Origin of the sequence: Streptomyces sp. NPDC096339, assembly GCF_044762985.1 — a bacterium.
Lineage (GTDB): Bacteria > Actinomycetota > Actinomycetes > Streptomycetales > Streptomycetaceae > Streptomyces.
On the sequence record NZ_JBIWFI010000006.1, the window covers coordinates 55508 to 170850 of the forward strand.

93 protein-coding genes (2 of these 93 running past the window's edge) are annotated in these 115343 nt (G+C 71.9%); 39 read left to right on the forward strand and 54 right to left on the reverse strand.

The features are described 5' to 3' along the window. Positions 1–616: the 5' portion of a pyrimidine reductase family protein gene (locus tag ACIQ5Y_RS11720; protein ID WP_403878374.1), read on the reverse strand. The gene continues 167 nt to the left of window position 1, outside the view; 616 of the gene's 783 nt are visible here — the first part of the coding sequence; the start codon lies at positions 614–616; its stop codon lies beyond the left edge, outside the window. Positions 617–652: 36 nt separating this feature from the next. Here ACIQ5Y_RS11720 and zapE point away from each other — a divergent pair, with 36 nt between their 5' ends. From zapE to ACIQ5Y_RS11755, 7 genes are all read left to right on the forward strand, one after another. Further along, positions 653–1753: a cell division protein ZapE gene (zapE, locus tag ACIQ5Y_RS11725; protein WP_403878377.1), complete on the forward strand. Its 1101-nt coding sequence runs from the start codon at positions 653–655 to the stop codon at positions 1751–1753. Positions 1754–1815: 62 nt separating this feature from the next. Further along, positions 1816–2241: an OsmC family protein gene (locus tag ACIQ5Y_RS11730; protein ID WP_376656940.1), complete on the forward strand. Its 426-nt coding sequence runs from the start codon at positions 1816–1818 to the stop codon at positions 2239–2241. 262 nt (positions 2242–2503) lie between these two features. Beyond that, on the forward strand, positions 2504–3865 hold the full coding sequence (locus ACIQ5Y_RS11735; RefSeq protein WP_403878380.1) for an alkaline phosphatase PhoX: 1362 nt from the start codon (positions 2504–2506) through the stop codon (positions 3863–3865). A 110-nt stretch (positions 3866–3975) separates the two neighbouring features. Continuing rightward, a complete protein-coding gene (locus ACIQ5Y_RS11740; RefSeq protein ID WP_403878382.1) occupies positions 3976–4893 on the forward strand; it encodes a polysaccharide deacetylase family protein in 918 nt (305 codons plus the stop codon). A 284-nt stretch (positions 4894–5177) separates the two neighbouring features. Beyond that, a complete protein-coding gene (locus ACIQ5Y_RS11745; protein ID WP_403878384.1) occupies positions 5178–6527 on the forward strand; it encodes a discoidin domain-containing protein in 1350 nt (449 codons plus the stop codon). Further along, positions 6527–7780 carry an MFS transporter gene (locus tag ACIQ5Y_RS11750; protein WP_403878386.1) on the forward strand — a complete coding sequence of 418 codons (1254 nt, stop codon included), beginning with the start codon at positions 6527–6529 and terminating at the stop codon, positions 7778–7780. The genes ACIQ5Y_RS11745 and ACIQ5Y_RS11750 overlap by 1 nt, the downstream gene beginning before the upstream one ends. Then, the gene (locus ACIQ5Y_RS11755; protein ID WP_403878388.1) at positions 7777–8766 is read left to right on the forward strand and encodes a hypothetical protein; all 990 of its coding nucleotides are present in this window, start codon (positions 7777–7779) and stop codon (positions 8764–8766) included. The genes ACIQ5Y_RS11750 and ACIQ5Y_RS11755 overlap by 4 nt, the downstream gene beginning before the upstream one ends. Here ACIQ5Y_RS11755 and ACIQ5Y_RS11760 read toward each other — a convergent pair whose 3' ends face one another. Then, positions 8767–9405 carry an ABC transporter gene (locus ACIQ5Y_RS11760; protein ID WP_403878390.1) on the reverse strand — a complete coding sequence of 213 codons (639 nt, stop codon included), beginning with the start codon at positions 9403–9405 and terminating at the stop codon, positions 8767–8769. Next, positions 9402–10211, reverse strand: coding sequence for an ATP-binding cassette domain-containing protein (locus ACIQ5Y_RS11765; protein WP_403878773.1), 810 nt, complete (start codon positions 10209–10211; stop codon positions 9402–9404). Before ACIQ5Y_RS11765 ends, ACIQ5Y_RS11760 begins: the two co-directional genes overlap by 4 nt. Before the next feature lie 157 nt (positions 10212–10368). On the opposite strand from ACIQ5Y_RS11765, the gene ACIQ5Y_RS11770 reads away from it, so the two are divergent. The 5 genes from ACIQ5Y_RS11770 to ACIQ5Y_RS11790 all read left to right on the forward strand — a co-directional run bounded on the left by ACIQ5Y_RS11770 (position 10369) and on the right by ACIQ5Y_RS11790 (position 16592). Then, positions 10369–11121 carry an aminoacyl-tRNA hydrolase gene (locus ACIQ5Y_RS11770; RefSeq protein ID WP_403878392.1) on the forward strand — a complete coding sequence of 251 codons (753 nt, stop codon included), beginning with the start codon at positions 10369–10371 and terminating at the stop codon, positions 11119–11121. Between the two features lie 264 nt (positions 11122–11385). After that, positions 11386–12729 (forward strand): DUF692 domain-containing protein, encoded by a 1344-nt coding sequence (locus tag ACIQ5Y_RS11775; protein ID WP_403878394.1) that lies wholly within the window; start codon positions 11386–11388, stop codon positions 12727–12729. Next, positions 12726–13769 (forward strand): TIGR04222 domain-containing membrane protein, encoded by a 1044-nt coding sequence (locus ACIQ5Y_RS11780; protein WP_403878396.1) that lies wholly within the window; start codon positions 12726–12728, stop codon positions 13767–13769. Before ACIQ5Y_RS11775 ends, ACIQ5Y_RS11780 begins: the two co-directional genes overlap by 4 nt. A gap of 75 nt (positions 13770–13844) precedes the next feature. Next, positions 13845–14630, forward strand: a complete 786-nt coding sequence (locus ACIQ5Y_RS11785; RefSeq protein ID WP_403878399.1) for a TIGR04222 domain-containing membrane protein — start codon at positions 13845–13847, stop codon at positions 14628–14630. Between the two features lie 87 nt (positions 14631–14717). Continuing rightward, positions 14718–16592 (forward strand): alpha/beta hydrolase, encoded by a 1875-nt coding sequence (locus tag ACIQ5Y_RS11790; RefSeq protein WP_403878402.1) that lies wholly within the window; start codon positions 14718–14720, stop codon positions 16590–16592. 113 nt (positions 16593–16705) lie between these two features. Here the strand turns inward: ACIQ5Y_RS11790 and hemQ are convergent, their stop codons facing one another. Together hemQ and hemG are read right to left on the reverse strand one after the other, a co-directional pair. After that, positions 16706–17419, reverse strand: coding sequence for a hydrogen peroxide-dependent heme synthase (hemQ, locus tag ACIQ5Y_RS11795; protein ID WP_403878405.1), 714 nt, complete (start codon positions 17417–17419; stop codon positions 16706–16708). 23 nt (positions 17420–17442) lie between these two features. Next, a complete protein-coding gene (gene hemG, locus ACIQ5Y_RS11800; protein ID WP_403878408.1) occupies positions 17443–18942 on the reverse strand; it encodes a protoporphyrinogen oxidase in 1500 nt (499 codons plus the stop codon). 137 nt (positions 18943–19079) lie between these two features. On the opposite strand from hemG, the gene ACIQ5Y_RS11805 reads away from it, so the two are divergent. Then, positions 19080–20072: a DUF4349 domain-containing protein gene (locus tag ACIQ5Y_RS11805; protein ID WP_403878411.1), complete on the forward strand. Its 993-nt coding sequence runs from the start codon at positions 19080–19082 to the stop codon at positions 20070–20072. 63 nt (positions 20073–20135) lie between these two features. Beyond that, positions 20136–21518, forward strand: a complete 1383-nt coding sequence (locus ACIQ5Y_RS11810; RefSeq protein WP_403878413.1) for an FAD-dependent oxidoreductase — start codon at positions 20136–20138, stop codon at positions 21516–21518. A 287-nt stretch (positions 21519–21805) separates the two neighbouring features. Here ACIQ5Y_RS11810 and hemE read toward each other — a convergent pair whose 3' ends face one another. Beyond that, positions 21806–22870, reverse strand: a complete 1065-nt coding sequence (gene hemE / locus ACIQ5Y_RS11815; RefSeq protein ID WP_403878416.1) for a uroporphyrinogen decarboxylase — start codon at positions 22868–22870, stop codon at positions 21806–21808. A 91-nt stretch (positions 22871–22961) separates the two neighbouring features. Between hemE and ACIQ5Y_RS11820 the strand changes: the two genes are divergently transcribed. From ACIQ5Y_RS11820 to ACIQ5Y_RS11830, 3 genes are all read left to right on the forward strand, one after another. Then, positions 22962–23618, forward strand: coding sequence for a DUF3000 domain-containing protein (locus tag ACIQ5Y_RS11820; protein WP_403878419.1), 657 nt, complete (start codon positions 22962–22964; stop codon positions 23616–23618). 288 nt (positions 23619–23906) lie between these two features. Beyond that, entirely contained in the window at positions 23907–24569 is a 663-nt protein-coding gene (locus tag ACIQ5Y_RS11825; protein ID WP_007267191.1) for a response regulator transcription factor, read from the forward strand. 149 nt (positions 24570–24718) lie between these two features. Beyond that, complete coding sequence (locus ACIQ5Y_RS11830; protein WP_403878422.1) at positions 24719–26002, forward strand: HRDC domain-containing protein; 1284 nt, start codon at positions 24719–24721, stop codon at positions 26000–26002. A gap of 39 nt (positions 26003–26041) precedes the next feature. Here the strand turns inward: ACIQ5Y_RS11830 and ACIQ5Y_RS11835 are convergent, their stop codons facing one another. Then, the gene (locus ACIQ5Y_RS11835) at positions 26042–27235 is read right to left on the reverse strand and encodes an alpha/beta hydrolase (RefSeq protein ID WP_403878425.1); all 1194 of its coding nucleotides are present in this window, start codon (positions 27233–27235) and stop codon (positions 26042–26044) included. A gap of 333 nt (positions 27236–27568) precedes the next feature. Here ACIQ5Y_RS11835 and ACIQ5Y_RS11840 point away from each other — a divergent pair, with 333 nt between their 5' ends. The 3 genes from ACIQ5Y_RS11840 (at position 27569) to ACIQ5Y_RS11850 (ending at position 32827) form a co-directional block, all read left to right on the forward strand. Further along, complete coding sequence (locus tag ACIQ5Y_RS11840; protein ID WP_403878428.1) at positions 27569–28795, forward strand: thiolase family protein; 1227 nt, start codon at positions 27569–27571, stop codon at positions 28793–28795. Beyond that, the gene (locus ACIQ5Y_RS11845; RefSeq protein WP_403878431.1) at positions 28792–30930 is read left to right on the forward strand and encodes a 3-hydroxyacyl-CoA dehydrogenase NAD-binding domain-containing protein; all 2139 of its coding nucleotides are present in this window, start codon (positions 28792–28794) and stop codon (positions 30928–30930) included. The genes ACIQ5Y_RS11840 and ACIQ5Y_RS11845 overlap by 4 nt, the downstream gene beginning before the upstream one ends. 208 nt (positions 30931–31138) lie before the next feature. Then, positions 31139–32827, forward strand: coding sequence for a hypothetical protein (locus ACIQ5Y_RS11850; protein WP_403878434.1), 1689 nt, complete (start codon positions 31139–31141; stop codon positions 32825–32827). A gap of 45 nt (positions 32828–32872) precedes the next feature. Here ACIQ5Y_RS11850 and ACIQ5Y_RS11855 read toward each other — a convergent pair whose 3' ends face one another. The 4 genes from ACIQ5Y_RS11855 to ACIQ5Y_RS11870 all read right to left on the reverse strand — a co-directional run bounded on the left by ACIQ5Y_RS11855 (position 32873) and on the right by ACIQ5Y_RS11870 (position 41468). After that, positions 32873–34165, reverse strand: coding sequence for a phosphodiester glycosidase family protein (locus ACIQ5Y_RS11855; protein WP_403878436.1), 1293 nt, complete (start codon positions 34163–34165; stop codon positions 32873–32875). A gap of 17 nt (positions 34166–34182) precedes the next feature. Then, positions 34183–38625 carry a glycosyltransferase gene (locus tag ACIQ5Y_RS11860; protein ID WP_403878439.1) on the reverse strand — a complete coding sequence of 1481 codons (4443 nt, stop codon included), beginning with the start codon at positions 38623–38625 and terminating at the stop codon, positions 34183–34185. Beyond that, positions 38622–39722, reverse strand: a complete 1101-nt coding sequence (locus ACIQ5Y_RS11865) for a CDP-alcohol phosphatidyltransferase family protein (RefSeq protein ID WP_403878442.1) — start codon at positions 39720–39722, stop codon at positions 38622–38624. The genes ACIQ5Y_RS11860 and ACIQ5Y_RS11865 overlap by 4 nt, the downstream gene beginning before the upstream one ends. A 243-nt stretch (positions 39723–39965) precedes the next feature. Next, entirely contained in the window at positions 39966–41468 is a 1503-nt protein-coding gene (locus ACIQ5Y_RS11870) for a hypothetical protein (RefSeq protein ID WP_403878446.1), read from the reverse strand. 265 nt (positions 41469–41733) lie between these two features. On the opposite strand from ACIQ5Y_RS11870, the gene ACIQ5Y_RS11875 reads away from it, so the two are divergent. After that, complete coding sequence (locus ACIQ5Y_RS11875; RefSeq protein WP_403878449.1) at positions 41734–42801, forward strand: LCP family protein; 1068 nt, start codon at positions 41734–41736, stop codon at positions 42799–42801. A gap of 99 nt (positions 42802–42900) precedes the next feature. On the opposite strand, the gene ACIQ5Y_RS11880 is transcribed toward ACIQ5Y_RS11875, so the two are convergent. The 6 genes from ACIQ5Y_RS11880 to ACIQ5Y_RS11905 form a co-directional block, all read right to left on the reverse strand. Then, on the reverse strand, positions 42901–44385 hold the full coding sequence (locus ACIQ5Y_RS11880; protein WP_403878776.1) for an amino acid permease: 1485 nt from the start codon (positions 44383–44385) through the stop codon (positions 42901–42903). 127 nt (positions 44386–44512) lie between these two features. Continuing rightward, on the reverse strand, positions 44513–46429 hold the full coding sequence (dxs, locus tag ACIQ5Y_RS11885) for a 1-deoxy-D-xylulose-5-phosphate synthase (protein ID WP_403878452.1): 1917 nt from the start codon (positions 46427–46429) through the stop codon (positions 44513–44515). Between the two features lie 240 nt (positions 46430–46669). Beyond that, positions 46670–47959, reverse strand: a complete 1290-nt coding sequence (locus ACIQ5Y_RS11890) for a sugar ABC transporter permease (protein ID WP_403878779.1) — start codon at positions 47957–47959, stop codon at positions 46670–46672. Between the two features lie 26 nt (positions 47960–47985). Then, complete coding sequence (locus tag ACIQ5Y_RS11895) at positions 47986–48774, reverse strand: ATP-binding cassette domain-containing protein (RefSeq protein WP_403878455.1); 789 nt, start codon at positions 48772–48774, stop codon at positions 47986–47988. 160 nt (positions 48775–48934) lie between these two features. Next, positions 48935–50044 (reverse strand): sugar ABC transporter substrate-binding protein, encoded by a 1110-nt coding sequence (locus ACIQ5Y_RS11900; protein ID WP_403878458.1) that lies wholly within the window; start codon positions 50042–50044, stop codon positions 48935–48937. A gap of 117 nt (positions 50045–50161) precedes the next feature. After that, complete coding sequence (locus ACIQ5Y_RS11905; RefSeq protein WP_403878461.1) at positions 50162–51376, reverse strand: ROK family protein; 1215 nt, start codon at positions 51374–51376, stop codon at positions 50162–50164. 564 nt (positions 51377–51940) lie between these two features. Between ACIQ5Y_RS11905 and mgtA the strand changes: the two genes are divergently transcribed. Both mgtA and ACIQ5Y_RS11915 read left to right on the forward strand, forming a co-directional pair. Continuing rightward, positions 51941–54661 carry a magnesium-translocating P-type ATPase gene (gene mgtA / locus ACIQ5Y_RS11910; RefSeq protein ID WP_403878464.1) on the forward strand — a complete coding sequence of 907 codons (2721 nt, stop codon included), beginning with the start codon at positions 51941–51943 and terminating at the stop codon, positions 54659–54661. Between the two features lie 98 nt (positions 54662–54759). Further along, complete coding sequence (locus tag ACIQ5Y_RS11915; RefSeq protein WP_403878467.1) at positions 54760–55626, forward strand: hypothetical protein; 867 nt, start codon at positions 54760–54762, stop codon at positions 55624–55626. Here ACIQ5Y_RS11915 and ACIQ5Y_RS11920 read toward each other — a convergent pair. The 6 genes from ACIQ5Y_RS11920 to ACIQ5Y_RS11945 all read right to left on the reverse strand — a co-directional run bounded on the left by ACIQ5Y_RS11920 (position 55619) and on the right by ACIQ5Y_RS11945 (position 63590). Next, entirely contained in the window at positions 55619–56545 is a 927-nt protein-coding gene (locus ACIQ5Y_RS11920; RefSeq protein ID WP_403878471.1) for a carbohydrate ABC transporter permease, read from the reverse strand. The two genes, ACIQ5Y_RS11915 and ACIQ5Y_RS11920, sit on opposite strands and share 8 nt — an antisense overlap. 13 nt (positions 56546–56558) lie before the next feature. Then, positions 56559–57503: a carbohydrate ABC transporter permease gene (locus tag ACIQ5Y_RS11925; protein WP_403878474.1), complete on the reverse strand. Its 945-nt coding sequence runs from the start codon at positions 57501–57503 to the stop codon at positions 56559–56561. A gap of 21 nt (positions 57504–57524) precedes the next feature. Further along, positions 57525–58949, reverse strand: coding sequence for an N-acetylglucosamine/diacetylchitobiose ABC transporter substrate-binding protein (gene ngcE, locus ACIQ5Y_RS11930; RefSeq protein ID WP_403878782.1), 1425 nt, complete (start codon positions 58947–58949; stop codon positions 57525–57527). 303 nt (positions 58950–59252) lie between these two features. After that, positions 59253–61967 (reverse strand): aconitate hydratase AcnA, encoded by a 2715-nt coding sequence (gene acnA / locus ACIQ5Y_RS11935; protein ID WP_403878477.1) that lies wholly within the window; start codon positions 61965–61967, stop codon positions 59253–59255. A 155-nt stretch (positions 61968–62122) separates the two neighbouring features. Next, positions 62123–62563 (reverse strand): substrate-binding domain-containing protein, encoded by a 441-nt coding sequence (locus tag ACIQ5Y_RS11940; protein ID WP_403878480.1) that lies wholly within the window; start codon positions 62561–62563, stop codon positions 62123–62125. Positions 62564–62720: 157 nt separating this feature from the next. Further along, complete coding sequence (locus ACIQ5Y_RS11945) at positions 62721–63590, reverse strand: haloalkane dehalogenase (protein ID WP_403878483.1); 870 nt, start codon at positions 63588–63590, stop codon at positions 62721–62723. Positions 63591–63688: 98 nt separating this feature from the next. Here ACIQ5Y_RS11945 and ACIQ5Y_RS11950 point away from each other — a divergent pair, with 98 nt between their 5' ends. The 3 genes from ACIQ5Y_RS11950 (at position 63689) to ACIQ5Y_RS11960 (ending at position 66608) form a co-directional block, all read left to right on the forward strand. Continuing rightward, the gene (locus ACIQ5Y_RS11950; RefSeq protein ID WP_403878486.1) at positions 63689–64171 is read left to right on the forward strand and encodes a MarR family winged helix-turn-helix transcriptional regulator; all 483 of its coding nucleotides are present in this window, start codon (positions 63689–63691) and stop codon (positions 64169–64171) included. A gap of 57 nt (positions 64172–64228) precedes the next feature. Then, on the forward strand, positions 64229–65758 hold the full coding sequence (locus ACIQ5Y_RS11955) for a helix-turn-helix domain-containing protein (protein WP_403878489.1): 1530 nt from the start codon (positions 64229–64231) through the stop codon (positions 65756–65758). A gap of 193 nt (positions 65759–65951) precedes the next feature. After that, positions 65952–66608, forward strand: coding sequence for an excalibur calcium-binding domain-containing protein (locus tag ACIQ5Y_RS11960; RefSeq protein ID WP_403878492.1), 657 nt, complete (start codon positions 65952–65954; stop codon positions 66606–66608). Positions 66609–66696: 88 nt separating this feature from the next. Here the strand turns inward: ACIQ5Y_RS11960 and ACIQ5Y_RS11965 are convergent, their stop codons facing one another. After that, positions 66697–67611, reverse strand: a complete 915-nt coding sequence (locus ACIQ5Y_RS11965; RefSeq protein WP_403878495.1) for a tyrosine-protein phosphatase — start codon at positions 67609–67611, stop codon at positions 66697–66699. A 390-nt stretch (positions 67612–68001) separates the two neighbouring features. On the opposite strand from ACIQ5Y_RS11965, the gene ACIQ5Y_RS11970 reads away from it, so the two are divergent. From ACIQ5Y_RS11970 to ACIQ5Y_RS11980, 3 genes are all read left to right on the forward strand, one after another. Next, positions 68002–68388: a hypothetical protein gene (locus ACIQ5Y_RS11970; protein WP_403878498.1), complete on the forward strand. Its 387-nt coding sequence runs from the start codon at positions 68002–68004 to the stop codon at positions 68386–68388. Positions 68389–68486: 98 nt separating this feature from the next. Next, positions 68487–69878 carry a cytochrome P450 gene (locus ACIQ5Y_RS11975; RefSeq protein WP_403878501.1) on the forward strand — a complete coding sequence of 464 codons (1392 nt, stop codon included), beginning with the start codon at positions 68487–68489 and terminating at the stop codon, positions 69876–69878. A gap of 48 nt (positions 69879–69926) precedes the next feature. Then, positions 69927–70451 (forward strand): hypothetical protein, encoded by a 525-nt coding sequence (locus tag ACIQ5Y_RS11980; protein ID WP_403878504.1) that lies wholly within the window; start codon positions 69927–69929, stop codon positions 70449–70451. A 38-nt stretch (positions 70452–70489) separates the two neighbouring features. On the opposite strand, the gene ACIQ5Y_RS11985 is transcribed toward ACIQ5Y_RS11980, so the two are convergent. After that, a complete protein-coding gene (locus tag ACIQ5Y_RS11985; protein WP_403878507.1) occupies positions 70490–72037 on the reverse strand; it encodes an MFS transporter in 1548 nt (515 codons plus the stop codon). A 106-nt stretch (positions 72038–72143) separates the two neighbouring features. Between ACIQ5Y_RS11985 and ACIQ5Y_RS11990 the strand changes: the two genes are divergently transcribed. Next, complete coding sequence (locus tag ACIQ5Y_RS11990) at positions 72144–74201, forward strand: prolyl oligopeptidase family serine peptidase (RefSeq protein ID WP_403878510.1); 2058 nt, start codon at positions 72144–72146, stop codon at positions 74199–74201. Positions 74202–74277: 76 nt separating this feature from the next. Here ACIQ5Y_RS11990 and ACIQ5Y_RS11995 read toward each other — a convergent pair whose 3' ends face one another. The 16 genes from ACIQ5Y_RS11995 to ACIQ5Y_RS12070 all read right to left on the reverse strand — a co-directional run bounded on the left by ACIQ5Y_RS11995 (position 74278) and on the right by ACIQ5Y_RS12070 (position 92767). Then, positions 74278–75300 (reverse strand): ABC transporter ATP-binding protein, encoded by a 1023-nt coding sequence (locus tag ACIQ5Y_RS11995; protein ID WP_403878513.1) that lies wholly within the window; start codon positions 75298–75300, stop codon positions 74278–74280. Then, positions 75297–76325, reverse strand: coding sequence for an ABC transporter ATP-binding protein (locus tag ACIQ5Y_RS12000; RefSeq protein WP_403878516.1), 1029 nt, complete (start codon positions 76323–76325; stop codon positions 75297–75299). The genes ACIQ5Y_RS11995 and ACIQ5Y_RS12000 overlap by 4 nt, the downstream gene beginning before the upstream one ends. Beyond that, complete coding sequence (locus ACIQ5Y_RS12005; RefSeq protein ID WP_403878519.1) at positions 76325–77311, reverse strand: ABC transporter permease; 987 nt, start codon at positions 77309–77311, stop codon at positions 76325–76327. The genes ACIQ5Y_RS12000 and ACIQ5Y_RS12005 overlap by 1 nt, the downstream gene beginning before the upstream one ends. After that, positions 77308–78375, reverse strand: a complete 1068-nt coding sequence (locus ACIQ5Y_RS12010) for an ABC transporter permease subunit (RefSeq protein WP_403878522.1) — start codon at positions 78373–78375, stop codon at positions 77308–77310. The genes ACIQ5Y_RS12005 and ACIQ5Y_RS12010 overlap by 4 nt, the downstream gene beginning before the upstream one ends. 20 nt (positions 78376–78395) lie before the next feature. Beyond that, positions 78396–80138, reverse strand: coding sequence for an ABC transporter substrate-binding protein (locus ACIQ5Y_RS12015; RefSeq protein ID WP_403878525.1), 1743 nt, complete (start codon positions 80136–80138; stop codon positions 78396–78398). A 192-nt stretch (positions 80139–80330) separates the two neighbouring features. After that, positions 80331–81047, reverse strand: a complete 717-nt coding sequence (locus tag ACIQ5Y_RS12020; protein WP_403878528.1) for a GntR family transcriptional regulator — start codon at positions 81045–81047, stop codon at positions 80331–80333. 56 nt (positions 81048–81103) lie between these two features. Then, positions 81104–82042 (reverse strand): ornithine cyclodeaminase family protein, encoded by a 939-nt coding sequence (locus tag ACIQ5Y_RS12025; protein WP_403878786.1) that lies wholly within the window; start codon positions 82040–82042, stop codon positions 81104–81106. 89 nt (positions 82043–82131) lie between these two features. Beyond that, positions 82132–83151 carry a proline racemase family protein gene (locus ACIQ5Y_RS12030; protein WP_403878531.1) on the reverse strand — a complete coding sequence of 340 codons (1020 nt, stop codon included), beginning with the start codon at positions 83149–83151 and terminating at the stop codon, positions 82132–82134. Further along, complete coding sequence (locus ACIQ5Y_RS12035) at positions 83148–84152, reverse strand: proline racemase family protein (protein WP_403878534.1); 1005 nt, start codon at positions 84150–84152, stop codon at positions 83148–83150. Before ACIQ5Y_RS12035 ends, ACIQ5Y_RS12030 begins: the two co-directional genes overlap by 4 nt. A gap of 16 nt (positions 84153–84168) precedes the next feature. Continuing rightward, positions 84169–85092, reverse strand: a complete 924-nt coding sequence (locus tag ACIQ5Y_RS12040) for a dihydrodipicolinate synthase family protein (RefSeq protein WP_403878537.1) — start codon at positions 85090–85092, stop codon at positions 84169–84171. 75 nt (positions 85093–85167) lie between these two features. Next, a complete protein-coding gene (locus ACIQ5Y_RS12045) occupies positions 85168–86616 on the reverse strand; it encodes an NAD(P)/FAD-dependent oxidoreductase (RefSeq protein ID WP_403878540.1) in 1449 nt (482 codons plus the stop codon). After that, entirely contained in the window at positions 86597–86911 is a 315-nt protein-coding gene (locus ACIQ5Y_RS12050) for a (2Fe-2S)-binding protein (protein WP_403878789.1), read from the reverse strand. Before ACIQ5Y_RS12050 ends, ACIQ5Y_RS12045 begins: the two co-directional genes overlap by 20 nt. Before the next feature lie 199 nt (positions 86912–87110). Then, on the reverse strand, positions 87111–88250 hold the full coding sequence (locus tag ACIQ5Y_RS12055; RefSeq protein ID WP_403878543.1) for an NAD(P)/FAD-dependent oxidoreductase: 1140 nt from the start codon (positions 88248–88250) through the stop codon (positions 87111–87113). 91 nt (positions 88251–88341) lie between these two features. After that, positions 88342–90735: a collagenase gene (locus ACIQ5Y_RS12060; protein ID WP_403878546.1), complete on the reverse strand. Its 2394-nt coding sequence runs from the start codon at positions 90733–90735 to the stop codon at positions 88342–88344. A 509-nt stretch (positions 90736–91244) separates the two neighbouring features. After that, positions 91245–91643 carry a RidA family protein gene (locus ACIQ5Y_RS12065; RefSeq protein WP_403878549.1) on the reverse strand — a complete coding sequence of 133 codons (399 nt, stop codon included), beginning with the start codon at positions 91641–91643 and terminating at the stop codon, positions 91245–91247. Then, the gene (locus tag ACIQ5Y_RS12070) at positions 91640–92767 is read right to left on the reverse strand and encodes an acyl-CoA dehydrogenase family protein (RefSeq protein ID WP_403878552.1); all 1128 of its coding nucleotides are present in this window, start codon (positions 92765–92767) and stop codon (positions 91640–91642) included. The genes ACIQ5Y_RS12065 and ACIQ5Y_RS12070 overlap by 4 nt, the downstream gene beginning before the upstream one ends. A 121-nt stretch (positions 92768–92888) precedes the next feature. On the opposite strand from ACIQ5Y_RS12070, the gene ACIQ5Y_RS12075 reads away from it, so the two are divergent. The 4 genes from ACIQ5Y_RS12075 (at position 92889) to ACIQ5Y_RS12090 (ending at position 96677) form a co-directional block, all read left to right on the forward strand. Continuing rightward, complete coding sequence (locus tag ACIQ5Y_RS12075) at positions 92889–94517, forward strand: AMP-binding protein (protein WP_403878555.1); 1629 nt, start codon at positions 92889–92891, stop codon at positions 94515–94517. Between the two features lie 4 nt (positions 94518–94521). Next, a complete protein-coding gene (locus tag ACIQ5Y_RS12080; RefSeq protein ID WP_403878558.1) occupies positions 94522–95322 on the forward strand; it encodes a PaaX family transcriptional regulator C-terminal domain-containing protein in 801 nt (266 codons plus the stop codon). 84 nt (positions 95323–95406) lie between these two features. Beyond that, entirely contained in the window at positions 95407–96246 is an 840-nt protein-coding gene (locus tag ACIQ5Y_RS12085; RefSeq protein ID WP_403878561.1) for a GNAT family N-acetyltransferase, read from the forward strand. Further along, positions 96243–96677, forward strand: a complete 435-nt coding sequence (locus tag ACIQ5Y_RS12090) for a hypothetical protein (RefSeq protein ID WP_403878564.1) — start codon at positions 96243–96245, stop codon at positions 96675–96677. The genes ACIQ5Y_RS12085 and ACIQ5Y_RS12090 overlap by 4 nt, the downstream gene beginning before the upstream one ends. A 10-nt stretch (positions 96678–96687) precedes the next feature. Here the strand turns inward: ACIQ5Y_RS12090 and ACIQ5Y_RS12095 are convergent, their stop codons facing one another. Next, positions 96688–98922 (reverse strand): bifunctional salicylyl-CoA 5-hydroxylase/oxidoreductase, encoded by a 2235-nt coding sequence (locus ACIQ5Y_RS12095; RefSeq protein WP_403878792.1) that lies wholly within the window; start codon positions 98920–98922, stop codon positions 96688–96690. A gap of 5 nt (positions 98923–98927) precedes the next feature. Then, positions 98928–99755 carry an enoyl-CoA hydratase family protein gene (locus ACIQ5Y_RS12100; protein WP_403878567.1) on the reverse strand — a complete coding sequence of 276 codons (828 nt, stop codon included), beginning with the start codon at positions 99753–99755 and terminating at the stop codon, positions 98928–98930. 221 nt (positions 99756–99976) lie between these two features. On the opposite strand from ACIQ5Y_RS12100, the gene ACIQ5Y_RS12105 reads away from it, so the two are divergent. Beyond that, the gene (locus ACIQ5Y_RS12105) at positions 99977–100387 is read left to right on the forward strand and encodes an ATP-binding protein (RefSeq protein ID WP_403878570.1); all 411 of its coding nucleotides are present in this window, start codon (positions 99977–99979) and stop codon (positions 100385–100387) included. Between the two features lie 15 nt (positions 100388–100402). On the opposite strand, the gene argF is transcribed toward ACIQ5Y_RS12105, so the two are convergent. From argF to ACIQ5Y_RS12130, 5 genes are all read right to left on the reverse strand, one after another. Continuing rightward, a complete protein-coding gene (argF, locus tag ACIQ5Y_RS12110) occupies positions 100403–101419 on the reverse strand; it encodes an ornithine carbamoyltransferase (RefSeq protein WP_403878573.1) in 1017 nt (338 codons plus the stop codon). Between the two features lie 146 nt (positions 101420–101565). Further along, complete coding sequence (locus ACIQ5Y_RS12115) at positions 101566–102795, reverse strand: arginine deiminase (protein WP_403878576.1); 1230 nt, start codon at positions 102793–102795, stop codon at positions 101566–101568. 44 nt (positions 102796–102839) lie between these two features. After that, a complete protein-coding gene (locus ACIQ5Y_RS12120) occupies positions 102840–103346 on the reverse strand; it encodes a hypothetical protein (RefSeq protein ID WP_403878579.1) in 507 nt (168 codons plus the stop codon). Positions 103347–103525: 179 nt separating this feature from the next. After that, on the reverse strand, positions 103526–106102 hold the full coding sequence (locus ACIQ5Y_RS12125) for a polynucleotide kinase-phosphatase (protein ID WP_403878582.1): 2577 nt from the start codon (positions 106100–106102) through the stop codon (positions 103526–103528). Beyond that, positions 106099–107571 carry a 3' terminal RNA ribose 2'-O-methyltransferase Hen1 gene (locus ACIQ5Y_RS12130; RefSeq protein ID WP_403878585.1) on the reverse strand — a complete coding sequence of 491 codons (1473 nt, stop codon included), beginning with the start codon at positions 107569–107571 and terminating at the stop codon, positions 106099–106101. The genes ACIQ5Y_RS12125 and ACIQ5Y_RS12130 overlap by 4 nt, the downstream gene beginning before the upstream one ends. Before the next feature lie 157 nt (positions 107572–107728). Here ACIQ5Y_RS12130 and ACIQ5Y_RS12135 point away from each other — a divergent pair, with 157 nt between their 5' ends. Continuing rightward, on the forward strand, positions 107729–108490 hold the full coding sequence (locus ACIQ5Y_RS12135) for an excalibur calcium-binding domain-containing protein (protein WP_403878588.1): 762 nt from the start codon (positions 107729–107731) through the stop codon (positions 108488–108490). Positions 108491–108547: 57 nt separating this feature from the next. On the opposite strand, the gene mmuM is transcribed toward ACIQ5Y_RS12135, so the two are convergent. Next, the gene (gene mmuM, locus ACIQ5Y_RS12140) at positions 108548–109453 is read right to left on the reverse strand and encodes a homocysteine S-methyltransferase (protein WP_403878590.1); all 906 of its coding nucleotides are present in this window, start codon (positions 109451–109453) and stop codon (positions 108548–108550) included. A gap of 315 nt (positions 109454–109768) precedes the next feature. Here mmuM and ACIQ5Y_RS12145 point away from each other — a divergent pair, with 315 nt between their 5' ends. Further along, positions 109769–110035, forward strand: coding sequence for a hypothetical protein (locus ACIQ5Y_RS12145; RefSeq protein ID WP_403878593.1), 267 nt, complete (start codon positions 109769–109771; stop codon positions 110033–110035). A gap of 74 nt (positions 110036–110109) precedes the next feature. Here the strand turns inward: ACIQ5Y_RS12145 and ACIQ5Y_RS12150 are convergent, their stop codons facing one another. The 4 genes from ACIQ5Y_RS12150 to ACIQ5Y_RS12165 form a co-directional block, all read right to left on the reverse strand. Continuing rightward, positions 110110–110595 carry a DUF6099 family protein gene (locus tag ACIQ5Y_RS12150; protein WP_403878596.1) on the reverse strand — a complete coding sequence of 162 codons (486 nt, stop codon included), beginning with the start codon at positions 110593–110595 and terminating at the stop codon, positions 110110–110112. 123 nt (positions 110596–110718) lie between these two features. After that, positions 110719–111105 (reverse strand): nucleotide pyrophosphohydrolase, encoded by a 387-nt coding sequence (locus ACIQ5Y_RS12155; protein WP_403878599.1) that lies wholly within the window; start codon positions 111103–111105, stop codon positions 110719–110721. 73 nt (positions 111106–111178) lie between these two features. After that, the gene (locus ACIQ5Y_RS12160) at positions 111179–112468 is read right to left on the reverse strand and encodes an ATP-binding protein (protein ID WP_403878602.1); all 1290 of its coding nucleotides are present in this window, start codon (positions 112466–112468) and stop codon (positions 111179–111181) included. 274 nt (positions 112469–112742) lie between these two features. Then, positions 112743–113138 (reverse strand): cell division protein SepF, encoded by a 396-nt coding sequence (locus tag ACIQ5Y_RS12165; protein WP_189739116.1) that lies wholly within the window; start codon positions 113136–113138, stop codon positions 112743–112745. Positions 113139–113296: 158 nt separating this feature from the next. On the opposite strand from ACIQ5Y_RS12165, the gene ACIQ5Y_RS12170 reads away from it, so the two are divergent. Continuing rightward, positions 113297–113992, forward strand: coding sequence for a DUF2470 domain-containing protein (locus ACIQ5Y_RS12170; protein ID WP_403878605.1), 696 nt, complete (start codon positions 113297–113299; stop codon positions 113990–113992). A 59-nt stretch (positions 113993–114051) separates the two neighbouring features. Then, on the forward strand, positions 114052–114972 hold the full coding sequence (locus ACIQ5Y_RS12175) for an NADP-dependent oxidoreductase (RefSeq protein ID WP_403878608.1): 921 nt from the start codon (positions 114052–114054) through the stop codon (positions 114970–114972). Positions 114973–115040: 68 nt separating this feature from the next. Here the strand turns inward: ACIQ5Y_RS12175 and ACIQ5Y_RS12180 are convergent, their stop codons facing one another. Beyond that, on the reverse strand, positions 115041–115343 hold the 3' portion of the coding sequence (locus ACIQ5Y_RS12180) for a 4Fe-4S binding protein (RefSeq protein ID WP_403878611.1). 51 nt of this gene lie beyond the right edge of the window; only the last 303 of its 354 coding nucleotides appear in the window; the start codon falls outside the window, past its right edge — the gene reads right to left on this strand; the stop codon is at positions 115041–115043.

Genomic DNA, 115343 nt, shown 5'->3' on the forward strand with positions numbered 1-115343 from the left:
CCACGAACTGGCCCAGGAGCCGGGGTCCGCCCTCGGTGAGCTGGCGGCGCAGGCCCCGCGCGGCGAGCTCCCGTACGACGCGGGCCGCGTCCACGCGCGCGCCCTCGCCCGCCACCACGACCTCCGCCCCGGCAGCGGCGGCCTCGGCCACCCGCCCGGCGGGCGCGGCGGCGCCGGTGAGCACCAGGGTGGGCACCAGGGGGGAGGTGAAGAGGGGAAGCGTGAAGTCCAGGTCCATGCTCGCGGTGACCACGGCGATGACCGGGGCGGGGCCCTGTCCGGCGGCCGCGCGGCGGGCCGCGAAGGCCTCCCGGGCCCGGGCCGGGCGGTAGCCCTCCTGGCGAACCGTTTCCGCTCCGACGACCACCACGTCGGCCAGGGCCCGCAGGGTGCCGAAGATCCGCATGTCGGTCTCGCCGGAGATGGGCTGCGAACGACCGTCGTGCTGGCCGGCCCCGTCCAGGGTGGAGACCATGTTCGCCCGCAGCCAGTGGTCTCCCGGGCCGAGCGCGGGATAGGCGTAGGCCTCCGCGAGCTCGTCCAGGGACCATTCCCGGTCGGCCAGGGCCTCCGGGGAGGCGGGTGTCTGATCGGTCACAGGGAACAGGCGTCGCATCGGTGCAGTCTGACACGCCCCGTAGAGTTAAGGGCTGTGCCGACATCACTCTCCGCCCCCGGTTCCGCCTCCCGGCCCCCGATAGCCGACGCGGGCCCGCAGGCACTGTGCGCCCGCGAACCGCACGTACCCGCCGAACGGCTGGTGGCCGAGATGGTCCCGCCGCCGCGCTTCGACTCGGTGCGCTTCGACACGTACAACCCGGATCCGACCCAGCCGAGCCAGGCCGAGGCCGTCACCGTGCTCAGCGGCTTCGCCGCGGGGCTCGGCGGGGCGCACGCGAGCGGCGCCGCCAAGAAGCGCTGGTTCTCCAAGAAGCCGGCGGCCCCCACCGCCCCGCGCGGGGTCTACCTCGACGGCGGTTACGGCGTCGGCAAGACCCACCTGCTGGCCTCCCTGTGGCACGCCACCCCGGCCGAGCCCGCGCTCAAGGCCTTCGGCACCTTCGTGGAGCTGACGAACCTGGTCGGCGCGCTCGGCTTCCAGCAGACCGTGCGGACCCTGGGCGGGCACCGCCTGCTGTGCATCGACGAATTCGAACTGGACGACCCGGGCGACACCGTCCTGGTGTCCTCGCTGCTCAGCCGCCTCGTCGAGCAGGGCGTGGCACTGGCCGCGACCTCCAACACGCTGCCCGGCAAGCTCGGCGAGGGCCGGTTCGCCGCGGTCGACTTCCTGCGGGAGATCCAGGGCCTGTCGGCGCACTTCCGGCCGCTGCGCATCGACGGCCAGGACTACCGCCACCGCGGACTGCCCGAGGCCCCGGCGCCCTTCTCCGACGAGCAGGTCGCCAAGGCCGCGTACGCGACCCCGGGCGCGAGCCTCGACGACTTCCCGCACCTCCTGGACCACCTCGCGAAGGTCCACCCGAGCCGCTACGGCGCGCTGACGGACGGGGTCACGGCGGTCTGCCTGACCGACGTGGGCGCGGTGCCGGACCAGTCGACCGCCCTGCGGCTGGTGGTCCTGGCCGACCGGCTGTACGACCGCGAGATACCCGTGCTCGCCTCGGGAGTCGCCTTCGACCGCCTGTTCAGTGAAGAGATGCTGAACGGCGGCTACCGCAAGAAGTACTTCCGTGCCATCTCGCGGCTCACCGCGCTGGCACGCGACGCAAAGCCCCTGGTGTCCCAGTAGGTTGGGGGACGCCGGGTCCCTTCGGGTCCCCGGCCGTTCCCACTTCTGCGAAGGGATCCACCATGGCCACCACACGCCACGCGCACACCGTTTGGGAAGGGAACCTGCTGGAGGGCAAGGGTCAGGTCACCCTCGACTCCTCCGGACAGGGCTCGTTCGACGTCTCCTGGCCCTCCCGTGCCGAGGCCGCGAACGGCAAGACCAGCCCGGAAGAGCTGATCGCCGCCGCCCACTCCAGCTGCTTCTCGATGGCGCTGTCCCATGGCCTCGCTGGCAAGGGCACCCCGCCCACCAAGCTGGAGACCAAGGCCGACGTCACGTTCCAGCCCGGCGAGGGCATCACGGGCATCCACCTCACGGTGGAGGGCGAGGTCCCGGGCATCGACAACGACGCCTTCGTCGCCGCGGCCGAGGACGCCAAGAAGAACTGCCCGGTCAGCCAGGCCCTGACCGGTACGACGATCACCCTCAGCGCCAAGCTCGCCTGACGCGCTTCCCGGCACCTCGCGGCCGCCACCGGGACACCGGCCCCGGCGGCGGCCGCGACTGCTGCTCCGGCGGTGGCTGGGACTGCTGCTCCGGCGACGAGGACCACGGCGGCTGCGGCTGCGCGACACCCGGCGCCCGGCCCGTCCCCCGCCACCGCCCGGGTGACCCGGGCGGCCGGTGCCTCGCGGCGGCGGCCCGGTCGGCGGGACGCGTGGTAGGACGACCCGGTCACATGTCCTGCGCCACCGCCGGGAGTTGCCGATGTCCGTCACCCGACGCAGTCTGCTCGCCGCCGGCTCGATCGCCTTCAGCGGCGCGCTCGGAGCCCTGTTCACCGGCGACGCCGGAACCGCCCGCGCGCGCGAGCGGGGGTACGGGCCGCTGCTGCCCGACCCGCGCGGGCTCCTCGACCTGCCGGCCGGTTTCTCCTACCGGGTGCTGTCGCGCGCCGGGGATCCGCTGCGCTCCGGCGAGGGCGCCGTCCCCGCCAACTGCGACGGCATGGCCGCCTTCGGCGCCGGGGGCGGGCGCGTGCGGCTGGTGCGCAACCACGAGAACCGGGTCACCGCCGCGCTGCGGGTGCCCGCCGCCCGGGGGATGACGTACGACCCCCACGCGCTCGGCGGCTGCACGGTCCTGGAGCTCGGTGCGGACGGGAGGGTCACGGCCGAGCGGGTCGCCCTGGCCGGCACCGCCGTCAACTGCGCGGGCGGCCGCACCCCCTGGAACACCTGGTTGAGCTGCGAGGAGACCGAGGACCGGGCGGGCACCTCCGGCTACACCCACAACCACGGCCACGTCTTCGAGGTGGACCCCGCCGACCCCCGCCGCTCGGGGGCCGTCCCGCTGACCGCGATGGGGCGGTTCGCGCACGAGGCCGTCGCCGTGGACCCGTACCGGGGGGTGGTCTACCTGACCGAGGACGCCTTCGTGCGGCCGTTCGGCCTGTTCTACCGCTTCCTCCCGGAGCGGCCGCTCGGCGGACTCGGCTCGCTGCGGGCCGGGGGCCGGCTGGAGGCCATGCGGGTGCCCGGTCTCCCGGACCTGTCGGTGGTGGAGGAGCCCGGAGCGGAGTTCCCGGTGGAGTGGGCGGCGGTACCGGACCCCTCGGCGGCCGGGACCCCGATCCGGCACCAGGACTTCGGACCGGGCGGGATCACGCACGCGCAGAAGCTGGAGGGCTGCTACTGGGGCGGCGGACCCCTCGGCGGGGTCCACTTCGTCTCCAGCTTCGCCCGCAGCGGCGAGGGGGCGGCCGCCGACCACCACGGCCAGGTGTGGTTCCACGACCCGGTGCGCGGCACGATCCGGCTGGAGGTGCGCTTCGGGCCGGCCGCGGACGTGGCGCTGCCCGGGGACTCCCCGGACAACATCTGCCTGGCTCCGGACGGCGGCCTGATGGTGTGCGAGGACGGCGGCGGGGAGCAGTACGTCTTCGGGGTGACGGCGGGCGGCGGGGTCTACCCGGTGGCCCGCAACGCGGAGGACATCGGACGGCCGGGAGGCGCGGCGGAGTACGGGGAGTTCGCCGGGGTCACCTTCTCCCCCGACCTGCGGACGATGTACGTCAACCAGTACACCCCCGGGACGACGTTCGCCGTGACGGGGCCCTGGAGGCACTGACCTCGCGCTTGGGGTCGTTCGGCGGCGGAGCCCGTGTGCCGGAAGGGTGACTTCGGCGTGCACGAGTGCCGCAGACAAGCACTCACCACATAGTCATATATTTTGCCTGCGTGACCATTTCTGTGCGCAAAGCGGCGGTCGCGGCCGCCCTCGGTGCCGCCCTCGGTGTCTGCCTCTCGGGTTGCGGGGGCTCCACCGGTACGGCCGGCGCCGGCCCCCAGGCCCGTATGGGCACTCCCGCGGCGTCCGCGCCGCCCGCGAGCCCCTCGGGTGCGGCCTCCCCGGCCGCCTCCTCCTCCGCCTCCCCTCAGCCCGGCGCCCCCGCCAAGGCCCCGATGCTGGCGCCCGGCCCGAACGGCCTGACCCCGGTGTTCGAGCGCGCCAAGCAGCACACCGAGAAGACCGTCGCGCTGACCTTCGACGCGGACATGACCTCCGATCAGGGGCCGCGCGCCGACGCCGGTGAGCACTTCGACAACCCCCAGCTGATCTCGACGCTGCGCGCCCTCAAGGTGCCCTCGACGATCTTCATGACGGGCCGCTGGGCGGAGGAGTACCCGGACCAGGCGAAGTCCATCGGCACCGACCCGAACTTCGAGATCGCGAACCACTCCTACAGCCACCACGCCTTCAAGTCCCCCTGCTACGGGCTTCCGGCGCTCGACGGCGCCGCCGCCCGGGCCGACGTGGACCGGGCCTTCGAGGCCTTCCGCAAGGCGGGCGCGGTCAACACCGTCCCCTACTTCCGCTTCCCCGGCGGCTGTTACGACGACGAGGCGCTGCGGGCCCTGTCCACGGCCAAGGTCACGGCGGTCCAGTGGGACGTGGTGAGCGGGGACGCCTTCGCGAAGGACCCCGGCGCGGTGGCCGAGCAGGTGCTCGCCGGGGTGAAGCCCGGCTCGGTGGTGGTCATGCACTGCACGCGCAGCGCGGCACCCGTCACCGAGGAGGCCATCCAGAAGATCGTCCCGGAGCTGCGCAAGCGGGGCTACCGCTTCGTGAAGGTCTCCGAGCTGATCGGGAAGTAGACCCGCACCGGGGACCCTCGCCCGGGGCGGTACGGCCCGCTTTCGTCCGACTGGTCCGCACGGGCCGTCGCACCGGACCACCCGACCACTGGTAGGAAACTTTCCTTCCTGTTAGTGTCCCCGGCGGCGGCTTGGCGCGGTGCCGGTTCCTCCCTCGGCATGACGCGCTCAGTGAGAGCTCTGACCCGGCCGCCAGGCGCCGCCTCCTGCCCGCCCGCGGGCGGGGCGCGGCGTCCCGCACCGGTGTCCAGCTCTCGCCGCCCCCAAGGCCAGGGAGTTCAGGTATGCGCCTGAAGACCTTCCGCACCAAAGTCCGCACCCTCCTGCTCGTCGGCGCCACCGTCCTCGCGCTCACCGGCGGCCTCCTCGTCTCCTGGCCCGAACGGGCCGGGGCGGCCGGAGCCTCCGGGACCGCCGCCGACCCCCTCATATCGCGCGGGAAGCCCGCGACCGCCTCCTCCACCGAGAGTTCGTCGCTGGGCGCCAAGAACGCCTTCGACGGCAACGCCGCCACCCGCTGGGCCAGCGCCGAGGGCAAGGACCCGCAGTGGATCCGGGTCGACCTCGGCGCCTCCGCCACCGTCTCCCGGGTGCGGCTGACCTGGGAGGCCGCCTACGCCAAGGCCTACCGCGTGGAGATCTCCGCCGACGGCACCGCCTGGACCACCCTCGCCACCGAGTCCACGGGCAACGGCGGCACCGACGACTGGACCGGCCTCTCCGGCAAGGGCCGCTACCTGCGCGTGTACGGGACCGCGCGCGGCACCTCGTACGGCTACTCGCTCTTCGAGGCCGAGGTGTACGGGACCGCCGGCGGCGGGCCGCAGCCCGGCGGCGCCTTCACGGTGGTCGCGGCCGGCGACATCGCCGCGCAGTGCACGGCCTCCGACAGCGGCTGCGCGCACCCCAGGACCGCCACGCTCGCCCAGCAGCTGAACCCGAAGTTCTACCTGACGATGGGCGACAACCAGTACGACGACGCCCGGCTCTCCGACTACCGCGCCTACTACGACAAGAGCTGGGGCGCGTTCAAGGACAGGACCCGACCGGTCCCGGGCAACCACGAGACGTACGACCCGGCCGGCTCCCTCGCCGGGTACAAGGCGTACTTCGGGAGCATCGCCTTCCCGCAGGGCAAGAGCTGGTACAGCTACGACGAGGGCAACTGGCACTTCATCGCCCTCGACTCCAACTCCTTCGACCAGGCCGCCCAGATCGACTGGCTCAAGGCCGACCTCGCCGCCAACGGCAAGAAGTGCGTGGCCGCCTACTGGCACCACCCGCTGTTCTCCTCCGGCGGGCACGGCAACGACCCGGTCTCCAAGCCGGTGTGGAAGATCCTTTACGGCGCGAAGGCCGACCTCGTCCTGAACGGGCACGACCACCACTACGAGCGGTTCGCCCCGCAGGACCCGGAGGGCCGGGCGACCGCCGACGGGATCGTGGAGATCGTCGGCGGGATGGGAGGCGCCGAGCCCTACCCGATCGAACAGGTCCAGCCCAACAGCCAGAAGCGGATCAGCGGACCGTACGGCGTCCTGAAGCTGGACTTCACCGACACCGGCTACGGATGGAGCTACGTCGGGACCGACGGGCAGGTCAAGGACACCGGCCCCACGTACAGCTGCCACTGATGTACCTGGCCGCCGACGGCCGCCCGGACGCGCCGCCCCGCACCCCAGGGGCCCGGCGGCGCGTCCCCGCCGCCGTCCTCGCGCTCGGCACGGTCAGCCTCGTCACCGACGTCTCCTCGGAGATGGTCACGGCGGTCCTGCCGCTCTACCTCGTCCTCGGACTCGGCCTTTCCCCGCTCCAGTTCGGCTTCCTGGACGGCATGTTCAACGGCGCGACCGCCCTCGTACGGCTGCTCGGCGGACGGCTCGCCGACCGCGGCGGCCGCCACAAGCGGGTCGCCGGGGCCGGCTACCTGCTGTCCGCGCTGTCCCGGCTCGGCCTGCTCCTCGCGGGCGGCGCCACCGCGGGCATCGCCGCCGCGCTCGCCGCCGACCGGCTGGGCAAGGGCATCCGCACCGCGCCGCGGGACGCCATGATCTCGCTCAGCGGCCCCCCGGAGTCGCTGGGCCGTTCCTTCGGTGTGCACCGCGCCATGGACACCACCGGAGCCCTGCTCGGCCCGCTCGCCGCGTTCGCCGTGCTGTGGGCCACCGCCGACGCCTACGACGCGGTGTTCGCGGTCAGCTTCTGCACGGGCCTGCTCGGGGTGCTGCTGCTCGCCGTGTACGTCCCGGCCGTGCCTCCGGCCGCCGCCGCCCGCAGGCCCGCCCCGGCCCGCACCGCGCTGCGCGACCCCGCCTTCCGCCGCGTCCTGTACGCCGCGGTCCTGCTGGGCGCCACCACCATCGGCGACGCCTTCCTCTACCTGCTCCTCCTGCGCGGACTCGACCTGTCGCCCGTCCTGTTCACGCTGCTGCCGCTCGGCGCCGCCGCCGTCTACCTGCTGCTCGCCGTCCCGGCGGGCCGGATCGCCGACCGGACGGGGCGGCCGGCGGCCTTCCTGCTCGGGCACCTCGCGCTGCTCGGCGTGTACGGCCTGCTGCTCGCCCCCGTCAGCGGGCCGACCGTGGTGGGCGTACTGGCCCTGCTGGGCGTCTTCTACGCCGCCACGGACGGCGTCCTGATGGCGCTCGCCGCGCCCGTGCTGCCCCCGCACGGGCGCGCGGGCGGGCTCGCCGTGCTGCAGACCGGCCAGGCGCTGGCCCGGCTCCTCGGCGCCGCCGGATTCGGGGCGGCGTGGACCTTCTGGGGGCAGCGGCCGGCGCTCTGGGCCGCCGCCCTCGCGCTGGCCGGGGCCCTCGTGGCCGCCCGGCGCGTCCTGCCCTCCCGTACCGCAGCCCCTGCCCCCGTCCCTCCCGTGGAGCCGTCATGAACCTGCGCCCGCGGCGGCTTCGCCTCGCCCTCGTCATCACCGCCGTGGTCCTCCTCGCGGGCGGCTCGCTCGGCTACGTACTGCACGCACGACACCGCGCGGGGCCGCTCCGGCAGGCCGGTGCCGAGGCCTCGTTCGGCGTCGCGGCGCCCGGCCTGTACTTTCGGGACGCGGCCACCGGGCGGGTCGCGCGGCAGACCGGCGACGGACCGGGGCGCACGGCCGGCGGGCCCTCCTGCGACCGCTTCCACGCCGCCGGGGACCACGCCCTGTGCCTGCGCGCACTGCCCGGCGCCCCCGCCCGGACGGAGGCCCTCGTACTCGACCGGCGCCTGCGGGAGGTCCGCCGGGTGACCGTTCCCGGCATCCCCAACCGGGCCCGCGTCTCCGCCTCGGGGCAGCTCCTCTCCTGGACGACCTTCGCGGCCGGCGACTCGTACGCCGCCTCCGGCTTCTCCACCCGGACCTCGATCCTGGACCTGCGCACCGGCTACCTCGTCAAGTCCATGGAACAGATCCCGCTCACCCTCGGCGGGGCCCGCCACCACAGCCCCGACGTCAACTACTGGGGCGTGAGCTTCGCCGGCGACGACAACCGCTTCTACGCCACCGTCTCCACGGGTGGCCGCACCCACCTCGTCGAGGGCGACCTGCGGAACTGGTCGGCGAAGACGCTGCGCGAGAACGTCGAATGCCCCTCCCTGTCACCGGACGGCACCCGCGTCGCCTTCAAGAAGAAGGTCTCCGACGATTCCCGGGACCCCTGGCGGCTGTACGTCCTCGACCTGGCGGCCATGACGGAGCGTCCGCTGGCCGAGCCGCACGGCGTCGACGACCAGGTGGCCTGGCTGGACGACTCGACCGTCGCCTACGCGCGGCCGGGGGCCGACGGCCGCGCGAGCGACGTCTGGTCGGTCCCGGCGGACGGCACCGGTGCACCCCGACTCCTCGTACCGAACGGCTCGTCACCGGTCGCCGTGCACTGATCACCCCCGCCGGGCGGCGAGGAGGCAGGCCCCGGCGCCCGCGGCGCCCGCCAGCAGCAGCGCTCCCGCCAGGGCGCCGACGGGAGGCCGCGCCGAGCCCGTGACCAGCGCGGACACCGCCACCCGGGCCGGGGAGCCGGCGAGCACCCAGGCCAGCAGCGAGCCGAGGGCCCCGGCCAACACGGCGTAGCCGCGCCGCCGGATCAGCGGCCGGCTGCACAGGGCCCCGACGGCCGCGCCGGTCAGCGCGCAGGCCGCCACCGCCGAGGCCCCGGCGAGGGCCGCGCGCACGGGGCCGGCTCCCGCGGGGGCGCAGAGCAGAAGCGCCGCGGTGCCTCCCGCGGCCCCGGCGAGCAGGGCCCCGCCGAGGGCGACGGCCAGGGCCGCGGCATGGACCCGTACGGGGCCGACCGCGGCGGCCGCGCAGTCACGGGCCGCGTCGGGCTCGTTGGTGACGCAGATCCGCACCAGCCAGGCGGTCTGCGGGACCAGACCGGCGGCGGCGAAGCCGAGGGAGTCCAACACCGGATCGCCCGGCCGGATCCCCGCGGCCACGAAGGCGGCGTACACGACGAGCGGGGCGATCCACCGCTGGGAGCGCAGCAGCAGCGCGCCCTGGTAGCGGAGCAGAGCGGTCACTCGGGTTCCTCCACGGCGCGGATGTGCCAGGGCGACCGGGCGGTGAGCAGGGTGCGCAGCACCTCGTCGGAGCGAGCGGCCTCCACCGTGAGCAGGACCCCGCCGTCGGGAGCCGGCGCCCCGGCCAGGCCGGGGGGCAACTCCTGGCCGGGCGCCGCGACGGCGTGGATCCGTACGAGGGGGCCGGCCGCCGCGGACACCGGGGCCAGGGCGCCGCCCCGGATCCGGTGGTGCGCGTCGGCGGCGCCCGCGAGCCGCCGGGGGTCGTGGTCGACGAAGACCACGGTGGCTCCGGCGGCGGTGCGCTCGGCGACGGCCCGGTCCAGTTCGGCCCGGGCCGGGGCGTCGAGCCCGGTCCAGGCCTCGTCGAGCACGAGCAGCCCCGGCTCGGCGAGCAGCGCCTGGGCGACGGCCACCTTCTGGCTGGTGCCCTTGGAGAGTTCGGCCATCGGGGTGCGGGCGTGCCCGGAGGCCCCGAACCGCTCCAGCCACTCCCCCGCCCGCCGGGCCGCCCCGGCCCGCGACAGCCCGTGCACCCGGCCCAGGTGGGTCAGATAGGCCTCGGCGGTCAGCGGCAGGGCCGCCGGGAAGCGTTCGGGAACGTAGGCGGTGCGGCGGGGGCGCCCGCTGACGCGTCCCTCGCTCGGGGTGTCGATCCCCGCGACGAGGCGCAACAGGGTGGACTTGCCGCCCCCGTTGCCCCCTTCGATCCGGACGAGGGCGCCGGGCGGCAGCTCCAGCGAGACCCCGCGCAGCACCCAGGGTCGTCGGGGTCCGTAGCGGCGGCCGACGGCGGTGAGGTTCAGTTCCGGTCCCCTTGGTGCGGGCAGGGCCGGTGAGGGGCGGTCCGGTGAGGGGCCGCCGGGCCGGTGGCGGAAGGATCACTCTGCATGGCGTCGATCCTCGCCCGGCCCGGGCACCCTCGGCATCATCCTGAAGGGGGAGCCTGGCATGCTTGGCCGGATGAGCAGCCAGCACGCGCACGACGCTTCACAGGTACCCGCGGTCGGGGCGGACAGCCCGTTCCGGCAGGAGCACGTCCTGCGCGACGAGGCCCCGCAGTTCGTCCTCCCGCTGGTGGTCCGCATCGAGAAGACCGCGCCGCCGGCCCGGACGGACGCCCTGGAGACGGCGGCCCGCGCGGTACTGGTGCTGCTCTCCGACGAGCGTGCGCACGGCGAGGGCGAGTGGGCCGAGGCGGTGCGGGACTGGCAGGACGCGCGGATCCGCAAGGTGGTCCGGCGGGCGCGCGGGGCGGAGTGGCGCAAGGCCGAGACCCTGCCGGGTGTCACCGTGCACGGTGACGCGTCCGAGGTGCGGGTCTTCCCTCCGGTGCCGCTCGACGGCTGGCCCAAGGAACTGGCGAAGCTCCAGGTGTCGGGCACCGACCTGGACGACCCCGAACCGGTCGGCCCCGAGAGCGAGCCGGGGCTGCCCGTGCTGTGGCTCAATCCCGACCTGGACATGTCGGCCGGCAAGGCGATGGCCCAGGCCGGGCACGGGGCCCAGCTGGCGTGGTGGGAGCTGACCGGCGCGGAGCGGGGGCTGTGGCAGGCGGGCGGCTTCCGTCTGGCGGTACGCACGGCGCCGCGCGAGCGGTGGGCGGAGCTGAGCGGGAGCGGGCTGCCGGTGGTCCGGGACGCCGGTTTCACGGAGATCGCGCCCGGGTCCTGCACGGTGGTCGCGGACCATCCCGCGCTGCGGGCGCGGCTGTAGTTCGTACGCCGCCCCGGCCACACGGCCGGGGCGCGCCCGGCTGCGGCGCGCCGGCCGCGGGCCGTTCCCCGGCCGCGGGCCTGGTGGCACCCCGGCTGCGGGCCCGGCCGTGTGGCCGAGGAACCGCGGCGTATATCGCTTCGGCCGGGGAACCTCAAATGTTGCTCTGAACGTCCCCTCCGGCGGATTGGCCCGGCTTCGGCGGGGCCATCACACGGATGACCGGTGACATCGGATCACGGCCGGACGAAGGGGGCGGGGGACATGAAGCCCATGGAACGACTGGGAGTGGGGATCGGCTGGCGGCCGGAGATCGCGGACGCCGTCGAGCGGCTGCCCGGCCTCGACTGGGTCGAGGTCGTGGCCGAGAACGTCTGCCCGGGCCACCTGCCCGAATCCCTGGTGCGGCTGCGCGAGCGCGGGGTCCGCGTCGTGCCGCACGGGGTCTCGCTCGGGATCGGCGGCGCCGACCGCCCCGACCCTGCGAAGCTCGCGGCCCTCGGAGAGCGGGCGGTGGCGCTGGGGGCGCCGCTCGTCACCGAGCACATCGCCTTCGTACGGACCTCCTCGCCCGCGCTGGAGGCCGGCCACCTGCTGCCGGTGCCGCGCACGCGGGACGCGCTGGACGTGCTGTGCGAGAACGTACGGATCGCGCAGGACGCCCTGCCGGTGCCGCTCGCGCTGGAGAACATCGCCGCGCTCATCTCCTGGCCGGACGAGGAGATGACGGAGGGGCAGTTCCTGACGGAACTGGTCGAGCGGACCGGCGTCCGGCTGCTCATCGACGTGGCCAACCTGCACACCAACCGGGTCAACCGGGGCGAGGACCCGGCCGCCGTGCTCGACGCGATCCCGCTGGAGGCGCTGGCGTACGTGCACGTGGCGGGCGGCGTGGAGAAGGGCGGCGTATGGCACGACACGCACGCGCACCCGGTGCCGCCGGTGGTGCTCGACCTGCTGGCCGGGCTGCGCTCGCGCGTGGACCCGCCGGGGGTGCTGCTGGAACGGGACGACGACTTCCCGCCGGAGGCGGAGCTCGCGGCCGAACTGACGGCGATCCGCGCCGCGCCGGCGGCTCCGCCGGTTCCGGCGACCGTGGCGATCGCGCCGGCTCCGGCGACCGTGGCCGAGCCTGCGGCAGAGGCGGAGACAGAGGCAGCGGCGGAGACAGCGGCAGCGCCGGAACCGGGCGTCGCCGAGGCCGCCCGGACCCGGGTGGGGCTCGCGCAGGCCGCGCTGCTGTCGGCGCTGGTGGCCGGGACGCCCGTGCCCGAGGGGTTCGACCGGCCGCGGATCCGGGTGCAGGCCCGGGCCCTGGCGGCCAAGCGGGCCGACGTGGTGGCCAAGGTGGCGCCCGAGCTGCCCGGGATCCTCGGCGGCGCCGAGCCGTACCGCGAGGCCTTCCTCGCGTACGCCAAGGGCCGGCCGATGACCGGTGGCTACCGCCGCGACGCGCTCGACTTCGCCGAGCACCTGCTGATCCGGGACCTGCCGGCCGACGTCGCGGCGCGGCGGCGGCTCACCGCCTGGTGGCGGGAACGGGCCGGGGTACGGCCGCCCGGCCGTGTCGTGCGCTGGGCCCGGACGCTCGTGGGGAGGGCGGCATGAGCTTCACCAATGTGCTGGCTGTCGTGGTCTGGGTGGGGGTCCTCGCCTCCTCCCTCGTTCTGGTGCGGGGGCTGCGCGGCCCCCGGCCCCGGTCCGGCGGCTCCCCGGCCGTACCGCTCGACCTGTCCGAGGCCGCGTTCCTGGTGGGCGGGCCGGGGGGCGTCGTGGACGCCGCGCTCGCCGCCATGCTCACGGACGGGCGGCTGGTGGCCGGCGGTCCCGGGCTCGTCCAGGTACGGCCCGGGGCGCGGGCCGGCGATCCCGCCGAGCGCGCCGTCCTCCAGGCCCACCAGGCGGCGCCCTCGGGGTGGCTGTACCAAGTGCGGTACCAGGCCATGCTCAACCCGGCCGTGCAGGAGATCGGGGACGCCCTCGCGGCCCGCGGGCTGCTCTCCCCGCCCGAATCCGGCCCGTCCCGGCGGCGCTGGGGCGTGGTCCAGGCCGTCGTGTGCGCGGTTCTCATCCCGGTGTCCATCCCGCTGACCATCGTGGGGATGGTCGTGCTGTCCGACTCAGTGCCGTTCATCCTGGTGGTGCTGCCCGCGCTGCTGGGCGGGATCGTCATGGGCGTGGTCGGCGCACGCCGGGCCCGGAGCCGGCTCACCCCGGCGGGGGCGCGGGCGCTCACCGCGGTGCGCCGCGCGTATCAGAACGACCAGAGCCCGCACGTGCGGATCTCGCTGTCCGGGCTGCGCGGTCTGCGGGACCCGCATCTGCGGCAGCAGCTCGTACCGGCCGCCCGGGGCACCCGGCTGGCCGCGGCCCAGTCCGGGAGCCGTACCCACGACTCGCACGGCTCGCACGGCTCCGACTCGTCCTCCGATGTCCTCGTCCCCGTCGTCTGGTGCGCGGGCAGCGACGGCGGCGGGAGCGGATCGAGCTGCGGGTCGGGGTCGAACTGCGGTTCCTCGGGCAGCAGTTGTGGTGGCAGCGGCACCGGCTGTTCAAGCAGTGGTTCGAGTTGCGGCAGTTCGAGTTCGAGCTGCAGCAGCTCCAGTTGCAGCAGCTCGTCCGGATCCAGCTGCTCCAGTAGCTCCTGACGGCCCATCACGGTCCCATTACAAGCTGCCCGTACCCCCTGACCAGGCATATCATCAGCTTGTAGAAAGCTGGACATGTTCTGGGTCCTGTTCCTGCTGGCGGCTTGGGCCGGGGTGCTGGTGTCGTGCGCCCGTCTCCTGAGGGCCGCCACCCGAGCGGCGGAGCCCGCGCCGGGCTCCGCCTCCTCGCACCACCACGCCGAGTTGAGCCTGTACGAGGCCGCCTACCTCGCGGGCGGCCCCATGCGGGTCGCCGACCTGACGCTGCTCTCGATGCAGCGCGAGCGGCGGCTGCTGCTCGCTCACACGGGGTGGGCCACCATCGTCGACCCCATCGGGCGAGATCCGCACGAGCGGTCGGTCCTGGGGGCGTTCGGCCCTGACGGACAGTCGCCCGTGCCGGCGCTGCGGTACACGGTGGCGGAGGACGATGCCGTACGGGACCTCGCGGACCGGCTGGGCGAGGCGGGACTCGCGCTGAGCGAGGGCGTACGGGACGGGATCGACGAGGGGATCCGGGCCGTCCAGGGGGCCACCCTGCTGGTACTCGCGATGGCGGCGGCCTCGCTGGCCGTGCCGCCCGAGGAGACCTCGGCCACGATCGTCCTGGTGTGGTTCCTGCTGCCGCTGATCCTCTCCCTGAGCTGCCTCGGGATAGCCCGCTTCGACGGGCACCTGCACTCGTCCTGGGCCTCCCCGGCCGGGCAGCGGCTGCTCATCGCCCTGGACGAGGAGGGGGGCGAGGAGGAGTCCCTGACCGCGGTGGCCGTACGAGGCGTACGCGCGGTCGGCGACCCGGGGCTCCGGGCGGCCCTCGGGTACGGCAACCGGGGGCGGATCCCGGGGCAACGGGACCAATGAGGCCGACACCGCCCGCCGATCCTTTACACGGCACGCGCTCGGCTCTTTAGTCGGCTCATCGCACGACCCGAAGGGCCGACCCCCGCCATGCGCACACCCCCACCCCTCTTCCACAGCACCGCCGCGGCCGCCCTGTCCCTGGCCCTTCTCACCCCCGCGACCGCCACCGCCGGGCCGCCGCCCGCCCCCCGGCCGGCACCCGGAGCCGCCGGAGCCGCCGGAGCCGAACGTGCCGCCCGCAGCGCGGCCGGCCGGCCCGGAGCCGGGTCGGCGGTCCTCGGCGAAACGCCCTTGCCCGGCCGCCCCGCCCGAGGGGAGGGGACCGGCCCACCCGGCCCCCACCCCGCCGGCGGCGACCGGCTCGCTGCCGAGGCCGCCGGAGCCGAACTCGTGGCCCGGCGCGCCGCCGCCGCGGCCGGCCGGGCCGGAGCCGCGGTGCCCGGCCACCCCGCCGGAGGCGAGCGGCTGGAGTTCGGGGTGTGCCCCGCGGTCGAGGAGTTGCCCCGCAGCGTGCGGTGCGCCGTGCTCCGCGTGCCGCTCGACTACGCGCGCCCCGACGGGCCCCAGATCCTCCTCACCGTCAGCCGGGTCCCGGCGACCGGGGAGGGCGGGGCGCGCCGGCAGGGTGCGCTCGTGAACAATCCCGGCGGGCCGGGGGCCTCCGGGATGGCCTTTCCGCTCGCCGCCGGGCTCCCCGAGTGGCGACGGGTCGCCGCCGCCTACGACTTCGTCGGCTACGCCCCGCGCGGCGTCGGCCGCTCCGCCCCGCTGTCCTGCCGGGACCCCGCCGCCCGCACGGGCCCGACCCAGGTCCCGGCCGTCCCCTCGCCCGCGTACAAGCGGCAGCGCGTCGCCGCCGCCCGGGCCTACGCCCAGGGCTGCGCACGGCGTGCGGGCACCCGGCTGCCGTACTACACGACGCTGAACAACGCCCGCGATCTGGACGTGCTGCGCGCCGCCCTCGGCGAGCGCCGGCTGACCTTCATGGGCGGCTCCTACGGCACCTACCTCGGCGCCGTCTACGCCACCCTCCACCCGGGCCGCGTACGCCGCATGGTGCTCGACTCGGCGGTCGATCCCGATCCGGCCGGCATCTGGTACCGCTCCCAGCTCGGCCAGGCCGCCGCGTTCGAGCGCCGCTGGTACGACTTCCGTTCCTGGGTCGCCCGCCACCACGCCGCGTACGGCCTCGGCACCACCCCGGCGGCCGTGCAGGCCTCCTACGAGCGCGTCCGGGAGGCGTTGGCCCGTGACCCCGCCGCCGGCAGCGTCGGCACCGGCGAACTCCAGGCCGCCTACCTCCGGGCCGCGTACTACGACGACGTGTGGCCGGACCGGGCGGCGGCGCTCGCCGCGTTCCTGCGCGGCGATCCGGCGGAACTGGTACGGCAGGCCGCCCCGGACCCGGCGCGGGCCGCCGAGGCGGAGAACGCGACGGCCGTCTACACGGCGGTGCTGTGCAACGACGCCCCCTGGCCCGGGGAATGGGCCGTCTGGGACCGGGACGGCACCGCGCTGGCCCGTACGGCCCCGTTCGAGGCCTGGGCCAACACCTTCCTGAACCTCCCCTGCGCCTACTGGCCGGTGCGCGAGCGGCAGCGGCCGGTGCCGGTCGGCCACGGGCGGGCGGCGGCGCTCCCCCGCACCCTGATCGTGGCGGCGGAACGCGACGGGGCGACCCCGTACCGGGGCGCGCTGGAGCTCCAGCGGCGACTCGGCGGCGAGGCCGCGCTGGTCACGGAGAAGGGGGCCGGCTCGCACGGAGTGGTCGGCGGACGCAACGACTGCGTGGACCGGCACGTGGAGCGGTATCTGCTGACGGGTGACACCTCGCCGGCCGGAAACGGCGGCGCGCGTGTCACGTGTGCGCCGCATCCGGAGCCCGCACCGGTGTCGCTGGACGACCGGACGGCGAGCACCCGCGGGGCAACCCCCGGGGCACTGCTGTCGCCAGTCGTCTGAACTTCCGGGCGGGATCTCCGGCTGCGTCGTTTCGGGGGCAGGGCCTCCCGATCCACCGGAGGAACTCACCGAACGGTGTGGTCGTCCTCCGGTCCTTCCCCCCAGGGGAGGTATCAGGCGAGCCCGGCCACCAGGTCGGCGACGGACTTGCGGCGCCCGGTGTAGAAGGGCACCTCTTCACGGACGTGCATACGGGCCTCGGAGGCGCGCAGGTGACGCATCAGGTCGACGATGCGGTACAGCTCGTCGGCCTCGAAGGCCAGCAGCCACTCGTAGTCGCCGAGCGAGAAGGAGGCGACGGTGTTGGCGCGCACGTCCGGGAAGCCGCGGGCCATCTTGCCGTGGTCGGCGAGCATGCGGCGGCGGTCCTCGTCGGGCAGCAGGTACCAGTCGTAGCTGCGCACGAAGGGGTACACGCTGACGTACTCGCGCGCGACCTCGTCGGCCAGGAAGGCCGGGATGTGGGACTTGTTGAACTCGGCCGGGCGGTGCAGGGCCATGTTCGACCACACCGGCTCCAGGGCGCGGCCCAGCTTGGTGCGGCGGAACAGGTTGTAGGCGGTCTGCAGCTCGTCCGCCGTCTCGGCGTGCCACCAGATCATGACGTCCGCGTCGGCGCGCAGGCCGGAGACGTCGTAGGCGCCGCGGACGGTGATGTCCTTGGCGGCCAGCTGGTCGAAGAGATCCTGGACCTCGTCGGCGTAGCCGCTGCGGTCCTCGGGCAGTACGTCCTTCAGCTTGAAGACGGACCACAGGGTGTAGCGGATGACCTCGTTGAGGTCCTTCGCCTTCTTCCCCGCGTTGGGGATCTTCTCTGGTGCAGTCATGTGCCTATTGTCCCGTGTGCTGATCAGTGGTCTGTCCCAGGGGGTACCGAACGCGCTCCGAACGAGCCGATCACCGCGTCCGCGGCCTTGGCGGCACTGGCGATACAGGCCGGAACGCCCACTCCGTCGTACACCGCTCCGCACACCGCGAGGCCGGGCAGGGCCGCGACCGCGCCGCGGATCCGCTCGACGCGGGACAGGTGGCCGACCGGGTACTGGGGCAGACCGCCGTCCCAGCGGGTGACGGTGGAGGCCACCGGCCGGGCGGCGAGGCCCACGGCCTCGCCCAGGTCGGCGAGGGAGACCTCGACGAGCTCCCCGTCCTCCCGTTTCAGATCGGCTTCGTCGGCGTACCGGCCGACCGAGGTGCGCAGCAGGAAGAGCTCCGGATCGGCCCCGGCCCAGGCCCACTTGTTGCTGGAGAAGGTGGAGGCCTTGATGGTCCGGCCGTCGACGGGCGGTACGAGGAACCCGCTGGCGCCGCCCCCGGTCACGGAGGCCGGCAGGTCGGAGCGGCGGAAGGCCATCGTGACCAGTGCCATGGAGGCGTACTCGACCCCGCGCAGCTCGGCCGCGGCGGCCGGGGCGAGGTCGTCGAGCAGTCCGGCGGCGGGCCCCGCGGGGGTGGCCAGGACCACGCCGTCCGCGTCGATGACCTCGATGGCCTCGCCGCCGGCGACGACCCGCCAGCCCTCGGCGCTGCGAACGACCTCGCGCACGGGGGTGCCGGTGACCAGGCGGGCTCCGGCGGCCCGGCAGGCCTCGGCCACGGCGAGCGGGAGCCGTCCGACGCCTCCCTCGATGCCGGCGAAGAAGGCACCGGTGGCGGCCGCGCCGGTGACCGTGGTCCGCTCCGCGGCCGCGCGGCTCGCGGCCCCGGCCTGCAGGGCGCGGACGCTCTCGGCCAGCGTGGGGTGGGTGCGGACGGCCTCGTAGAGGGCGGGGACGGCGGCGCGCATCGAGATGCGGTAGGCGTCGCCGGCGTAGACCCCGCCGAGCAGTGGCTCCACGAGCCGGTCGACGACCTCGCGGCCCATGCGGGCGGCGACGTACTCGCCGACGGCGACGTCCTCGCCGACCTCGGTGGGCGGCAGCTCCCGGTCGGCCTCGATCCGGGCCAGTCCTTCCGGGGAGAGCACTCCGGAGGCGGCGAGCGGTGCCAGGTCGCCGGGAACGCCCATGACGTGCCCGCGCGGCATCGGCCGCAGTTCGCCCCGGGTCCACAGGTGGGCGGTGGCGGTGGCGGGCGGCTGGAGGGCTTCGCCGAGGCCGACGGCGCGGGCGAGTTCCAGGGCTTCGGGGCGGCGGGCGAGCAGGGACTCGGCGCCGAGGTCGACGGGGGCCCCGGCGAGCTCACCGGCGTACAGCTTGCCGCCGAGCCGGTCTCCGGCCTCCAGGAGCGTGACGCGGACGCCTCCGGCGAGCAGCCGGTGGGCCGCCGCGAGGCCCGCGATGCCGCCGCCGATGACGACGACGTGCCGGCTGGGGCCGGGGCGATCCGTACGCATGTCCGCTTCGTGCATGGACACATCGTCTCAGACCGACGTCCGAGGCCGGAACGTGACCGCATCGGGACCGGCCCGGGACCGGGGAGGCGAAACCCGCTGCGGGGCGGGCACGTCGAAACGGCAACACCAGCCGATCCTCGGGAGTTTCAACGATGCGCGCACCACTCGGACACCGCTGCGCGGCCACCCTGGCCGCCCTCTCGCTCGCCGGGGCACTGGCCCTCACCGGCTGCTCCGCCGGCTCGGGCGGCGCCTCCGCCGACAAGGCGGCGGTGGCTCCCCAGGAGGGCGCGGCCCAGGCCCCGGCGGCCGCCCAGGGCAAGGGAGGAGCGGCCGCTGCGGCGCCCCGGCCGGCGGACAAGAACGGACAGCAGCCGCCGGCGGTGGTCCGCCCGAACGTCATCCGCACGGCGAGCCTCGGCATCGAGACGGCGGACGCGCAGAAGACCCTGGCGGCGGCCCGCACGGCGGCCGACGGCGCCGGCGGGTACGTGGGGAGCGAGTCCACCAGGCGCGGCGAGGACGGCCGGATGACCTCCACGCTGACCCTGCGGGTGCCCGGCGAGCACTACGACGCGGTGCTCGGCGCCATGGAGGGCAGCGGGAAGCTCCTGCACCGCAAGGTCGACGCGCAGGACGTGACCGAGAAGGTGGCCGACATCGGCAGCCGGGTCGCCTCGCAGCAGGCCAGTGTGGCGCGGGTGCGGGAGATGATGGGCAAGGCCTCGGCGCTCAGCGACGTGGTGATGCTGGAGGGCGAGCTGAGCCGGCGCCAGTCCGACCTGGAGTCGCTGCTGGCGCAGCAGACGGCGCTGAAGGACCAGACCTCGATGGGCACCATCACCCTGGAGGTCTCGGAACCGGCCGCGAAGCCGGCGGCGGAGAAGAAGGAGAAGGAGCCCACCTTCCTGGGAGCCCTGCACGGCGGCTGGGACGTCTTCACGAAGCTCCTGCGCTACCTGCTGGTGGCGGTCGGCGCGCTGCTGCCGTTCGCCGCGTTGGCCGCGGTGGCAGGGGTCGGGTACCGGCTGTACCGGCGGCTGCGCCCGGCGGCCCCGAAGTCGGGCGGGACCCCGGCCGTGGTCCCGGTGCCGGCGGCCCGCCCGGCGGAGACTTCCGAAACCGGAGCCGGCGTCCGGGACTGAACGCACGTTCGCCCGTAGCGTGTTCACCATCTGGCGGGCGGCTGCGAAGGAGCGGTGGGGACCATGGCGAGGGAACGACTGGTGGTGGTCGGCGGGGACGCGGCGGGGATGTCCGCCGCGTCACAGGCCCGCCGGCTCAAGGGCCCGGCCGAGCTGGAGATCGTCGCCTTCGAGCGCGGGCACTTCACCTCGTACTCCGCGTGCGGGATCCCGTACTGGGTCGGCGGTCAGGTGGCCGGGCGGGACGACCTGATCGCCCGCACCCCCGAGGAACACCGCGCCCGGGACATCGACCTGCGCACCCGCACGGAGGTGGTGGAGCTCGACCTGGCCGGAGCACGGGTGCGCGCCCGCGATCTGGACACCGGATCCGAATCCTGGACGGGCTACGACAAGCTCGTCCTGGCGACGGGCGCCCGTCCCGTCCGCCCCTCGCTCCCGGGCATCGGCGCGCACGGGGTCCACGGCATCCAGACCCTGGAGGACGGTCAGCGCCTCATGACCACGCTGGAGCGCACGCGGGGCCGCCGGGCGGTCGTCGTGGGCGCCGGCTACATCGGCGTGGAGATGGCGGAGGCCCTGGTCGGGCGGGGCTACGAGGTCACCGTCCTGCACCGCGGCGAACAGCCGATGGCCACGCTCGACCCGGACATGGGCGCGCTGGTGCACGGCGCGATGAACCGCATGGGGATCGTCACGGTCTCGCGCGCCGAGGTGACGAAGATCCTCACCGACGAGGAGGGCCGGGCCCGCGCGGTGGCCACGGCGGCGGGCGAGGAGTACCCGGCGGACGTGGTCGTCCTCGGCATCGGCGTCGAACCGCGCACGGCCCTCGCCCGCGCGGCCGGGCTCCCGCTCGGCCCCTCGGGCGGCATCCTCACGGACCTCTCGATGCGGGTCCGGGGGCACGAGGACATCTGGTCGGGCGGTGACTGCGTGGAGGTCCTGGACCTGATCGCGGGCCGCACCCGGCACATCCCGCTGGGCACGCACGCCAACAAGCACGGCCAGGTGATCGGCTCGAACGTGGGCGGCGGCTACGCGACGTTCCCCGGGGTCGTCGGCACGGCGGTGAGCAAGGTCTGCGACCTGGAGATCGCCCGTACGGGGCTGCGCGAGAAGGACGCCCGGGAGGCGGGGCTGCGCTTCGTGACGGCGGCGATCCGCTCGACGAACACGGCGGGGTACTACCCGGGCGCGGCGGAGATGACGGTGAAGATGCTGGCGGAGCGGCGCACGGGACGGCTGCTGGGTGTGCAGATCGTGGGCGGGGCGGGGTCCGCGAAGCGGGTGGACATCGCGGCGGTGGCCCTCACGGCCGGCATGACGGTCGAACAGGTCGTCTCGCTCGACCTGGGCTACGCGCCGCCGTTCTCCCCGGTCTGGGACCCGGTACTGGTGGCTGCCCGCAAGGCCGTTGCCGCGGTGCGTGCGGCAGGCGTCTAGGCCGGTGCGGGGCGCGGGCGCGTGCGGGCCTCCGGGTGCGGGGGGCCCTGCGGAGCTGGTCCCCTACCCGCCCTTCCACCGTTCCCCGGGCTCCGCCCGAACCCGTTCCGGGCGCTGCGCGCCCGTGCGCTCAGACGCCGCGCGGGCTGGATCATCCAGCCGGCGCGGCGTTTGAGCGCACGGGGTCCGGGGCTGAGCCCCGGGAAACGGAGAAAGGGCGGGGCGGGGAGCAGCTCCGCGCAGCGGCTCCGGCTCCGGCTCCGGCTCCGGCTCCGGCCCCCGAACGGCTAGCGCTGCGTGCGGGTGTGGACGTAGTCCACCAGGCGGGTCAGCGCGTCGGGGTCCGTCGTCGGGAGGACACCGTGGCCCAGGTTGAAGACGTGGCCCTCCAGGCCGGAGGCCGCAGCAAGGACCTCGTCCGTCTTCGCCCGCACGGCCTCCTCGGTGGAGAAGAGGACCGCCGGGTCCAGGTTGCCCTGGAGCGCCTTGCCGGGGCCGACCCGGCGCACGGCCTCGTCCAGCGGGACCCGGTAGTCGACGCCCATGACGTCGGCGCCCGCCTCGCCCATCAGGCCGAGCAGCTCGCCCGTGCCCACGCCGAAGTGGATCCGGGGGACACCGTACGAGGCCACGGACTCCAGCACCTTCGCCGACGCCGGCATCACCGAGCGCCGGTAGTCCGCCGGAGCCAGCGCGCCGACCCAGGAGTCGAAGAGCTGGATCGCGGAGGCGCCGGCCTCGATCTGGACCTTCAGGAAGGCGGAGGTGATCTCCGCGAGGCGGTCCAGCAGGTCGGCCCACAGCTCCGGGTCCCCGTACATCAGGGCCTTGGTGTGCTCGTGGTTCTTGGACGGGCCGCCCTCGACGAGGTAGCTCGCGAGGGTGAAAGGCGCGCCCGCGAAACCGATCAACGGCGTGGAGCCGAGTTCACCCGTGAGCATGCCGATCGCCTCGGTGACGTACGAGACGTCCTCCGGGGTGAGGTCGCGCAGCTGTGCGAGGTCCTCGCGGCGGCGGATCGGCTGGGCGACGACGGGGCCGATGCCCGGCTTGATGTCCAGGTCGACGCCGATGGCCTTCAGGGGGACCACGATGTCGGAGAAGAAGATCGCCGCGTCGACGTTGTGCCGCCGCACCGGCTGCATGGTGATCTCGGTGACCAGGTCGGGGCGCATGCAGGACTCCAGCATGGCCGTGCCTTCGCGCACCTTGCGGTACTCGGGGAGCGAGCGCCCGGCCTGCCTCATGAACCACACCGGGGTGTGCGGCACCGGCTCGCGCCGGCACGCCTTCAGGAAGGCGGAATCGTACGTCTTGCTCGGCTGGCCCTGGGGCGTCTCGTTGGCACTCACGACCCAAATCTTCGCACGTATGAAGAAGTGCCCGGCCCGGCGCGGGTGTGGCTGCGCCGTACGGGCGCTCGTTCCGCCTAGTCTTCCCGGCATGGCTGCGGCTCAGGGACGATTTTCAGATGGCGCTGACGGTACGGACAGCGCGAAGGAGAGCTCCGTCCCGCTCCCGTTCCGGCGGGCGGTCGACGGCTTGAAGAAGGCGAGGCTGCGCACGGGGATCGAGATCGATCCCACGAAGCCGCCGCAGAGGCTGGCGCCGTACGCCTACGCACTGGAGGCGGCGGTCGTGGACGGGGAGGACGATCTGGCCGACGGCCGGCTCATCCTGCTCCACGATCCGGCCGGGCACGAGGCCTGGCAGGGGACCTTCCGGCTGGTGACGCTCGTACGGGCGGAACTGGAGCCGGAGATGGCCGCGGACCCGCTCCTCCCGGAGGTGTGCTGGTCCTGGCTGACGGGTGCGCTGGAGGCGCGAGGGCTGGCGTACGGGGAGGCGAGCGGCACGGTGACCATGGCGAGCTCGCACTACTTCGGGGGACTCGCGGAACGGCGCCCGGCGACGCAGATCGAGATCAGGGCCTCGTGGACGCCCCGCGAGGGGGTGGGCGGGGTGCCGGACACCTCGGCGCACCTGTCGGCGTGGTGCGAGCTGCTGTGCCAGATCGCGGGGCTACCGCCGGTGGGCCCGACGGACACGGTCACGGGCGTGGTCTCCCTGCCACAGCGGCGTGGTCCGCACCACCCGTAGCCGCGCGGCCGTACGGACGCGCGAGGAGCGCCGTACGGACGTACGGAGAGCCGGGGAACAACCGATCGAAGCCCGCAACAGGGTGTCGGAACGCGGCAACCGTTGCGGGCTTCTGATCACCCTATGATCGATCGTGCGTCCGAATTGCCCGAATTGTTACTCACCAAATCGTGATCATTCCCTAAAGCCGGGCGGGTGACGTGCCGAAGGAGTCAGTGACCATCCGCACGGTTCGCACCGGCTTCCTTCCCCGAGCCGGCCGTCCCGCCACTCCCCCAGGAGGCCTAGGTGTCCGTTCTTCTCGAGCAGCCCGCAAGCCTGGTCGCCTACCGCCCGAACAAGCCGACGGCCATGGTCGTCGTGGCCGACCCGCGCGTCCGTTCCACCGTGACCCGCCATCTGTGGGCGCTCGGAGTTCGTGATGTGATCGAGGCTTCGTCCATCGCGGAGGCCCGCCCCCGCGTCGGCAGCCCGCGCGACATCTGCGTGGCCGACGTCCACCTGCCCGACGGTTCCGGTCTCACCCTGCTCTCCGAGACCCGCGCCGCCGGCTGGCCCAACGGCCTGGCCCTGTCCGCCGCCGACGACATCGGCGCCGTGCGCAACGCCCTCGCGGGCGGAGTGAAGGGCTACGTCGTCACCGGCACCCGGACCAACATCGGGCTCCCCACCCGGCCCGGCGCCGCACCCATCGGCGCCGCCGCCGCCCGTATGCACCGCCGCCCCCCGGGTGCCCCGAGCCACCCGGGCGGCTACCGCGAGCTCTCCGGCCGCGAGGTCGAGGTCCTGCGCCTCGTCGCGGAGGGCCAGTCCAACAAGGCCATCGGCGTCTCGATGGGCCTGTCCGCCCTGACCGTCAAGTCCCACCTGGCCCGCATCGCCCGCAAGCTGGGCACCGGCGACCGCGCCGGCATGGTCGCCGTCGCCCTGCGGACCGGGATCATCCACTGAGCGCGGGCGGCCGGGACCCCCGGATAGACGGCCGGAAGACCCCCGGCAGACGCCCCGCAGACTCCTCGCAAACTCCCCATATACCGATCGCGCCCGTCGACGGAACGTTCCGGCGACGGGCGCGGCGCATCCACGGATACCCTTGAGCGGTGACCGACGCCCAAGAGACCGCAGCAGACCTGCGCACCACCACCGGGGGCGGCCCCCCGGACGAAGTCGTCAGTTCGTCCGATGGGCCGCCGATTCCGTTGCTGGAGCCCCGTGAGGGCATTCCCCCCGTGGTGGCCGACGCCGAAGCCCTCGCCGCGGTGGTCGCGGCCTTCGCCGCGGGCACCGGACCCGTCGCCGTCGACGCCGAGCGCGCTTCCGGATACCGCTACGGCCAACGCGCCTACCTGGTGCAGCTGCGCCGCGAGGGTGCGGGTTCCGCGCTGATCGACCCGGTGGGCTGCCCCGATCTGTCCGCCCTGGGCGAGGCCCTGTCCGGTACCGAGTGGATCCTGCACGCCGCCACCCAGGACCTGCCGTGCCTCCGTGAAATAGGCATGCGGCCGACCTCCCTCTTCGACACCGAGCTGGCGGGCCGGCTGGCCGGCTTCCCCCGGGTCGGACTGGGCGCGATGGTCGAGAGCGTGCTCGGCTACGCGCTGGAGAAGGGCCACTCCGCCGTCGACTGGTCCACCCGCCCGCTCCCGGAGCCGTGGCTGCGCTACGCCGCGCTGGACGTGGAGCTGCTGGTGGACCTGCGGGACGCGCTGGAGAAGGAGCTGGACCGGCAGGGCAAGCTGGAATGGGCCCGCCAGGAGTTCGACGCCATCGCCTCGGCCCCGCCCGCCCCGCCGCGCAAGGACCCGTGGCGGCGCACCTCGGGCATGCACAAGGTGCGCCGGCGCCGGCAGATGGCGGTCGTACGGGAGCTGTGGGAGTCCCGGGACCGGATCGCGCAGCGGCGTGACGTGTCGCCGGGCAAGGTGCTGGGCGACGCCGCGATCGTGGAGGCCGCGCTGGCGCTGCCGCTGAACGCGCAGGCGCTGTCGGCGCTGCCCGGCTACGGGCAGCGGATGGGCCGGCGCCAGCTGGAGCAGTGGATGGCGGCCGTGGACCGGGCGAAGGCCCTGCCCGAGAACGAGCTGCCGCAGCCGGGGGCGAGCCCGGCCGGTCCCCCGCCGCCGCGTTCCTGGGCGGACAAGGACCCGGCCGCGGCGGCCCGGCTGTCGGCGGCCCGCGCGGCCGTGTCGGCGCTCGCGGAGGGGCTGAACCTGCCCCAGGAGAACCTGATCACCCCGGACACGGTCCGCCGGCTGTGCTGGGAGCCGCCGCAGCGGCTCGAAGCGGACGCGGTGGCCGCGGCCCTCGCGGGCTACGGCGCCCGCCCGTGGCAGATCGAGCAGGTGACCCCGGCCCTGGTCACGGCCCTGGCCGCGACCGCCTGACCGGGCCGCGGCCGTCGCCAGGCCCGACCGACGGGGTCCTCACTCGAGCGAAGTGAGGATCCCGTCCTCGTCCCGGTGGAAGCTCCCGCCCTTCTCGCCGAACACCTTGCCGTTCTTGAGCCATTGCTCGGACATGCCGTGGAGGTGACTCGCCGCCCGCTCCCAGACGATCTGGTGCCCCGCACAAGCGAGCCGGAACATCAGCTTCTTCTTCCCTGGGATCAGCCGGTAGAGCTCGGGTACCGAGAAGTACAGCAGCCCCAGGTCCGGCGCCGTGTTCACGATGGAGTCGTGCTCCCCGTACACGAGGCACACGGGCACCGTCTGGCCGAGAACCTGGTGCAGCGGCACGGTCTTGGAGTTCCAGCCCCACCAGAACGAGTTCCGCACCCTGACGAACCCCGTCGGCGCTCCGGACGTCGGACCGCCCCACGTGGCACCGCGCGCGTCGACGTCCTGGATCGCCTTCCACACCTCGTCGAGCACACCGTTCTCGCGCTGGTCCGGGCACTTCAGGTCCCTGGCCCACGACGCCGTGAGCCCGTTCTTCGAGGTGACGGACATCGGGTAGCCGAAGGCCGCCGCCGGGGTACCCACCGGCATGTCCACCGGCGCGCCGAAGTCGGTGTTCTCCTTGCTCGCCCTTCCGTTGGGCGGGAAGAGCGGCGCCGCCAGGAACAGGCTCTTGACCTTGTCGGGGTGCTGGATCGTGTACGGCCCGAGCTGCTGCGCGGCCGCGGACCAGCCGATCAGGTCGATCTTGGCCGTGGGCTGGCCGATCTCCTTGCGGATGTACTCGACGACCGTGTCGACCTCGTCCCAGTCGCTCTTGGAGTTGTTCAGCTGGAAGGCGTACTTCGCGGGGGCGTCCGGGTCCGGCAGGTCGGCCGGGGGGATCGGGTTGGGGGAGAGCAGCGGGCGCTGCGCGGGGCTGACGTTGAGCGGCTCGTCCATCTCCTTGGGATGGGTCGACAGCCCTGACCCCTGGAGCTCCATCACGAAGACGTCGTAGCCCGCCTTGGCCAGCTGCTCGGCCCAGCTGTACTTCTTGTTCGGGGGGTCGAAGCCCGCCAGGGCCGGGACGCTCCGGCCGTGCAGCATGAGGACGGGCTTGCGCGGGCCGCTCACGGGCCTGCGCTCCCGTACGAAGAGCTTGACCGGGTACCCGGCGTTGGCCGGGATGGTCGACGTGTGGTCGACGTAATGGTCCTTGGAGGTTGTCTCGGTCGCCATGGACGGCTCCGTTCTCGTCGGTGGGTCCCGGGCGGGTGCCCGAGCCGCCCCAGCCTTCGCCCGGGCCCGGGCCCGATGCCACCGACGTGACCGGGCGGGCCCGGCCGGCGACCCGGACGAGTGTCCCCCCGCATGCCGATCGGCCGGGCGCACGACGGGGGCGTGAGGGGGCTCACGGGGTGCCGGGCGGTGTGACCTTCGCCGCTGTTCGGGGAGGGGGTGTGCACAAGGGTTACCCGCAAGTAGCATGGGCCGGGTGAGCGGGCGCTCAGTGACGTACGCCGAGCATGCCCCCGCGCAGCAGCGCCATCCCGTACCTGGAGGAGAGCCAACGTGCCTCGTACCGTCAGGGACGTCGTCTTCGTCGACGGCGTCCGCACCCCGTTCGGCAAGGCGGGCCCGAAGGGCATCTACCACGAGACCCGCGCCGACGACCTCGTCGTGAAGGCGATCCGGGAGCTGCTGCGCCGCAACCCGGACCTGGACCCCGCGAAGATCGACGAGGTCGCCATCGCCGCGACCACGCAGATCGGCGACCAGGGCCTGACGCTGGGCCGCACGGCCGGAATCCTCGCGGGCCTCCCGCAGTCCGTCCCGGGCTACTCCATCGACCGCATGTGCGCCGGCGCGCTGACCGCCGTGACCGCCGTCGCGGGCGGTGTGGCCTTCGGTGCGTACGACGTCGCCCTCGCCGGCGGTGTCGAGCACATGGGCCGCCACCCCATGGGCGAGGGCGTCGACCCGAACCCGCGCTTCGTCTCCGAGAAGCTGGTCGACGAGTCCGCCCTGTTCATGGGCATGACCGCCGAGAACCTGCACGACCGGTACCCGACGATCACCAAGCTCCGCGCCGACGAGTACGCCGTGCGCTCGCAGGAGAAGGCCGCCAAGGCGTACGCCGACGGCAAGATCCAGCGGGACCTGGTCCCGATCTCGGTGCGCAACACCAACGAGGCGGCCGGTGAGACGGGCTGGGGCCTGGTCACCACCGACGAGCCGATGCGCCCGGGCACCACGCTGGAGAACCTGGCCGGCCTGAAGACCCCGTTCCGTACGCACGGCCGGGTCACCGCGGGCAACGCCGCCGGTCTCAACGACGGTGCCACCGCCGCGATCATCGCCTCCGAGGACTTCGCCCGGGAGAACAACCTCCCGGTCAAGATGCGCCTGGTCTCGTACTCCTTCGCGGGTGTCGAGCCCGAGGTCATGGGCTACGGCCCGATCCCGGCCACCGAGAAGGCCCTCGCCCAGGCCGGCCTGTCCATCGAGGACATAGGCCTGTTCGAGATCAACGAGGCCTTCGCGGTCCAGGTCCTGGCTTTCCTGGAGCACTACGGCATCGCCGACGACGACGCCCGCGTGAACCAGTACGGCGGCGCCATCGCCTTCGGTCACCCGCTCGCCTCCTCGGGCGTGCGCCTGATGACGCAGCTGGCCCGCCAGTTCGAGGAGCAGCCGCACGTCCGCTACGGCCTGACCACCATGTGCGTCGGCTTCGGCATGGGCGCCACGGTCATCTGGGAGAACCCGAACTTCAACGCCGAGGGAGACTCCAAGTGAGCACCACCGCTGAGCTCCTGAAGGGCGCGGCCGAGCTGTTCCCGGACGAGGTCGTCACGTCCGCGCACGTCCGTCACCTGGACCTGCCGTTCGGCGCCGGGCGCTTCGCGCTCATCACGCTGGACAACGGCTTCGACCACACCAAGCCGACCACCTTCGGCCCGCAGTCGCTCGCCAACCTGAACGCGGCGGTCGACCAGGTCGAGCAGGAGGCCCTCGCGGGCTCCATCGTCGGTGCGGGCATCACCGGCAAGCCGTTCATCTTCGCGGTCGGCGCCGACCTCAAGGGCGTCGAGCTGCTGAAGAAGCACGACGAGGCGCTGGCCATCGGCAAGGGCGGCCACGACGTCTTCAAGCGCCTGTCCGCGCTGGCCGTCCCGACCTTCGCGTACTACAACGGCGCGGCGATGGGCGGCGGTGTCGAGGTCGGTCTGCACTGCACCTACCGCACCGTCTCCAAGGCCATCCCGGCCTTCTCGCTGCCCGAGGTCTTCCTCGGTCTGGTCCCGGGCTGGGGCGGCTGCGCCATCCTCCCGAACCTGATCGGTGCGGAGCGCGCGGTCTCGGTCATCATCGAGAACTCGCTGAACCAGAACCGCCAGCTGAAGGGCAAGCAGGTCTTCGAGCTCGGGATCGCCGACGCGATCTTCGAGGGCGCGGACTTCCTGGAGCAGTCGCTCCTGTGGACCGCGAACGTCCTGAACGGCACCACCGAGGTCGTCCGCGCGGAGATCGACCGCGGCGAGGCCTGGGACGCGGCCGTCGCCAAGGGCCGCGCCATCGCGGACTCCAAGGTGCACGGCGCCGCTCCGGCCGCCTACCGCGCGCTGGACATCATCGCCGCGGCCAAGGACGGCGACCTCCAGGCCGGTTTCGACGCCGAGGACAAGGCCCTGGCCGACCTCATCATGGGCGGCGAGCTGCGCTCGGGCATCTACGCCTTCAACCTGGTCCAGAAGCGCGGCAAGCGCCCGGCCGGCGCCCCGGACAAGAACCTGGCGCGCCCGGTCACCAAGGTCGGCGTCGTCGGCGCGGGCCTGATGGCCTCGCAGCTGGCGCTGCTGTTCCTGCGCCGCCTGGAGGTGCCGGTGGTCCTCACCGACATCGACCAGGAGCGCGTGGACAAGGGCGTGGGCTACGTCCACGCCGAGATCCAGAAGCTGCTCGGCAAGGGCCGCATCAACCAGGACAAGGCCAACCGCCTGACCGCCCTGGTGACCGGTGTCCTGGACAAGGCCGAGGGCTTCGCGGACGCGGACTTCATCATCGAGGCCGTGTTCGAGGAGATGTCCGTCAAGCAGAAGGTGTTCGCGGAGGTCGAGGCGGTCGCCCCGGCGCACGCGATCCTCGCCACCAACACCTCCTCGCTGTCGGTGTCGGAGATGGCCTCCAAGCTCCAGCACCCGGAGCGCGTGGTCGGCTTCCACTTCTTCAACCCGGTCGCGATCCTCCCGCTGCTGGAGATCGTCCGCGGTGAGCAGACCGACGACGCCTCGCTGGCCACGGCCTTCGGCGTCGCCAAGAAGCTGAAGAAGACCGCGGTCCTGACGAAGGACGCCCCGGCGTTCGTCGTGAACCGCATCCTGACCCGCTTCATGGGCGAGATCCAGAACGTCATCGACGAGGGCACCCCGGTCGTCACGGCGGAGAAGGCCATCGAGCCGCTCGGCCTGCCGATGTCCCCGCTGGTGCTGCTGGAGCTCGTGGGCCCGGCGATCGGTCTGCACGTCTCCGAGACCCTGAACCGCGCCTTCCCGGAGCGCTTCACCGTCTCGCCGAACCTGGCCGCCGTGGTCAAGGCCGGCAAGCGCGGCTTCTACGTCTACAACGCGGAGAACGGCTTCAAGCCGGAGCTGGACCCCGAGGTCGCCGCGCTGCTCGTACAGGGCGACTCGGTCCTGACGGAGGAGCAGGTCCGGATGCGCGTCCTGGACGCGGTCGCGCAGGAGATCGGCCTGATGCTGGAGGAGGGTGTCGTGGCCGAGGCCCAGGACATCGACCTCTGCCTCATCACGGGCGCCGGCTGGCCCTTCCACCTGGGCGGCATCACGCCGTACCTGGACCGTGAGGGCGTCTCGGAGCGCGTGAACGGCAAGAAGTTCCTGGCCCCGGGCGTGGCGAGCGTTCCCGCGTAACGTCGGCGCCATCTGTGCGGCTGCTCCCGTAACGGGCTTTCGGGCCCGGTACGGGAGCAGTTGTGTCCGGGGTGTCATCCGTGTTCGTCTGAAACATCACAGACGGGACGGAAGTTCCGGGGTCGACCTCGGGAGCGGGCTCTCGGTAGACTTCCGGGGCTTCCGGCGGACGGCGGCGGAAATCGACAGGGGCAGGAAAGCACACTCCATGAACTCAGCACTCCCTCCGCTCGTGCCGAATGCCGCGGCCATCGACCGGCGCGCGATCGTTTCGGGAACGGACACGGCCGGGCTGGTGCCCGTGGAGTACAAGTTCCGCCCCGCCGACGGCGATGCCCGCCATCTCATCGTCGTCTTCTCCGGTTTGGGCGCGCCCAAGGGTTACCACTTCGCAGGCAAATCGCTGGAGAGCCAGCGGGCGAACATCCTGTGGATCCGCGACCACTTCGACGAGCACTACAGCTATTACATGTGCCGGAACATGTCTTTCGACATCGAGTTCTCGGTGCTCTCGCTCATCGACCGCACGCTGGCCGGACTGAACCTGACCCGGGGCGACGTCAGTCTGTTCGGGGTCTCCAAGGGCGGCAGCGCCGCTCTGTACTACGGCCTGAAGTACGGGTTCCGGAACATCGTCTCCGTGGTGCCGCAGTTCCTCATCGGCGACTATGTGAGCGACCCCAGGAGGGCGACCACCGGCCGTTACATGCTGGGCGCGGACATGCCCCAGCAGAATGTGGACGCACTCAACCACGCCATTCCCGACATGCTGAAGTCGTACGGGGCCCAGGGCCACAACGTCTACCTCATCACCTCGGAGGCGGACGAACAGTACCCGGTGGAGATCGCACCCCATCTGAACCTCTTCTGGAACTGCCAGAATTTCAATGTGATCCGGACGAAATCCGATATGGTCCGCGCGCACGGCGAGGTCTCCGGATACAACATGCCGCTGATGAACGGCATTCTCTCGGCCCTCACCGAAGGCGCCGAACCCCGGCTGGGATTCCTGGAGAACGGATTCACCCCCGACCCGGGGACGCGGCGGCACGTCATGCTGGAGCGGCGCCACGCGGACACGCTGCTGGCCGTGCTGAAGAAGCAGGACATCCGCGCGAACTACCTCCAGCTCAGCGGCGACGCGTTCATCCCCGGGGAATCGGCCTACGGCGAGGTCCAGACCCTCAAGCACCTGGTCGTCGAAGGCGGCGGAAAGAGCTGGGAATTCCCGCTCGCCGTCACACCCGCCGAACACACCTACAGCTTCTACTTCGACCAGTACGCCAGCGACTACGCCGACGGCGGCTTCGCACCGGAGCACCCCAACGGCATCGCGATGACCGGCATACCCAGCGGCAGGTTCGACCTGTCCATCCGCCTGACCAGCCCGTCCGAGGGCATCGACCGGCGGACCCCGCTGGTCGCCAAGCGGCCCTTCGACCTGCGCCGCCCCTTCCGCGGAACCGAGATCTGCCTGACCGGCGACGACAAGAGCGTCAAGCTGCTGCGGCGCCCGATCATCGGGCACGTGTCGCCGGAGACGGCGTTCTCGCTGGAGAAGACCTGGCAGAAGGGGCGCGTCCTGCACGTCGAGGGCGTGTTCTTCGTACACGGCCTGAGCGCCGCCCAGCACAGCCACGCCTCCTACTACCTCGTACTGCGCAATGCCCAGGGCACCTACTCGTACCGGCTGGGCATGTCCGGCAAGCCGGCGGTGGTGCGCAAGCACGTGCGGCGGGGCGACTACAACAGCTACGACTACGGCTACTTCGCGACCTCGGGCTACAAGGGCATCGAAGCGAAGACCGCGGAGCCGGGAGACTACGAGGTCTTCATCTCGATGAGCCGCGAAGGGGCCCTGTTCTCCGCACCGGCGGGCACGGTCCGCCTGGACTGACCGGTCCGCCTGGACTGACCGGTCCCCGGGCGCGGCGGGCCCGCGCTATTCGCCGAAGACCCCGATCCCGTTGGAGACCGGCCGCTCGGTGACGTCGTCGTCCGCGCCACCCCTGGGGCGGTTGCGGAGTTCTCCGTTCACGATCATGGTGGTGGACCCGCCGCCGTCCAGGTTGATCGCGTCGACGACGCCGAGCGAGGCGAGGTAGCGGGCCGCTTCGGCGAGGGTGGCGCCGGCGCTCACCCCCACCTCTCGGCCGTCGATGGTGACGAGCAGCAGGGTGCCGTCCGCCTTCACGCCCGCCACGGTGCGCGGGTTGGGCTTGCCGCCCGCCGCGTTGGGCGCGACGGTCACCGCGCCGTTCTTGAGCAGTCGGTGACTGCCGCCGACAGCCGTGTCCACCGGCCCCACGACGGCCAGGCCCGCGCCGTCCGTCATCTCCTGGGTGACCTCGATCCGGCTGCCCTTGAGCACGTGGCCCTGCAGCCACCCCGCGCCCGGGCCGATGCCGTACAGGGTGCTGCCGCCCGCCGGGATCTTGCCGCCCGCCGGGACCCTCACCTCGCGGACCGTGCCGTCCGCGGCCAGCACCGCCTCCGCGCTGCGCGGCGGGCCGGGCGGGGTGCGGCCCGACCACTGCTCGGTGAACTGGACGACTTCGTCGACATCGGTGCACAGCCCCGAGTACGGCGCGTCCATGGGTTCCTCGGTCGTGGCGATCCGGTCGCCGCCGACGCCGCCGCAACCCAGCACCCGGCCGGGAACGCGGTTGACGCCGTCCAGTTCACGCTGCGCGGTGTCCTGCGCCGTCAGCCGGCCGACGGTCTGGGTCTCCTCGACCCGCGCCACCAGCCGCCCCTGCTCGTAGCCGAGGAGCAGGGCCGCCCGGCCGTTGCTCGCCTCGCTGAGGATCTTTCCGTGCTCGGCGTAGAGCCCCAGCGGATCGCCCTCGAAACCGGCGTGGTGCCGTCCCGTCGCGATGTCGAAGAACGAGCCGTTGACCGCCGCACGGGCCCCGGACTGCTTGGCCAGGTCCCGTACGGTCGTGGTCCCGGCGAGCTCCTTGCCGTGAATGCCGCCCACTCGGGCCTTGGCTTCGGGGTGGACACTGAGGATCTTGACGGCCGAGGGGCCCCTGCTGCCGAATTCCTGCGTGGTCTCGCGGTACTCGACGCCTGCGGGCAGGTGGAAGTCACGGGCCGTGGGCGCCGGACGGTTGTCGCCCGGTGCGGAGGAGGTGCAGGAGGTCACGGCCAGGGCCAGGCAGAGCAGGACCGCGAGAGTGCAGCGCCTGGCCGTGGCGGACCGGCGGAGCTCCGGGGTTGGGGTTCTCGTCATCCCTTGCGCACTTCCCACTAGAACTCGCCGAAGCCGTGCGCGCCGATGTACAGCTGCGCCCGCTGGTCACCGACGACGTTGGCGTCCATGGTGTCGATGACCTCGAAGGCGCGTTCGCAGTTGGAGGTGTCGCGCAGCACGAAGAACGCCTCCGCGCGGCGTCGGTACTCGGGCTCGACCTGGAAGTTCCGCTCCACGATCGCGATGATCTCGTCGACCGCGTGGTTGACGGTGCGGCAGGCGGGGCCGAAGCCGTCCCGGGCCAGGTCGAAGTAGCCCCGCTTGTAGTGCTTGCTGTAGAAGGACTCGTCGTCGAAGTTCGTGTACACGATGGGCTTGCCCATGTAGGCCACGTCGAAGAAGACCGAGGAGTAGTCGGTGACCAGCATCGAGCACTCGCGCATCGCGAGCTGCACGTCGCGACCCGTCGTCGACACGGTGATCGACGGGTGGTCGATCTTGAAGTGGCTCAGGTACGGGCGGATCTCGTAGTGCGGCATGAACTCCAGCTCGACACCGTGGAACTGCAGGGTGCTCAGCAGTCGCTCGTTGCGCAGCAACGCGGAGAAGAAGCGGTAGTACTCGGACGCCGGGAAGGGGATCTCCGGCTTGGCGGCCTTGTTGTACGAGGGGGCCACGATGTCCCGGCGCCAGGTGGGCATGACCAGGATCCGCCGGGGGCCGTGGACCGGCTCCAGGGCGTCGAACCGCGGCAGCCCGGTCGCCGCGACGCGCTCGTAGCCGTAGCCGCAGTGCTCGGCGTAGTACGACCGCTCGCTGCGTCCGGTGGTGAGCACCATGTCGACGTTGGTGGCCTGGCCGTGGATCGAGGCGACGACGTCGTTGTAGACGACGCCGTGCTGGAGGAACACCCGCTTGTAGCGCAGCAGGTCGCCGTAGCCCCGTAGGAAGGCCCTCTTGAGGAGGCCCGGGAAGCCGAGGTAGGCCTCCAGGTCGTAAGCGTTGATCAGCCGCTCGGCGTGGAGCAGGTAGGCGCGGTGCCTCCACGACAGCCGGTCGATGACCTGACCGTACTGGGCGACCTTGTCCCAGTCCGGGGAGTCGCCGTTGATCGAGTAGTAGATCTTCGTCTTGGGCCGGTTCTGCCTGATCCACTTGAACAGGTGGTAGCTGTTGTCCTGCGCGGTGTCCTCGCGCTCACCGATGATCCAGATGCCCCGGTTGTGCAGGTAGGGGTAGGTGAGCCAGTACATCAGGCGGGTGCGCCAGCCGGGGCGGCCGGGCAGCGAGTTGCGCAGCTCCCAGCGGAAGCGTCGCGACTTGTCCCGTCGCCGGGCCCCGAAGCCGCGCACCCAGCGGATGGCCACCTGCTCTTCGTCGTCGATGGAAAGGACGAAGCGCTGCCGGCCCGAGGTGTGCACGCCCTTGAAGCGGTGCAGCATCTGCCGGGCCGCCAGCGGGAGGTCGTGGTGGTACTCCCCGTCGTGCACCCTCATGACCAGGTTCAGCTCGGCGTTGGCCACTGGGTCGAACGCGGCCGGGCGGGCCGTGGCACGCCATCCGGAGAACCAGTCCTGGTTCTTGCGGGTACGCCAGCGGTCGCGCCGGTAGACCTGCTCCACGGGAAGCGTCACTTCGCGCTCGCCGTCGGAGAGCACCAGTTCGATCCGGTTCGTGAACTCGGCGTTGATGTCCACGCCGGAGAAGACGAGGAGCCCCTCGAAGCGGAACTCGTCGTCGGTCCACTCGAAGGTCTCCAGGACGGCGTTGGCCCGTGGTACGCGCAGCAGGCTCGACTGCACCGGGTCGCCGGCCAGCCTCCGGTAGATCCCCTCCCCGTCGAGGAACAGCGTGGGCAGGTATTCCTGCGCCCCGAGCGGGTCCGCGAAGAGGTCGAGGTTGCCCGTGACGATGGCGTGGTGCTGGATCTTGGAGTGCGGGTGGGACGCGTACTGGAGGATCACCTCGTCGGGGATCTGCACGTAGACCGATTCGAGCAGGGGAAGGACCGCGGCGAGCTCCGGCTTGCTCATGATGCGGTACATGTTGCGCACGTAGGGCTGGAGCGTGCGGACGACGAAGCGCTGGGCGAGGACGACGATCCGCGGCGGGGCGCCCTTGACCGAGGCCAGTACGTACGACGCCAGGCGGACCCGCTCCACGGCCTTGACGGGGTCGTTCCAGGGGCGGTCGAAGAGGGAGTTCTGGTTCTGCTCGTCACGCGCGTAGAAACGGGCGCCCGGTGCGATGGCCACCGCCCGCGAGTACAGCACGGCGGGAACCGTGAACCAGTCGTCCTCGGGTCCGGGGCCGTCACCGCAGAGGAAGCCGTGTTCCCTTATGAAGGAGGTTTTGAAGAGCTTGGCGCCCAGCTGCGTGGAGAACACGAGGTACGGGGCATCCGCCAGTTTGCGGACGGGCGCCTTGCTGCTGAAGTACCGCTGCCACGGCTCGTCGGCGCTCCCCCACGGGCCGGGGAAGTTGTCGGTCTGGCCGACGACGACATCGGCGCCCTTGACCCGGCGGGCGGCCGTGAGCAGCCGGCCGACGGAGTCCTCGCCGAGGATGTCCCGGGCACGCGCGAACATCGCGTAGGGCGCTGTGACGTACTGCAGCGCATTGGTGAACGCGGTGCGCAGGCCGAGACGGCCCTGGGTGACGACGCCCGCGTTGGGGTAGTAGGCGGCGAAGGCCGCCAGCTGCTGCGCGGTGCTGTCGTTCGAACCGTCGTCGACGAAGATCACCTGGGTGCGGGGGAAGCTGCCCTGGGCGACGAGCGAGGAGAGGAACTCGCGCAGGTGGTACTCGTCGTTGTGGCAGTGGACCACGATGGCGGCGGCGTACTGGTCGGGCGGGGTGACGGGTCCGGCCGGGGGGGCGTCCTGCCACCAGAGCCAGGGCGTGCCCCGCTCCGAGGCCTTGACCCGCAACTCCTCGGTCTCCGGGCGGAGGCCGAGGTTGCCGCTGACGGTCTCGTAGGCCTCGAAGGTGCCGGCCTCGCAGAAGTGCCGCAGGTCGGCGACGTCGACGCCGCTGATGTTGAGTGCGGTGGAGGCGCGTTCACCGTCGTGTCGGAGCTGGACGAAGAAGTTCCAGTGGTCCGCGCGGTCGGCCTTGTCCAAGGCGGACTTGAGGTCGACGGTGGTGTGGTAGCGGATCCAGTCCGCGTCGATCTCCACGCCCAGGACGGGGAAGCGGTGGTCCGTCTTGGTGCTGCGGCGGCGCAGCACCGCGATGAGCTCGATCTTGTCTTCGGGATCGAAGCGGCTGAACTGGTTCCGTATCGCGCCGGCGATGCGGAGTTCGCCGTCGACCATCTCGACCGAGACGGCCTGGTTGTACATGCGGGAGTCGGCCAGCTTGTGGCCGGTCAGTTCCAGCTCGGTGACCTCGAGGAACTTCTCCGCGTCGGGGTAGCCGAGCAGCGACCCCGACCAGAACACGCGGCCGTCCCGCTCCACGATGTCGGAGCTGATGACGCTGCGGCGCTTCATGTAGTCGGAGGCCGACACCGCGATGTCGATCCGGCCGTGCATCAGGCCGAAGGCGCGGATGCGCTCCATGGGGCCACACAGCTCGAACGTGCCGGGGTCGAGGTTGTACAGGTACGGGACGACCGCCTGGACGAACCCGTCGTGGAAGGCGTGGTCCCCGGTGCGGAGCTCGGGGGTGTACAGCCGCAGGTCGTGCGAGAGGAACTTGGCGCCCTTGCGGGCGAGCAGGTCCGGCCGTCCGACGCTGTACAGGAAGTTGTCCGTGTACTGGTGGACCATGACGCGGTCGCGGATGCTGCGCAGTTCGTGGCGCCGGTTGGTGATCGACGGCTGGTCGGACTCCCGCTCCCACATCCACCGGTACACGGGGGTGGCGAGGATGGTGAACGACCGGGCGTGGAAGTTCGCGACCGTGGAGAAGTAGGTGTCCTCGAAGTAGACGCCCTCGGGGAAGCGGATGCCGTGGTTGTCGAGGAAGTCCCGGCGGTAGAGCTTTCCGGTGGCGATCGGGTCGTCGACCAGCTCGGGCATGCCGCCGAGGCCGCCGGCGACGGTCTGGTCGGCCGGGTAGAGCTGGGGCTGCCAGACGGTGATCTCGTCCGTGGCCTGGTTGATGCGGAGCACGCGGCCCGCGGTGACCTCCGAGCCCGTGGCGAGGGCGGAGGAGAGCAGCGTCTCCACGGCCTTGAGCGGCAGTTCGTCATCCGAGTCGAGGAACATCACGAACTGGCCGGAGGCGGCATCGATGCCGTTGTTGCGGGGGGCACCGCAGCCCCCGCTGTTCTGCGGCCTTTCGATGACGCGGACCCGGCCGTCCTGCGAGGCGAACTGGTGGGCGACGGCAACGGTGCTGTCGGTGGACCGGTCGTCGACGACGAGGACCTCGACGCCACGATGGGTCTGGGCCAGTGCCGACTGGAGGGCCCGGGCGAGCGTGGCACTCGCGTTGAAGGCCGGGATGACGATGGTGACGCGGAACTGCGATATGTCGACCGGGAAGCTCATCTGGGGTGGCGCTCCGGTCCCGCGTAGTCGGGGCGCGGAACGGCCTGCGACGGGATCTTGGTCAGCTGCATGGTGTCGGTCACGCCGCCCGTGTACTCGTCCGGGTAGGGGCGCGGGTACGGCTGGAAGCCCGGGTCCTCGTACGGGTCCGGAGCGGGGAACCGCCGGTCCGCCTCCGCGGCCTCCAGGTAGTCCCCGTCGGCCCGGCGACGGTGGCGTCCCGCGTGCAGGTGCGGGGCGATGGAGCCGGCGCGCGAGGGGGTGCTGCCGGGGTCGAGGCGTTCCATCGTGCGCGTGAAGTCCCGGGTGGAGAGCCAGAACTTGAACATGATCACCAGCTCGAAGCCGCCCATCAGCACGGCCGAGACCGCCGTGGTCCACAGCACGTGGCCGATGACGGGGCCGACGATGAAGATGAACATCTGGAACTCGATGCCGCTGATCAGGTGCGGCCGGATACGGCTCTGGACCAGGGCGTGGCGGACCCGCGCGTACCAGGGGAAGCGCTCGCGGAACTGCTGGTGCAGGTCGATGACCTCGGCCTGTTCCGTCTCGGCGCTCTGGCGCTTGAGTTCGTCCGCCTGGCCCAGGGGGTTCTCGCGCAGCAGGTCCTCGATGAAGACGACCTTGCGCTCCTCCTCTTCGAGGCCCTGCTCGGCCTGGCGGGCGAGGGTCACGGCCTCGATCTTGTTCCGCATGGACATGCGCATCTTGTAGATCTGGAGGGCGTCGACGTAGCGCAGCATGTCGAGGAAGATCACGGCGAGGGCCGCGAGCAGGAATATCTCTTCGTCGGCACGCAGGAACTGCCCGCCCATGAGGGCCAGCGCGCAGAAGAGCACACGAATACGGTCGAATACGTAGTCGAGCCAGCCGCCGAAGACGGTTCCGTTGCCCTTGAGTCGGGCGAGCTTGCCGTCGATGCAGTCGAGGATGAAGCTGACGTGGTAGAGGGCCGCGCCGATGCACAGGGAAGTCCAGTCGCCCTGGAAGAAGAACCAGGCCGAGCCGAGGCCCACGTAGAGGGCAGCCCATGTGACGCGGTTCGGCGTCACGAAGTTCCACCGGGCGAGCAGACAGACGAGGCGCGTCGCCACTGGGTCGACAAGAAGGACCGTCCACCAAGCATCGCGTTTCTTGCACGTGAGCTTCTGGACAGCCTTCAGTGACAGCTTGGACATAACCCCTCAGTCGTCAAAGCGAACCTGATGACGGCCCCCTTGCCGCCCTGACGCCAAACGTTCACCTATGGTTTAAGTAAAGGGCGCCTCATGACCATAACAAGCTAGATCCGGTCACAGCCAGTACTCAAAGTGTCAAAAAGCGACACCGAGCGCCTGTTATTGGACAGTCCAAGGAGTGAACTCCAGGCCATTGGACACCAGTTGCTGACGTGCCACGCGGAGTTTTCCACGCATATCGACTGTGGCGATCACCACACGCCCCTGACTGTCGAACGCGGCCGCGGGCGGCACCAGTGAGGGTTCCCCGGACTCCGACCACCACACGCCCGTGTCCGGCCGCCCGTCCGGGTGCGCTCCGATGGCCGTGACCGACCCGGCACCGGCACGCACGAGCACGGTGCAGCCCCACCCCTGGATGTCGGCACCCGTCACCCCGGCCACCCGACCGACCCCGTCCGGCCCGCCCAGACCGATGGGTGCCTGCGCACCCGGCCACCAGACGCAGACCTCGTTGGTCCCCGCGTACCGGAAGCGCAGCAGGCCGGCCTCGGGGCCTGCCGCCAGGCTGCCCGGGTAGGGGTTCACCGGGATCCGGCGGTTCTCCGTCCACTCGGACCTCGTGTCCCGCCGGTACCAGTGCGTGGCGGCCTGGACGTCACGGGCCCTCGCCACCATGTGCACCCCGCCCTCCGCCGCGGCGAAGGCCGTCAGCTCGTCGGCCACCCTCAGTCCGCTCAGCGTCTCCCAGCGGGACAGCGCGCCCGACGGTGCCTGCCTGCGTGTACTGATGCTGTGTCCGAAGTTGCGCACGAAGAGGTGCAGGGTCCCACCCGCGTCGAAGGCGGCGGCCGGGAAACCGACCTCGCGGGCCTTGCGCCAGCCGGCGGCGTTGGGATTGCCCATCTCGAGCCACGCCCCGACGGGCCGGCCCGTCTGGTACTGGGTGGCGCAGACCACCCCGACGTCGACCCCGCCTTCCTTCCGCTTGGTCCGGCTCAGACCGATCAGGTGCGCGTAGCCCTCGGGACCCCGCAGCACGGTGAGCCCGGGCATCAGCTCCGGGCCGTCGAGCAGTTCGGGCCCCCGCCAGCCGTCGGCCTCCGTGGCCCCCTCGGTCCAGCGGACGACGCCGGCGGCCGTGGGCAGGAAGGCTGACAGCCGTCCGTCCGTGCCGGCCGTCAGCCACTGGGTCGGGAACGGGTAGCGGGTGCACGCCTGGGCCGGCAGGCCGGCCTGCGAGCCGGCCCTGCGGCAGTCGACGAAGACCGGGGTGCCGACGTCCAACTGGTAACGGCGGGCGGCCCTGAGCGCGCTTCGGGCCACCTGGCCTCGCGCCACCGGCTCGCTCACGATCGGGACCTGACGCTCCAGGTCGACGTCGTCGTGCACGGGATCCGGATCGAGGGTCCGCACGCGCAGCGGCCCGATCTCGTACAGCGCGTCGAGGATCTGGCCGGTGAGGTCACCGGCCTCGGCATCGAGGAAAAACGGTTCCCCGGGGAAGGTGCACCCGCGTCGCCGCGCCTGCGCGACTGCCTCGTCCATCGCGTGGTACTCCGCGTCGCCGTGGTCGAAACAGATGATCTCGATCACGGAGCCGGGCGGTTCGGAGTGGATGAGGGGCACGGCATCGGCCGGCCCGGCCACGACGATGGCCACCGGGGCCTTCCGGCCCGACTGCGGGCCGACACCCGGCAAGGGTTCACGGGACGCCTCACCCCGCCGCGAACGACGTCTGGCTGCTCGGGCCATGGCTTCCTCTCCTCCTCCCTGGCGCTCGCGGACTCCGGGATTTCCGCTTCACGACAGACCAGGAGGACGATAAGCGCTCTCCCATTCGACTCGGAAATCTGCTTATAGTGCAGCGGCATCCGGACGATCACCCCACCTGCGTCCGCCCAGGCCTCCCAAGGATTCGAGCAGTATGACCCAAGACACCGCCGCACCCAGTCGCCGCCGGACCGACGACGGCGGGGCACGCCCTCGCAAGCGGCGTGTGCTCAGGATCGTGCTCCTTGTCCTCGCCCTGCTGCTGCTCGGCACGGCCGGCGCGGGCTGGTGGGCGTACAGCCACCTCGACGGCAACATCTCCAGTGTCGACCTGGACAAGGCGATCGGCGACGACCGCCCGCAGAAGGTGGTCGCCGGCGCGCAGAACGTCCTCGTGCTCGGCTCCGACTCCCGGGCCGGGGCCAACGGCGACCTCGACCACGGCGACGTCAGCGGCGCCCGCTCGGACACCACGATGCTGATCCACATACCCGAGGGCCGCTCCAAGGCGACCGCGATCAGCATCCCCCGCGACACCCTGGTGACCCGGCCCGACTGCAAGGACGAGGACGGCAAGGGGATCCCGTCCCAGAAGCGCGTCATGTTCAACAGCATCTTCTCGGCAGCCGGCCCGGCCTGCGTGGTCAAGACCGTCGAGCAGATGTCCGGTGTCCGCGTGGACCACTTCGTCGTGGTCGACTTCGCCGGCTTCAAGGACCTGGTGGACGCCCTCGGCGGGGTGACCGTCAAGCTGGACAAGCCGATCAAGGGCGGGCTCGATCTGGACGCGGGCGAGCACCGGCTGAACGGCGCCGACTCCCTCAAGTTCGTCCGTACCCGCCACGGTTACGCCGACGGCAGTGACCTCGGCCGCATCAGCCTGCAGCAGACCTTCATGATGGGAATGCTGAAGGAGATCAAGAACCAGGACGCCTTCGGCAACCCGGCACGCCTCTACAAGCTCGCCGACGCCGGTACGAAGTCCCTGACCACCGACTCCGACCTCGCCTCCCTCACCGCGCTGGCCGACTTCGCGAAGAGCATGAAGGGCGTGGACCCGGACACGATGGAGACGATCATGCTGCCGGTCGCCTACGACAAGGTGGACAAGAACCGCGTGGTCGTCGCCGAGCCGCAGGCCACCCAGCTGTGGGACGCACTGCGCAAGGACGAGAAGATCCCGGCCTCCGCGAAGGACTCCCCCGCCAAGGGCACCGGCTGACGGACGCCTCCCGCGTACAGAAGAGCCGGCCGTACGGGTGACCCGTACGGCCGGCTCTTTCGCGTGGGTGCGCGCCCGGCGCCCGTGCGTCCGGAACGTCTAGAACTTCGCCTCCTGGCCGACCTTGCCGAGGCGGCTGTGGCTGCGTCCGTACAGGAAGTAGACGACGATGCCGATCACCATCCAGACGCCGAAGCGGATCCACGTCTCGGCCGGCAGGTTGAGCATCAGCCAGAGCGAGGCCGCGATCGACAGGATCGGGATCACCGGCACCCAGGGGCAGCGGAACGCCCGGTGCAGGTCGGGGCGGGTCCGGCGCAGGATGATCACGCCGAGGGCCACGAGCACGAAGGCGAACAGCGTGCCGATGTTCACCAGTTCCGCGAGCTTCTCCAGGCTGGTGAAGCCCGCCACGACGGCGATGATCACGCCGAGCAGGACGGTCGCCCGGTAGGGGGTGCGGTACTTGGGGTGGGTGACCGAGAAGGTGCGCGGCAGCAGTCCGTCACGGCTCATCGCGAAGAACACGCGGGTCTGGCCGAGCAGCAGGATCATGCTGACGGTGATCAGGCCGACGGCCGCACCGAGACTGATCGCGCCGGAGAAGAAGGGCTGGTTGACCGACTTGAAGGCCTCGGCCAGTGGCGCGGTCGGCGACATCTCCGAGTACTTCTGCATGCCGGTGACCACGAGCGTCACGGCGACGTAGAGGAAGGTGCAGATCAGCAGGGAGCCGAGGATGCCGCGCGGCATGTCCCGCTGGGGGTTCTTCGTCTCCTCGGCTGCGGTCGCCACGACGTCGAAGCCGATGAAGGCGAAGAAGATGAGCGAGGCCGCAGTGAAGATGCCCATGACGCCGAAGTTGGTGGGCGCGTACCCGAACATCAGCTGGACCAGCGGCGTGTGCAGGCCGCTGCCCGCCTCCTGTGGCTGGGCCGGCGGGATGAACGGGGAGTAGTTGTCGGCCTTGATGAAGAACAGACCCGCGATGATGACGAGCAGCACCACGGTGACCTTGATGGCGACCACGATCGCTGTGATCCGGGCCGAGAGTTTCGTCCCGACGACCAGGATCGCGGTCAGCGCCAGGATCAGCAGGAAGGCCAGCAGGTCGAAGTGGCCTCCGGCGTCAGGGCCGGACAGTGCGGTGGGCAGGTCCCAGCCCAGGTTGGTGTGCATCAGGTGGCGCACGTACCCGGACCAGCCGACCGCCACCACGGCGGTGCCCAGCGCGAATTCGAGCACGAGGTCCCAGCCGATGATCCAGGCGGGCAGCTCGCCGATCGAGGCGTACGAGAAGGTGTACGCCGAACCGGCCACCGGCACGGTGGACGCGAACTCGGCGTAGCAGAGGGCCGCGAGGGCGCAGACGATGCCGGCCACCACGAACGACAGGGACGTGGCCGGGCCGGCGTTGTTGCGGGCCGCGATGCCCGTGAGGACGAAGATGCCGGTGCCGATGATGACACCCACACCGAACACCGTCAGGTCCCAGGCGGAGAGCGACTTGCGGAGCGCGTGTTCCGGCTCCTCCGTGTCACGGATGGACTGCTCCACCGTCTTGGTGCGGAAGGGGCTGTTCATATCCCTGCTCACCGACACACCTCCGAACAGGTGTCGACGCACGCGAACGGGCCGGGAGGCCCACCCTTCAAGGGTGATCTCCCGGCCCGTGACGTGCAACCGCGCGGCGATCTAGGGGGTGTCCGTCCTAGTCGACGGCGGCGGCCGGCTCGCTGTCGTAACGGCCGTCCAGCTTGGCGACCAGGCCGGTGACCTGGCGCGCGATGTCCGGAGCGGTCAGCCCGATCTCGGCCATGACCTCCTTGCGCGTCGCGTGGTCGAGGAAGCGCTGCGGGATGCCGAAGTCGCGCAACGGTACGTCGACGCCCGCGTCCCGCAGGGCCTGCGCGACGGCCGAGCCCACACCGCCGGTGCGGCCGTTGTCCTCGACGGTGACGACCACGCGGTGGCGGTCCGCCAGGGGCGCCAGCGCCTCGTCCACCGGCTTGACCCAGCGGGGGTCGACCACGGTGGTGGAGATGCCCTGCTTGTCCAGCAGGTCGGCGATCTCCAGGCACATCGGGGCGAGCGCGCCGACCGAGACGAGCAGTACGTCCGGACGGGTGACCTCGGCCGACGGGGAGCGCAGCACGTCCATGCCGCCGATGCGGCCGACGGCCGGGACGGCCGGGCCGACGACGCCCTTGGAGAAGCGGACCACGGTCGGCGCGTCCTTCACCAGGACGGCCTCGTTCAGCTGCGCGCGCAGCTGCTCGGCGTCGCGCGGGGCGGCGAGCCGCAGGCCCGGGACGACCTGGAGGATGGACATGTCCCACATGCCGTTGTGGGAGGCGCCGTCGGTGCCGGTGACACCGGCGCGGTCCAGGACGAAGGTGACCCCGCACTTGTGCAGGGCCACGTCCATCAGGACCTGGTCGAAGGCGCGGTTGAGGAAGGTGGCGTACACCGCGAAGACCGGGTGCGCGCCGCCGGTCGCCAGGCCCGCCGCCGAAGTGGCGCCGTGCTGCTCGGCGATGCCGACGTCGAAGATGCGGTCGGGGTAGGCGTCCGCGAACTTCTTCAGGCCGACGGGCTGGAGCATGGCCGCGGTGATCGCGACGATGTCCTTGCGCTCCTTGCCGAGCTTGACCATCTCGTCGGCGAAGACGGAGGTCCAGCTGGCGGCGTCGGTGCTGACGGGCAGACCGGTGTCCGGGTGGATGACGCCGACCGCGTGGAAACGGTCCGCCTCGTCCTGGACGGCCGGCTCGTAGCCCCGGCCCTTCTGGGTGAGGCAGTGCACGATGACCGGGCCGCTGAAGCGCTTGGCGCGCTGCAGGGCGGACTCCAGGGCCTCGATGTCGTGGCCGTCGATGGGGCCGATGTACTTCAGGCCCAGGTCCTCGAACATGCCCTGCGGGGCGATGAAGTCCTTCAGGCCCTTCTTCGCCCCGTGCAGGGTCTCGTAGAGGGGCTTGCCGACGACCGGGGTGCGCTCCAGCAGGTCCTTGCCGCGGGCGAGGAAACGCTCGTAGCCGTCCGTGGTGCGCAGGGTCGCCAGGTGGTTCGCGAGACCGCCGATGGTGGGGCCGTACGAGCGTTCGTTGTCGTTGACCACGATGACGAGGGGGCGGTCCTTGGCGGCGGCGATGTTGTTCAGCGCCTCCCAGGCCATGCCGCCGGTCAGCGCGCCGTCACCGATGACGGCGGCGACGTGGTGGTCCTCGCGGCCGAGCACCTCGTTGGCCTTGGCGATGCCGTCGGCCCAGCCCAGCACGGTGGAGGCGTGCGAGTTCTCGATCACGTCGTGGTCGGACTCGGCGCGCGAGGGGTAGCCGGACAGGCCGCCCTTCGTGCGCAGGCCCGCGAAGTCCTGGCGGCCCGTGAGCAGCTTGTGGACGTAGGCCTGGTGGCCCGTGTCGAAGAGGACCTTGTCCTTGGGCGAATCGAAGACCCGGTGCAGGGCGATCGTCAGTTCGACCACCCCGAGGTTGGGGCCGAGGTGCCCGCCGGTCTTGGAGACGGCGTCGACGAGGAAGGACCTGATCTCTGCGGCGAGCTGTTCGAGCTCCTCCTGGCTGAGCCGGTCCAGATCGCGCGGTCCCTTGATGCGGGTCAGCAGCACCCGTGCCTCCTTGCAGTTGCTTGCTGGTCTGTCGAGTCTAATGTTCCGCTCGCGGATGCGGTCATCGGGCCGTCCCGCCCGAGTCACGCCTTTGTCATACATGGACGCACCTGCGTGAAGTCATACCTCACATACGGGCGTATACCCGCACAGACGTACGTGCATATGTACGCACGGATGCCCGGCGCCACACGAGGTGGCACCGGGCATGTGCTGTCGGACGCGTCGGCGGGGTGGCCGTCAGGCGCGTCCGGCCGTCTTCTGCGTCTTACGGGTGACCGAGTCGATCACCACGGTCGCCAGCAGTACCGCACCGGTGATCATGTACTGGATCGGAGTGGCGATGCCCTCCAGGGCCAGACCGTACTGGATCGAGATGATGACCATGACGCCGAGGAGGGCGTTCCAGGTCCGGCCCCGGCCGCCGAAGAGGCTGGTGCCGCCGATGACGGCCGCAGCGATCACGTTCATCAGCAGGTCGCCGGCGCCGGCGCTCTGGTTGGCCGCCGCGATCTTCGAGGCCCAGAAGAGCCCGCCGATGGCGGCGAAGGTGCTGGAGATCGCGAAGACCGTGATCCGGATCCGGGTGACGTTGATGCCCGCACGGCGGGAGGCCTCCACGCTGCCACCGAGAGCGAAAACGTTTCGCCCGAACGTCGTGCGGCGCAGCACGAAGTCCGTGACGACCAGGGCCAGCAGGAAGAGCACCACCGCGAGCGGCAGGCCCTTGTACTGGTTGAACACCACGGCGGGACCGAAGGTGACGACCGCGAGCAGCCCGGTGCGCAGCAGGATCTCGCCGAGCGGCCGGGAGGGCATCCCGGCGGCCTCGCGGCGCCGCGCGTCGAGGAAGCAGGCGAGGAAGTAACCCGCCACCGCGAGCGCGGCCAGCCCGTACGCGACGGCCACGTCCGAGAAGAAGTACGTGGTCAGCTGCCCGACCACGCCGTCGGAGTCGATGTTGATCGTGCCGTTGCTGCCGAGGATCTGCAGCATCGCGCCCAGCCAGAACAACAGGCCCGACAGGGTGACGGCGAAGGCCGGGGCGCCGATCTTGGCGAAGAAGAAGCCGTGGATGCAGCCGATCAGGGCACCACCCACGACGGCGGCCAGGATCGCCAGCCACTCGTTCACCCCGTGGGTGACGGCGAGGACGGCGAACAGCGCGCCCGAAACGCCGCTGACCGAGCCGACCGAGAGGTCGATCTCGCCGAGCAGCAGCACGAAGATGATGCCGATGGCGATCATGCCGGTCGCGGTCATGGTGATCGCGATGTTGGTGAGGTTCTCCGGGGACAGGAAGTTCGAGTTCAGGCTCTGGAAGATGGACCAGATGATGATCAGACCGATGACGACGGGGAGGGAACCCAGGTCGCCGGCCTTCATCTTGCGCTTGAACTCGCCCACGTATCCGGCGAGGCCCTGCTCCCTGACGAGCAGGCGGGGGTCCACGGCGGGGATCGCGTCGTGCGCGGCCGCGGGGTTCACCGGGTCGATGTGCTCCTGCCGGCCGACGGGGCCGTTGCCCAGTGGACCGGTGGCAGGGTTCTGGGTGCTCACTTGCCGGCCTCCGGGTTGCGGGCCGCCCGGCGGGTCACGGCGTTGTCCGTGGCCCCGGTGATGGCGGAGATGATCTCTTCCTGCGAGGTGTCGGCGACCTTGAAGACGCCGTTGTTGCGGCCCAGCCGCAGGACCGCCACCTTGTCGGCCACGGCCTTCACATCGGCCATGTTGTGGCTGATGAGGATGACGGCGTGGCCGCGCTCGCGCAGCCGCTCCACCAGGTCGAGCACCTGTGCGGTCTGCTCGACGCCGAGGGCGGCGGTCGGCTCGTCGAGGATGACGAGTTGCGGCTCGCCCAGCATGGAGCGGGCGATCGCCACGGTCTGGCGCTGACCGCCGGAGAGCGAGGCGATGGGGATCCGGACACTGGGGATCCGGATGGACAGGGTGGTCAGGAGCTCGCGGGCGCGGCGCTCCATCTCCACCTCGTCGAGGACTCCGCGGCGCTTGAGCTCGCGGCCGAGGAAGAGGTTGCCGACGACGTCGATGTTGTCGCACAGCGCCAGGTCCTGGTAGACCGTCGCGATGCCGAGGTTCTGGGCGTCGTGCGGCTTGCCTATGGAGACCGGGCGGCCTTCCCACTCGATGACGCCGTCGTCGATGGGGTGCACGCCGGCGATCGTCTTGACCAGCGTGGACTTGCCGGCTCCGTTGTCGCCTACCAGGGCGACCACTTCACCGGAGTGGATCTCGAGTTCTACGTCGGTCAGGGCCTGAACGGCGCCGAACCGCTTCGAGACCCCTCGCAACGCCAGCACGGGCGCAGCGGACACATGAACCATCTCCTTCGCCGCCTGACCGGCGGGGATGTCGTGCAAAAGAGCAGGAGCGGGGCGAACGGGGGAATGAGGGGTTGTCCGGCACCCCGCGCATGGCGGGGGAAAAGGCGCGGAGCGCCGGACAGGCAGGGGGCCGGCTCCGCGAGGGAGGCGGCGAGGGGCCTTACTTCAGGCCGATGGCGGCGCACGCGGCCGCGTACTTGTCGGTGCAGATCTCGTCGACGGTGTAGACGCCGTCCTTGACGACGGTGTCCTTGATGTTGTTCTTGGTGAGCGAGACGACCGGGATCAGCACGGACGCGACGCCCTTGGCGCTCGGGCTGTCGACCGTGGAGGTGCCGCCCGCCTTCTCGCCCTTGGCGAGGGCGACGGCCATCTTCGCGGCGGCCTCGGCCTCGGGGGCGTACGGCTTGTAGACGCTCATGAACTGCTCGCCCGCCACGATCCGCTGCACACCGGCGAGTTCGGCGTCCTGACCGGTGACCGGGGGCAGGGGGGAGAGGCCGGCCGCCTTGAGGGCGGTGATGATGCCGCCGGCCATGCCGTCGTTGGCGGAGTAGACGCCGATGACCTTGTCCTTGCCGAGGGCCGAGAGCGCGCCCGCCATGTTGGTGTTGGCGTTCTCCGGCTTCCACTCGACGGTGTCGTACTCCTTGCCGACGTTCACCTTGCCGTCGAGGACGGAGTGCGCGCCCTTCTTGAACAGCGCGGCGTTCGGGTCGGTGACGGAGCCGTTCATCATGACGATCTGGCCGTCCTTGGCCTTGTCGCCCAGCGCCTCCAGGAGCGCCTTGCCCTGGACCTTGCCGACCTCTTCGTTGTCGAAGGAGGTGTACGCGTCGATCGGGCCCTCGGCCAGGCGGTCGTAGGCGACGACCGGAATGCCGGCGTCCTTGGCCTTCTTGACCGAGCCGGCGATGGCCTTGGAGTCCACGGCGTCGACGATCAGGACGTCCACCTTGTTGGTGATCATCGTGTCGATCTGGGAGTTCTGCGTGGTCGCGTCCTGCTTGGCGTTGGCGTAGACGACCTCGCCCTTGCCGTTGGTCAGCGCCTTGACCTGCTTCTCGATGAGCGGCTTGTCGAACTTCTCGTAGCGCGCGGTCTGGTTCTCCGGCAGGAGCAGACCGACCTTGATCGCGTCGCCCTTCGCGGCGCCGGAGGACTCCTTGGTCCCGCCTCCGGCCTCCTTGGCGCTGCCACAGGCGGCGAGGGAGACGGCCATGGCACCAGCGGCGACGGCAACAGCGGTTCTGCGCATACGCGTGTTCATTACTTGAACCTCCCTGACGAGGCCGCAACACTGCGGCCGAGGTGGATGTGAGTCAACCCCGGCCGCGTTTTGCCGTCAAGGAGTGAATCCTTAACGAGATGACAACGGTGCCATCCGTTATCTACCTGAAGACAAGACGGCGGGAGCTCGCACTCCACTTCCATGGTCCGACAAAAGCGTCGAATCGCCCATTTCGCTGAGTACGAGGGCCAACGCGCCCAGTACCTCCGCGCGGCCGCCGAGGGAGCCCGTGAGCACGGACAACTGCCGCGCGGCGCTCGGGATCGCGTACCTCCCCACTGATTCACGGATGGGGGCCAGCACGAGTTCACCGGCGTCCGCCAGCGAGCCGCCCAGCACCACCCGGCTCGGGTTCAGGAGGTTGCACAGACTGGCCACGCCGCTGCCGATGTGGCGGCCCACGTCCGTGATCACCCGGCGGCAGCCCGGGTCCCCGCCGCGGGCCAGCTCGACCACCCGCTCCATCGTCAACTCCGGTCCGTGCGTGCCCTGGAGGAGCGGCAGTACGTAACGCGCCGCGGCGAAGGTCTCCAGGCAGCCGCGGTTGCCGCAGCGGCAGACGGGGCCCGATTCGTCGAGCGTGATGTGCCCGATCTCGCCCGCGGTGCCCCCCGGTCCGCGGTAGATCTGCCCGTTGATCACCAGGCCGGAGCCCACGCCGCTGGCGACCTTGATGTAGGCCAGGTCCTTCACCCCGCGCCCGCTCCCCCATACGAGTTCACCGAGGGCCCCGAGGTTCGCGTCGTTGTCCACGTAGACCGGCACTCCGAGGCGGCGCGCGAGCTCCTCGCGGGGGTTGATGCCCGCCCAGCCCGGCAGGATCGCGGTCGAGCCCAGCGTTCCGGACTCCACGTCGATGGGGCCGGGGACGCCTAGCCCCACGCCGATGACCTTCTCCAGGCCGACGCCTATGTCCGCGACCAGCCGCCCGACCAGCGATTCCGCCAGGTCGAAGCCGTCCGTCCAGGAAGCGTCGACGTCCAGCGGCTCCGCCTTCTCGGCGAGCACCTGGTGGGCGAGGTTGCCGACCGCCACCCGCAGGTGGGTGTGGCCGAAGTCGACGCCGATGACGATCCCCGCGTCACCGCTGAGCGAGACGCTGCGCGCCCGCCGCCCGCCGGCCGAGGTGTCGGTGACCTCGACGGTCCCGCCGTCCTTGAGTTCCCGGACGATGTTGGAGACCGTGGCCGCCGACAGTCCGGTGGTGCGGGCGATCTCCGCCTGGGTCAGCGAACCCGAGAGCCGCACCGCCCGCACGACCCGTTCGAGATTCGCGCGATGCAGCGAGGACTGCGATCCGGGAGTCTGCACGACTCATCCACTCCTGCCCATAAGCGACGGCCAGCGTCGCCCCCCGGCCGGGAACCGTCGTGGCTTCTCGCCCCGAGACCCCGGCGTCTCTCCAACTTGTGAACCTTAAGTCGAGCCTTTGCGCATCGGCACGTCAAGAGGGTGACGCACCACGAAACGGCCGTTCCCGGCCAAAAGGGGGAGAGAACCGGTCGCCGTGATCGTGTTACGGTCGACGAGGCGCCGGTCCTCTGCGGCCTTTCCGGCCGGATCGGGCGCCATGTCTTGACGGCGCTATGCGAGGAGGTGTTCGGGATGAGTCCCGATCGAAGTCTTCGCTGCGCTCCCGTCCGCTGACCCCTCGTGATCGGCTGACCCTCCGTCGAGCTGCGCACGGCCGCGGTACGCCGCGCTTCCGTGCTCTTCAGTATTCCCTCCGCATGCCCTGACTGTCCTGTCAGGCATGTGTCACCCATGCCCACCGGCGCCGAGCGGCCTCCCGTACCGCCCCGCGCCGACCCATGACCACTCCACGTGACCGCGCGGCTTCGTGCTGCCCGGACGCCGTGGAGGGAGGTATTCGTCATGACCATGCTCACCCCCCGTACCCCGACGAAGCTCGCACCGCCGGGCCGGACCCGCCGCGAGCGCAAGGCCGCCGAGCTGGAGTCCCGTACCCGGCTCGTCGGCGAGCGCCTCGCCGGGACCAGCGCCCGCCCGCGCGCCCTGGTCCTCCAGGACGTGGACTCCTCCCTGGACGGCCTCACCCGCGCCGAGGCCGCGCTGCGCCTGGAACGCCACGGTGCCAACACCGTCGCCCAGGAGCGCACCCCCGCCTGGTTCGTCCAGCTCGCGAAGGCGTACTGGAACCCCTTCATCGGCGTCCTGGTCTTCCTGGCCGCCGTCATGTACTGGCAGGACCCGGCGGATCCGGGCGTCGTCATCCTCTCCGTGATGGTGGGGATCAGCGGGCTGCTGCGCTTCTGGCAGGAGTACCGCTCGGGCCGGGCCGCCGACGCGCTGAAGCAGCTCGTCACCACGACCTGCGCGGTACAGCGCCGGGCCGGCAGCGGATCCGCGCCCACCACCTTCGAGGTGCCGATGGACCAGGTCGTCCCGGGCGACGTGGTCAAGCTGGCCGCCGGGGACCTGATCCCCGCCGACCTGAGGCTGATCGCCTCCAAGGACCTGATGGTCGGCCAGGCCGCCCTGTCCGGCGAGTCCCTGCCCGTCCCCAAGGCCGACACCCGCACGGACGACCTCGGCCAGCGGGAGACCACCGACCCGGTCGAGGCCGACAACCTCTGCCTGATGGGGACCTCGGTCACCTCCGGCACCGCCACCGGAGTCGTCGTCGCCACCGGCTCCGACACCTACTTCGGCTCGATGGCCGGCTCGCTCGTCGGGGAGCGCCCGCAGACCAACTTCGACCACGGCGTGCGCAGGGTCAGCTTCCTGCTGATCCGCTTCATGCTGGTCATGGTCCCGGTGGTCTTCATGGTCAACGGCCTGACCAAGGGCGACTGGGACGAGGCCTTCCTCTTCGGCATCGCCGTCGCCGTCGGGCTGACCCCCGAGATGCTCCCGATGGTCGTCTCCGCCAACCTGGCGCGCGGCGCGGTCGCCATGTCCAGGCGCAAGGTGGTCGTCAAGCGGCTGGGCGCCATCCAGAACCTGGGCGCGATGGACGTGCTCTGCACGGACAAGACCGGAACCCTCACCGAGGACCGGATCGTCCTCGACCGCTACCTGGACGTGCACGGCGAGGAGGACGACGAGGTACTGGAGTACGGCTACCTCAACGCGCACTTCCAGACGGGCCTGAGGAACCTGATGGACCAGGCGGTCATCGACCGCGTGGGCGAGGCCGAGGAGGTTGTCGTCGACGCGCGGTTCTCGATGGTCGACGAGATCCCCTTCGACTTCGCCCGGCGCCGGATGTCCGTCGTCCTGGACCGCAGGTCCCTGGTGGGCGACCGCGGCCGCCCCGAACACGTCATGATCACCAAGGGTGCGGTCGAAGAGGTCCTGGAGCTCTGCACCCACATGCGGGACCGCGGTGAGAGGGTCGAGCTGACCGAGCAGCTGCGGTGGCACGTCACCCGGATCGCCGAGGACAACAACCGCCGCGGCCTGCGCGTCCTCGCCGTCGCCACCCGCACGGTCGAGCACCCGCGCGACACCTACACGGTCGCCGACGAGGACGGGCTGACGCTGGTCGGCTTCCTCGCCTTCCTCGACCCGCCGAAGGCGGATGCCGCCCGGGCCCTGCGGGGGCTCGCCGACAAGGGCATCGCGGTGAAGGTGGTCACCGGCGACAACGACCTCGTGGCCGCCCGGGTCTGCGCCGACGTCGGCATCGAGGTCGGACACGTGGTGCTCGGCGCCGAGACCGACGCCCTCGACGAGACGGAACTGCGCGAACTGGCCGCCCGTACGACGGTCTTCGCCAAGGTCAACCCGGTCCAGAAGGCCCGCATCGTACGGGCCCTGCAGGCCGGTGGGCACACCGTCGGCTTCCTCGGGGACGGCATCAACGACGCGGCGGCGCTGCGCGACGCCGACGTCGGCATCTCGGTGGACACGGCCGTCGACATCGCCAAGGAGTCGGCGGACATCATCCTGCTGGAGAAGGACCTGACCGTCCTGGAGCAGGGCGTCCTCCAGGGCCGCACCACCTTCGGCAACACGATCAAGTACATCAAGATGACGGCCTCGTCGAACTTCGGCAACGTCTTCTCGGTGCTGGTGGCGAGTGCCTTCATCCCCTTCCAGCCGATGCTCGCGATCATGCTCCTGGTCCAGAACCTGGTCTACGACATCGCGCAGCTGGCGACCCCGTGGGACCGGATGGACGAGGAGTACCTCCGCAAGCCCCGCAACTGGGACGCCAAGGGCATCTTCCGCTTCATGGTCACCATCGGCCCCATCAGCTCGATCTTCGACATCGCGATGTTCGTGATCATGTGGAACGTCTTCGCCGCCAACAGCGAGGCGAGCCAGTCCCTCTTCCAGTCCGGCTGGTTCATCGAGGGCCTGCTCTCGCAGACCCTGATCGTCCACATGATCCGCACCCGGAAGATCCCCTTCATCCAGTCCCGCGCCTCCTGGCCGGTGATGGTGATGACGGTCCTCGCGGTGCTGACCGGGCTCTGGCTGCCCTTCTCGCCGCTGGCCTCCTCGCTGGGCTTCGTCGCCCTGCCGGCGAGCTACTTCCCGTGGCTGATCGGCGTGCTCCTCGCCTACTGCACGCTGACCCAGCTCGTGAAGACCTGGTACATCCGCCGGTTCAACACCTGGCTCTGAAGAATGAATTGAACGCGTTCAGCCCGGCCGGCAGTATGGATCCACGACACTGCGGGCCGGGCGGACGTGCTCGTCGCCGCGCCCAGAGGGGGGTGGCCATGCATCAGAAACGGTCGTACGGGCGGATCCTGCTGGTCTCGACCTCGGTGGGCTGTCTGGAGGTCGCACTCGCCGTCGTGGTGGTCCTGCTGTACGTCCGGACACAGCCGCCGCCGGACAGCGCGGTCGACCACACCTCCGTCGCGGCGGCCCTGCTCGACTTCGGCGTGATCGTCGCGGTGATCGCGTTCCTGCTGTCACTGGTCTTCGTACTGCCGGCGGTGGCGCTGGCAGACCTGCTCGGCCGCCGGATCGGCGGACGCGAGGCCTGGTGGTGGGTGCCGCCGACGGTGGCGGCCCTGGTGGCAGCGCCGATCTGGGCCTTCGCCGCGTACAACCACGTGGAGACGCGGCCCGTGCTCGTCTTCTGGGCGGTGGCCACCGCTTCGCTCTCGGTGGGTGGCCTGGTGGCCCGGCCCCGACACCAGCAGTTGGTCCGTCGGGTGGCCCTGTGGGGCACGGCACTGGTGGCGGGAACGGGCCTGTTCGGCGCACTCGGTCTCGCCGTCGGCCTGCTGCCCGCGTACGAGCCGCCGGCGATCGGCCCCGCGACCGTGCCCGGCACCTGGGTCGACCACACCAGTGGAAGGCTGGTGTTCACGCCGGACGGCCGCGTCGTTGCCCACGGCGTCGAAGAGCACGGCCCCGGCGACCACCTCGACAGTCCGTCCCCGCGGTGCTCGGGCTCCGGCACCTGGTCCTACGAACCCGGGAGGGGCGTCCGGACCCAGGAGGTCCGCGTCCACATCCCGGGGTGTTCCTGGTCGGCGTGGTACGTCGGCGGTACCGACCGGGAGCCCCGGATCTACGTGTGGGCGGGGCCCCCGGACTCCGGCGAGAGGTACCAGCTCCGGAAGGTCACTTGAGGGTCGCCGAGGTCAGTCCGGCCTGGATCTGGCGCTGGAAGGAGAGGTAGACCGCCAGCATCGGGATGACGGCGATGGTGGCGCCGGCGAACAGCACCGGCAGGTCCGTCTCGTAGCCCATCTGGTACTGGAGCTGGATCAGGCCCTGGGTGAGCATGTAGCGCTCGGGGTCCGAGCTCGACTGGGGCTGCATCAGCACGGCGGGCAGGATGTACTGGTTCCACTGGCCCAGGACGTTGAATATCCCGACGCTGATCAGGCCGGGCTTGGCCATCGGCAGCATCACCTGGAAGAAGATCCGGGTGTCGGACGCCCCGTCGATGACGGCCGCCTCGTGGATCGCCGTCGGCAGCGTCCGGAAGAACGTGTGCATGAAGAAGACGGTGAAGGGCATCGAGTACGCGACGTACACCAGGATCAGGCCCTGGTAGGTGTTCAGCATGTCGAAGCGCTTGACCATGAAGAAGAGCGGTACGAGCGCCAGGAACACGGGGAACATCGCCCCGCTGACGAAGAAGTAGTAGATGATCCGGTTCCCCGGGAAGGGGTAGCGGGCCAGTACGTACGCGGCCATCGACCCGAACAGCATGGTCAGCGGGACCGAGAAGACCAGCACGATGAGGGTGTGCGCGAAGTAGCCGCCGATGCCCTTGGTCCAGGCCCGGCCGAAGGCGTCGAAATGCCAGTTCGAAGGCCAGCTGAGGGCCGAGCCGCCGATCTGCGCGTCGGTCTTGAAGGCACCGAGGGCGAGCCAGATCAGCGGAAGCACGATCATTATCGCCCAGAGGACGAGGAAGCCGTGCGAGAAGACGTTGAGGACCACGCCCTCGGAACGGCGTCCGCCCGGCTCCTTCGCCCGTCCGGCTCCGCCGGACCGCTCCGCGGCCGATTCGCCCGGAGCCTTGATCACTGTGGTCATGACGGTCTCCCGCTCAGAACTCGATGCGCTCGCGGCGGGTGGCGCGCAGCGTGGTGATGGAGATGATCATGGTCAGGAGCAGCATGACCACGCCCATGGCGCAGGCGTAGCCGCTCTTGCCGAAGTAGAGGAAGTTGCGCATCAGCACCGTCGACATGACCTCGCTGTGGTGGTCGGGTCCGCCGCCGAACTGGCCCGAGGTCATGGTCGACACCAGGACGAACATGTCCATCGCGGCGATGCCCAGATAGACCGCGGAGGTCTGCACAGAGTCCCACAGCAGGGGCAGGGTGACCCTGAAGAAGGTCTGGGCGCGTCCGGCGCCGTCGAGCAGCGCGGCCTCGTAGATGTCCCTGGGCACGGACTGCATGGCCGCGGAGAACAGGACGAGGTAGAAGCCGACGCCGTGCCAGACGACGACGAGCAGCAGGCACCACAGGACGAAGTTCGGCTCGTTGAGCCATTCGACGGGGTGCTGCGGGGAGATCAGGCCGAGCTTGATGAGGAAGCCGTTGAGCAGGCCGCCCTCGTCGCTCCGGTAGATCGCGCCGAAGAGCACGGCGAGGATGGCGAGGGAGAGGACCTGCGGGAAGAAGTAGACGACCTTGTAGAGGCGCGATCCGGCGACCCCCTGGACCCCGCCGGCGCCACCGCGCCCTCCCGCGTTCACCATGAAGGCGAAGAAGAGGGCGAGCAGGATCGTGATCACGGGGACGAACACCACGAGCAGCAGGTTGTGCCAGAGCGCGCCGCGGAAGACCTCGTCCTCCAGCAGGGCCGAGTAGTTGTCCAGGCCGACGAAGTCGAACACCGGTGACTGGCCGGACCAGTTGGTGAAGGAGTATCCGAACGTCTGTACGTACGGCCAGATGACGAAGGTCAGGTACAGCGCGAGGGGTGCGAAGAGGAAGGCGGCGATGAAGCCCCCCTTCCTTCCCCCCTGGGCTACGTGGCTCATGGTGTCCGTCCCCCGCAGTGGTCAGCTGCGCTTGTTGTTCTTGGCGTTCGGGTCCTTGGCCGCCTTGTCCACCGCGGCCTGGGCCCGCTTGATCCACTCCTTGGGCTGGATCCGTTGGGCCATCAGCTCATTGGACGCGTTCTGGATCTCGATGTCCATTTCGCTGTACCACTCGGTGTACAGGTAGCCGAAGGTGTTGGAGCCCGCGCTCTTGACGGCCTCCACCGCCGACTGGGTGCCCGGACGGAGTTTGATCTTCGGGTCGACGCCGTCCTTGACGACGGTGAGCGAGTTGGCCTGCTGGGCGAAGATCGAAGACCACTCGCGGGACAGCATCGAGCGGAGGAACTCCAGGCCCGCGGCCTTGTTGGCGGCCTTCTCCGGCACGATGAAGGGCTCGCCCGCGTTCGCCCGGATGGCCTCGAAGGGGAGCTTGCTGTCGGCGAGCAGCGGCACCGGCAGGAACTTCATGTCGAAGTCCTCCGGGGTCTGCTTGAGCTGCTCGTTCTCCAGCCAGGATCCGGAGGGGATGAAGGCCGCCTTGTACTGGTTCCAGGCCGTCTGGGATTCCGTGTGGGTGAGGCCGTTGGTGCCCGGCATCAGCAGGCCCTTCTCGACCACCTCGTAGACCGCCTCGACGGCGGCGAGGGCCGCCGGATTGCCCTCGAAGGCGTTGGGCTCCAGGTTGTCGATCGCCTTCATGGCCTCCAGACCGCCCTTCTTGGCGATCAGGTCCATGATGACGACGTTGATGTAGTACGGGAACTTGCCCTGGTGGGCGAGGCCGCCGATGCCCGCTTCCTTCGCCTTGGTGCAGACCGCCAGGAACTCGTCCCAGGTCTTCGGGGCCGTCCAGCCCTTCTCCTTGAAGAGCTTGCCGGAGTACCAGAGGCCGAAGACGGTGTACACGTAGTTCAGCGCGACGAACTTGCCGCCCTGGGTGCCCTGTTCGACGGTGCCGGCGATGAGGGTGTCGCGGACCTTCTTGGACGGGTCGTCGAGCGAGGGCGCGTCGAGCACCGAGGCGAGGTCGGCGAGCTGACCGCCCTTGACCAGCACGTCCAGCTTGATCTGCTGGGCTCCCGCGTCGTCGACGACGTCCGGCGGGTTGCCCGCGTTGAAGCGCGGCTGGAGCTTGGCGGTGATCTCCTGGGTGCCCAGGTGCTCGCTGGTGGTGCCCCACTTCTTGTCGAAGGCGGCTTCCCAGGCCTTCGCGTAGTCGTCGCCGAAGCCGCCCTTGAAGACCACGATGTCGAGCTTGCCGCCCTTGGCGACGCCGAACGGGTTCTCCTTGGTCACCGGCGCCTTGTCCGGGCCCTTCGTGGACTCCTCGCCGCCGGAGGCGCAGGCGGACAGGAAGCTCATCGTCGGCACCGTGATGAGTCCGAGTGCTGCGGAACGCTTGATCAGATCGCGGCGGCCGAGGCCTTCACCCGTGGATCCCATGCTCATGTCCTCGCCTTCGTCAGAAGTGTGAAGGAGGCCGGGAGTCACGGCGGTTGCCGTGCATGCGGACATCTCCGCAGGTCCCCGCCCATCCCCCGGTCCGGGCCGTTCGTCTCGCGGTGATCCGGACGCGCACAGGTATAGTCCACTTCCGCTCGTGTGAGCAAGATCATGCACACGGATGGCCGTCACTTTTCCGAGTTGATACCTGTCCGTCATCTGGGACCGCCCCCGGAAAAGCGGAAGGGCCGCACCCCCTTGACGGGGATGCGGCCCTTTTGGCGCCGCCGTGCTCAGTGGTGACTAGCCACGGATGAGGTTGCGGAGCACGTACTGCATGATGCCGCCGTTGCGGTAGTAGTCCGCCTCACCGGGGGTGTCGATGCGGACGACCGCGTCGAAGGAGACACCGGTGTCGGTGGTCACCTTGACCGTGCGCGGGGTGGTGCCGTTGTTCAGCTCCTCCACACCGGTGAAGGAGAAGGTCTCCTCGCCGGTGAGGCCCAGGGAGGCCGCGGTGGCACCCTCGGGGAACTGCAGGGGCAGGACGCCCATGCCGATCAGGTTGGAGCGGTGGATGCGCTCGTAGGACTCGGCGATGACGGCCTTGACGCCGAGCAGCGCGGTGCCCTTGGCCGCCCAGTCGCGGGAGGAGCCGGAGCCGTACTCCTTGCCCGCCAGGATGACCAGCGGGATGCCGGCGGCCTGGTAGTTCTGGGAGGCGTCGTAGATGAAGGAGACCGGCGCGTCCGGGGCGGTGAAGTCGCGGGTGAAGCCGCCCTCGGTGCCCGGCGCGATCTGGTTGCGCAGGCGGATGTTGGCGAACGTACCGCGGATCATGACCTCGTGGTTGCCGCGGCGGGAACCGTACGAGTTGAAGTCGCGGCGCTCGACGCCGTGCTCCGTGAGGTACTTGCCGGCCGGGGTGTCGGCCTTGATCGCACCGGCCGGGGAGATGTGGTCGGTGGTGACCGAGTCGCCCAGCTTCGCCAGCACGCGCGCGCCGGCGATGTCGGAGACCGGGGTGGTCTCCATCGTCATGCCCTCGAAGTAAGGGGGCTTGCGGACGTAGGTGGACTGCGGGTCCCACTCGAAGGTGTTGCCGGTCGGGATCGACAGCGCCTGCCACTGGGCGTCGCCCGCGAAGACGTCCTGGTAGGACTTGGAGAACATGTCCTCGCCGATGGCGTTGGCGACGACGTCGTTGACCTCGGCCTCGGAGGGCCAGATGTCCTTGAGGAAGACCGGGTTGCCCTCGGTGTCGGTGCCGATGGCGTCCGTCGTGATGTCCACCTTCATGGAGCCCGCGATGGCGTACGCGACGACCAGCGGCGGGGAGGCCAGGTAGTTCATCTTGACGTCGGGGTTGATGCGGCCCTCGAAGTTGCGGTTGCCCGAGAGGACCGAGGTGACCGCGAGGTCGTGCTCGTTGATCGCCTTCGAGATCTCCTCGTCCAGCGGACCGGAGTTGCCGATGCAGGTGGTGCAGCCGTACCCGACGAGGTTGAAGCCCATCTTGTCGAGGTACGGGGTCAGGCCGGCCTTGTCGAAGTAGTCGGTGACGACCTTCGAGCCCGGGGCCAGGGTGGTCTTGACCCAGGGCTTCCGGGACAGGCCCTTCTCGACCGCCTTCTTGGCCACGAGCGCCGCGGCGACCATGACGTAGGGGTTCGAGGTGTTGGTGCAGGAGGTGATCGCGGCGACGGTGACGGCGCCGTGGTCGATCTCGAAGGAGGTGCCGTCGGCCAGGGTGACCTGGGTCGGGCGGGTCGGCACGCCGTTGGTGGCGGCCGGGGCGTCGGAGGCCGGGAAGGACTCCTTGCCCGCCTCGTCGGCGTCGTCAACGTAGTTGAGGACGTCCACCGCGAACTGCTGCGCGGCGTTGGCGAGGATGATGCGGTCCTGCGGGCGCTTCGGGCCGGCGATGGAGGGGACGACCGTGGAGAGGTCGAGCTCCAGCTTCTCGGAGAAGTCCGGCTCGGCGGCCGGGTCCAGCCACAGGCCCTGCTCCTTGGCGTACGCCTCGACGAGCGCGACCTGCTGCTCGGAGCGGCCGGTGAGCTTGAGGTACTTCAGGGTCTCGCCGTCGATCGGGAAGATCGCGGCGGTGGAGCCGAACTCCGGCGACATGTTGCCGATGGTGGCGCGGTTCGCGAGGGAGGTGGCGGCGACGCCCTCACCGTAGAACTCGACGAACTTGCCGACGACGCCGTGCTTGCGCAGCATCTCGGTGATGGTGAGCACCAGGTCGGTGGCGGTCGTGCCGGTGGGCAGCTCGCCGGTCAGCTTGAAGCCGACGACGCGCGGGATCAGCATGGAGACCGGCTGGCCGAGCATCGCGGCCTCGGCCTCGATGCCGCCGACGCCCCAGCCCAGCACGCCCAGGCCGTTGACCATGGTGGTGTGCGAGTCGGTGCCGACGAGGGTGTCGGGGTACGCCTGGCCGTTACGGACCATGACCGTGCGGGCCAGGTGCTCGATGTTGACCTGGTGGACGATGCCGGTGCCCGGGGGGACGACCTTGAAGTCGTCGAAGGCGGTCTGGCCCCAGCGCAGGAACTGGTAGCGCTCCTTGTTGCGGCCGTACTCCAGCTCGACGTTCTGGGCGAACGCGTCCTTGGTGCCGAACTTGTCGGCGATGACGGAGTGGTCGATGACCATCTCGGCGGGCGAGAGCGGGTTGATCTTCGCCGGGTCGCCGCCGAGCTCCTTGACGGCCTCGCGCATGGTGGCGAGGTCGACGACGCAGGGCACACCGGTGAAGTCCTGCATGATCACACGGGCCGGCGTGAACTGGATCTCCTGGCTGGGCTGTGCCTGGGAGTCCCAGCCGCCGAGCGCCCGGATGTGGTCGGCGGTGATGTTCGCGCCGTCCTCGGTGCGGAGCAGGTTCTCCAGCAGGACCTTCAGGCTGTAGGGAAGGCGCGCGGCGCCCTCGACCTTGTCCAGCCGGAAGATCTCGTACGACTCGTCGCCCACCTGCAGCGTGCTGCGGGCGTCGAAGCTGTTCGCCGACACGACAGTCTCCTTCATGCATGAATTCGCGCGTAATTACCGCATCCTGCCGCCACGCCCCTGGGCCAATCCGCTAAGGTAAGGCTAAGTTAGGTAACCCTTACCAGCGGGGGCGGCTGCGGTTCGCCTTCGGCAGATATCTCGATGTCGAGATAACTCTAGTACATGTCCGGGGGCAGGGACGAGGCGCGCACCCTCAGGCCCGCCGGGACGGTCAGTCGACCGGTCGCTTCCGCATGCCCCGATTCCACCAACGCGACCAGCGCCGACATCGCCGGCGCGCCGGTCCGCTCCGGGTTCGGGGTGACGGTGATCACGGGCGGATCGCTCTGCGCGTACACCGGATCCTCGCTCGCGCAGACCAGCAGGAGGTCCGCGGGTATGCGGATCCCGTGGCGTGCGGCGGCGGCCAGGACCTGGCGGCCGCCCGCGGCGTGGTCACCGTCCCGCCACGCGTCGTCCGGCAGGGGCGCGCCGGGCCGGCGGCGGGTGCCGTCGGCGAGGCGGCCGGTGCCGGACAGCGCGTACGAGACGGTCGCGGTGGAGAGCTCCGCGGCGCGCGCGATGTCGGCGATGGTGGGTCCTGGCACGCGGGTCATCGTACGGATTTCGTCGTCCGGGGTGGGTTTTGACCAAGGAGTCAATCAAAAGGTGTCCCGGCCGCACCGAATGATCGGAGTGGCCATGGCCTCTCACGCGGTCGTGCCGAGGAGGCCGGACCCGAGGCGGCCGTGCCCGAGGGGGCGGTCGCGCCCCTCACCCGAGGAGGTCGTGCCGCTTCGCCCAGGAGTTGACCGCGGCAGCGATCTCCTCGGGCCGGTCCTCCGGGCAGAGGTGGGCCGCCCGCCCGCAGTACTCCGTCTCCAGCGCGGAGACGTTCTCCTCGCACCACGCGATGTGCGCGGGGCCGACCATCAGCACGGGCCCGCCGTCGAAGGTGAGCAGCAGCTTGGGCACCTCCGGACTGGCGGCCAGCCAGGCGTCGTACCTCTCGACCACGGCGACCACGTCCGCCGGGTCGCCGTCGATCGGCAGGGAGCGGGCCCAGCGGAGCATGGGGAGCCGGCTCTCGGGGGTCGGGTAGGGGGCGGCGTAGACGGCGTGGTCGGCCTCGCTCAGGGAGCTCATCATCGTCTTGCCGATGCTGTCCTCGATGAAGAGGTTCCGCTCCAGCACCATCTCCTCCCCCACACCCGGGGTGCGTATCGCCTCGAACCGGGCGCGCCCCTCGGGCGAGTACTCGTCCCAGCCCATCGGCCGCAGGATCGTCTCCATGAAGGCGATCCCGAGGACCCGCTCCGGATGCCGGGTGGCCCAGTCGAAGGCGAGCGCACCGCCCCAGTCCTGGCCGACCAGGACGACCCGGTCCAGCCCGAGGGCCTCGAACCAGGCGTCCAGGTAACGGGCGTGGTCCTCGAAGCGGTACTCCCCGCCGGGCTTGCCGGAACGGCCCATGCCGATGAGGTCCGGGGCGAGGACGCGGGCCGGCCCCTCGATCCGGGGCAGTACGCCGCGCCACAGGTGGGAGGAGGTGGGGTTGCCGTGCAGGAAGACGAAGGGAACGCCTTCGGGGTTACCCGCTTCCTCGTAGTACATCGTCGAGTCGAGCACGTCGATCGTGGCCATGGGAGGCCCCTTCCAGTATTCGTTCGGATGACTAACGTTGGTGACACAAACGAATGTAAACCGTTGGTGCCACTAACGCAAGGGCTACCATCACCCCCATGACCACCCACGAGAACGAGGCCGTCCCGGCACGCCTGCGGGGACTCCCCAGCCGACTGCTCGCCCAGGCCTCGACCCACGCGCAGCGCCTGGTGACGGAAAGCCTCGGAAGCGCAGATGCGCATAAATGGCATTACGCGGTATTGGTCGCACTGGAGGAATCCGGGCCGGTGAGCCAGGCGGCACTGAGCGCCCGCACCGGCATCCACACCAGCGACCTCGTCGGCGTCCTCAACGAATTGGCCGGGCGCGAACTGGTGGAGCGGACCCCCGACCCCGCGGACCGGCGGCGCAACGTCATCACCCTCACGCCGCCCGGCCGGCGCCGACTCCGCAAGCTGGAACAACTGCTCGACGCCACGCAGGAGGAACTGCTCGCTCCCCTGTCCACACCCGAACGGGAGCAGCTCGTCCGACTCCTCGCCCGCCTCGTCGAGCATCACGCCACGAGCGGCCCCACTATGGGACCTGACAGTCAATAACACCCAAATGCCACACCCGTCGCGATCAACATCTCATATCTGAGATACGGTGCACCCATGGCAGACGATTACCTCGTACGCATCGGCAAGCTCATCCGTGACGCCCGGCAACACCGTGGCTGGACGCAGAGTCAACTCGCAGACGCCCTGGGCACGAGCCAGAGCGCAGTGAACCGGATCGAGCGCGGCAACCAGAACATCAGCCTTGAGATGATCGCCCGCATCGGCGAAGCGCTCGACAGCGAAATCGTCTCCCTGGGCTACGCCGGCCCGATGCACCTGCGCGTCGTCGGCGGCCGCCGCCTGTCCGGCGCCATCGACGTCAAGACGAGCAAGAACGCGTGCGTCGCCCTGCTGTGCGCCTCGCTCCTCAACAAGGGTCGTACGGTGCTGCGCCGCGTGGCCCGCATCGAGGAGGTCTACCGCCTCCTGGAGGTCCTGAACTCCATCGGCGTCCGCACCCGCTGGATCAACGACGGCGTGGACCTGGAGCTCGTCCCGCCGGCCCGCCTCGACATGGATGCCATCGACGCGGACGCGGCCGTCCGCACGCGCAGCATCATCATGTTCCTCGGCCCCCTGCTCCACCGCATGGACCGCTTCCGCCTGCCGTACGCCGGCGGCTGCGACCTCGGCACCCGCACCATCGAGCCCCACATGATCGCCCTCCGCCGCTTCGGCCTGGACATCACCGCGACCGAGGGCATCTACCACGCCAAGGTCGAGCCCGGCGTGAGCCCCGACCGCCCGATCGTCCTGACCGAGCGCGGGGACACGGTCACCGAGAACGCGTTGTTGGCCGCGGCCCGGCACGACGGCGTCACCGTCATCCGCAACGCCTCGTCCAACTACATGGTCCAGGACCTGTGCTTCTTCCTGGAGGCCCTGGGCGTGAAGGTCGAGGGGATCGGCACGACCACCCTCACCGTCCACGGCGTCCCGAACATCGACGTGGACGTCGACTACTCCCCCTCCGAGGACCCGGTCGAGGCGATGAGCCTCCTGGCCGCCGCGGTGGTCACGGAGTCCGAACTCACCATCCGGCGGGTGCCGATCGAGTTCATGGAGATCGAGCTCGCGGTCCTGGAGGAGATGGGCCTGGACCACGACCGCTCCGCGGAGTACACGGCGGACAACGGCCGCACCCGCCTGGTCGACCTCACGGTCCGCCCGTCGAAGCTCGAAGCCCCGATCGACAAGATCCACCCGATGCCGTTCCCCGGGCTGAACATCGACAACGTCCCGTTCTTCGCGGCCATCGCCGCCGTGGCGCAGGGCCAGACCCTCATCCACGACTGGGTGTACGACAACCGCGCCATCTACCTCACGGACCTGAACCGCCTGGGCGGCCGCCTCCAACTCCTGGACCCCCACCGCGTCCTGGTCGAGGGCCCCACCCGCTGGCGCGCGGCCGAAATGATGTGCCCGCCGGCCCTGCGCCCGGCGGTGGTCGTCCTCCTGGCCATGATGGCGGCCGAGGGCACCTCGGTGCTCCGCAACGTCTACGTGATCAACCGCGGCTACGAGGAACTGGCGGAACGCCTCAACTCGGTGGGCGCCCAGATCGAGATCTTCCGCGACATCTAGAGACGCAGGCCCCGAACTCGTCTCACCGTCAAGTCCCCGCTCCGGCGGGGACTTCGTCGTTTCCGGGGCGCTTGTCGGCATCCGTCCGGAGCATCCGCCGAAGTTGCATCACGGCTCGATATGCACTGTCGGCACACTTTGCCATTTTGTTTAAGCTGAGCGACGCTCAACTTGGACGATCAGGAGTCAACGCGTGTACCCGCCCCCGCAGACCCACCCCTACCATCAGCAACCGGTACGGCGGTGGTGGCAGCACCCCGCCCTGGTCATCGGCGCGCTCATAGTCCTGCCCCCGGTCGGCATCGCCCTCGCCTGGGCGAGCCCGTGGACCACGCCGAAGAAGATCATCGCCACCGTCCTCGCGGGCATCTGGTTCTTCCTCCCCTTCACGACGGACAGCGGCAAGAAGGGCTACGAGGACGGCCGTAACGGCAAGCCGGCGGTCACCGGCACGCCGAGCCCGTCTCCCACCGCGCAGACGCCGACCCCGACGGCCAGCCCCACCCCGACGGAGACGGTCACGCCCACGCCCAGCCCGACGCCCGCGACGCCGACACCCACGCCTACGCCCACGCCCACGCCGGAGCCCACCAAGACCACCACGGCGCCGAAGCCGCCCGCCACCGAGGACGACGACACCGGGACCTCCGGCGGCACCGGCTCGGGCGGCTCCGGCTCCGGCGGCTCCGGCTCCGGCTCCGGCGGCTCCTCGTCGACCGGTGGGGGTGGGAGCGTCTACTACAAGAACTGCACCGCCGCGCGAGCCGCCGGCGCCGCCCCCGTCCGACGCGGTGACCCCGGGTACGGCAAGCACCTCGACCGCGACGGCGACGGCGTGGCCTGCGAATAGCGGCCCGACGAGGACCCGACGAGGATCCGGCGACCACCCGCCCCCACCCCGGTACCGAGCCGGGGCGGGGGCTTCGTCGTCGTGCGGGTCAGGAGACGGTGCGCGAGCGCAGCTTGAGCAGGTCCGACGCGCTCAAGCCGAGGCCGTCGGTGAGGAAGGCGCCGAAGCTGCCGTAGTCGGCCACGGCCTGGTCCCGGAAGGCGGCGAGGTAGTCGCCGCGCACCTCCTGGAGCGGGATCAGCAAGTCCGGGTTCTGCATGTACCCGGCCGCCTTCACCTGGTCGCGCAGGGCCTTGTCCGACGCGGCCCGCAGGCTGTTGGAGAGCAGGTAGTCCTGCTCCGAGGTGGACGCGGGAACACCGACGGCGCGCAGGATCGTGTCCGCGAGGACGCCGGTGCGGTCCTTGCCCGCCGAGCAGTGGAACGCGATCGGCTTCGTCGAGTTGGCGACGTCCTTGATCGCGGCGCCGAGCGCGGCCCGGTTGGCGGGGTTGGTGACGAAACCCTTGTAGAGGGTGCGCATCCGCTCCTCCGCGGCCCCGTTGCCGAGCTGCGCCTGCTGGTAGACCGGGTCCTTGGAGCGGACCACACCACCGATGAAGGCGAAGAGGGAGGTGTCGTCGACGGACCGGGCCACCGCGGCCACGCCGGCCGGGAGCTTGTCGGTGCCGTCGGCGGAGATCTCCGGCGCGGTACGCAGGTCGACGACCTTCCCGAGACCGAGCGCGCCGAGGGCGTTGACACCGTCGGGGGTGAGCTTGGAGAGGGTCTCGGTGCGGTAGACGGTGCCCCACTTGGTGGTCTTGCCGTCGTAGGTGGTGTAGCCGCCGAGGTCGCGGGCGTTGACGAGCCCGGGGACGGACAGGACGCGGCCGGGGGCGCCGGCGCCGGACACGGTCTGCGCGGGTGTGGTGATCGCGGCATGGGCGGCCACGGGCGCAACGGTGACGGCGAGGGCGAGGGCGAGGACGGACGCGCCGACGGCACGGGAAACGGATCTCACGCGGTGTTCCTTCCTGGAGCTGAGGGCGGGGACGGTAGTGCGTGGATCCTCAGATCTGAAGATGTCGTACCGGTGATCATCTGACGAACAGTCAGAATCTCGGGAGTGGCAATCCATGCCGCATCGGCTTGCGGCGCCACTTTCCGGGGGCTCGCCTGCAACGCCCGCCCGAAGGGCGAGGAGTTCGGCAGAAGGAACCGGGACACGACCGGTGCGACACGGTCGGCGGAGGGGGAAGGGGTCTTCGCGCATCCGGGGCGGCGGTCCGCCCGACGGGGCCAAGAGGTGAAGACGTATCAATCATGACAGGTCAGCGGGGTTTTTCGTAGGACGAACGGCATAGTCGTTTGCCCTGGTGCGACCCCCCTTGCGGCTTTCAGAATCGGCGTCATGAATCACACGGGGAACACCAGTCATGACGAGGTCCTGCGAGCCCGGGTCGCCCTGCTCGGGTCCGGGACGTTGCCGATACGGCATCAGGTCGCCGCCTACCGCACCCTCGTCCGGGTCAGTCCGCTCGCGTACCTGCCCCTGCTGACGGAGGCCCTGTACGAGTACAGCCGCATCGAGTTCGCCCTTCAGCCGGAGACCGCGCTGGCCCTGCGGGCCGAAGGCGTTGCCGCCGCACGGCGGATGTGCGGGATGGAGACCGGCTGGGAGTCGTTGCTCCTCGGCGCGCTGGGGCGCTACCGGGAGCAGTTGGAGCTCATGGGGCGGGGAGAGGAACTCGCCGTCGTGGAGGCCGAGATGGGGGCGATCGCGCGCGGTGGGAGGTGAGGGCCGTGGCCGGTATTCGGCCCCACCGGGGGCGGCACTCGCCAGGTACGGCGGGAGAACGGCAGAATCGGGGCGTCGGTACGGACGAGGGGGCGGCCATGGCAGTGGATGCGGCGAAAGTGGGAGCGGGCCGGGAGATTCCCGTGCTCGCGGGGGTGCCCGTGGTCGGGTCGCTCTTCGATCTGAAGACGGATGCGCTGGGCACCTACCTGCGGGCGCAGCGGGAGCACGGTGACGTCGTTCGGGTCAGCGTCGGCCCGCCCGGGCTGCGCGCAGAGTTGCATTGCGTGTTCTCGGCCGAGGGGGCGCAGCAGGTGCTCGCCGCGCAGTCGGCCAACTTCCGCAAGGACAACCCCTTCTACCAGGAGATCCGGGAGTCCTTCGGCAACGGGCTGCTGACCAGCCAGGACGAGGACTACCTGCGCCAGCGCCGACTGGTCCAGCCGCTGTTCACCAAGCGGCGGGTGGACGGTTACGCCGGAGCCGTGGCCGTCGAGACCGCGTCGGCGATAGAGGCGTGGAAGGAGGCCGCCGACGGGGTCGTCGACGTGTCCGACGAGATGATGCACCTCGCTCTGCGCGCGGTCGCGCGGATCCTCTTCGGCACCGACGTCGAGGCCACCGTCGACGTCGTGGACCGATGCTTTCCGGTCATCACCGATTACGTGCTGCGTCGCGGCTACTCCCCCGTCAACATCCCTCGCGCCTGGCCCAGCCCGGGCAACCGGCGGGCGGCCGCGGCGATGGACGAGCTGTACGGGGTGTGCGACGAGATCATCTCCGGGCGGCGGGGCGGCGCGGACTCCGAGGAGGGCGGGGCCAAGGACCTGCTGAGCCTGCTCGCCGCGGCCAAGAGCTCGGACGACGGGGAGTTCGACGCCTCCGAGCTGCGCGACCAGGTGCTGATCTTCCTGCTGGCCGGGCACGAGACCACCGCGACCTCCCTCGCCTTCAGCCTCCACCTGCTGGCCCGGCACCCCGAGCAGCAGCGGCGGGCCCGCGAGGAGATCACCCGGGTGCTCGGCGACCGTACGCCCGAGGCGGCCGACATGGACCGGCTCCCGTACCTCACCCAGGTGCTCAAGGAGGCCATGCGGCTCTATCCGGCCGCCCCGGTCATAGGCCGCAACGCCGTCGCCGCCACCGAGATCGGGGAGTACACCATCCCCGCCGGCGCGAACGTGATCCTCGCGCCGTGGGTGACGCACCGCCACCCCGACTACTGGCCGGATCCGGAGCGTTTCGACCCCGAGCGCTTCACCCCGGAGGCGGAGGCGGGCCGTCCGCGCTATGCCTGGTTCCCCTTCGGGGGCGGTCCGCGCGCCTGCATCGGGCAGCACTTCTCGATGCTGGAGTCGGTGATCGCGCTGGCCATGATCCTGCGTGCGTACGAGTTCGAGGCCGTGGACACCGAGGTCCCGGTCAGCGCGGGCATCACCCTGGTCACGCAGGGCCCGACGCGCTGCCGGGTCAGGAGCTTGGAGGGCTGAGGGGCGCCCGGCCATCATGGCCGGATGGACGAGGAGATTCCAGGGCGTTTGTCCACCTATGTACGGCGCCCCGCACGTGCGCTGCTGCCCGGGTCGCCGGCCCGGGCGCCGCTGCCGCGCAGGATCGGCGACTTCTTCCTCATCCGGTTCCTGAAGGCGCTGCCCGACGACCTCGCCGACGCGGTGGCGGCCCTCCTCGACCCGTTCGAACGGGCCGCCCGGCTCATCGGGCGGCTCTTCCACGGCCCGGCCCTGCGCGGCGGCTGGGGCAGCGAGGCCGGGCGTCTCGCGCTGGCCCTGCACGGCTTCCACTGGACGCGCTGGCACGCCGAGACCCGGGGCCCTCGCGGCACGTTCACCGCGACCCCCGGCAAGATCACCGTCCGGCCGCCCTGGGGTCGCGGGGACCCGGCCCGGGAAAGTCGGTCCGCCGCCTGCGCGGTGCGGCCGCTGCCCCCGCTCCTGCGCCGGCCGGCCCGTGTGGACCTGCTCTTCGCGGACGGCTCCTGGCTGTCGCTGCGGATGAACACCCGGGCGGACGCCGTCCGGCTCCGGGCGCTCCTCCGACCGTGAATACGGTACGTCCGGCACGTCCGGTACGTCCGGTACGGCTAGACGCTCGTCGGCGTGTGGTTGCCCTGGAGCCGTTCGAGGTCCGAGGGGCGGACCTGGATGACGAGCAGCGCGATCAGCGCGCCGACCAGGGTGAACACGGCCGCCACCACGAAGGCCGCGCTGATGCCCGAGGTGAGCACCTGGTCGCTCCACGGCTTCGGGTACTGACCCGTGCGCTTGAACTGGAGCAGTTGTTCGGGGGTGGCGCTGCGCAGGAAGGACGGCGCCTGCTCCCTCGCCTCGTTGCGGCTGGCCGTGCCGAAGACCGTGACCAGGATCGACAGACCGAGCGAACCGCCGATCTGCTGCATCGAGTTGAGCAGTCCGGAGGCCGCCCCCGACTCCCGGTCGGGAACGTTGGACAGGGCCATCAGGGTCAGCGAGACGAACTGCAGGCCCATGCCGAGGCCGAAGATCAGCAGGGGGCCGAGGATGCTGCCCAGGTACGTCGAGTGGATGTCGGTCTGCGTCAGCCAGGCGAGTCCCGCCGCCGTGCACAGTGCTCCGGTGACCATGAAGGGCTTGGGTCCGAACTTCGGGAGCAGCTGCGAGGTGGCGCCGGCGCCCACCGCGATGATCGCGCTCACCGGCAGGAAGGCGAGCCCGGCCTGGAGCGGGCTGAAGCCGAGCACGATCTGCACGAAGAGCGTGAGGAAGAAGAACATGCCGAAGATCGCGCAGGCGAGCATCAGCATGATCCCGTAGGTCCCGGCCCGGTTGCGGTCGGCGAACATGTGCAGCGGGGTGATCGGCTGCGGCGAGCGGCGCTCGTTGAGGATGAAGAGGGTCAGCAGGACCACGGCGGCGCCGAACGAGCCGAGCGTGATGGGGTCGCGCCACCCGTCCTGGGAGGCCCGGATGAAGCCGTACACGAGTGCGACCATGCCCGTGGTGGACAACAGCGCTCCGGCGAGGTCGAAGTGTCCGGGGTGGCGTTCGGACTCGTGGATCACCTTCCTGGCCAGCAGGGCGATCAGCACGGCGATCGGAACGTTGACGAAGAACACCCAGCGCCAGTTGAGCCATTCGACGAGGATGCCGCCCGCGAGGAGGCCGATCGCGCCGCCGGCGGCGGAGACACCCGCGAACACGCCGAACGCCCGGTTGCGGGCGGGGCCTTCGCGGAAGGTCGTGGTGATCAGGGCGAGGGAGGTCGGGGAGGCGATGGCGCCGCCGACGCCCTGGAGGGCGCGGGCCGCCATCAACTGGCCTTCGTTCTGGGCGAGTCCGCCTAGGAGGGAGGCGAGTCCGAAGAGCAGGACGCCGGAGATGAAGACGCGTTTGCGGCCGAGGATGTCGCCCGTCCGGCCGCCGAGGAGCAGCAGGCCGCCGAAGGCGAGGGTGTAGGCGTTGACGACCCAGGAGAGGCTCTCGGTGCTGAAGTGGAGCGCGGTCTGGATGTGCGGCAGCGCGATGTTCACGATGGTGATGTCGAGGACCACCATGAGCTGGCAGGAGGCGATGACGAACAGTGCGAGACCGTTCCCGCTCCCTCGGACCTTGCCGTCGGTCCCCTTGGCGTTCGGCGATGCGTTCGCGTCCACCCTTTCGACGCTAAGCCCGCTCCCACGGGGTCACCACTCGAACGGCCTAGTCCCAGGCGCCCCGCACTTTGAGGAGTAGTGCAATTTCACATGTCAAACTACATTCATGGATGACTTCCTCAGGCTCTCCGCCGACACGGCCCGCTTCACCCACGGGGCCCCTCGCGCCTTCTCCTTCGGGGACGACGGCCGGCTGCTCTGGTTCCTCCGCTCGAGCGGTCCCACCGACGCCTTCGACGGTCTGTGGGTGCTCGACACCTCCACCGGAGCCGAAACCCGGCTTGCCGACCCCCGCGAGCTGTGCCCCGAGCCGGGCACCCTGCCCACCGCCGAGCGCCGGCTGCGCGAGCGGATCCGGCTCGTCGCGGCCGGCATCGGCTCGTACGCCCTCTCCGGCGACGGCCTGCGCGCCGTCTTCGCGCTGTACGGGCGGCTGTACGAGGTCGGCGCGGCCGGATCGGGAGCGCCCACGGAGATCCCGGCCGCGGGCCCCGCCTGGGACCCGAGGCCCAATGCCGACGGCACCCGCACCGCGTACGTCGTCGACGACGCCCTGTACGTCGCCCCCGGAGGCCGCGTCAGCCCCGACGACGGCGCCCGCTGGGGCGTGGCCGAGTTCGCCGCCGCCGAGGAACTGGGCAGGGCCCGGGGCCACTGGTGGTCACCGGACGGGGCGACCCTGCTGGCCGCCCGGGTCGACGAATCGGGCCTCCAGCGGCGCTGGTTCGCCGATCCGGCCCACCCCGAGCTGCCGCCCGAGGACTTCGCCTACCCCGAGGCGGGCGGCCCCAACGCCGACGTCCAGCTGTGGGTGCTGGGCCCGGCCGGGGAGCGGATACGGCTCGACTGGGACTCCGGGACCTACCCGTACGTCTCCGACGCGGGATGGGATTCGGCGTCGGAGATCCTGCTCACCGTCCAGGACCGCCTCCAGCAGCGCGTCCTGCTGCTCTCCGCCGACCCGGCCACCGGCCGCACCCGGGAGCTCTCCCGCACCGTCCACCCCCATTGGGTGGACCCGCTGCTCCCCGGCACCCCGGCCCGGCTCCCCGACGGGCAGATGCTGACCTGCGCCGACACCCCGGGCGGCGGCGCCCGCGCGCTCGCCGTCGGCGGGGTGCTGCTCACCGGCGAGGGGATCCAGATCCGCCGCGTCGCCGGGATCCACGCGGGCTCCCTGCTCGTCGAGGCCGCCCAGGGCGACCCCGCCGACCAGCAGGTGCTGCTGATCGACCCCGTCACCGGGAAACGGACACCGCTCGCCGACGGTCCCGGGGTGCACTCCGCCCTGGCCTCGGCCGGGACCCTCCTGCTGACCTCGGCCGACGCCGACGGGATCCGGCGTACCGTGCGCACCCCGGACGGGCGGGAGCTCTCCCCCGCCGACCTGTCCGAGCCGCTGCCCCACCGGGTGGTCCCGCTCCTGGAACGGGTCACCGAGCACGCCCTCCCCACCGCCCTGGTCCTCCCCCGCGGCCACGTCGCCGGCCGGCGGCTGCCCGTACTGATGGACAGCTACGGCGGCCCCGGCGCGCAGGACGTCAGCTCCGAACCGCGCCGCTGGCAGGCCCGCCAGTGGTGGGCCGACCAGGGCTTCGCCGTGGTCACCGTCGACAACCGCGGGACCGCGTACGTCTCCCCCGCCCACACCCACGCCATGTACCGCGGCTTCTCCGGGGTGACCCTCGAGGACCAGGTCGCGGCCCTGCCGGCGCTCGGCGCCCGCCACCCGGACCTCGACCTCGGACGGGTCGGGATCCGCGGCTGGTCCTACGGCGGCTACCTCGCGGCCATGGCGGTGCTGCGCCGCCCGGACGTCTTCCACGCGGCGGCGGCCGGAGCCGCGCCCACCGACTTCCGCCACTACGACACCGCGTACACCGAGCGCTACCTGGGCCTGCCCCAGGACCACCCGGAGGTGTACGAGCGGGACTCCCTGATCCCGGACGCGCCGAAGCTGACCCGCCCGCTGCTCCTCGTCACGGGCCTGGCCGACGACAACGTCCACCCCTCCCACACCCTGCGCCTGTCCCGGGCCCTCACGGACGCGGGCCGCCCCCACCAACTGCTGGCCCTCCCGGGCGTCACCCACATGACCCCGGGCGGCACCCGCGAGAAGCTGATGGCACTGGAGCTGGAGTTCTTCCGCCGCGAACTGGCCTGAGCAGGTTCCGGGACGCACGGAAGGGCCCCGGGGACGCCGTTGTCCCCGGGGCCCTTCCCCTTCCCCGAGATCCCCGTCAGTCACCGGGGAAGTGACATGCCACCTCCCTGGAGGCGGTGAGCCGCAGCAGCGGCCGTTCGGTGCGGCAGACCTCCTGCGCCTTGGGGCAGCGCGGGTGGAAGGTGCAGCCCGGGGGCGGGGCGGCCGGGCTCGGCGGGTCGCCGAGCAGCACGATCCGCTCCCGTCGCCGTTCCGCCGCCGGGTCGGGCAGCGGTACGGCGGACAACAGCGCCCGGGTGTAGGGGTGCTGAGGGTTCTCGTAGAGGGCCTTCTTGTCCCCGATCTCGACGATCCGGCCGAGGTACATGACGGCGACCCGGTCGCTGACCCGTTTGACGACCGAGAGGTCGTGCGCGATGAACACGTACGCCAGGCCCAGCTCCGCGCGCAGCCGCTCCATCAGGTTGACGATCTGTGCCTGGACGGAGACGTCGAGGGCCGAGACCGGCTCGTCGGCGATGACGAGGCGCGGGCTGGTGGCCAGCGAGCGGGCGATGCCGATGCGCTGGGCCTGGCCGCCTGAGAACTCGTGCGGGTAGCGGTCGATGTGCTCGGGGATCAGGCCGACCAGGTCCATCAGTTCGGCGGCGCGGCGGCGGGCGTCGCCCGCGCTCCAGCCCTGGACCAGCAGCGGGTCGGAGATGATCCGGGCGACGGTCTGGCGGGGGTTGAGGGAGGAGTGGGGGTCCTGGAAGACCATCTGGATGTGCTTGCGCACCGGCCGCAGGGCGCCGGGGGAGAGCCGGCTGATGTCCTTGCCCTCGAAGGTGACGGTGCCCGAGGTGGGCTCCAGCAGCCGTACGAGCATCCGGCCGGTGGTGGACTTGCCGCAGCCCGACTCGCCGACCAGGCCGAGGGTCCGGCCGGCCTCCAGGTCGAAGGAGACCCCGTCCACGGCGCGCACGGGCGCCCCCCGGCGCCCGGTCACGGACCGCTTCCCGGGGAAGGTCATCGTCAGGTCGCGGACGCTCAGCAGGGGCCCCGACGGCGGACCCTCCCGCTGGGCGACGGGCTGGGGGCGGGTGGCCGGGGCCGTCATCGGGACACCTCCGGGGCAGGGGTGGCGACGGCGGGCACCGCGCCGGCGAAGTGGCAGGCGGCCAGCCGGTCCGGCGAGCCGTACGGGCGCAGTTCGGGCCGCTCCTGCGCGCACTGACCCGCGGCCCCGGCCGGGGCCGCGGCGGCCACGGGGCAGCGGGGTGCGAAGGCGCAGCCCGGCGCCGGGGCGAGGAGGGAGGGAGGGGAGCCGGGGATGGACGGCAGCGGGACGTCGTCGGGGGTGTCGAGGCGGGGCAGCGAGTCGAGCAGGCCGCGCGTGTAGGGGTGGGCGGGTTCGGCGAAGAGGGCGTCGACCGGGGCCTGTTCGGCGGCCCGGCCGCCGTACATGACCAGCACCTCGTGGGCGACGCGGGCGACGACACCCAGGTCGTGGGTGATCATCACGACGCCGAGGCCGCGCTCCTGCTGGAGCCGGGCGATCAGCTCCAGGATCTGCGCCTGCACGGTGACGTCCAGGGCGGTGGTCGGCTCGTCGGCGATCAGCAGGTCGGGCTCGCACGCCAGGGCCATGGCGATCATGGCGCGCTGGCGCATGCCGCCGGAGAACTGGTGCGGGTACTCCCCCGCCCGGCGGGCCGGTTCCGGGATGCCCACCTCACCGAGCATGTCGACGGCCCGCTTGCGGGCGGCGGCCCGGCCGGCCTTGAAGTGGACCCGGAAGTGCTCGGCGATCTGCTCGCCGACGGTGTAGTAGGGGTGGAGGCTGGAGAGCGGGTCCTGGAAGATCATGGCCATCCGGCGGCCGCGGATCCGGGAGAGCTCCCGCTCGGACAGGCCGGTCAGCTCCCGTCCGTCGAGCGCGACGGAGCCGCCGACCTCGACCGCTCCCCGGTGCAGGCCCATGACGGCCAGCGAGGTGACGGACTTGCCGGATCCGGACTCGCCGACGATCCCGAGGGTGCGGCCCGCCTCGACGGTGAACCCGAGGGAGTCGACGGCGCGTACGGTCCCGCGCGGCGTGGTGAAGGTGACGCTCAGATCGCGTACTTCGAGGAGAGCGGCCATCAGTACCTCACTCTCGGGTCGATGACGGCGTACAGGAGGTCGACGACGAGGTTGGCGACGACGATGAAGAAGGCGGCGAGCAGGGTGACGCCGAGGACCACGGGCTGGTCGGAGTTGACGAGCGCCCCGTAGAACAGCCGCCCGATGCCGGGGAGTCCGAAGATGGACTCGGTGATGACGGCTCCGGCGAGCAGCCCGCCGAGGTCCATGCCGAAGATGGTCAGGATCGGGGTCATCCCGGAGCGCAGCCCGTGTTTGACGACGACCGTGCGCTCGGGCATGCCCTTGGCGCGGGCGGTGCGGATGTACGGCTCGGCCATCGCCTCGATCATCGAACCGCGGCTCTGGCGCGCGTACATGGCCGCGTAGAGCAGGGCGAGCGCGGTCCACGGCAGCAGCAGGTTGGCCGCCCAGGCGAGCGGGTCGTCGGTGAAGGCCTGGTAGGAGGGGTACGGGAGGAGGCCCGCGATCCGGATCACCCCGTAGATCAGCATCACGGAGGTGAAGTAGACGGGCAGGGAGGCGGCTGCGACCGCGCCCACCATCAGGGCCTTGTCGGTGGCGGTGTCCTTGCGCAGGGCGGCGGTGACCCCGGCGCCGAGTCCGAGGACCAGCCAGAGCGCGGCGGCTCCGACGGCGAGGGACGCGGAGACCGGGAGCCGGTCCATGAGCAGGTCCCAGACGGGCAGGGAGTTCTCGTACGAGTAGCCGAGGCAGGGGAAGTCGCACTGGACGGCGTACTGGCCGGAGCCGAGGGTGCGGCCGGTGAAGATCCCGGTGAGGAAGTCGCCGAACTGCCGCCACAGGGGCTGGTCCAGCCCCAGGTACGCGCGTACGTCGGCCAGCCGTTCGGCGCTGCAGGTCTTGCCGCAGGCGGCCGCGGCCGGGTCGGAGGGCAGGACGTAGAAGATGAGGAAGGTGACGGCGGCGATCGCGAGCAGCACTCCGGCGAGGGCGAGCAGCCGGCGGGCGAGGTAGAGGATCAACTGCGGCCGCCCCTCGGGTCGAGGATGTCGCGCAGGGCGTCGCCGAGCAGGGTGAAGGCGAGCACGGCGAGGAAGAGGAACACGCTCGGGATGACGAAGTACATGGGGTCGGTCTCGTAGAAGGCCACGGACTCGGCGATCATCTGGCCCCAGGAGGGGGTGGGCGGGCGCACGCCCACGCCGAGGTAGCTGAGCGCGGCCTCGGTGCTGATCATGCCGGGGATGAGCAGGGTGGTGTAGGCGATGACCGGGCCCGAGACGCCCGGGAGGATGTCGCGGGTCAGGATCCGCCAGGAGCCGGCGCCGCCGACGCGGGCGGCGTCGACGTACTCGCGGTGTCGGAGGGAGAGGGCCTGGCCGCGGACGACGCGGGCGACGCCGGGCCAGCCGAAGAGGCCGATGACGGAGGTCATCAGCACGAGCCGGTTGACGTCCTTGGCCACCGACAGCATCGCGATCATGAAGATGAGGGACGGGAAGGACATGGTCAGGTCCATGAGCCGGGACAGGACCGTGTCGGTGCGGCCGCCGAAGTAGCCGGCGGCGATCCCGGCGGCGGTGCCGGTGACGACGACGATGGCGGTGGCCGCGAAGGCGATGAGGAGCGAGACCTGTGCGCCGTGCACGACGCGGGCGAACAGGTCGCGTCCGGTGACGGGTTCGACGCCGAGCCAGTGGTCGGGGCCGATCCCGCCGAAGGAGCCGAGCGGCTGGCCGCCGAGGTAGGGGTCGATGGCGGTCTTGTCGAACTCCTCGGGGGACCAGCCGCCGAGGGCGCCCAGCCAGGGCGCGGCGAGGGCCATCAGGACGAAGAGGAGGACGACGCAGAGGCTGACGCGGACGGCGGGCCGCCGTCCGAGCTCCTGGCGGGCCAGTTGCCAGGGGCTGCTGCCGGTCGCCGCCGCGGGCCGGGCGGTGGCGGCTCCGGGGGCCGGGGCCGTGCTGGAGGCCGGGGCCGTACCGGGGGACGGGGCCGTGCCCCGGGCGGGGGCCGTGTCGGGGGGCGGGGTGTCGGACGGGCCGGGGGCCGCCCGGTCTTCCGGGACCGGTGCTGTGGTGGTCATGGGCGGGGGCTCCGGGTTCCTCAGCCCTGGCTCTTCGACGGGTCCTTGAGGCCGACCGTCCCGTAGTCGATGGTGCCGGTCCACACCGGGTGGCCGTACGCGCCCGCGATGTTCGGGCCGACGAGGAGCGGCTTGCGCTCCATGAGGATCGGGATGGACGGGGACTTCTTCATGATCTCGGCGTCGAGGTCGATCCACGCCTGGTTCGCCTGCTTCGCGTCGGCCATCGCGTTGATCTCGTCGATCCGCTTCATGACGGCCTCGTCGCGGAACTGGGCGTAGTTGCCCTGGTTCCCCTTGTCCTTGATGGTGCGTCCGTCGAACACGAACGGGATCCAGGTGGAGCCGGAGGGGTAGTCGGGGCACCAGCCGGTGTAGGTCATGTCGGGGGTCGTGGAGAGGTCGCCGATCGCGTCGTAGTACGCGCCGGGGTCGACGGTGTCGATGACCACCTCGATGCCGGCCCGGGACAGGCCCTGCTGGATGGCCTCCGCCCGGCCCTTGTCTCCGGTGGAGACCGCGAGGGAGACCTTCAGGTTCTCCTTGCCGGCGGCCTTGAGGAGTTCCTTGGCCTTGGCCGGGTCGCCGGCCGGGGCGATCTTCAGGGTGTCGGCCTGCTTGCCGCCGGAGAGGGCCGGGGGCAGGTAGGCGGTGGCGACCTCGTTGAGGGCGGGCCCGCCGGCCGCGGTGATGATGGCCTCCTTGTCGACCGCGTACTGCATGGCCTCGCGGACCTTGGGGTCGTTGAAGGGGGCGCGGGAGTTGTTCAGGTGGAGCATGACCGTACAGCCCTGGGACTCGGCGAGCAGGCGGCCCTTGATCTCGGGCTTGGGCAGCACCTTGGGGGCGCTCTCGGGGCGCATGTTGGCGTACTCGACGGCGGAGGCGTCGGCGCCCTCGCCGGCGATGATGCGGTCGTCGATCTGGCCGCCCTTGAGGCCCATGACGACCACGAACCTGTCCGGGTAGGCCTTGCGGACGGTGTCGGTCTTCGGGTCCCAGTGCTCGTTGCGGACGAGTACGAGCTTCTTGTCGCGGTCGTACGTCTCGATCTTGTACGGGCCGGAGGAGAACGGGCGGGCGTCGTACTGGGTGCCCTTCTCCTGGGCCTGCGGGACCGGCGCGAAGGTGGGGAGCGTGGCGGTCTGGGAGAACTCGGCGACGGGGCGCTTCAGTTCGAAGACGATCGTGCGGTCGTCGGGGGTCTTGATCGAGTCGAGGTGCTGCCCCTGGAGCGGACCCTTGTAGCCCTCGGCGCCGGCCAGGTACTGGGCGGCGTAGTCGGGGCCGCCGGTCAGGTCGGGGGCGAAGGAGCGCTCGACGTTGTACTTGACGTCCTGGGCCCTGATCGGCGAGCCGTCCTCGTACTTCAGGCCCTCCTTCAGGGTGAAGGTCCAGGTCCTGCCCCCGTTGGACGGGGTCCCGAGGTCGGTGGCGAGGTCGGGGACCAGCTCGCTGCCGGCCTTGCCGGGCTCCGCCTTGAAGGTGACGAGCGTGCGGTAGAGCAGGCGGGTGCCGAAGTCCATCGTCGGCATCGTCCAGTTGCGGGCCGGGTCGAGGTGGGAGAAGTCCTGGTTCGAGAGGACGGTGAGGGTGCCGCCCTTGACCGGGGTACCGCCGATGGTCTTGCCGTCGTTGGCGGCGGCGGGGTTGGAGGCACCCGAGCCCGCGGAGCCCTTCTTGGTGTCGGAGCAGCCCGATGCGCCGAGTGCGAGTGCTGCCACCAGACCGGTGGCGAGGGCGAGTTGGGTGCGCTTGGTCATGGTCACTCCAGTGAAGGGCCGCGCTCTACGATGTGACCGGTAACATAGTAATGTGAAATTGCACTGACAAGGGGTCGGCGCCGCCGTTATCCACCCGTGTCCAAATCCCTTGCACAGAACGCGCGTTGGGCCCGGACCGAGGAGGTCCGGGCCCTGCGAGAGGTGTCTGCCGCGCCTGCGGAGGCGCCGGGGTCAGCTCTTGGCGGCGCCGCCGAGAACGCCGGGGGTGCGGCCCACCGGCTCGTCGCGGCCCTGGGCCCAGAGGGAGCGGACGTGCCCGAGGTGGCGGGCCATGCACTCCTCCGCAGCCTTCGCGTCGCCGCTGATCATCAGGTCGAGCAGCTCGATGTGCTCCTCGGCCGAGGAGACCAGCTTGCCGGCCTCGTCCAGGCCGGTCAGACCGTACAGCCGGGACCGCTTGCGCAGGTCGCCGACCGTTTCGACGAGGCGGTCGTTGCCCGCGAGGGCGAGCAGGCTCAGGTGGAAGCGGCGGTCCGCCTCCAGGTAGCCGATGAGGTTGTGCTCGCGCGCACTGGTGACGATCTCCTCGGCGATGGGACGCAGCTCCTCCAGCTGCTCGACCGTGGCCGTCTTCGCGATCCGGCCGATGGTGGGGACCTCGATCATCGTGCGCAGCTCGGTGTACTGGTCCAGGTCGCGCTCGCTGACCTCGGTGATCCGGAACCCCTTGTTGCGGACGGGTTCCACCAGGCCCTCGCGGGCGAGGTCGAGCATCGCCTCACGCACGGGGGTGGCCGAGACCCCGAGTTCGGCGGCGAGGCCGGGGGCGGAGTAGACGCTGCCCGGGCGCAGTTCGCCCGCTATCAGGGCCGCCCGGAGGGCGTGGCCGACCTGGTCGCGCAGCCGCTCCTGGGCCTTGATGAGACTGTGCTGCTTGAGGTCACCCATTGCTTTTCCTCCGATGGCCCGTACACCCTCGATGGGCAGAGGAACAGCGTACAATGTCACGTTGCGCCGCTCGCCCCGGCGGCCTCGAACAACGCGACCGCCACGGCAAGATCCTCCCAGGCCATGCCCACGCTCTTGAAGAGCTGTGGACAACTCCGCGGCCCGCCGGGCGGCATCCGTCCGGCGACCAGGTCGGCGAGGGTGCCGGTGATGTGACCGGGCCCGATCGCGCCTTCGGCCTCCGGGACCAGGAGGTCCCCCGCCTCGCGCAGGGCGGCCGCGCGCGACTCCACGTACACCGCCGCCCGTCGCACGAGGGCGGTGTCCGTCTCCCGGGCCGTCGGCTCGTGGGAGCCGACGGCGACGACGGTGGCTCCCGGGCGGACCAGGCTCCCGTCGAAGAGGGGTTCGCGGGCGGTGGTGCAGCAGACGACCAGATCGGCGTCGGCCACGTCCTTCGCGGTGCCGCTGCGGGCCACCGGCAGCCCGAGCCCGCGGGCGTGCGCGACCAGCCGGTCCCCACCCCCGGGATCGCGGGCGACGACCACCACCTCCGCCAACTCCCGCACCGCGAGGACCGCTTCCAGATGCCCGTACGCCTGCGGTCCCGAGCCGAAGAGCACCAGCCGCAGCGGCCGGCCCTCCGGCGCCAGGTACCGCAGCGCCAGGGCGGAGACCGCCGGGGTGCGCAGGGCGGTCAGGGCCGCGCCGTCGAGCAGGGCCCGCGGGTTCAGCGTCGGCCCGTCCAGCAGCAGGTAGGACCCGGTGATCCGGGGCAGCCCCCGGGCGGGGTTCCCGGGCGCCACCCCGGCGATCTTCACTCCGGCGTACGAGGCGGACGCGGCGGGCATCAGCAGGAGTTCGCCCCCGCCCGGCACGGGCAGCGCGGTGCGCTGCGGGCAACCCTCGGGGTCGAGGCCGCCGAGCAGGACGGCGGCCAGGGCGTCGGCGGCCTCGGCCGGGGCGAGCAGCCCGGCGATGTCGGCGGCGCCCAGCTGCCGGAGCCCTCCCGCGACCGAGCCCACCACGGCGGTCGCCGGCACGGCGGTCGCCGGCACGGCGGGCCTCCTCGTATCCGGTCCCTTCAAAGGAGGAACCCCGTCCCGAGCGCGTCGTTCGGGTCGACGGTGAAGGCGTGCTCACCGGTGCGGTACGCCGTGCCGGTGACCTCCGTGACGCCGTCCGGGAAGATCCGCCCGGTGAACACCGTGCCCGTGACCGACTCGTGCAGCAGGTCCTCCCCCGGCGCCAGCCGCCCGTCCTCCGCGAGCAGCGCGAGCCGCGTCGAGGTGCCGGAGCCGCAGGGCGAGCGGTCGATCTGCCCGTCGGCGAAGACGGTGACGTTGCGCTGGTGCGGCCCGAAGGGGGTGTCGGGCAGCTCCTCGTGGAGGACCACCCCGTACACCCCGGAGAGCAGCGGGCCGTCGGGGTGCCAGGTCGCCGGGTGGGTGGCCAGGGCGGCCCGGATCTCCCGGCCCGCCCGTACCAGGTCGGGCAGGGCCGCCCGGGTGACCTCCAGGCCGAGGTCCCGGGCGCGGACGGAGGCGTAGCAGGCCCCGGCGTGCGCGATGTCCGCCTCGGCGAGTCCGAGGGTGGTGGCGACGGGCACCTTGCGGGCGCTCACCCGGGCCGGGACGTTGCGGAATGTGATCCCGGTGGTGCGGCCGCCGGCCCGGTGCACGGTGGCGGTGACCCGGCCGGACGGCACGTCGATGCGCACCGGGGCGTCCCCGTCGTCGGGGGCGGGGACCAGGCCGCTGTCCACGGCCCAGGCCCCGAGGGCCATGGTGCCGTGGCCGCAGGCCGTGGAGTATCCGTCCTTGTGCCAGAACAGCACCCCGAAGTGGGCCCCGTCGTCGTCGGCCGGGACGACGAACCCGCCGTACATCCCGGCGTGCCCGCGCGGCTCCTGGACGAGCAGCCGCCGTACGTCGTCCAGGGGGCCCCGGCGCGGAGCGGTCCCGGAACCCCCCGGGCCGATGGCGGTGGCGCAGCGTTCGGCGACGGTGTCCCCAGGGACGGGGGGCATGCCTCCGGCGGACGCGTCGACGATGCGGAAGGGCTCGCCGGCGGTGTGGTAGTCCACCGTGCGGACGGTGATCACAGGAGGAACCCTCCGGGGAAGGGGTCGGTCGGGTCGAGGAAGTACTGCGCGGTTCCGGTGATCCAGGCCCGGCCGGTGACGGTGGGGACCACGGCGGGCAGACCGCCGACGGTGGTCTCGCCGACGAGCCGGCCGGTGAACTCCGTGCCGATGAAGGACTCGTTGACGAAGTCGGTGTCCAGGGCGAGCAGGCCCCGTGCGTGCAGCTGGGCCATGCGCGCGCTGGTGCCGGTCCCGCAGGGCGAGCGGTCGAACCAGCCGGGGTGGATGGCCATGGCGTGCCGGGAGCGGCGGGCGTCGGAGCCGGGGGCGGCGAGGTAGACGTGTTTGACCCCGGCGATGGAGGGGTTCTCGGGGTGGACCGGCCGGTCGTCGCCCGCGTTGATCGCGTCCATGACGGCGAGGCCGGCGGCGATCAGGTCGTCCTTGCGGGCCCGGTCGAAGGGCATTCCCAGGGCGTCGAGTTCGACGAAGGCGTAGAAGTTGCCGCCGTACGCCAGGTCGTAGGTGATCGTGCCGAAGCCGGGGACCTCGGTCTTCAGGTCGAGCCCGACACTGAAGGAGGGCACGTTGGTGAGGGTGACGGCGGTCGCCGCCCCGTCCTCGACGCGGACGTCGACGCTCACCAGTCCGGCCGGGGTGTCGAGCCGGACGGTGGTGACCGGCTCGACGACCGGCACCATGCCGGTCTCGACGAGGACGGTGGCGACCCCGATGGTGCCGTGCCCGCACATGGGGAGCAGGCCCGACACCTCGATGTACACGACGCCGTAGTCGGCGTCGGGGCGGGTGGGGGGCTGCAGGATGGCGCCGCTCATCGCGGAGTGCCCGCGCGGTTCGTACATGAGCAGGGTGCGGACGTGGTCCATGTGCTCGATGAAGTGGAGCCGCTTCTCGGCCATGGTCGCGCCGGGGATCACCCCGACGCCCCCGGTGATCACCCGGGTCGGCATGCCCTCGGTGTGCGAGTCCACCGCGTGGTAGATGTGACGCGTACGCATGGGTCCCCCCGGAGTGTCAGTTGAGGCCCTCGGCGAGGGCCTTCTCGGTGGCGGCGCGGACGGCGGCCTCGGTCTCGCCGGTCAGCGGGAAGCGCGGCGGGCGGGTGGCGCCGCCGGGGCGGCCGGCCAGGTCCATGGAGAGCTTGATGGCCTGGACGAACTCGGTCTTGGAGTCCCAGCGCAGCAGGGAGTGCAGGGACTTGTAGAGCGGCAGGGCGGTGTCGAGGTCGCCGGAGACGGCGGCCCGGTAGAGGGTGGCGCAGGAGTTCGGGAGGGCGTTGGGGTAGCCGGCGATCCAGCCGACCGCGCCGGCGAGGGCGAGTTCGAGGAGGACGTCGTCGGCGCCGATGAGCAGGTCGAGGCCCGGGGCGAGTTCGGCGATCTCGTACGCGCGGCGCACGTCCCCGCTGAACTCCTTGACGGCGACGATGGAGCCGTCGGCGTACAGCCGGGCGAGCACGTCCGGGGTCAGGTCGACCTTGGTGTCGTGCGGGTTGTTGTACGCGACGACGGGCAGCCCGGCCCCGGCGACCTCGGCGTAGTGGGCGCGCACGGTCGCCTCGTCGGCCCGGAAGGCGTTGGGCGGCAGGAGCAGTACGGAGCCGGCCCCGGCCTCCGCCGCCTGGTCGGCCCAGCGGCGGGCTTCGGCACTGCCGTAGGCGGCGACACCGGGCATGACGCGGGCGCCGTCACCCGCGGCCTCGACGGCGGTGCGGACGACGCGGGCGCGCTCCTCATCGTTAAGGGTCTGGTACTCGCCGAGGGAGCCGTTGGGGACCACGCCGTCGCAGCCGTTGGCGATCAGCCAGGCCACGTGCTCGGCGTAGGCGTCGTAGTCGACGCCGAGGTCCTCGCGCAGGGGAAGCGCGGTGGCGACCATGATTCCGTGCCAGGGGCGGGTGCGGGGCGGGATGGACGCGGTGGTGTGCGCGTGGGTCATGGGTGAGCTCCTAGAGTGGTGTGTGACATTTTACTAGTGGGTGTGAGGCGGCCACAAGGCCCCGGAGGGGCCGGATCAGCCGTCGGCGGCGGGAAGTTCGGCGAGGTGGCGCAGCGGGACCGGGCACGAGAAGGGCCGCCGGTCGGGGGCGGGTTCCTCCCCGGCGAGGGCGGCGACGGCGGGCCCGCACATCCGGCCCTGGCACCAGCCCATGCCGGCCCGGGTGAGGAGTTTGACCGTACGGGCGTCCCGCGCGCCGAGCTCGTCCACCGCCTCGCGGATCCGGCCGGCCGGGACCTCCTCGCACCGGCACGCGAGGGCGTCGTCCGGGAGCCAACCGGTCCAGCCACCGCCCGGGCGGTGGGCGGCGGCCATCGCGTCGGCGAAGGCGCGCAGCCGGGCGCGGGAGCGGGTGAGACGGCGGAGGGCCTGGCCGCCGCGCGGGGCGTGCGCGAGGGAGGCCGCGATGGTGCGGGCGATGGAGCGGGCGGCCAGTTCGCCCTCCAGCAGGGCGAGCTGGGCCCCGCCGATGCCGCCGGTCTCGCCGGCCGACCAGACGCCGGGGACGGAGGTCCGCTGTTCGGCGTCGAGGTCGAGGGCGACCGTGCCGTCCGCGCTCCGGCGGGTGGCGCAGCCGAGGCCGGTGGCGAGTTCCAGCTGGGGGACGAGCCCGTGGCCCACGGCGAGGGCGTCGCAGGGGATCCGGCGGGAGGTGCCGGGCAGCGGGCGCCAGTCCCGGTCGAGTCGGGTCACGGTGACGGCCTCGACCCGGTCGGTGCCGTGCGCCTCGGTCACCGCGTGCCGGGTGAGGAGCCGGACGTGGTGCCTGGCGAGGGCCCCGCCGAAGGTCGCGGCCTCGGCGAGCTTGCCGGGGTTGCGCAGCAGGGTGGGGAGGTGGCCGGCGTACGCGGTGTACGCGCCGGCCTCCACCACGGCGGGGACGGTCGCTCCGGCGGCGGAGAGCGACCCGGCCACGGCGAGCAGCAGCGGGCCGCTCCCGGCGACGACCACCCGCTTGCCCGGGAGGACGAGCCCGGCCTTGAGCATGGCCTGGGCCCCGCCGGCCCCGACGACCCCGGGCAGGGTCCAGCCGGGGAAGGGGAGTTGGCGCTCGTAGGCGCCGGTGGCGAGGAGCACGGCGGTGGCGCGCACGCTTGCCGCTGTGTCCTCGGGCCCCGCAACGGCGTGCAGGTTCCACTCCGTGCCGGCCCCCGCGCCCGGGACGACCGTCCACACGTGGTGCAGCGGAAGGTACGTGATCCGCCCGGCCGAGACGTGGGCGCGCAGGGCGGCTTCGCGGCGGGCGAAGGCGGCCCAGCCGTGGTGCAGGGCCTCGGGGCGGGCGGCGCCCAGCCCGGGCGCGGGGTGGCGGTAGTACTGCCCGCCGGGCAGCTCCCCCGCGTCGAGCAGCGCGACCCGCAGCCCGAGCTCCGCGGCGGTGACGGCGGCCGCGAGCCCGGCGGGCCCGGCCCCGACGACGGCGAGGTCGGCCCGGTGCTCCGGCTCAGACGGCGAGGTCGGCATGGCCGGTTCCCTCCTGGGTGGTGACGGTGTCGCCCGCTCGGGCGGGGATCAGGCAGGCGCGCTGGTTCGGGCGGCCGTTGACGGTGACGAGGCAGTCGTAGCAGCTGCCGATCCCGCAGAACGCCCCGCGCGGGGCGCCGGTCTCGCGGGTGGTCCGCCAGGCGAGGATGCCGGCGGCCCACAGCACGGCGGCGATGGACTGCCCCGCCTGCGCCGGGAGTTCACGGCCGTCGAAGCCGATGGTGTACGTGGCCGACGGGGTGCCGCCGACCAGGGAGCGGGGGGTGCGCATCAGGGGGTCCTCCTCTGGGGGCCGGTGCCGGGTGCGCGCATTGCGGCCTCGCCGGCGTTTGAGGCGCGGGGTCCGGGGCGGAGCCCAACTTCTTTCAGCCCGTCCGGCGCTTGAGGACCGGGGCCCGGGGCGGAGCCCCGGTTTCGGGAAGGGGCGGGGTGGGGGAAAAGCCCCGCGCGGCGGCCCCCGAACGCAGCCCGGCTCACGTGAACCGCTCCGGACGGAACGGCGCGAGCGGAAGCACGGGTTCGGCCCCGGCGAGAACCGCCGCCACCAGCACCCCCGTCGCCGGGGCCAGGCCGATGCCCGCGCCCTCGTGCCCGCAGGCGTGCAGCAGCCCGGGGCGGCGGGGGTCCGGGCCGATCGCCGGGAGGTGGTCGGGGAGGTAGGGGCGGAAGCCGTGGTAGGTGCGCAGGACGCGTACGTCCGCGAGGACCGGGAAGAGGGCCGCCGCCTGGGAGGCGAGGCGGCGCAGGGCCTCCGTGGAGAGCGAGCGGTCGAAGCCGACGCGTTCGCGGGTGGCGCCGATCAGGACCGGGCCGGAGGGGGTGCCCTCCACCACGGCTGAGGACTGGAGCGAGGCGGAGCCGCTGGCCACGTCCGCGATGTAGTCGGCGGCGTAGACCTTGTGCCGGACCACCTTCGGCAGCGGTTCGGTCACCAGGACGAAACCGCGGCGCGGGAGGACCGGCATCTCCACACCGGCGAGTTCGGCGATGCGGCCGCCCCAGGTCCCGGCCGCGTTGACGACGGCGGGGGCGAGCAGGTCGCGGCGCGGGGTGCGGACGCCCCGTACGGCGCCCGAGGCGTCCAGCAGGACCTCGGTCACCTCCTCGCCGAGGTGGACCTCGGCGCCGGCGGCGGCCAGCAGGCGGGCCGCCGCCTGGGCGGGCTGGACCTGGGCGTCCTGGGGGTAGTGGAATCCGCCCGCGAGCCCGGGGGCGAGGTGGGGTTCCAGGTCGTGCAGGGCGTCCGCGGGCACCTCGACCGCCTCGACGCCCGCCTTGCGCTGGCCTTCGGCGAAGGTGCGCAGGGCGTCCACCGCGGCCGGGTCCGAGGCGACCACGAGGCCGCCCTTGGACTCGTACTCGATCTCCCGGGGGAGGGCGGCGGCGAGTTCGCGCCAGAGGCGGGTGGAGAGCAGGGCCAGATCGAGTTCCGGGCCGGCCTCCTTGTCGGAGACGAGCAGGTTGCCCTCGCCGGCGCCGGTCGTACCGCCCGCGACGGGGCCGCGGTCGACGACCGCCACGGAAAGTCCGGCGCGGGCCGCGTAGTAGGCGCAGGCCGCTCCGACGACGCCGGCGCCGATGATGACGGCGTCCAGGGAGTGTCTCTTGAGCACGACAGTAATATGTCACATTCTTCTGCGGCTGCCCAGGCCGGTCCCGTACCTTCCTCGGGGCACGGGACCGGTCCGGGCGGGCCGGTGCGGATCAGCTGCGGAGCGGGCCCTCGCAGCTGTAACTCGACGTGCCGGCGACCTTGTTGCTCCAGATCTCCAGCGGACCGAAGGAGCAGTTCATGTCGGCGAGGTTGTTGGAGGCCGCCCCCGCGCGGTCGAGGATGAAGTAGTCGACCGTCTCGGACATGTCCTTGAAGTTCTGGTCGTCGCTGCGCCAGTTCTTCAGGTTGGCGGTGATGCGCCCGGTACAGGTGAAGCGGCGCTTGCCGGGGTCCCCGTTCTCCACGCAGTCCGGGGTGTTGTAGGTGGCCGTCGCGAAGGCGGACTTCACGTTGGCGAGCGCGGAGTCGCGCAGCTGCTCGTTGGGGGTGAAGACGGTGTTCGGCACGTAGAGCTGGTCGACCTTGGCGATCTGCGCGTCCAGGAAGCGGTCGTAGTCGCGCTGGAGGTAGGCGTCCGCGCCCATCCGGTGGCGCCAGGCGTCGTACGCCGCCACGTCGTTGCCCCGCATGTGCGTGTACATCTCGCGCAGCAGCGAGGGCTTCTCGGTCCACAGGAACTCGAAGAACGTGCCGGCGTAGCTGTAGAAGCGGAAGCCGTCGACGTCGTAACGGGCGTTCAGCAGCTGCTCCACCGACATCCGGGGGCCGCCGCCGGCGGTGTCGTTGATGATGCTCTTGACCAGGGACTTGCGGACGGCGATGCCGTTGTCGCGGGTGGCGCCGTCGAAGAACTCGGCGGTGCCCTCGTCCATGGCGGTCGTGCGGTCGCCCTGGTACCAGTCGCCCTGGCCGAAGAAGCCGGGGACGGCGAAGCGCCCGTTGAGGTAGTGCGTGTACTCGTGGCGGAAGAGCTCTTCCAGGGTGAGGGAGGAGTCCTGCGGGACGCGGCGCTGGTAGGTGTAGAAGGTGGCGCCGTTCTCGATGTAGATGCCGCCGTTGTTGGTGCCGTAGCCGGTCAGGATCGGGTGGTAGTTCTCGTAGTCCGCCCGGGAGGCGTAGAGCACGATGTTCAGCGTGCTGTTGGGGTCTCCGGCTAGCGGCTGGTCGGTGCCCAGGACCCGGTGGAACTGCGTCTTGACCTGCTTGCTCGCGTAGTAGAGCTGGTCGACGGTGGCCCGGTCGAGGGCGGTGCGGACCTTGATGGCGCCGTTGTCGTAGGTGTAGGTGTACGGGAAGAGCTGCTTCTCGATGTCCTCCTTGCAGACCCCGTACGGCTTGCACGCGTTGTAGAAGTTGAGCCAGGAGACGACCTTGGCCCAGGGCTCGGTGCCCAGGCCGCTCTTGACCGGCTCCAGCATCGCGCCGAGGTCGGCGACGACCTGCTCCTGGAGGCCCGCGACCTGGCCGAAGCGGCCGTACTCGCCCAGGGCGTCGCGCGCCACCCAGGCGTTGGCCGTGCCCTTGAGGTGGGTGTAGGTCGCGAAGGCCTTGAACGTGGCCCGGTAGGCGGGGTCGGCGGCCACGGCCGCGTGGAAGGCGGCGTCCTGGTTGCCCGGGTAGACGCCGAGGTAGTTCACGGAGAGGGCGGCGAGGGCGGCGCCCGCCCAGCCGGCGTCGAGGTTGGTGGCCGGGTGGGCCGGGTCCATGGTGGCCAGGACCTTCTTGACGAGGCCGAGTTGGTGCTGGCGCAGGCCCGGCGCACTGCCCGCGTAGAGGGCCTCGCGCAGGGTGCGGGCGTTGGAGGCGGTCACGTCGAAGGTGCGGGCGGCGCCCCCGAAGTCGGCGATGGCCTGGCGCATGGCGTCCACGGTCGGGGCGTCGGTGACGTCGATCTCGGAGCGCGAGTAGTCGTGGTAGACGACCGCGTGCAGGTAGGTGAACATCTCCTCCAGGTGGGAGGAGTTACGGCCGTCGTGCGCGGCGGCCAGGCTGGATATCCGCCGGGAGACGGCCTGGACGTGGGCGTCCGACATCACCGGGGCCAGGCGCGCGTCCCAGGTCCATATGAGCCCGCGCAGACACCCGTCGGCCGTGACGGCCTGGTCGGCGAGGAAGTCGGCGAACTGCTCCGGGCCCAGGTTCTTGATCCCGTCGAGGGTGCAGGGGACGCCCGCGGCGACGCTCTTGGCGGTGGGGGCCGCCTGGGCGGTCGCCTTGCGGCTCTTCTCGCCGCGGTCGGAGGGCGCGGTGGTGGTGGCGGTGGCGGGGGTGGCGGCCCCGGGGACCTTCCCCGCGAGGTCCTTCCCACCGGGGGCCTGGGCCTCCGCCGGGGTGTCGGCCTTCGCGTCGGCGACGCGGTCGACCTCGTCGAACGGGTTCGCGGCCGGGGCCCCGCCGGAGAAGGTGCCGGAGGCGGCGCCGCCCGCGGCGGCGGCGCCCGCGCGGTCCGCGGCCTGGGTGACGGCCTGGCCCGCGGAGGCGAGGAGGGTGACCGCCACGGCGGAGGCGAGGAGGGTCGAACGCACGGTTTTGTGCTTGAACACCGAGGACTCCTGTGGGGAGAGAGGTGGGGGGTGGCGCGTGGGGGGTGGTACGTGGAATGCCCGGGCCAACTGCCCCGGGTCACACGGCGTTTGACGGGGATTAACGTGCCGCGGTGTGAGCTGTAACATAGTAATGTGAAATTGCACTGACAAGACCTGTGCGGCCATCAGTTCGCATCTTCTTGAGAGAACCCCCGCGACCGGAGCCCCCCTCGCCCTCGGAACGGGCGGTCATGACCGGCCCGGATCAGCCGAGTTGGCCGGATCGCGGAGTGCGGGAACCGTCGGCCGCGCCGCGGCCGGCCGGACGGCGACCGCTGCCGCTCAAGGCCCGGGAACGGGAGTACGACGCCCCGGGGCGGGCCGGCGGATCACCGCCGACCCGCACGAGGGCCGGGGTCGGGGCCCGGGTCGGGGCCGGGGCCCCGGGTCGGAGCCCGCGGCCCGGGTCGGAGCCCGCGGCCCGGGTCGGGGCCGGGGCCCGGGGCCGGGCCCGGGCCTGCCAGGCGCTACGGGAGGACCGCGAAGCCGTCGAGTTCGACCAGGGCCCGCTCGTCCCACAGGCGGACCGCGCCGATCACGGCCATCGCGGGATAGTCCCGGCCCGCCAACCTCCGCCAGATCCGCCCCAGTTCGGCCGCGTGCTCGCGGTACGCCGCCACGTCCACCGCGTACACCGTGACCCTGGCCAGGTCCGCCGGGGAGCCGCCCGCCGCCGCCAGGGCCGTCAGGAGGTTGGCCAGCGCCACCTCGAACTGCTCGGCCAGGCCCTCCCCCACCACCTTGCCCCCGCCGTCCAGCGCGGTCTGGCCGGCCAGGAACACCAGCCGCGAGCCGGTCGCCACCACCGCGTGGGAGAAGCCCGTCGCCGGGGAGAGCTCCGCCGGGTTGATCCGCTCCGGGCTCATCCGGCCGCCACCGCCCGGTAGAGCTCCTTCGCGATGATCGAACGCTGCACCTCGCTCGCCCCCTCGTAGATCCTCGGCGCCCGCACCTCCCGGTAGAGGTGTTCCAGCAGGTGCCCCCGCTGGAGCGCGACCGCGCCGTGCAGCTGCACCGCGTGGTCCACCACGTACTGGGCCGTCTCCGTCGCCAGCAGCTTCGCCATCGCCGCCCGGCGCGGTACGTCGCCCGCTCCCCCGTCGTGCGCCCCGGCGGCCGCGTACACCAGCAGCCGGGCCGCCTCCGTGCGGGTGGCCATCTCCGCCACCCGGTGCGCGACCGCCTGGAGGTCGCTCAGCGTCCCGCCGAAGGCGGTGCGGCCCGCCGTGTGGGCGAGGGTCGCGTCCAGCGCGGCCCGGGCCATGCCCACCGCGAAGGCGCCGACGCTGGGCCGGAAGAGGTTCAGGGTGTCCATCGCGACGCGGAAGCCCCGGCCGGGTTCACCGAGGAGGTCTTCCGGGCCGACCGGGACCGCGTCGAAGGCGAGGGCGCCGATGGGGTGCGGGGAGAGCATCTCCAGGGCCTCGCCGGAGAGTCCGGGCCGGTCGGCGGGGACCAGGAAGGCGGAGACCCCCTTCGACCCCGGCCCCTCACCCGTCCGGGCGAAGACGGTGTAGAAATCCGCCTCCGGGGCGTTGGAGATCCACCGCTTCTCGCCGCTCAGCACCCAGCCGCCCCCGGAATCCGGCGCCGCCGCCAGTTCCAGCGCCGCCGCGTCCGAGCCCGCGCCCGGCTCGCTCAGCGCGAACGCGGCCACCGCCCGCCCCGCGCGGACCCGCGGCAGCCACCGCTCGCGTTGTTCGGCGCTGCCCGCCCGCAGGACGGGATACGCGCCGAGTCCCTGGAGGGCGAGCGCCGTCTCGGCCTCCGTGCAACCGTAGGCGAGCGACTCCCGGAGCAGGCACAGCTCCAGCGCCCCGGCCGTGAACACCCGTTCCAGCAGGCCCAGCTCCCCCAGCGCCGCCAGCAGCGGCCGGTTGACCCGGCCCGGCTCCCCCTTCTCGGCCAGCGGCCGCAGCCGGTCGGCCGACAGTGCGCGCAACCGCCCGCACCACTCCTCCTGGTCCACCCCGAGCGCGAATCCGTTCATCCGAACATCCCCGCTTCTATCGCGTCCTGTTGACTGCCGTCACCATCACGATACGCTCGTGGCGGTGACCGCACGGCCCGCTCCACCCCACCCGGGACCGTCGCAAGGGGGCGAACCCGCCTTGGACCTGAAGCCTTCCGCTCACACCGACACTTTTGCCCGCGACCATCTGCCACCCGCGGACGCGTGGCCGGAACTCCTCTTCGAGCTGCCCGAACTGGCCTATCCGGACCGCCTCAACTGCGGGGCCGAGCTGCTCGACGCCACCATCGCCCGGTTCGGGCCCGAGGGGCCCGGCCGGCCCGCCTTCCGCAGCGGCCGCGGCGAGGTGTGGACGTACGGGGAACTGCGCGAGCGCGTGGACCGGCTCGCCCACGTGCTCACCGCCGACCTCGGCGTCGTCCCCGGCAACCGGGTGCTGCTGCGCGGGCCCACCGGCCCCTGGCTCGCCGCCTGCTGGCTCGCGGTGATGAAGGCGGGCGCGGTCGCGGTGACCGTACTGCCCCAGCAGCGCGCGCAGGAGCTGGCCACGGTGTGCTCGATGGCCCGCGTGCAGTTCGCGCTGTGCCACGCGGCCGTGCTGGACGACCTGGTCAAGGCGGAGGTGCCGGGGCTGCGGATCACCACGTACGGGGGCGGTGGCGAGGACGACCTGCTCCGGCTGGCCGAGAGACACGCGGAGCCCTTCGAGGCCGCCCCGACCTCCGCCGACGACGTGGCCCTGATCGCCTTCACCTCCGGCACCACGGGCCGGCCGAAGGGCTGCATGCACTTCCACCGCGACCTGCTCGCCGTGGCCGACACCTTCTCCCGGAGCGTGCTGCGCCCGCGCCCCGACGACGTCTTCGCGGGCAGCCCGCCCCTCGGCTTCACCTTCGGCCTCGGCGGGCTGGTCGTCTTCCCGCTGCGGGCCGGCGCCTCGGCGCTGCTGCTGGAGGACGCGGTGCCGCGCAGGCTGCTGCCCGCCCTCGCCGAACACCGGGTGACCGTGCTGTTCACGGCGCCCACCGCCTTCCGGGCGATGCTGGACGCGCTGGGCCCGTACCACGTGGGCATGTACGACCTCTCCGCGCTGCGTCGCTGCGTCTCGGCCGGGGAGAACCTGCCCGCCGCCACCTGGCAGGCCTGGTACGAGCGCACGGGCCTGCGGATCATCAACGGGATCGGGGCGACCGAGCTGCTGCACATCTTCATCTCGGCCGCCGACGAGGACATCCGGCCCGGCACCACGGGCCGGGTGGTACCGGGCTGGCAGGCGCGGGTGGTGGACGAGTCGGGCATGCCCGTCGCCGACGACGAGCCGGGGCTGCTGGCCGTACGCGGCCCGGTGGGCTGCCGCTACCTGGCCGACCCGCGCCAGGCGGAGTACGTACAGGGCGGCTGGAACCTCACCGGGGACACCTACGTCCGCGACCCGGAGGGCTACTTCCGCTACGTGGCCCGCGCCGACGACATGATCATCTCGTCGGGATACAACATCGCCGGCCCGGAGGTGGAGGAGGCCCTGCTGCGCCACCCGGACGTGGCCGAGGCCGCCGTGGTGGGCCGCCCGGACGAGCGACGCGGGCAGATCGTGGTGGCGTACACCGTGCCGCGTCAGGGCGCGACGCTGACCGAGGAGGCGCTGCGCGCCTTCATGCGGGCCGAGCTGGCCCCGCACAAGTGCCCGCGCGCCTTCGTCTTCCTCTCCGAGCTGCCCCGTACCGGGACCGGCAAGCTGCAACGCTTCCGGCTGCGCGATCTAGCATGAACCCGTGGTCGAGCAGCACACCCCGCGATCTCTGATCGTCACGTTCTACGGCGCCTACGGGCGGGCCTTCGAGGGGCCGGTCCCGGTGTCCGCGCTGATCCGCCTGCTGGGCGCGGCCGGCGTGGACGCCCCGTCGGTCCGCTCGTCGGTGTCCCGGCTGAAGCGGCGCGGCTTCCTGCTGCCCGAGCGCACCGCGGACGGCTCGGCCGCGTACGGGCTCTCCGAGGAGGCGCAGCAGCTGCTGGACGACGGGGACCGGCGCATCTACGGCACGCCGGAGCCCTCCGACGAGTGGCTGGTGGCGGTGTTCTCCGTGCCGGAGCAGGAGCGGAGCAAACGGCACCTGCTGCGCTCGCGGCTGGCCCGGCTGGGGTTCGGCACGGTGGCGCCGGGTGTGTGGATCGCCCCGGCCCGGCTCGCGGAGGAGACCGCGCACACGCTGGAGCGGCTGCGGCTGACGCCGTACGTGGAGCTGTTCCGCGGCGCCCACCTCGGTTTCGCCCCGACCGCGGAGGCGGTGGCCCGCTGGTGGGACCTGGCGGCCCTGGCCAAGCAGCACGAGGAGTTCCTGGACCGGCACGGACCTGCCCTGCGCGCCCTGGAATCGGGCCCGGAGCCGACCCCGGAGGAGGCCTACCGCGGCTATCTGCTCGCCCTGGACAGCTGGCGCCGGCTCCCGTACGCGGACCCGGGCCTGCCCCGCGACCTGCTTCCGGCGGACTGGCCGGGCGACCGCGCCGCGGCCGTCTTCGCCGAACTGCACGCACGCCTGCGGGACCGGGGCACGCTGTTCGCACGGCCGTGAGGACGGTGCACGCAACCATCGGTGCGGAAACAGGGGTGCGGAAATCCGAGTGCGGCCGGTCCGCGCGCCGCGCCAGGATGGGCCATGACTTGGACCTTCAGCTCCGACCTCGACGCCTACCTCGCCGCGACGGGCCCGGCGGTGGCCGCGCATCCCGTCTCCAACACCCTCCTGCTCACGGTCGCCGACGCGCTGGAACGGCGCGGGCCCCACGCCTACGGGTCCGCCGATCCGGTCTTCGGATGGTGGACCGGGGCCGACGGCACGGTCTCCGGGGCCCTGCTGTGCACCCCGCCCCATCCGCTGCAACTCGGCGCGCTGCCCGAGGAGGCCGTGCTCGCGCTCGCGTCCGCCCTGGGGACCGAGCCGCTGCTCGCCGGGGTGGACGGCATCAGCGCCCGGCGCCGCGACACGGACACCCTGACCGCCGCGTGGGGGCGCCCGACCCGCCTCTCCGAGGAGAACCGCCTCTACCGGCTGGCCGGGCTCGTCGACCCGGATCCCGCGCCCACCGGGCGGCCCAGGGTCGCCGCCGAGGAGGACCTCCCGCTGCTGCTGGAGTGGATCGAGGCCTTCCACGTGGAGGCCGGCATCCCCGGCGGGGCCTCCGAGGCGGCACTGCGCGACCGGATCTCCTACGGCGGCATCCTGCTCTGGGAGGATGCCGGGGTGCCCGTCTCCCTCGCCTCCTTCAGCCGCCCGATCGGCTCCGCGGCCCGCGTCGGCCCGGTCTACACCCCGCCCGCCGTCCGCGGCCGCGGCTACGCCGCCGGGGCCACGCACGCGGCGAGCGAGGCGGCGTACGCGGCCGGTGCCTCCGAGGTGGTCCTCTTCACGGACCTGGCGAACCCGACCAGCAACGGCGTCTACCTGCGCCTGGGCTACACCCCGGTCGAGGACCGCGTGGAGGTCGTCGTCACGTGAGCACGCCCGAGGAGAGCCCTGAGCCGAGCTGGGTGATCGCGGCCAACGTCGTCCGGTGGCGCCGCTACGGCGAGGGCGGCCAGGGGCAGCGACCCGGCACGAAGATGTTCGAGGGCGGCTCCAAGGTGTACCTCCTGAGCGGCTGGCGCGAGCAGTGCCCCGTGGTGGGCCGGCCCCGTCGCACCCGGCGCTACGTCGAGGCGTGGGCGTCGGTCCGCGACCTCCACACGTTCCGCCCGTACCTGGCTCGGGGACCCGCACTGCTCCGCACCGTCGACGAACGGGGCTTCATGCACAGGGAGGCCGCCGCCGACGCGGCGGCGTACCTGGAGCGGCCGGCCTGGGAGCCGCGCACGGAGTCCTGGCCCGACTGGCCGCATCCAGAGCCCTGCCACTGCCACGAGTGCCTCACGCTCGGCTCGGGCCGCTGACCGGCGGGGCTCAGCCCCGTCCCGTCGGCGGTTTGCGGCTGCCCGCGCGGTACGGCGCGGGCCAGGGTGCGGCCGGGCCCTCGTAGGACTGGTCGGCGGCGGCGTGCAGGGTCCAGTGCGGGTCGTAGAGGTGGGGGCGGCCCAGCGCGCAGAGGTCGGCGCGGCCCGCCAGGAGCAGGGAGTTGACGTCGTCCCAGGAGGAGATGGCGCCGACGGCGATGACGGGGACGCCGAGGGCGTTGCGGATCCGGTCGGCGTAGGGGGTCTGGTACGAGCGCCCGTACTCGGGGGTCTCGTCCGCGACCACCTGGCCGGTGGAGACGTCGATGGCGTCGGCTCCGTGCTCCACGAAGGCGGCGGCGATCCGCACCGCTTCCTCGGGGGTGGTGCCGCCGGGTGCCCAGTCGGTGGCGGAGAGGCGGACGGTCATCGGGCGGTCCTCGGGCCAGACGGCGCGGACCGCGTCGAAGACCTCCAGCGGGAAGCGCAGCCGGTTCTCCAGCGGCCCGCCGTAGGCGTCTTCGCGGTGGTTGGTCAGCGGGGAGAGGAACCCGGAGAGCAAGTAGCCGTGGGCGCAGTGCAGTTCCAGCAGGTCGAAGCCGCTGTCGGCGGCGCGGACGGCGGCGGCCGCGAACTCCGAGCGCAGTGCCGCCAGGTCCGCTTCGTCGAGGGCGCGCGGGGCGGCCGAGACGCCCGGCCGGTACGGCAGCGCGGAGGCGGCGACCAGCGGCCAGTTGCCGGCGGGGAGGGGGTCGTCCATGCCCTCCCACATGACCCGGGTCGAGCCCTTTCGGCCGGCGTGCCCGAGCTGGACGCCGAGCGCGGTGCCGGGGGCGGAGGTGTGGACGAAGTCGGCGATGCGATTCCAGGCGGTGGCCTGCTCCTGGGTCCAGAGGCCGGCGCAGCCGGGGGTGATGCGGCCCTCCTCGCTGACGCAGACCATCTCGGTCATCACGAGCCCCGCGCCGCCGAGGGCCCGGGCTCCGAGGTGGACGAGGTGGAAGTCCCCCGGCACGCCCCCGTCCGCGGAGTACATGTCCATCGGGGAGACGACGACCCGGTTGCGCAGGGTCAGGCCGCGCAGCCGCAGCGGGGTGAACATCGGCGGGGTGTTCTCGTCCGGGCAGCCGAAGTCCCGTTCCACGGCGCGGGTGAACCGCTCGTCGCGCAGCCGCAGGTTGTCGTGGGTGACGCGGCGGCTGCGGGTGAGGAGGTTGAAGGCGAACTGGCGGGCGGGCTGGTCGACGTACCCCTCGATCTCCTCGAACCAGCGCATGCTGGCGGCGGCCGCGCGCTGGGTGCTCGCGACGGCGGGGCGCCGCTCGGCCTCGTAGGCGGCGAGGGCGTCGGGCACCTCGGGGTGTGCGCGCACGGCTTCGGCGAGGGCGAGGGCGTCCTCCACGGCGAGTTTGGTGCCGGAGCCGATGGAGAAGTGCGCGGTGTGCGCCGCGTCGCCGAGCAGGACCACATTGCCGTGCGACCAGTGCTCGTTGACGACGGTGCGAAACCGCGTCCACGCGGAGCGGTTCCCGCGCAGCGGCCGCCCGTGCAGGGCCTCGCTGAACGTCTTGGCGCAGCGGGCGGCGGACTCGGTCTCGTCGCACAGGTCGAAACCGGCGGCCCGCCACACCTCGTCGCGCATCTCGACGATGACCGTGGAGGAGTCGGCCGCGTAGGGGTAGGCGTGCAGCTGCATGACCCCGTGCTCGGTCTCGGCGATCTCGAAGCGGAAGGACTCGAAGGCGAAATCGGCGGCGAGCCAGATGTACCGGCAGCGCCCGGGCGTCACGGACGGCCGGTAGTGCGCCGCCCCGGCCTCGCGGACGGCGCTGTGCACGCCGTCGGCCGCGACCACCAGGTCGTACGAGGCGGAGAGCGTTCCGGGGTCGGGGGCCGCCGTCCGGAACCGGAGCCGGACGCCGAGCCCAGCGCAGCGTTCGTGCAGGATCTCCAGCAGCCGGCGCCGGCCGATGGCGGCGAAGCCGTGGCCGCCGGAGGTCAGCAGCCGGCCCCGGTGCACGATGTCCACGTCGTCCCAGCGCACGAACTCCGCGCCGAGGGCGGCGTGCACGACGGTGTCCGCCCGCTCGATGCCGCCGAGGGTCTCGTCGGAGAGGACGACGCCGAAGCCGAAGGTGTCGTCGGGTGCGCCCCGCTCCCAGAGCTCGACGGTGTGACCCTGCCGGGCCAGCAGGGCGGCCGCGTAGAGGCCACCGGGTCCCCCGCCGACGACCGCCACCCGCATGGCGGTTACCTGCCCTGCCACTGCGGCGGCCGCTTCCCGGTGAAGGCGGCGTGGAACTCGGCGTAGTCCCGGCCGTTCATCAGCAGGGCCTGGGTGGCGGCGTCCAGCTCCACGGAAGCGGCCAGCGGCATGTCGAGTTCGGCGGTGAGCAGGGCCTTGGTCTGCGCGTAGGCGAGTACGGGGCCCGCGGCCAGGTGATGGGCGAGCTCGTCCGCCCGTACGAGCGACTTGCCCTCCTCGGTGAGCTCGCTGAGCAGGCCGATCCGTTCGGCCTCGGCGGCGCGTACGGGCTCTCCGAGCATCAGCAGCCGGGTGGCGTGGCCGAGGCCGACGACGCGGGGCAGCAGGTAGGCGGCGCCCATGTCGCCGCCGGAGAGGCCGACGCGGGTGAAGAGGAAGGCGAACCGGGCGGTGGGGTCGGCGATGCGGAAGTCCGCGGCGAGCGCGAGGACGGCGCCGGCTCCGGCTGCCACCCCGTGTACGGCTGCGATGACCGGGAAGGGGCATTCGCGGATGGCGCGTACGACCTGACCGGTCATCCGGTTGAAGTCGAGCAACTGGGAGGTGTCCATGGCGAGGGTGGCGCCGATGATCTCGTCCACGTCTCCGCCGGAGCAGAAGCCGCGCCCCTCTCCGCCGAGCACGAGGGCGCGCACGGAGCGGTCGCGGGAGAGTTCGGCGAGCAGATCGCGCAGGTCGGCGTAGGCGCCGAAGGTGAGCGCGTTCAGCTTCTCGGGGCGGTCGAAGGTGACGGTGGCGACGCCGTCCTGCCGGGTCAGCCGGAGGTGGTGCCACCGTTCGGTCGCTGCTGTGGAACCGGTGAAGGGGCTCACGCTCTCGACGGTATCACCGGATCCTGACTACCGTCATAGAAACGCGACACGCGACCGCGCGCGTTCGCCCATCCGGGCGCCACGCCGACCATGGACGCCATTGGTCCAACCTCTTGGCGACCAAGGTCCCCCGCCGTTCCGCCGGGGTGCCCTACAGGAACAGATTTCAACTTCGTATCGTTGAATTCAGTACCTACTGACCACGGAAGGACGGTGCCGCGTTGCACGACCCCTCCGCCTGGCGGATCGCCCTGCCGCACACGGCGGCCGCCGTACCCATGGCCCGCGCGCTCGTCCGCACCGCGCTGGCCGAGATCGAGAGGCCTGCGGACAGCGACACGGCGGAGCTGCTGACGGCGGAGCTGGTCGCCAACGCCGTGGAGCACACCGACAGCGGCGTCCCGATCGAACTGGTCGTGGAACTGCTGGCGAACGGCTGCCAGGTCGAGGTCCACGACGGCGATCCGCAGCCGCCCGGCGACCTGACGGCCCGCCCGGACGGACACCACCCCGACCCCTGGCAGGAGCACGGCCGCGGGCTGCTGCTGATCCGCGCCCTCAGCTCCGCCTGCGGCCACCGCCGCACCGCGCGGGGCAAGGCGGTGTGGTTCACCCTGCCCGCGCGCGTATGACTATGCGTCGGATGACTATGCGTCGGACTTCGGCTTCGCCAGCGTCGCCACGAGTACGGCCTTGATGGTGTGCAGCCGGTTCTCGGCCTCGTCGAAGACGATGGAGTACTCCGACTCGAACACCTCGTCCGTCACCTCGAGCGATTCCAGCCCGTGGCTCTCGTGGATCTCCCGGGCCACCTTGGTGCCGAGGTCGTGGAAGGCCGGCAGGCAGTGCATGAACTTCACGTCCGGGTTCCCGGTGGCCCGCAGCACGTCCATGGTGACGGCGTACGGGGACAGGGCGGCGATCCGCTCGTCCCAGACCTCCTTGGGCTCACCCATCGAAACCCAGATGTCCGTCAGGACGAAGTCGGCCTGGGCGACGCCCTCCGCGATCTCCTCGGTCAGGGTGATCCGCGCACCGCTCTCCGCCGCAAGCCTGCGCGCCTGGGCCACCACCGGCTCGGTCGGCCAGTAGGCCTTCGGCGCGACGATCCGTACGTCCATGCCCAGCAGCGCGCCCGTCACCAGGTAGGAGTTGCCCATGTTGAAGCGGGCGTCACCGAGGTAGGCGAAGGAGATCCGCTCCAGCGGCTTGGCGCTGTGCTCGGTCATGGTGAGGACGTCGGCCAGCATCTGGGTGGGGTGCCAGTCGTCGGTGAGGCCGTTGAAGACGGGCACGCCGGAGTAGGCGGCGAGCTCCTCCACGGTGTCCTGGCTGTCACCCCGGTACTCGATCGCGTCGAACATCCGGCCCAGCACCCGGGCGGTGTCCTTGACCGACTCCTTGTGGCCCATCTGGGAGCCGGAGGGGTCGAGGTAGGTGGTGTGGGCGCCCTGGTCGGCGGCGGCGACCTCGAAGGCGCAGCGGGTGCGCGTCGAGGTCTTCTCGAAGATCAGGCCGATGTTCCTGCCCTTGAGCTGACGCTGCTCGATCCCGGCCTTCTTGGCCGCCTTCAGGTCGGCGGCGAGCTCGACCAGGCCGCGGAACTCGGCGGCGGTGAAGTCGAGCTCCTTGAGGAAACTGCGGCCGGTGAGGTCGGTGGCCATGGGGTCGCTCCAGCGTCACGGTGACAGGGGATGTTGGAAGTCTATACGATGCTCTGCATTGATATACAGAAACGTGATCGCTGCCTCACGAAGTGGTGGAGCCGGCGAGCCATGGGGCCGCGCGGCCACGGAGCCGCCGGGCCGGTCTAGGCCACGGCGTCGCGTTCGACCGGGCAGCTCATGCAGCGCGGCCCACCGCGGCCCCGGCCCAGCTCGCTGCCCGGGATCTCGATGACCTCGATGCCCTCCTTGCGCAGGTGGGTGTTGGTGGTCACGTTCCGCTCGTAGGCGACGACCACCCCCGGCTCCACGGCCAGTACGTTGCACCCGTCGTCCCACTGTTCGCGCTCCGCCGAGTGCACGTCCTGGGTCGCGGTCAGCACCCGGATGGAGTCCAGGCCCAGGGCCGCCGCGATCGCCCGGTGCATGTGCTCCGCCGGATGGTCGGTCACCTTCAGCTCGCCCGGACCGTCGCCCGGCTCGATCGTGTAGGAGCGGAGCATGCCGAGCCCCGCGTACTGGGTGAACGTATCTCCGTCGACCATGGTCATCACGGTGTCCAGGTGCATGAAGGCCCGCCGCTTCGGCATGTCGAGGGCCACGATGCTGCGCGCCGAACCGGCGGCGAACAGGCCCCGCGCCAGCATCTCCACCGCCTGCGGGGTGGTCCGCTCGCTCATCCCGATCAGCACCGCCCCGTTGCCGATGACCAGCACGTCGCCGCCCTCGATGGTCGAGGGGTAGTCCGTCTGCCCCTGTGACCAGTAGTGGAAGGCCCCGGAGGAGGTGAAGAGCGGATGGTGCCTGTAGATCGCCTCGAAGTGGACGGTCTCCCGCTGCCGGGCCGGCCAGCGCATCGCGTTGATGGACACGCCGTCGTAGATCCAGGCCGAGGTGTCCCGGGTGAAGAGGTGGTTGGGCAGCGGCCCCAGCAGGAAGCCGTCCAGGTCCAGCGCGTGGAAGCGCACCGACAGCGGCTCGGCGTGCCGCTCCAGGTACTCGCGCTTGGTCATCCCGCCGACCAGCGCCTCCGCCAGTTCGACCGAGGACAGTGCGTCGAAGTCCGACCTCAGGTGATCGGTGGCGAGCGGCCCGTACTCCTTCTCGTCGAAGACCCGGTCCAGTACGAGATGTCTCGCCTCCGGGATGTCCAGGGACTCGACCAGCAGATCGCCGAAGAGGTGGACCGCGACACCCCGGTCGCGCAGCACGTCCGCGAAACCGTCGTGCTCCTGGCGGGCCCGGCGCACCCACAGCACGTCGTCGAAGAGGAGCGCGTCCTTGTTGCTCGGTGTGAGCCGCTTCAGCTCCAGGTCGGGCCGGTGGAGGATGACGCGGCGAAGCCGCCCGGTCTCGGAGTCGACATGGAATCCCATGCCGTACACGTTCCCAGACGGGGCGGCTTTGACCCGGCGTCCGCTCAGCGGGCCGGGGTGAGGCCGAGAAGCGCCGTCGGCGCGCCGACGAGCTCCGGGGCGACCACGCCCAGCTTGGGCAGCGTGACGTCCGGCAGACCGTAGTTGGCGGCGTTCGGCATCGTCAGCGGGGAGCCGACGACCGCGCCGGGGGTGTGGGCGCGCATGTCCGTGTCCGGGGCCGTCAGGGAGCCCTCGCCGTCCGTCGCCGGGTCGCCCAGCAGGTTCGGCACCGGCGTGGAGACGAGCGTGCGGCCGAGCTCGGTGCTGAGCGGGACGGTCGGGAGCAGTGGGGTCGGAAGCATGTCCCCCATGTGCTGGACCGGCGCCTCGGGCGCTCCGACGACCGGCACCGGGATCCCGGTGGCCACGCGCGGGGTGTCCACGCCCAGCGTGGTCTTCACGGCGTCCAGGGGGACACCGACCGGCACCGAGTCGGCGACGGCCGGGGTGGCAGCGCCGGCCGCCGCCATACAGGTCATGAGCGCCGCAATGCTTCCGCGCGCGGTCATCTTCATAGGTGACGTTCCGTCCTTCCAGGGTCGCGGACACTCCGCTGCCCTGGATGAACGATCCCGCCGGGCGGGTTCCCTGCGTTCGGGGCGAAAGTTCCCCCATACGACCTAAAGAGGGGCCGCCCGGAGGTCTCGGCTTGACGCCCCGGGCGGCTGTCGGCATATGCCCTCCGGTGTCAGAGCCGGGGGTCGACCGGCTCCGATTCGAGGGCCAGCACCGCGAAGACCGCTTCGTGCACCCGCCACAGCGGCTCCTCGGCGGCCAGCCGGTCCAGCGCCTCCAGACCGAGCGCGTACTCGCGCAGCGCAAGGGAGCGCTTGTGCCCGAGGAAGCGCTGGCGCAGCCGCTCCAGGTGGTCCGGACGGGTGTACTCCGGGCCGTAGATGATCCGCAGGTACTCGCGGCCCCGCACCTTGACGCCGGGCTGCACGAGGCGGCCCTTGGCGTCCCGGGCGTAGGCCTGGAGCGGCTTGACGACCATGCCCTCGCCGCCGGCGGCCGTCAGTTCCAGCCACCAGTCGGTGCCGGCCCGTACGGAGGCCTCGTCCGCGGTGTCCACGAGGATCCGGCCGGTGCGGCGCAGCAGCCCGGTGCCCGCGGCCTCGTCGGCGGCGACCAGCCGGTCCAGCCAGAACAGCTGCTCGTCGTGGGGTACGGCGGCCAGCGAACGCCCGGCCGCCGCCAGCAGCTGGAACGGCGCGAACCGTACGCCGTCCAGCCCGTCGGTGGTCCAGCAGTAGCGCCGGTACGCCTCGGTGAACGCGGCGGCGTCGGCGGCCCGGCCGCGCTGGCGCTCCAGCAGCTCACCGGTGTCGATGCCGCGGGCTGCGGCCGCCTCCAGCGCGGCGAGCGCACCCGGGAAGACGGCGCCGGAGGCCGCGCCCACGGCGGCGTACTGGTTGCGCAGCAGGCCGGTGGACTTCAGCGACCAGGGCAGCAGTTCCCCGTCGATCAGCAGCCAGTCCGTGCCGAGCTCCTCCCAGAGACCGGCGTCGGTGACGGCCGAGCGGAGCCGGGTCAGGACCTCCTCGGTGACCTCCGGGTCCTTGAAGAAGGGCCGGCCGGTGCGGGTGTAGACGGAGCCGGTGGGCCCGTCCACGCCGAACCGCTCGCGGGCCGCGTCGGTGTCCTTGCAGACCAGGACGGTGGCGCGGGAGCCCATGTGCTTCTCCTCGCACACGACCTGGGCGATGCCGTCCTTGCGGTACTGGGCGAAGGCCTCGGCCGGGTGCTCCAGGTAGCCCTCCTCCCGCGAGGTCTCGGTCGGCGCCATGGTCGGAGGCAGGTACGGCACGAGGCGCGGGTCCACCGCGAAGCGGCTCATGACCTCCAGGGCGGCGGCCGCGTTCTCCTCGCGCACGTTGACGTTGCCGAGGTGCCGGGTCTCGACGACCCGGCGTCCCTGTACGTCGGCCAGGTCGAGCGGGCGCCCGTCGTGCCCGCCGGGCGCCTCTGCGGCGAGCGGCTTGACCGGCTCGTACCAGACCTTCTCCGCCGGCACGTCGACCAGTTCGCGCTCGGGCCAGCGCAGGGCGGTCATCTTCCCGCCGAACACCGCGCCGGTGTCCAGGCAGATGGTGTTGTTGATCCACGCGGTGTTGGGGACCGGGGTGTGGCCGTAGACCACGACGGCCTTGCCGCGGTAATCCTCGGCCCACGGGTAGCGCACGGGCAGGCCGAACTCGTCCGTCTCGCCGGTGGTGTCCCCGTACAGGGCGTGCGAGCGGACCCGGCCGGAGGTGCGACCGTGGTACTTCTCGGGCAGGCCCGCGTGGCAGACCACCAGCTTGCCGTCGTCGAGCACGTAGTGGCTGACGAGGCCGCGGATGAACTCCCGCACCTCCCGTACGAACTCCTCCGGCTCCTTCTCCAGCTGCTCGATGGTCTCGGCGAGCCCGTGGGTCCGCTGGACCTTGGAGCCCTTGAGGTGACGGCCGAGCTTGTTCTCGTGGTTCCCGGGCACGCACAGGGCGTTGCCGGACTTCACCATGCCCATGACGCGGCGCAGGACGCCCGGGCTGTCGGGACCGCGGTCGACGAGGTCGCCGACGAAGACGGCGGTGCGGCCCTCGGGGTGGACGCCGTCCTCGTAGCCGAGCTTGGCGAGGAGAGTCTCCAGCTCGGAGGAGCAGCCGTGGATGTCACCGACGATGTCGAAGGGGCCGGTGAGGTGGGTGAGGTCGTTGAAGCGCTTCTCCAGCACCACCTCGGCGCTCTCGGCCTCTTCGACGGAGCGCAGCACGTGGACCCTGCGGAATCCCTCGCGCTCCAGACCGCGCAGGGAGCGCCGCAGGTCGCGGCGGTGGCGCTGGATGACGGCGCGGGGCAGTCCGGCCCGGTCGGGGCGGGCCGCGTTGCGCTCGGCGCAGACCTCTTCGGGCATGTCGAGCACGATGGCGATGGGCAGTACGTCGTGCTCGCGGGCGAGCCGGACCAGGCCGCGGCGGGCCTCGGCCTGGACGCTCGTCGCGTCGACGACGGTCAGGCGCCCCGCCGCCAGCCTCTTGCCCGCGATGAAGTGCAGGACGTCGAAGGCGTCCCGGCTGACGCTCTGGTCGTTCTCGTCGTCGGAGACGAGCCCCCGGCAGTAGTCGGAGGAGATGACCTCGGTCGGCTTGAAGTGCTTGCGGGCGAAGGTGGACTTGCCCGATCCGGTGGCTCCGATCAGGACGACGAGGGACAGATCGGTGACGGGAAGTACGCGGTGCTTCTCGGTCTCGGTGCTGATGTCGGTATCGGTCTCGGTGGTCATGCTGCCTCGCCCTCCTTCGGGGTCTCGGTGGTGGTGTCGGTCTGGGTGAAGACGGCCATCTGGGTCGGTGGCCCGACCTCGGGGTCGTCGTCGCCCACGGCGACGAACTCGACGCCGTAGCCGTGCCGGTTCGCGACGCCGTCGGCCCAGGCGCGGAATTCCTCGCGGGTCCACTCGAAGCGGTGGTCGCCGTGGCGGACCTGCCCGGCGGGCAGCGTCTCCCAGCGGACGTTGTACTCGACGTTCGGAGTGGTGACGAGAACGGTCCGGGGGCGGGCCGAGCCGAACACCGCGTACTCCAGGGCGGGCAGCCGCTCCGGGTCCAGGTGCTCGATGACCTCGCTCAGCACGGCCGCGTCGTAGCCGGCCAGCCGCTTGTCGGTGTAGGCGAGCGAACCCTGCATGAGCGTGACGCGCGAGCTCTGCCGCTCCCCCATCCGCTCCAGCCGCAGCCGCTTGGCGGCCAGGTTCAGGGCGCGCACGGACACGTCCATGCCGACGATCTCGGTGAACGACACCTCCTTGAGGAGGGCCTGCACCAGCTGCCCCTGTCCGCAGCCGAGATCGAGGACGCGTGCGGCGCCCGCGGCCCGCAGCGCGGCGAGGATCGCCTCGCGCCGCTGCACGGCGAGCGGCACGGACCGCTCCGCGATCTCGTCGTCGACCGCGTTGTCGAGCTCCTCGACCTCGCTGCCGTCGGACTCGGCGAGGCGTACCAGCTCCAGCCGCTCCAGCGCGTCCTGGGTCAGCCGCTTGTGACGGGCCAGGTAGCGGGAGCTGATCAGCCCGTGCTCGGGGTGGGAGGCGAGCCAGCCGTCCCCGGCGCGCAGCAGCTTGTCGACCTCGTCGGGTGCGATCCAGTAGTGCTTGGCGTCGTCGAGGACGGGCAGCAGCACGTACAGCTGGCGCAGGGCGTCGGCGAGCCGGAGCTCGCCCTCCAGTACGAGGCGCACGTACCGGGAGTCCCCCCACTCGGGGAACCGCTCGTCGAGCGGTACGGGCTCCACGGTGACGAGGTCCCAGCCCAGCGGGTCGAACAGCCGGTGCACGAGCGCCGCTCCGCCGCGTGCGGGCAGTACGGGGATCTCGACGCGCAGCGGCCGCTTCTCCTCGGGCAGCTCGGGCCGCGCGGCGCACTGACCCTTCAGCGCGCTGCGGAACACCCCGCTGAGCGCGACGGCGAGCAGCGAGGAGGCGGCGTACGGGCGGTCGTTCACGTACTGCGCGAGCGCCGCGTCGGGAGCCCCGCCCCGCCCCTTGCCCTGCCCGCGCCGCACGAGCGCGACGGGATCCACCTCCAGCAGCAGGGCCGCCGTGCACCGCTCGGCCGTGGCCTCGGGATAGAACACGTGGGCGGTGCCGTGGGAGGTGGAGAACGCCTGGGTCTTCCCGGGATGCTTGTGCAGCAGGAAGCCCAGGTCGGTCGCGGGTCGTTCAGGGGTACCGGTGGTGGAGATCGTCAGGAACACACGTCCGAGTATGGGTGGGCGCACGAGGCCCGGCCAACGTGTTTTCCGGGAAGTCCGCAGGTGAGGGACTTCCTCGTTTCACATACAAGAGCCGGCACAGTTTGACATTCTGCTCGGGTTTGAACATTCGTTCGCTTTCCGGCAGATCTGGAGCACCGTGTACCAGCAGTACCAGCAACCCCACTCCTACGCCCCCCAACCCTTAAGACGTTGGTGGCAACATCCGGCGCTGATCATCACCGCCCTGATCCTCCTGCCCCCGGCGGGGATCGCACTGGCCTGGACGAGCCGGTGGGACCAGAAGAAGAAGATCATCGCCACTGTCCTGTCGGGGGTGTGGTTCCTGGTGATCCTGCTGACCCCGGATTCGGCGAAGAAGTCGGGCGACGACGCCAAGTCCCCGGCCGCCGTCACGACGACGGCCGCGCCCCAGTCCTCGGCGGCCTCAGCGGCCCCCGCCTCCGCGATGCCCGACGTCGTCGGCACTCCCTTCGCCGGGGCCGAGAAGGCCGTGGAAGCCCTGGTCGACACCGAGTTGACCGCCCTCAGCGCGTACGCGGACGTGACGCTGCCGGCCGACCACACGACGTGGGTCGTGTGCTTCCAGGAGCCTGCGGCGGGTGCTGCGCTCGCATCGAAGTCCGTCCCGGCGAGCGTCCACCTCGTCGCGGCCGGTACGACGTGCCCGGCCGAGAAGGGCACCTCCCTGAAACCGAAGTCCACTCCCAAGGCCACGCCCACCCCCACGCCCAAGCCCACGGTGGACGAGGACGCCTCGAGCAGCGGCGGCGGAGGCAGCGTCTCCTACAGCAACTGCGCCGCGGTGAAGGCCGCCGGCAAAGCCCCCATCCGCCGCGGCGACCCGGGCTACGGTCGACACCTCGACAAAGACGGCGACGGCATCGCCTGCGAACGCTAGGGGGTCAGCGGGGCCAGGCCGAGTCCGGGGCACCTGGGGGGACAGGCGCCGGCCCCGCTAGCCGAGGACGTCGGCACCCAACTCCGCGATGCGCTCTGGGCCGATGCGGCAGCACCCGCCGATGAGGCGGGCGCCCGCACGGCGCCAGGCGGCCGTGGGCCAGGGCGCCTCGGTGGCCGGCGTGTGCCAGGTGCCGGTGGCGGTTTCCCAGACCGAGCCGTCGTTGGGGTAGGCCACGAGCGGCTTCGTGGTGGTGCCGGCCGCGGCCTCCAGGGCCGGCAGCACCTGGGCCGGGTCGCAGCAGTTGACGCCGAGGGCGACGATCTGCGGGGAGCCCGCGGCGAGGGCGAACGCCTCGGAGAGCGGGGTGCCGGAGCGGGTGCGGCCACCCGCGACGGTGTAGCTCAGCCAGGCCGGCGCCCCGGTCCGGGCCAGGACCGTCAGCAGGGCCTCGGCCTCGTCCGGATCGGGGATGGTCTCCAGGGCGAGGACGTCCGGACCCGCGTCGAGCAGGGCCTCGACGCGAGGCTGGTGGAAGGCGACGAGCTCGCGCACGCTCAGCCCGTACCGTCCCCGGTACTCGGAGCCGTCCGCCAGCACCGCCCCGTACGGGCCCACCGAGGCGGCCACCCACACCTCGTGCTCGGCCGCCTCGGCCGCGCGGGCCGCGAGCTCGACGCTGCGGCGCAGCAGGGCGGAGGTCTGCGCGCGGTCGTGGCCGCGGGCGGCGAAGCTCTCGTACCCGACCTGGTAGCCGGCCGTGATCAGCACCTCCGCGCCGGCCCGTGCGTAGGCGGTGTGGGCGGCCTCCACCTGCTCCGGCTGCTCGACGAGCACCCGGCCCGTCCAGAGTCCGCCGGACAGGTCGCAGCCCTGTGCGGTGAGCTGGTTGCTCAGCCCGCCGTCCAGGAGCAGGGTCCTGTGCTCAAGGGCCCTGGCGAGCGGGCCGGACGCGCGTGGCATCGGGGCTACCTCGTTCCGAGTGTGGCTGCGGCGGCCGTGTTCCATTGTCCCGGATTGTGTCGCGCGGCGTGCATGACACCGGTTCGCCCACGCGTTGCCGCACGGCGGCACGGGCCGTCCCGTCCCGCCCACCCCTGCCGAGTGAATCTTCGTCAACCGGATGTGTCGGTCCCCGGCCCCGCCAGTGACCAGGCCGGACGGGGATCGTTGCTCGGAGGGAGCCGGACCGCCCGGCCCGCGCGCCGGCGGACCCTTCGCCGGTGCGTCCACCGCACCCTTCCGCCCCCGGAAGGGGCCAGGGCCGAGGAGGCCGCCATGTCCCACGAGTCCGCGCCGGAGACCGGTCACCTCACCGGCCAGACCGGACAGACCGGACAGGCAGCACACGACCACGCACCCCAGGAGCCCGTGGTGCCCGCCCAGGGCGGCGGCGCGCCGAAGGGCCTGCTCCAGCAGATGGAAGAGCTGATGGCGGCGCTGAACGCCGACCTCTCGCAGCTCGACGCCGACCTCCAGTCCTCCACGGAGCGCGCTCCGGCCGCCGGCTCCGAGAACGAGCGGCCGGCGCACCGGGCGTACTGACCGTGCGGGTCCCGTCGCGCGCGGCGGGACCCGTGCCGTCAAGGCCGGGCCACCCGCCGTCGCCGGACGGCCCGTCAGGCCACCCCCGAGGCGGACCCCCGCTCGCGGACCGAGATCCGCCGCAGCAGCGCCCGTACCCGGTCGCTCGACTCGTCGGCCGCGTCGATCGACTCTATGCACTGCCAGTACAGGGTCTCGTCATCCGTCCCGCAGGCCACCCCGACCAGGGCTATGCCCACTTCCCCCAGCAGCGCCTGCAGTCCGAGCAGCGCCTGCCGGACATCCGACACCTCGCTCAACTGGGCTGCTCTCGGCGGACGTTCCGGCGCGACGCCCTCGCCGCGCAGGGCCGCTCTGTCGAGCACCCCGCAGCCTCTGCTTCCCGCTTCCCCCAGTCCTCGCGCCTCCGATCTCAGCTCCTGCGGCCCGGTGACCGCCAGGTAGCCCCCTATGCCCTGCGCGAGCGCCTGCGCCTGCCAGGCCTCGCCCACGATGTCCCACGCAGCCCCACTCTGTGCCAGCGCGTGCCGGCCGGCCGCGATGAGCCGTACCGCATCCATATGCCGTCCCCCGTCCGCACGACATCCCGCCGTTCCCGCCACTACCCAGAGTGAGGGCAACCGGCCAGTAAAGCCAGGGGTATTCGGAAAATGTGGACAGAAACGTGATTGTGGATGACCCCATCACTCCGAAGAGTGACGATTCGGTGTCGGAGGGCCCGTCACGGGGAAGCGGAGCTCGTTCCTCTCGATCTTCGCGGCGAGCGCATCCAGCACATCCACCCCCAGGACCTCACAGAACTGCAGCAGGTACGCGAGCACGTCGGCCACCTCATCGGCCACGCGGTGGGCGGATTCCGGCTTCTCCATGACCTTCGCGGACTGTTCGGGTGTCAGCCACTGGAAGATCTCGACCAGTTCGGACGCCTCCACGCTGAGCGCCACCGCCAGGTTCTTGGGCGTGTGGTACGGCTCCCAGCCGCGCGCGGCCGCGAAGTCCGCGAGGCGGCGCTGCAGCCGGTCCAGCCGCTCCTCGGGTCGCGGTTCGCGGGCGTCGTGCGTGTCGTTCATCCCAGCCTCCTTGAGCGCTCCCCCGGCCTCGGCCGGAGGGGCACCAACGTATCCCGCCCGGGAGGGGCGGGGATCAGGCGGACAGGTCCACCACCTCGACGCCCGGAAGGCGGCGGGCGGCATCGGCCGTCGCCTCGCCCACCGCGGCCGCCAGCCGGACGTGTCCGCGGCCGCAGGAGAGCAGGGCCAGGCGCAGCAGCTCCGCGCTCTGGCGGCGGTCGAGACCGCGGTCGAAGTCGTCGGCGAGCACGGTCAGCACCTGCCGCGCGGAGGGCAGTTCGGCGGCCGGGTCCATGGCGAGCACGCCCGGTCCGGTCAGCAGGACGAGCGCCAGCGCGAGGAAGCGGAGTTCGCCGGAGCCGAGGCGGGCCAGTTCCGTGGCGGGCCGGTCGGGGCCGCGGTCGAGCAGCGCGGTGACGGGGGCGCCGCCGACGGGGACGCGTACGTCCAGCCCGGCGACCGTGCCCGAGCAGGCCGTACGGGCCGCCTCGGTCAGCAGCGCGTGGCGGGTGCCGCACTCGTGGCGGGTCCGGCGCAGTACGTCGGCCAGGTTGGCGCAGTCCCGCAGCAGCCGGCCCTCGCCCGGCGGGACGGGGGCGCGCATCCGGTCCGGGCCGGGGTCGCAGGGGAACACCGAGCGCAGGGCCACCACCACCTGCTCGGCCGCGGCCAGCACCTGCCGCTGCCCGGCGGTGGACCCGGCGACGCGCAGCGGGAGCAGGGCGGTGCCGAGCCGGTCGTCGGGCAGCGGGGCGCGGGTGACGCCGATGGAGCCGCCGGTCAGCCAGGCGGCCTGCACGGAGCGGCGGCCCGGGTCGCGCAGTGCGGTGGCGAGCAGGATCCGCCCGCCCTGCGAGAGCCGTTCACCGACGATCCGCAGGGCGGGCTCGGCCTGCACGGCGAGGTCGAGCCGGACCGGCCCGGCGGGGCCGTCGACCGTGCAGCCGAGCCGGAACCCGCGCCGCCGTTCCGCGTCGGGCAGGGCCCGGTCGGGGATGCGGGCGCGGGCGTCGGGAAAGGCCTCCTCCAGCGCGGCCCCGGAACCGAGCGCCGCGAGGGCCTCGTAGGCGGCCAGGAGCTGGGACTTCCCACTGCCGCTGGGACCCGCGAAAAGGGTGACGGGCCCGACGGGAAACACCGCCGCCCGGTGCGCGCCGAAGGCGGAGAGCCGCAACTCGGTGAGGACGGGCCGCAGATGCCGCTGCTCGGGACCTTCCTGTCCGGCGGTGGCGCGCCCGGCCGCGGCCCGGTACCCGCCGGGCCCGGCCTGTCCGGGCACCCCGGCCCGGGCGGGCTCGACGGGCTCGGCATGCTCGGCGGGCTCGGCGGGCTCGACGGGCTCGGCACGCTCGACGGGCTTCACGCCGCCCCCTCGCCCGGACCATGCCACCGACACGGGCGGGGCAGCGGGGCCCGGCGCGGCCGGGGCGGGTGGCGCGGTGGCCGGCGAGGCCGTCGCCGCGCTCCGCCCGGCCGGTGACGGTGTCGTTCCGGCCGGGCGTGACGGGGCGTCGGCTAACGGGGGGACGGGGGCGGGGCGGGGCGTTGCCGCGGGCAGGGTGGCGTCCATGCGGCGGACGGTACGGGCCGCCGGATGCCCCGTGGGTCCGGCGAACCGTTACCTCGTGCGGACCTTCCTACGATCGGGGGACGGCCGCGGCCGCGATCCCCTCGACCTCCGTGCCGACCGGCGCCAGCAGGAAGACGTTCCGGTCCACCCGGTGCATCCCGCTGCCCAGCCCGAAGACCACGCCACTGCTGAAGTCCAGGATGCGCTTGGCGACTTCGCTGTCCGCTCCGGTGAGGTCGAGCAGTACCGGAATCTGCGCGATCAGGTACTCCGCCACTTCCCGGGCGTCCGCGAAGATCTGGACCCGGATCACCACGAAGCGCCGCTGCTCCGCTGCCGACGCGCCGGGCGCCTTGGGGATCGTGCGGTGGTCCACCCGAGAGGGCCATTCGTTGCGGCTGCGCAGGGGGACCACCTGCGCGAGCCCCTCCCACTGTTCGTCGGTGACGTCGTACCTGCTCACCGGACCGCCTCGGCCGTTGGCTTCTTGTGCATCCCCCCATCCTCTCGCGTTTCACCCGTTCAGCCCAACACCGACACGAGCCACCCCGGCTACCCCCGAAAGGAGGGATAGGTTAGGTTAGGCATACCTAAGTAATCCTCGGAGGATGGAGAGACCCGATGCACATGTCCGGTGCCCGCCGCGCCCCCACCGACGCCGAGCTGATCCGGTCCGTCCTGGCCGCCGCACACTCCATGAACGTGGTCACCGACGGCCTGCGCAGCGAGGTCCGCCACCTCGACGGCTCCGACCCGATGGGCCGTCTGCACCTGCACCCCGCCGGAACGAACGGCGGCCACGAGCACCGGCCCGCGATCCGGCTGGAGTTCACCGACATCGCCCCCACTCCCGTACGCGACCGGGTGCGCGCCCGCGTGACCCTGCTGGGCCGGCTGCTCACCCCCTACTCCGACGAGTCCGCCGACTCCACCTGCGTGGAGTTCGGCCAGGCGGTCCTGGAGACCGCGCGCGGGGTCACGTACACCGGCCTCGAAGAGTTGGACGCGGCGGCGCCCGACCCGCTCGCCCCCTACGAGGCGGGCATGCTCACCCACCTCCAGGACGACCACCCCGATCTCGTCGCCCTGCTGCTGCGCCTGGTCCGGCCGCTGCCCACCGCCGCCGTGGTCCGCACCCTGCCGGTGGCGCTGGACCGGTACGGGATCACCCTGCGGCTGGAGGAACGGCGCGGCCACCACGACGTGCGGCTACCCTTCCCCTCCCCGCTCGACCACGTCGAACAGTCCGGGGCGCAGATCCAGGCGCTCCTCAGCGCGGCCCGGCGGCGTTCGCACCGCAACACCCTGCCGGCCTGAGGGAGAGGGAAACGAGACGCAGAGGAATAGCCGCGCGGGCCGGCCCGTTGGTGTCGATCATGAAGGCGATCACGTACGACGCATACGGAACTCCCGACATCCTCAAGCTCGTTGAGGTACCGCAGCCCAAGGTGGGACCGGGCGAGGTCCTCATCCGCGTGAAGGCGGCCGGCGTCAACCCGGTGGACTGGAAGCTCGCCGCCGGATACCTCGACCCCATCCTCGAAGTCCGCCACCCCGTCATACCCGGCTGGGACGTCGCCGGAGTCGTCGAGGCGATCGGCCCGGACACCTTCGACTACGCCGTCGGCGACGAGGTGTACGGCTACGTCCGCAAGGAATGGGTGGAACTCGGCACCTACGCCGAACTGGTCAGCGCCCCCGTCCGCACCCTCGCGCACAAGCCCCGCGAGCTCTCCTTCGAGCAGGCCGCAGGCATCCCGCTGGCCGGTCTGACGGCCTACCAGTCCCTCACCCGGGTGGGCCTGGGGGCGGGCGAGACGGTCGTCATCCACTCCGCGGCCGGCGGCACCGGCTCCCTCGGCGTGCAGATCGCCGTCGCGCTCGGCCTGCGCGTCATCGGCACGGCCGGCGCGCACAACCACGACTACCTGCGCTCGCTCGGCGCCGAACCCGTGCTGTACGGGGAGGGGCTGGCGGACCGGATCCGCGAGCTGGCGCCCGAAGGCGTCGACGCGGGCCTGGACTTCCACGGGGACGGCGCCGTCGAGATCCTCCAGTCGCTCGTCAAGGAGCGCGGGCGGGTCGTCTCGATCGCCGACTACGAGGCTGCCGCCAAGGGCGCGCACCAGCTGTGGGTGCGCCCCGACACCGCCGACCTGACCTTCCTGGCCGAGCTGGCCGACGCCGGCAGCCTCACGGTCAACGTGGAGCACGCGCTGCCGCTCGCCGAGGCCGCCAAGGCCTGGAAGCTGAGCGCCGCGGGCCGCACCCGCGGCAAGATCGTCCTGACGGTCTGACCACACGGGCGGCCACACGGGCGGCCACACGGGCGGGGCGGGTCCGAGGCGGACCCGCCCCCGCACGCTCAGGAAGTGATGGGCTTCGCCTCCGGTCCGAGCGCCGGACCGACCGCCCGCAGCGCCCCGGGGGTGCGCCCCTCGCCCCAGCCGATCTCGCGCCGGTAGCTGCCGAGGAGCCCCCGCCCCACCAGCCCGGCCTCGTCCCGTACGGCCGGGTCGTCCGGCAGCGGCCGGGTCAGCGGGGCCACGAAGAGCGCGTCGACCGGGCAGTTGGCCTCGCACAGGAAACAGGTCTGGCAGTCCTCCTGCCGGGCGAGCACCGGGATCCCGTCCGGGCCCCGCTCGAACACGTCCGTCGGACAGACCTC

Coding starts and splice junctions, on each gene's coding strand:
- ACIQ5Y_RS11730 (WP_376656940.1), top strand. CDS start 1,816: ATGGCCACCACACGCCACGCGCACACCGTTTGGGAAGGGAACCTGCTG.
- ACIQ5Y_RS11735 (WP_403878380.1), top strand. CDS start 2,504: ATGTCCGTCACCCGACGCAGTCTGCTCGCCGCCGGCTCGATCGCCTTC.
- ACIQ5Y_RS11745 (WP_403878384.1), top strand. CDS start 5,178: ATGCGCCTGAAGACCTTCCGCACCAAAGTCCGCACCCTCCTGCTCGTC.
- ACIQ5Y_RS11750 (WP_403878386.1), top strand. CDS start 6,527: ATGTACCTGGCCGCCGACGGCCGCCCGGACGCGCCGCCCCGCACCCCA.
- ACIQ5Y_RS11755 (WP_403878388.1), top strand. CDS start 7,777: ATGAACCTGCGCCCGCGGCGGCTTCGCCTCGCCCTCGTCATCACCGCC.
- ACIQ5Y_RS11770 (WP_403878392.1), top strand. CDS start 10,369: ATGAGCAGCCAGCACGCGCACGACGCTTCACAGGTACCCGCGGTCGGG.
- ACIQ5Y_RS11775 (WP_403878394.1), top strand. CDS start 11,386: ATGAAGCCCATGGAACGACTGGGAGTGGGGATCGGCTGGCGGCCGGAG.
- ACIQ5Y_RS11780 (WP_403878396.1), top strand. CDS start 12,726: ATGAGCTTCACCAATGTGCTGGCTGTCGTGGTCTGGGTGGGGGTCCTC.
- ACIQ5Y_RS11785 (WP_403878399.1), top strand. CDS start 13,845: ATGTTCTGGGTCCTGTTCCTGCTGGCGGCTTGGGCCGGGGTGCTGGTG.
- ACIQ5Y_RS11790 (WP_403878402.1), top strand. CDS start 14,718: ATGCGCACACCCCCACCCCTCTTCCACAGCACCGCCGCGGCCGCCCTG.
- hemQ (WP_403878405.1), bottom strand. CDS start 17,419: ATGACTGCACCAGAGAAGATCCCCAACGCGGGGAAGAAGGCGAAGGAC.
- hemG (WP_403878408.1), bottom strand. CDS start 18,942: ATGCACGAAGCGGACATGCGTACGGATCGCCCCGGCCCCAGCCGGCAC.
- ACIQ5Y_RS11805 (WP_403878411.1), top strand. CDS start 19,080: ATGCGCGCACCACTCGGACACCGCTGCGCGGCCACCCTGGCCGCCCTC.
- ACIQ5Y_RS11810 (WP_403878413.1), top strand. CDS start 20,136: ATGGCGAGGGAACGACTGGTGGTGGTCGGCGGGGACGCGGCGGGGATG.
- ACIQ5Y_RS11820 (WP_403878419.1), top strand. CDS start 22,962: ATGGCTGCGGCTCAGGGACGATTTTCAGATGGCGCTGACGGTACGGAC.
- ACIQ5Y_RS11835 (WP_403878425.1), bottom strand. CDS start 27,235: ATGGCGACCGAGACAACCTCCAAGGACCATTACGTCGACCACACGTCG.
- ACIQ5Y_RS11850 (WP_403878434.1), top strand. CDS start 31,139: ATGAACTCAGCACTCCCTCCGCTCGTGCCGAATGCCGCGGCCATCGAC.
- ACIQ5Y_RS11855 (WP_403878436.1), bottom strand. CDS start 34,165: ATGACGAGAACCCCAACCCCGGAGCTCCGCCGGTCCGCCACGGCCAGG.
- ACIQ5Y_RS11860 (WP_403878439.1), bottom strand. CDS start 38,625: ATGAGCTTCCCGGTCGACATATCGCAGTTCCGCGTCACCATCGTCATC.
- ACIQ5Y_RS11875 (WP_403878449.1), top strand. CDS start 41,734: ATGACCCAAGACACCGCCGCACCCAGTCGCCGCCGGACCGACGACGGC.
- ACIQ5Y_RS11880 (WP_403878776.1), bottom strand. CDS start 44,385: ATGAACAGCCCCTTCCGCACCAAGACGGTGGAGCAGTCCATCCGTGAC.
- ACIQ5Y_RS11895 (WP_403878455.1), bottom strand. CDS start 48,774: ATGGTTCATGTGTCCGCTGCGCCCGTGCTGGCGTTGCGAGGGGTCTCG.
- ACIQ5Y_RS11900 (WP_403878458.1), bottom strand. CDS start 50,044: ATGAACACGCGTATGCGCAGAACCGCTGTTGCCGTCGCCGCTGGTGCC.
- mgtA (WP_403878464.1), top strand. CDS start 51,941: ATGACCATGCTCACCCCCCGTACCCCGACGAAGCTCGCACCGCCGGGC.
- ACIQ5Y_RS11915 (WP_403878467.1), top strand. CDS start 54,760: ATGCATCAGAAACGGTCGTACGGGCGGATCCTGCTGGTCTCGACCTCG.
- ACIQ5Y_RS11920 (WP_403878471.1), bottom strand. CDS start 56,545: ATGACCACAGTGATCAAGGCTCCGGGCGAATCGGCCGCGGAGCGGTCC.
- ACIQ5Y_RS11925 (WP_403878474.1), bottom strand. CDS start 57,503: ATGAGCCACGTAGCCCAGGGGGGAAGGAAGGGGGGCTTCATCGCCGCC.
- ngcE (WP_403878782.1), bottom strand. CDS start 58,949: ATGGGATCCACGGGTGAAGGCCTCGGCCGCCGCGATCTGATCAAGCGT.
- ACIQ5Y_RS11940 (WP_403878480.1), bottom strand. CDS start 62,563: ATGACCCGCGTGCCAGGACCCACCATCGCCGACATCGCGCGCGCCGCG.
- ACIQ5Y_RS11945 (WP_403878483.1), bottom strand. CDS start 63,590: ATGGCCACGATCGACGTGCTCGACTCGACGATGTACTACGAGGAAGCG.
- ACIQ5Y_RS11950 (WP_403878486.1), top strand. CDS start 63,689: ATGACCACCCACGAGAACGAGGCCGTCCCGGCACGCCTGCGGGGACTC.
- ACIQ5Y_RS11955 (WP_403878489.1), top strand. CDS start 64,229: ATGGCAGACGATTACCTCGTACGCATCGGCAAGCTCATCCGTGACGCC.
- ACIQ5Y_RS11970 (WP_403878498.1), top strand. CDS start 68,002: ATGAATCACACGGGGAACACCAGTCATGACGAGGTCCTGCGAGCCCGG.
- ACIQ5Y_RS11975 (WP_403878501.1), top strand. CDS start 68,487: ATGGCAGTGGATGCGGCGAAAGTGGGAGCGGGCCGGGAGATTCCCGTG.
- ACIQ5Y_RS11990 (WP_403878510.1), top strand. CDS start 72,144: ATGGATGACTTCCTCAGGCTCTCCGCCGACACGGCCCGCTTCACCCAC.
- ACIQ5Y_RS11995 (WP_403878513.1), bottom strand. CDS start 75,300: ATGACGGCCCCGGCCACCCGCCCCCAGCCCGTCGCCCAGCGGGAGGGT.
- ACIQ5Y_RS12000 (WP_403878516.1), bottom strand. CDS start 76,325: ATGGCCGCTCTCCTCGAAGTACGCGATCTGAGCGTCACCTTCACCACG.
- ACIQ5Y_RS12010 (WP_403878522.1), bottom strand. CDS start 78,375: ATGACCACCACAGCACCGGTCCCGGAAGACCGGGCGGCCCCCGGCCCG.
- ACIQ5Y_RS12015 (WP_403878525.1), bottom strand. CDS start 80,138: ATGACCAAGCGCACCCAACTCGCCCTCGCCACCGGTCTGGTGGCAGCA.
- ACIQ5Y_RS12020 (WP_403878528.1), bottom strand. CDS start 81,047: ATGGGTGACCTCAAGCAGCACAGTCTCATCAAGGCCCAGGAGCGGCTG.
- ACIQ5Y_RS12035 (WP_403878534.1), bottom strand. CDS start 84,152: ATGCGTACGCGTCACATCTACCACGCGGTGGACTCGCACACCGAGGGC.
- ACIQ5Y_RS12040 (WP_403878537.1), bottom strand. CDS start 85,092: ATGACCCACGCGCACACCACCGCGTCCATCCCGCCCCGCACCCGCCCC.
- ACIQ5Y_RS12045 (WP_403878540.1), bottom strand. CDS start 86,616: ATGCCGACCTCGCCGTCTGAGCCGGAGCACCGGGCCGACCTCGCCGTC.
- ACIQ5Y_RS12065 (WP_403878549.1), bottom strand. CDS start 91,643: ATGAGCCCGGAGCGGATCAACCCGGCGGAGCTCTCCCCGGCGACGGGC.
- ACIQ5Y_RS12070 (WP_403878552.1), bottom strand. CDS start 92,767: ATGAACGGATTCGCGCTCGGGGTGGACCAGGAGGAGTGGTGCGGGCGG.
- ACIQ5Y_RS12085 (WP_403878561.1), top strand. CDS start 95,407: ATGACTTGGACCTTCAGCTCCGACCTCGACGCCTACCTCGCCGCGACG.
- ACIQ5Y_RS12095 (WP_403878792.1), bottom strand. CDS start 98,922: ATGCGGGTGGCGGTCGTCGGCGGGGGACCCGGTGGCCTCTACGCGGCC.
- argF (WP_403878573.1), bottom strand. CDS start 101,419: ATGGCCACCGACCTCACCGGCCGCAGTTTCCTCAAGGAGCTCGACTTC.
- ACIQ5Y_RS12115 (WP_403878576.1), bottom strand. CDS start 102,795: ATGGGATTCCATGTCGACTCCGAGACCGGGCGGCTTCGCCGCGTCATC.
- ACIQ5Y_RS12120 (WP_403878579.1), bottom strand. CDS start 103,346: ATGACCGCGCGCGGAAGCATTGCGGCGCTCATGACCTGTATGGCGGCG.
- ACIQ5Y_RS12125 (WP_403878582.1), bottom strand. CDS start 106,102: ATGACCACCGAGACCGATACCGACATCAGCACCGAGACCGAGAAGCAC.
- mmuM (WP_403878590.1), bottom strand. CDS start 109,453: ATGCCACGCGCGTCCGGCCCGCTCGCCAGGGCCCTTGAGCACAGGACC.
- ACIQ5Y_RS12145 (WP_403878593.1), top strand. CDS start 109,769: ATGTCCCACGAGTCCGCGCCGGAGACCGGTCACCTCACCGGCCAGACC.
- ACIQ5Y_RS12150 (WP_403878596.1), bottom strand. CDS start 110,595: ATGGATGCGGTACGGCTCATCGCGGCCGGCCGGCACGCGCTGGCACAG.
- ACIQ5Y_RS12155 (WP_403878599.1), bottom strand. CDS start 111,105: ATGAACGACACGCACGACGCCCGCGAACCGCGACCCGAGGAGCGGCTG.
- ACIQ5Y_RS12170 (WP_403878605.1), top strand. CDS start 113,297: ATGCACATGTCCGGTGCCCGCCGCGCCCCCACCGACGCCGAGCTGATC.
- ACIQ5Y_RS12175 (WP_403878608.1), top strand. CDS start 114,052: ATGAAGGCGATCACGTACGACGCATACGGAACTCCCGACATCCTCAAG.